This window comes from Falsiphaeobacter marinintestinus (genome assembly GCF_007923355.1).
GTDB classification, from domain to species: Bacteria; Pseudomonadota; Alphaproteobacteria; order Rhodobacterales; family Rhodobacteraceae; genus Phaeobacter_A; species Phaeobacter_A marinintestinus.
The window spans coordinates 1-94,549 of record NZ_VOGO01000013.1 but is presented as its reverse complement, the minus strand read 5'-3'; the positions used below and the strand labels follow the sequence as shown (position 1 = coordinate 94,549).

88 protein-coding genes and 1 pseudogene are annotated in these 94,549 nt (G+C 58.5%); 46 read left to right on the top strand and 43 right to left on the bottom strand.

Features of this window, described 5'->3' with window-relative positions; genetic code table 11:
- The coding region (locus tag FOY56_RS20640; protein ID WP_222435014.1) for a CLIPPER-2 domain-containing protein at positions 1-1,544 on the bottom strand (1,544 nt) is incomplete at its 3' end.
- Positions 1,545-2,389: 845 nt separating this feature from the next.
- On the opposite strand from FOY56_RS20640, the pseudogene FOY56_RS23980 reads away from it, so the two are divergent.
- Positions 2,390-2,578: pseudogene (locus FOY56_RS23980) on the top strand (IS5/IS1182 family transposase); the annotation flags it as partial.
- A 433-nt stretch (positions 2,579-3,011) separates the two neighbouring features.
- Here FOY56_RS23980 and FOY56_RS20635 read toward each other — a convergent pair.
- The 3 genes from FOY56_RS20635 to FOY56_RS20625 form a co-directional block, all read right to left on the bottom strand.
- Positions 3,012-3,917, bottom strand: a complete 906-nt coding sequence (locus tag FOY56_RS20635; protein ID WP_146348048.1) for an efflux RND transporter periplasmic adaptor subunit — start codon at positions 3,915-3,917, stop codon at positions 3,012-3,014.
- 402 nt (positions 3,918-4,319) lie between these two features.
- Positions 4,320-5,510, bottom strand: coding sequence for a carbohydrate porin (locus FOY56_RS20630; protein ID WP_146348047.1), 1,191 nt, complete (start codon positions 5,508-5,510; stop codon positions 4,320-4,322).
- A 61-nt stretch (positions 5,511-5,571) separates the two neighbouring features.
- A complete protein-coding gene (locus FOY56_RS20625; protein ID WP_246139551.1) occupies positions 5,572-6,963 on the bottom strand; it encodes a metal-dependent hydrolase family protein in 1,392 nt (463 codons plus the stop codon).
- A 189-nt stretch (positions 6,964-7,152) separates the two neighbouring features.
- On the opposite strand from FOY56_RS20625, the gene FOY56_RS20620 reads away from it, so the two are divergent.
- A complete protein-coding gene (locus tag FOY56_RS20620) occupies positions 7,153-8,166 on the top strand; it encodes a helix-turn-helix domain-containing protein (RefSeq protein WP_146348046.1) in 1,014 nt (337 codons plus the stop codon).
- 253 nt (positions 8,167-8,419) lie between these two features.
- The gene (locus FOY56_RS20615) at positions 8,420-10,060 is read left to right on the top strand and encodes a sulfatase-like hydrolase/transferase (RefSeq protein ID WP_146348045.1); all 1,641 of its coding nucleotides are present in this window, start codon (positions 8,420-8,422) and stop codon (positions 10,058-10,060) included.
- 136 nt (positions 10,061-10,196) lie between these two features.
- Here the strand turns inward: FOY56_RS20615 and FOY56_RS20610 are convergent, their stop codons facing one another.
- Positions 10,197-10,622: a hypothetical protein gene (locus FOY56_RS20610; RefSeq protein WP_146348044.1), complete on the bottom strand. Its 426-nt coding sequence runs from the start codon at positions 10,620-10,622 to the stop codon at positions 10,197-10,199.
- A gap of 299 nt (positions 10,623-10,921) precedes the next feature.
- Between FOY56_RS20610 and FOY56_RS20605 the strand changes: the two genes are divergently transcribed.
- Complete coding sequence (locus FOY56_RS20605) at positions 10,922-12,226, top strand: ferredoxin reductase family protein (protein ID WP_146348043.1); 1,305 nt, start codon at positions 10,922-10,924, stop codon at positions 12,224-12,226.
- A 120-nt stretch (positions 12,227-12,346) separates the two neighbouring features.
- Here the strand turns inward: FOY56_RS20605 and FOY56_RS20600 are convergent, their stop codons facing one another.
- The 4 genes from FOY56_RS20600 to ade all read right to left on the bottom strand — a co-directional run bounded on the left by FOY56_RS20600 (position 12,347) and on the right by ade (position 16,483).
- The gene (locus tag FOY56_RS20600; RefSeq protein WP_222435013.1) at positions 12,347-12,646 is read right to left on the bottom strand and encodes a hypothetical protein; all 300 of its coding nucleotides are present in this window, start codon (positions 12,644-12,646) and stop codon (positions 12,347-12,349) included.
- 157 nt (positions 12,647-12,803) lie between these two features.
- On the bottom strand, positions 12,804-13,091 hold the full coding sequence (locus FOY56_RS20595) for an HU family DNA-binding protein (protein ID WP_146348041.1): 288 nt from the start codon (positions 13,089-13,091) through the stop codon (positions 12,804-12,806).
- Positions 13,092-13,220: 129 nt separating this feature from the next.
- Positions 13,221-14,684 (bottom strand): AMP nucleosidase, encoded by a 1,464-nt coding sequence (locus tag FOY56_RS20590; protein WP_146348040.1) that lies wholly within the window; start codon positions 14,682-14,684, stop codon positions 13,221-13,223.
- Positions 14,681-16,483, bottom strand: coding sequence for an adenine deaminase (gene ade, locus FOY56_RS20585; RefSeq protein WP_146348039.1), 1,803 nt, complete (start codon positions 16,481-16,483; stop codon positions 14,681-14,683). The genes FOY56_RS20590 and ade overlap by 4 nt, the downstream gene beginning before the upstream one ends.
- A gap of 123 nt (positions 16,484-16,606) precedes the next feature.
- On the opposite strand from ade, the gene FOY56_RS20580 reads away from it, so the two are divergent.
- Both FOY56_RS20580 and FOY56_RS20575 read left to right on the top strand, forming a co-directional pair.
- Positions 16,607-17,029: a VOC family protein gene (locus tag FOY56_RS20580; protein ID WP_146348038.1), complete on the top strand. Its 423-nt coding sequence runs from the start codon at positions 16,607-16,609 to the stop codon at positions 17,027-17,029.
- 190 nt (positions 17,030-17,219) lie between these two features.
- Entirely contained in the window at positions 17,220-18,164 is a 945-nt protein-coding gene (locus FOY56_RS20575; protein ID WP_186766411.1) for an HNH endonuclease, read from the top strand.
- 109 nt (positions 18,165-18,273) lie between these two features.
- Here the strand turns inward: FOY56_RS20575 and FOY56_RS20570 are convergent, their stop codons facing one another.
- On the bottom strand, positions 18,274-19,185 hold the full coding sequence (locus tag FOY56_RS20570; RefSeq protein ID WP_146348036.1) for a LysR substrate-binding domain-containing protein: 912 nt from the start codon (positions 19,183-19,185) through the stop codon (positions 18,274-18,276).
- A 105-nt stretch (positions 19,186-19,290) separates the two neighbouring features.
- Between FOY56_RS20570 and FOY56_RS20565 the strand changes: the two genes are divergently transcribed.
- The 9 genes from FOY56_RS20565 to FOY56_RS20525 all read left to right on the top strand — a co-directional run bounded on the left by FOY56_RS20565 (position 19,291) and on the right by FOY56_RS20525 (position 29,018).
- The gene (locus tag FOY56_RS20565) at positions 19,291-20,046 is read left to right on the top strand and encodes a class II aldolase and adducin N-terminal domain-containing protein (RefSeq protein WP_146348035.1); all 756 of its coding nucleotides are present in this window, start codon (positions 19,291-19,293) and stop codon (positions 20,044-20,046) included.
- Between the two features lie 9 nt (positions 20,047-20,055).
- A complete protein-coding gene (locus tag FOY56_RS20560; RefSeq protein ID WP_246139550.1) occupies positions 20,056-21,057 on the top strand; it encodes a sterol desaturase family protein in 1,002 nt (333 codons plus the stop codon).
- Positions 21,054-22,019, top strand: a complete 966-nt coding sequence (locus FOY56_RS20555; RefSeq protein ID WP_146348034.1) for a sterol desaturase family protein — start codon at positions 21,054-21,056, stop codon at positions 22,017-22,019. The genes FOY56_RS20560 and FOY56_RS20555 overlap by 4 nt, the downstream gene beginning before the upstream one ends.
- Positions 22,020-22,135: 116 nt before the next feature.
- Positions 22,136-23,299 (top strand): acyl-CoA dehydrogenase family protein, encoded by a 1,164-nt coding sequence (locus FOY56_RS20550; protein ID WP_146348033.1) that lies wholly within the window; start codon positions 22,136-22,138, stop codon positions 23,297-23,299.
- Between the two features lie 318 nt (positions 23,300-23,617).
- A complete protein-coding gene (locus tag FOY56_RS20545; protein ID WP_146348032.1) occupies positions 23,618-25,633 on the top strand; it encodes an acetate--CoA ligase family protein in 2,016 nt (671 codons plus the stop codon).
- 4 nt (positions 25,634-25,637) lie between these two features.
- A complete protein-coding gene (locus FOY56_RS20540) occupies positions 25,638-26,240 on the top strand; it encodes a DJ-1/PfpI family protein (protein ID WP_146348031.1) in 603 nt (200 codons plus the stop codon).
- Positions 26,240-27,025: a carnitinyl-CoA dehydratase gene (locus FOY56_RS20535; RefSeq protein WP_146348030.1), complete on the top strand. Its 786-nt coding sequence runs from the start codon at positions 26,240-26,242 to the stop codon at positions 27,023-27,025. The genes FOY56_RS20540 and FOY56_RS20535 overlap by 1 nt, the downstream gene beginning before the upstream one ends.
- A 39-nt stretch (positions 27,026-27,064) precedes the next feature.
- On the top strand, positions 27,065-28,213 hold the full coding sequence (locus FOY56_RS20530) for an adenylate/guanylate cyclase domain-containing protein (RefSeq protein ID WP_146348029.1): 1,149 nt from the start codon (positions 27,065-27,067) through the stop codon (positions 28,211-28,213).
- A 64-nt stretch (positions 28,214-28,277) separates the two neighbouring features.
- A complete protein-coding gene (locus FOY56_RS20525) occupies positions 28,278-29,018 on the top strand; it encodes a phosphate/phosphite/phosphonate ABC transporter substrate-binding protein (protein WP_146348028.1) in 741 nt (246 codons plus the stop codon).
- Between the two features lie 73 nt (positions 29,019-29,091).
- Here the strand turns inward: FOY56_RS20525 and FOY56_RS20520 are convergent, their stop codons facing one another.
- Positions 29,092-30,465, bottom strand: a complete 1,374-nt coding sequence (locus tag FOY56_RS20520; RefSeq protein WP_146348027.1) for an adenylate/guanylate cyclase domain-containing protein — start codon at positions 30,463-30,465, stop codon at positions 29,092-29,094.
- 236 nt (positions 30,466-30,701) lie between these two features.
- Here FOY56_RS20520 and FOY56_RS20515 point away from each other — a divergent pair, with 236 nt between their 5' ends.
- Positions 30,702-31,676: a Hint domain-containing protein gene (locus FOY56_RS20515; RefSeq protein WP_146348026.1), complete on the top strand. Its 975-nt coding sequence runs from the start codon at positions 30,702-30,704 to the stop codon at positions 31,674-31,676.
- 157 nt (positions 31,677-31,833) lie between these two features.
- Entirely contained in the window at positions 31,834-32,766 is a 933-nt protein-coding gene (locus FOY56_RS20510; protein ID WP_146348025.1) for a Hint domain-containing protein, read from the top strand.
- Between the two features lie 113 nt (positions 32,767-32,879).
- On the opposite strand, the gene FOY56_RS20505 is transcribed toward FOY56_RS20510, so the two are convergent.
- The 4 genes from FOY56_RS20505 to FOY56_RS20490 form a co-directional block, all read right to left on the bottom strand.
- The gene (locus FOY56_RS20505) at positions 32,880-33,983 is read right to left on the bottom strand and encodes a site-specific DNA-methyltransferase (RefSeq protein ID WP_146348024.1); all 1,104 of its coding nucleotides are present in this window, start codon (positions 33,981-33,983) and stop codon (positions 32,880-32,882) included.
- A 102-nt stretch (positions 33,984-34,085) separates the two neighbouring features.
- A complete protein-coding gene (rnhB, locus tag FOY56_RS20500; protein ID WP_146348023.1) occupies positions 34,086-34,703 on the bottom strand; it encodes a ribonuclease HII in 618 nt (205 codons plus the stop codon).
- Between the two features lie 45 nt (positions 34,704-34,748).
- Complete coding sequence (locus FOY56_RS20495; protein WP_146348022.1) at positions 34,749-36,011, bottom strand: SulP family inorganic anion transporter; 1,263 nt, start codon at positions 36,009-36,011, stop codon at positions 34,749-34,751.
- A gap of 216 nt (positions 36,012-36,227) precedes the next feature.
- Positions 36,228-36,716 (bottom strand): hypothetical protein, encoded by a 489-nt coding sequence (locus FOY56_RS20490; RefSeq protein WP_146348021.1) that lies wholly within the window; start codon positions 36,714-36,716, stop codon positions 36,228-36,230.
- A 177-nt stretch (positions 36,717-36,893) separates the two neighbouring features.
- On the opposite strand from FOY56_RS20490, the gene FOY56_RS20485 reads away from it, so the two are divergent.
- Complete coding sequence (locus FOY56_RS20485) at positions 36,894-37,184, top strand: hypothetical protein (protein ID WP_146348020.1); 291 nt, start codon at positions 36,894-36,896, stop codon at positions 37,182-37,184.
- The gene (locus FOY56_RS20480) at positions 37,156-37,857 is read left to right on the top strand and encodes a winged helix-turn-helix domain-containing protein (RefSeq protein ID WP_146348019.1); all 702 of its coding nucleotides are present in this window, start codon (positions 37,156-37,158) and stop codon (positions 37,855-37,857) included. The genes FOY56_RS20485 and FOY56_RS20480 overlap by 29 nt, the downstream gene beginning before the upstream one ends.
- A gap of 34 nt (positions 37,858-37,891) precedes the next feature.
- Here FOY56_RS20480 and FOY56_RS20475 read toward each other — a convergent pair whose 3' ends face one another.
- From FOY56_RS20475 to FOY56_RS20445, 7 genes are all read right to left on the bottom strand, one after another.
- Positions 37,892-38,545, bottom strand: coding sequence for a DUF2848 domain-containing protein (locus tag FOY56_RS20475; RefSeq protein WP_146348018.1), 654 nt, complete (start codon positions 38,543-38,545; stop codon positions 37,892-37,894).
- A gap of 73 nt (positions 38,546-38,618) precedes the next feature.
- Entirely contained in the window at positions 38,619-39,902 is a 1,284-nt protein-coding gene (locus tag FOY56_RS20470; RefSeq protein ID WP_146348017.1) for a TRAP transporter large permease, read from the bottom strand.
- Complete coding sequence (locus FOY56_RS20465; protein WP_146348016.1) at positions 39,899-40,447, bottom strand: TRAP transporter small permease subunit; 549 nt, start codon at positions 40,445-40,447, stop codon at positions 39,899-39,901. The genes FOY56_RS20470 and FOY56_RS20465 overlap by 4 nt, the downstream gene beginning before the upstream one ends.
- Before the next feature lie 26 nt (positions 40,448-40,473).
- Positions 40,474-41,505, bottom strand: coding sequence for a TRAP transporter substrate-binding protein (locus tag FOY56_RS20460; RefSeq protein WP_146348015.1), 1,032 nt, complete (start codon positions 41,503-41,505; stop codon positions 40,474-40,476).
- A 26-nt stretch (positions 41,506-41,531) separates the two neighbouring features.
- Complete coding sequence (locus tag FOY56_RS20455) at positions 41,532-42,356, bottom strand: putative hydro-lyase (RefSeq protein WP_146348014.1); 825 nt, start codon at positions 42,354-42,356, stop codon at positions 41,532-41,534.
- A 94-nt stretch (positions 42,357-42,450) separates the two neighbouring features.
- On the bottom strand, positions 42,451-43,329 hold the full coding sequence (locus tag FOY56_RS20450; RefSeq protein WP_146348013.1) for a LysR family transcriptional regulator: 879 nt from the start codon (positions 43,327-43,329) through the stop codon (positions 42,451-42,453).
- A 214-nt stretch (positions 43,330-43,543) separates the two neighbouring features.
- Positions 43,544-43,861, bottom strand: coding sequence for a hypothetical protein (locus tag FOY56_RS20445; protein ID WP_146348012.1), 318 nt, complete (start codon positions 43,859-43,861; stop codon positions 43,544-43,546).
- A gap of 103 nt (positions 43,862-43,964) precedes the next feature.
- Here FOY56_RS20445 and FOY56_RS20440 point away from each other — a divergent pair, with 103 nt between their 5' ends.
- The 3 genes from FOY56_RS20440 (at position 43,965) to FOY56_RS20430 (ending at position 47,831) form a co-directional block, all read left to right on the top strand.
- Positions 43,965-45,509 carry a DUF427 domain-containing protein gene (locus FOY56_RS20440; protein ID WP_146348011.1) on the top strand — a complete coding sequence of 515 codons (1,545 nt, stop codon included), beginning with the start codon at positions 43,965-43,967 and terminating at the stop codon, positions 45,507-45,509.
- Between the two features lie 169 nt (positions 45,510-45,678).
- Complete coding sequence (locus FOY56_RS20435; RefSeq protein ID WP_146348010.1) at positions 45,679-46,488, top strand: IclR family transcriptional regulator; 810 nt, start codon at positions 45,679-45,681, stop codon at positions 46,486-46,488.
- A complete protein-coding gene (locus tag FOY56_RS20430; RefSeq protein ID WP_146348009.1) occupies positions 46,485-47,831 on the top strand; it encodes an aminotransferase class III-fold pyridoxal phosphate-dependent enzyme in 1,347 nt (448 codons plus the stop codon). Before FOY56_RS20435 ends, FOY56_RS20430 begins: the two co-directional genes overlap by 4 nt.
- Positions 47,832-47,922: 91 nt before the next feature.
- Here the strand turns inward: FOY56_RS20430 and FOY56_RS20425 are convergent, their stop codons facing one another.
- Positions 47,923-48,633 carry an aspartate/glutamate racemase family protein gene (locus tag FOY56_RS20425; RefSeq protein ID WP_146348008.1) on the bottom strand — a complete coding sequence of 237 codons (711 nt, stop codon included), beginning with the start codon at positions 48,631-48,633 and terminating at the stop codon, positions 47,923-47,925.
- Complete coding sequence (locus FOY56_RS20420; protein WP_146348007.1) at positions 48,630-49,334, bottom strand: GntR family transcriptional regulator; 705 nt, start codon at positions 49,332-49,334, stop codon at positions 48,630-48,632. Before FOY56_RS20420 ends, FOY56_RS20425 begins: the two co-directional genes overlap by 4 nt.
- A 101-nt stretch (positions 49,335-49,435) precedes the next feature.
- On the opposite strand from FOY56_RS20420, the gene FOY56_RS20415 reads away from it, so the two are divergent.
- A complete protein-coding gene (locus tag FOY56_RS20415; RefSeq protein ID WP_246139549.1) occupies positions 49,436-51,136 on the top strand; it encodes a thiamine pyrophosphate-binding protein in 1,701 nt (566 codons plus the stop codon).
- On the opposite strand, the gene FOY56_RS20410 is transcribed toward FOY56_RS20415, so the two are convergent.
- Positions 51,133-52,035: a LysR family transcriptional regulator gene (locus tag FOY56_RS20410; RefSeq protein WP_146348006.1), complete on the bottom strand. Its 903-nt coding sequence runs from the start codon at positions 52,033-52,035 to the stop codon at positions 51,133-51,135. The two genes, FOY56_RS20415 and FOY56_RS20410, sit on opposite strands and share 4 nt — an antisense overlap.
- A gap of 99 nt (positions 52,036-52,134) precedes the next feature.
- Here FOY56_RS20410 and FOY56_RS20405 point away from each other — a divergent pair, with 99 nt between their 5' ends.
- The 6 genes from FOY56_RS20405 (at position 52,135) to FOY56_RS20380 (ending at position 58,436) form a co-directional block, all read left to right on the top strand.
- Positions 52,135-53,268, top strand: a complete 1,134-nt coding sequence (locus FOY56_RS20405) for an enolase C-terminal domain-like protein (RefSeq protein WP_146348005.1) — start codon at positions 52,135-52,137, stop codon at positions 53,266-53,268.
- On the top strand, positions 53,265-54,524 hold the full coding sequence (locus tag FOY56_RS20400; RefSeq protein ID WP_146348004.1) for an NAD(P)/FAD-dependent oxidoreductase: 1,260 nt from the start codon (positions 53,265-53,267) through the stop codon (positions 54,522-54,524). The genes FOY56_RS20405 and FOY56_RS20400 overlap by 4 nt, the downstream gene beginning before the upstream one ends.
- 39 nt (positions 54,525-54,563) lie before the next feature.
- On the top strand, positions 54,564-55,541 hold the full coding sequence (locus FOY56_RS20395; protein WP_146348003.1) for a TRAP transporter substrate-binding protein: 978 nt from the start codon (positions 54,564-54,566) through the stop codon (positions 55,539-55,541).
- Positions 55,542-55,650: 109 nt separating this feature from the next.
- Positions 55,651-56,184: a TRAP transporter small permease gene (locus FOY56_RS20390; protein WP_146348002.1), complete on the top strand. Its 534-nt coding sequence runs from the start codon at positions 55,651-55,653 to the stop codon at positions 56,182-56,184.
- Positions 56,185-56,189: 5 nt separating this feature from the next.
- Positions 56,190-57,500, top strand: a complete 1,311-nt coding sequence (locus FOY56_RS20385; RefSeq protein WP_146348001.1) for a TRAP transporter large permease — start codon at positions 56,190-56,192, stop codon at positions 57,498-57,500.
- 3 nt (positions 57,501-57,503) lie between these two features.
- Positions 57,504-58,436 carry a hypothetical protein gene (locus tag FOY56_RS20380; protein WP_146348000.1) on the top strand — a complete coding sequence of 311 codons (933 nt, stop codon included), beginning with the start codon at positions 57,504-57,506 and terminating at the stop codon, positions 58,434-58,436.
- Positions 58,437-58,447: 11 nt separating this feature from the next.
- On the opposite strand, the gene FOY56_RS20375 is transcribed toward FOY56_RS20380, so the two are convergent.
- From FOY56_RS20375 to FOY56_RS20360, 4 genes are all read right to left on the bottom strand, one after another.
- The gene (locus FOY56_RS20375; RefSeq protein WP_146347999.1) at positions 58,448-58,834 is read right to left on the bottom strand and encodes a phage holin family protein; all 387 of its coding nucleotides are present in this window, start codon (positions 58,832-58,834) and stop codon (positions 58,448-58,450) included.
- 156 nt (positions 58,835-58,990) lie between these two features.
- On the bottom strand, positions 58,991-60,277 hold the full coding sequence (locus tag FOY56_RS23975) for a calcium-binding protein (RefSeq protein ID WP_246139548.1): 1,287 nt from the start codon (positions 60,275-60,277) through the stop codon (positions 58,991-58,993).
- Positions 60,278-60,407: 130 nt separating this feature from the next.
- Positions 60,408-61,595: a dual-specificity RNA methyltransferase RlmN gene (gene rlmN / locus FOY56_RS20365; RefSeq protein WP_146347998.1), complete on the bottom strand. Its 1,188-nt coding sequence runs from the start codon at positions 61,593-61,595 to the stop codon at positions 60,408-60,410.
- Positions 61,596-61,676: 81 nt separating this feature from the next.
- Positions 61,677-62,207 (bottom strand): invasion associated locus B family protein, encoded by a 531-nt coding sequence (locus tag FOY56_RS20360; RefSeq protein WP_146347997.1) that lies wholly within the window; start codon positions 62,205-62,207, stop codon positions 61,677-61,679.
- 171 nt (positions 62,208-62,378) lie between these two features.
- Between FOY56_RS20360 and FOY56_RS20355 the strand changes: the two genes are divergently transcribed.
- On the top strand, positions 62,379-63,374 hold the full coding sequence (locus FOY56_RS20355; protein WP_146347996.1) for an asparaginase: 996 nt from the start codon (positions 62,379-62,381) through the stop codon (positions 63,372-63,374).
- Between the two features lie 81 nt (positions 63,375-63,455).
- Here the strand turns inward: FOY56_RS20355 and FOY56_RS20350 are convergent, their stop codons facing one another.
- The 5 genes from FOY56_RS20350 to FOY56_RS20330 all read right to left on the bottom strand — a co-directional run bounded on the left by FOY56_RS20350 (position 63,456) and on the right by FOY56_RS20330 (position 66,392).
- Positions 63,456-63,770, bottom strand: a complete 315-nt coding sequence (locus FOY56_RS20350) for a YciI family protein (protein WP_146347995.1) — start codon at positions 63,768-63,770, stop codon at positions 63,456-63,458.
- A 33-nt stretch (positions 63,771-63,803) separates the two neighbouring features.
- Complete coding sequence (locus FOY56_RS20345) at positions 63,804-64,232, bottom strand: SRPBCC family protein (RefSeq protein ID WP_146347994.1); 429 nt, start codon at positions 64,230-64,232, stop codon at positions 63,804-63,806.
- Positions 64,229-64,558, bottom strand: coding sequence for an ArsR/SmtB family transcription factor (locus FOY56_RS20340; RefSeq protein ID WP_146347993.1), 330 nt, complete (start codon positions 64,556-64,558; stop codon positions 64,229-64,231). Before FOY56_RS20340 ends, FOY56_RS20345 begins: the two co-directional genes overlap by 4 nt.
- 59 nt (positions 64,559-64,617) lie before the next feature.
- The gene (gene serB, locus FOY56_RS20335; protein WP_146347992.1) at positions 64,618-65,493 is read right to left on the bottom strand and encodes a phosphoserine phosphatase SerB; all 876 of its coding nucleotides are present in this window, start codon (positions 65,491-65,493) and stop codon (positions 64,618-64,620) included.
- Between the two features lie 71 nt (positions 65,494-65,564).
- Positions 65,565-66,392 (bottom strand): c-type cytochrome, encoded by an 828-nt coding sequence (locus FOY56_RS20330; protein WP_146347991.1) that lies wholly within the window; start codon positions 66,390-66,392, stop codon positions 65,565-65,567.
- Positions 66,393-66,652: 260 nt separating this feature from the next.
- On the opposite strand from FOY56_RS20330, the gene FOY56_RS20325 reads away from it, so the two are divergent.
- The 3 genes from FOY56_RS20325 to FOY56_RS20315 all read left to right on the top strand — a co-directional run bounded on the left by FOY56_RS20325 (position 66,653) and on the right by FOY56_RS20315 (position 70,219).
- Positions 66,653-67,792: a phosphoserine transaminase gene (locus tag FOY56_RS20325; protein WP_146347990.1), complete on the top strand. Its 1,140-nt coding sequence runs from the start codon at positions 66,653-66,655 to the stop codon at positions 67,790-67,792.
- Positions 67,793-67,918: 126 nt separating this feature from the next.
- A complete protein-coding gene (gene serA / locus FOY56_RS20320) occupies positions 67,919-69,514 on the top strand; it encodes a phosphoglycerate dehydrogenase (RefSeq protein ID WP_146347989.1) in 1,596 nt (531 codons plus the stop codon).
- A gap of 105 nt (positions 69,515-69,619) precedes the next feature.
- Entirely contained in the window at positions 69,620-70,219 is a 600-nt protein-coding gene (locus FOY56_RS20315; RefSeq protein ID WP_186766410.1) for a dimethylsulfonioproprionate lyase family protein, read from the top strand.
- Here the strand turns inward: FOY56_RS20315 and FOY56_RS20310 are convergent.
- A complete protein-coding gene (locus FOY56_RS20310) occupies positions 70,198-70,596 on the bottom strand; it encodes a hypothetical protein (RefSeq protein WP_146347987.1) in 399 nt (132 codons plus the stop codon). The two genes, FOY56_RS20315 and FOY56_RS20310, sit on opposite strands and share 22 nt — an antisense overlap.
- A gap of 116 nt (positions 70,597-70,712) precedes the next feature.
- Here FOY56_RS20310 and FOY56_RS20305 point away from each other — a divergent pair, with 116 nt between their 5' ends.
- Positions 70,713-71,687, top strand: a complete 975-nt coding sequence (locus FOY56_RS20305; RefSeq protein ID WP_146347986.1) for a LysR family transcriptional regulator — start codon at positions 70,713-70,715, stop codon at positions 71,685-71,687.
- Positions 71,688-71,715: 28 nt separating this feature from the next.
- Positions 71,716-72,444, top strand: a complete 729-nt coding sequence (locus FOY56_RS20300; RefSeq protein ID WP_146347985.1) for a metallophosphoesterase family protein — start codon at positions 71,716-71,718, stop codon at positions 72,442-72,444.
- Here FOY56_RS20300 and FOY56_RS20295 read toward each other — a convergent pair.
- The 4 genes from FOY56_RS20295 to FOY56_RS20280 form a co-directional block, all read right to left on the bottom strand.
- A complete protein-coding gene (locus FOY56_RS20295; protein WP_222435012.1) occupies positions 72,441-73,403 on the bottom strand; it encodes a PLP-dependent cysteine synthase family protein in 963 nt (320 codons plus the stop codon). The two genes, FOY56_RS20300 and FOY56_RS20295, sit on opposite strands and share 4 nt — an antisense overlap.
- 69 nt (positions 73,404-73,472) lie before the next feature.
- The gene (gene tdh, locus FOY56_RS20290) at positions 73,473-74,501 is read right to left on the bottom strand and encodes an L-threonine 3-dehydrogenase (protein WP_186766412.1); all 1,029 of its coding nucleotides are present in this window, start codon (positions 74,499-74,501) and stop codon (positions 73,473-73,475) included.
- Positions 74,502-74,515: 14 nt separating this feature from the next.
- Entirely contained in the window at positions 74,516-75,703 is a 1,188-nt protein-coding gene (locus FOY56_RS20285; protein WP_146347982.1) for a glycine C-acetyltransferase, read from the bottom strand.
- A 105-nt stretch (positions 75,704-75,808) separates the two neighbouring features.
- The gene (locus tag FOY56_RS20280) at positions 75,809-76,375 is read right to left on the bottom strand and encodes a helix-turn-helix domain-containing protein (RefSeq protein ID WP_146347981.1); all 567 of its coding nucleotides are present in this window, start codon (positions 76,373-76,375) and stop codon (positions 75,809-75,811) included.
- A 145-nt stretch (positions 76,376-76,520) separates the two neighbouring features.
- Here FOY56_RS20280 and FOY56_RS20275 point away from each other — a divergent pair, with 145 nt between their 5' ends.
- The gene (locus tag FOY56_RS20275; RefSeq protein WP_146347980.1) at positions 76,521-77,696 is read left to right on the top strand and encodes an acetyl-CoA C-acyltransferase family protein; all 1,176 of its coding nucleotides are present in this window, start codon (positions 76,521-76,523) and stop codon (positions 77,694-77,696) included.
- Between the two features lie 78 nt (positions 77,697-77,774).
- On the opposite strand, the gene FOY56_RS20270 is transcribed toward FOY56_RS20275, so the two are convergent.
- The 3 genes from FOY56_RS20270 to ubiE are packed head-to-tail and all read right to left on the bottom strand — an operon-like array spanning position 77,775 to position 81,077.
- Positions 77,775-78,761 carry a 4Fe-4S dicluster domain-containing protein gene (locus FOY56_RS20270; protein WP_146347979.1) on the bottom strand — a complete coding sequence of 329 codons (987 nt, stop codon included), beginning with the start codon at positions 78,759-78,761 and terminating at the stop codon, positions 77,775-77,777.
- A 24-nt stretch (positions 78,762-78,785) separates the two neighbouring features.
- Complete coding sequence (gene ubiB, locus FOY56_RS20265) at positions 78,786-80,321, bottom strand: 2-polyprenylphenol 6-hydroxylase (RefSeq protein WP_146347978.1); 1,536 nt, start codon at positions 80,319-80,321, stop codon at positions 78,786-78,788.
- A gap of 3 nt (positions 80,322-80,324) precedes the next feature.
- Positions 80,325-81,077, bottom strand: coding sequence for a bifunctional demethylmenaquinone methyltransferase/2-methoxy-6-polyprenyl-1,4-benzoquinol methylase UbiE (ubiE, locus tag FOY56_RS20260; RefSeq protein WP_146347977.1), 753 nt, complete (start codon positions 81,075-81,077; stop codon positions 80,325-80,327).
- 86 nt (positions 81,078-81,163) lie between these two features.
- On the opposite strand from ubiE, the gene mutM reads away from it, so the two are divergent.
- The 3 genes from mutM (at position 81,164) to FOY56_RS20245 (ending at position 84,127) form a co-directional block, all read left to right on the top strand.
- Positions 81,164-82,015 carry a bifunctional DNA-formamidopyrimidine glycosylase/DNA-(apurinic or apyrimidinic site) lyase gene (gene mutM, locus FOY56_RS20255; RefSeq protein WP_146347976.1) on the top strand — a complete coding sequence of 284 codons (852 nt, stop codon included), beginning with the start codon at positions 81,164-81,166 and terminating at the stop codon, positions 82,013-82,015.
- A gap of 64 nt (positions 82,016-82,079) precedes the next feature.
- Positions 82,080-82,856 carry an acryloyl-CoA hydratase gene (gene acuK / locus FOY56_RS20250; protein WP_146347975.1) on the top strand — a complete coding sequence of 259 codons (777 nt, stop codon included), beginning with the start codon at positions 82,080-82,082 and terminating at the stop codon, positions 82,854-82,856.
- Between the two features lie 317 nt (positions 82,857-83,173).
- Complete coding sequence (locus tag FOY56_RS20245; protein ID WP_146347974.1) at positions 83,174-84,127, top strand: calcium-binding protein; 954 nt, start codon at positions 83,174-83,176, stop codon at positions 84,125-84,127.
- Positions 84,128-84,179: 52 nt separating this feature from the next.
- Here FOY56_RS20245 and FOY56_RS20240 read toward each other — a convergent pair whose 3' ends face one another.
- On the bottom strand, positions 84,180-85,718 hold the full coding sequence (locus FOY56_RS20240) for a winged helix-turn-helix domain-containing tetratricopeptide repeat protein (RefSeq protein ID WP_146347973.1): 1,539 nt from the start codon (positions 85,716-85,718) through the stop codon (positions 84,180-84,182).
- Positions 85,719-85,816: 98 nt separating this feature from the next.
- Here FOY56_RS20240 and FOY56_RS20235 point away from each other — a divergent pair, with 98 nt between their 5' ends.
- From FOY56_RS20235 to gyrB, 7 genes are all read left to right on the top strand, one after another.
- On the top strand, positions 85,817-86,269 hold the full coding sequence (locus FOY56_RS20235; RefSeq protein WP_146347972.1) for a DUF302 domain-containing protein: 453 nt from the start codon (positions 85,817-85,819) through the stop codon (positions 86,267-86,269).
- 196 nt (positions 86,270-86,465) lie between these two features.
- Positions 86,466-86,729, top strand: coding sequence for a 30S ribosomal protein S20 (gene rpsT / locus FOY56_RS20230; protein WP_146347971.1), 264 nt, complete (start codon positions 86,466-86,468; stop codon positions 86,727-86,729).
- Positions 86,730-87,270: 541 nt separating this feature from the next.
- Positions 87,271-88,662 carry a chromosomal replication initiator protein DnaA gene (gene dnaA / locus FOY56_RS20225; protein ID WP_146347970.1) on the top strand — a complete coding sequence of 464 codons (1,392 nt, stop codon included), beginning with the start codon at positions 87,271-87,273 and terminating at the stop codon, positions 88,660-88,662.
- Positions 88,663-89,059: 397 nt separating this feature from the next.
- Positions 89,060-90,178: a DNA polymerase III subunit beta gene (gene dnaN, locus FOY56_RS20220; RefSeq protein ID WP_146347969.1), complete on the top strand. Its 1,119-nt coding sequence runs from the start codon at positions 89,060-89,062 to the stop codon at positions 90,176-90,178.
- Positions 90,179-90,239: 61 nt separating this feature from the next.
- Positions 90,240-91,343, top strand: a complete 1,104-nt coding sequence (gene recF, locus FOY56_RS20215; protein WP_146347968.1) for a DNA replication/repair protein RecF — start codon at positions 90,240-90,242, stop codon at positions 91,341-91,343.
- Positions 91,340-91,960: a LysE family translocator gene (locus FOY56_RS20210; protein WP_146347967.1), complete on the top strand. Its 621-nt coding sequence runs from the start codon at positions 91,340-91,342 to the stop codon at positions 91,958-91,960. The genes recF and FOY56_RS20210 overlap by 4 nt, the downstream gene beginning before the upstream one ends.
- Positions 91,961-92,038: 78 nt before the next feature.
- The gene (gene gyrB / locus FOY56_RS20205; RefSeq protein ID WP_146347966.1) at positions 92,039-94,456 is read left to right on the top strand and encodes a DNA topoisomerase (ATP-hydrolyzing) subunit B; all 2,418 of its coding nucleotides are present in this window, start codon (positions 92,039-92,041) and stop codon (positions 94,454-94,456) included.
- The last annotated feature ends 93 nt before the right edge of the window (positions 94,457-94,549 follow it).

Below are 94,549 nucleotides of genomic sequence, written 5' to 3'. Positions count from 1 at the left end.
GCGCCATTCACCGCCGCCGGCGTGTCATCCACAGAGGCAATCGGCGCGGCGTCAACCACAACCGTCATCACCGCCTCAGAACAGTTCAGCGCGTTCAGCTGTTCGCAGATCTCATAGGCCACCTCATAGGTGCCCGCCGGCGTGCCGGCCGCAACCGTCACAACCCCATCCGCCGGGTTCAGGCTCAGACCTGTCACCGGATCGCCGCTCACCGCATCGGTATAATCGCCCGCAACCGGCGCCGTGATCGCCACGCTGGCCAGGGTCGCCGCCACGCCATTCAGCGTATCGCCCTGCAGCACCGTCACCGAGCTGTCGCCCCCAGAGGCGCCATTCACCGCCGCCGGCGTGTCATTCGCCGCTACGATCAACTTTGGCAAAGGCACCGATGTAGCCTGTTGACCAGAGACGCCAGCATTTCCATCCGAGAGTATTGAGAAGGTCGTACCGGTAAGGTCTTCAAAGTCGGCACGCGCCTGATTGTCGACCTTTTCAGCATAAAAGTCATCTTGCGTGATCGTGTAATCCGCTTGGAAAACAAGCGTTTGGCCTGGAGCGATGTCTGTGTTGGTACCGGCCCCACCATCCAAATCTGCACCACCGCTAACAACAAACGGTGCCGGCGCAGTGCCGGTACCGGTAAAGGTCGTCTCGGTTAGGCTGACATTGTAGGCTGTCGTTGTACTGTTATTCGTGATCGAAAACGTGTAGCGGATCGCATCACCAACATCAGTCTTATTTGCGTCGCCGACGATATTGTTGATCAAAACCGCGGATTTCGTGAAATCCAACGCTGGTGGCACACAAACCAATGGGAGCAATGCAATGTTGTCGACGCCCACGTCATTGCCATCGTCGCCTTCAGGTTGAGAGTTGTACAGAACAATGTTGGCGGACGTCACAGAACTTGAAACCGGAGCGACCGTCAGCGTGGCAGTCCGCCACAGGCCATCATTCACAACACCCACAGCGCTACTTGTAGCCCTATCCAACTCGGTGTTGGTTGAGCCGTCTTCAACAATCAGGGTGAAGTTCGGCACGTCTGGAGCCCCAACAGATGTTCCAGACAGCGCTGTTGAAAACCGGAACCCACCGACAGTTGCACCTGCCGGCAAGCCCGAGGGAACAATCGAGATCCCATTTTGACGGTAAAACTCACCTTCCCACGACCTAGTCGGCTCATTCTTGCCACGCATGTTGATCGCAAGGTAACGGCCAGTCGTCAGACCATCAGCATCAACATCCCCAGCGGTCCGCATCCAAGCGCCGGCTAGGTTCGATGAGCGACCAACAGCGTAGAAATCATCAAAAATAGAGCCGTTACTGCTAAATGAATGGTTCAGCACATTCGAGTCAGTGCTGCGGCCATCGATACTACCAAAATCTTCGTAGTATACTGATGAATAAGCCACCATTTCACTCGGCGAACAGGCCGCCTGCGCATGTGCCTGCGACGTTGCGATCAAAAGCATCGTGGCTGCAAATGCCGCCAGACGCGACCACCGCCCCCCAGAGAGGGAACGCTTCAACAATGCTTTCAACATGGGACTGCCCCTGCGTATTATCTTTTAAACGGCGGGCCTATGTGCGCCCAATGCCATTCATGTATTGTGATGTTTTTATGTGTCTCTATGCGCCGGTTGTCGCCAGTGTGAAGAAACTGTGACAAATTTGGACAAATTGTGCCGAAGGTGTCGCCGTAGGGTCACGCCGCTAAAACCCGCAGTTGCCCCGATCGTCAGCGATGTGCTTCGCGACGAACCAGCCAAAACACGTCGGGCAACTTTGACTCTGAGGCTGTCAAGAAGCCGATATGGGAACTTGTCAAAAAACACTACCGTTTACTCCGTTTCTTCACGGGGATAATTGCACATTTCCGCATATGAACCATGCGGAATAAAGGACACCAGATCGCTCAAAAGAAGTAATGACCTATCCTTTCGGATAGGATATTGGCCACGTTTTGTTTGGAGATCGCACTCAGGAAGATGAGTTGGGCCGTCAGTATGGCAACGACAGTAATGGCATGACTTAAGTGGAAACAGGTTACAGTACCGTTGAACGCTACTGAGAACTGACCCGGTATTTGCACCGATATTTGATCCACTTCCATTTATGTATCGAATATAACTCCCCTCAGAACACACTCGTCGTCAACGCTTGATTTGCCCCTCTCGGTGATTGAAACAACCATCTGCCGGGCAGTGTATAAGACTTAGGCTCAGGGATGGGACCGGTTATATCTCAGCACGGTCTATTAGCTGGCGGTGATTGACCTGCTGCCCAAAAACTTGGCTGGAATTTTACAATTATTGAACTGCAACGGCTTTGTTGCACCAATCGTTCCCCGAGATTTCACCAGATGAATCCATCGTGATAGCTGGCGTCCATGAGCAGCCGGACCCCTACGAATTACAAGGCCAAACACTGGTCACACTATAATCGAGCCCTGAAGCAGCGTGGTTCACTGTCGATCTGGTTTGACGCGGAGATGGCGTGGGAGGCGAAGCCGTCAGGCAGGCCATCGTGGACTTCAGCAAACCTAACCTATAGTGATGCACCGATCCCAGCCTGTCTGAAGTCTAATTGAAAACAGTCATGTATTTGACCATTCCATTGCGGCCGCAACAGGGATCATCGATAAAGAAAGAAAGTGTCGCCCGCAATGGCGGCTTCGTCCTGCACAGCAGGCATGTATGCCGAGTGCAACGAATTCGCACTTTCCGCCCAAAGTCCCAAATGTTGCGCGGCCCTGACGGTTGCTGCGGGCGCGGGGCAGTGATCTGACATTTTCGCTCTGCTTCATGGGTCGTTTGTTACAAACCGCTCCTACCAGCCTAGCTTGAGTGGTACGACAATGGCCGTTGCGAACTCAAAACAGCCGGTTGCCGTCGCGTACCCTGTGGCTACAAACGGCTCTTCCCAACCTGTTGCGCGGGCAGAATGCCGCAAAAGGGTCCCTGCGGCCTTCCACGGTTCGGCTCGCTTCAGAAATAGTGTTTCGGTTCCGTCTATTGGTCCAGATCGCCTAGTCTGAGATTGGAAAACACGGTGACGCGCAAACCGGGCCGCAGCAAATAACGCGGGTTTGGAACTTCGGCCCAGATTGTCATTTCACCGGTCTCGGGATCCACACCTGCAGATCCATGTTTCGGTCTGGCCTTGTGTTCATACGTCCATGTGTCGGAAACCTTTATGGTCAACTCGACCTGGGAAAGCATGTCGTCCAAATCAGTAAGCTGCTCAACTCCCAATTGGTTCAAACGCTCCAGATACGGGATTTTGTAAGCTACCAGGATTGGATCCATCTGAACGATATGCGCCAGTGGCGGAGAGAAGCCGGGTGAAACAAGCCCGCCCACGTCAAGTTTGGGGCGGCTAATAATTCCCGTGATTGGGGCCCGCAGCACAGTCCGGTTAAGATTCGTCTGCTCCGTTTCCAAGGTCGCCTGGGCCTGGTCCAGTACGGCTTCTGAGAGAACAACGGAAACTTTCGCTTTCAACATTTGAACACCGCTGACGGTGCCACGATCCTTCAGCTTTTGAGTACGTTCGAATTCACTCCTTGCCCCCTCCAGAACCTTTTCGGCGCGCCTGTAATTTGCCTCGGCATTCTTTACCGCCAGTTGATATTTCCGGTTGTCCAGAGTGACGACGATGTCGCCGGCCGCAATAGTTTGTCCTGCCTCGAAATGGATCTTTTCGATTGTGCTTTCGACAGCCGCGTTAACGTCGGCGCGGCGCAACGGTTCGATCTGAGCTGGAAATCCTGCGCTATCGGCAACCGCTTCCGATGATTGCGCCTGCGCCAAAGCGGGCACCGCTGAGCCCGCCAGAAAAAACACGACAACAATGGTGCCCAGCCAATCTGCGAGGCATTTCAGCGCCGGACAAGACTGCGTTTCACTGTTTGACATCGGAAACCTCCTTCTCTGCGACCCCGCCGCAAATGCTTAGCCTTTTACCTTAACTGCAACGAAACGTTGCGAGGCACGCTTCGCTCAAGTTTAAATTGCCGAGAACACATGGCTTTGAGGTGGATCAATATCACCCAAGCTGTCTAGGCAGGCCAGCAAAGCTGACCTAGTCTTGTTTTTTTGGGCCATGGGCGTCCACTGATAGCAGAGACCGCTTTGTCCGCAGTGCAGTTGTCGGTGCCGGGCGCAACGAAGGACCGCAACCCGCCGAATATGCAAAATGCGGCGCTTGACCTTGATGGTTGTTTCGGACGCGGAGCAGTGATCTAACCTGTTCGCTCAGTTTCAAAGGCGGTTTGGGCAGCTTTGTGAGCGGATTGCAGGGCGCGGTGCAGGTTGAGATCAGAAGACCGCGCGGGCCCGAAGGCCCAGAACTGTGATGCTGGATTGCGCCGGGTTCAGGAGCGGGTTTTTGATGTATTGAATGGATGGCGTGATCTGGAGCCCCGGCGAGATGGAAAAGCGATAGAAGGCTTCCAGCGTTGCCTGGTTTCCGGGCAGGCCATTTGCCTGTGCCCAATTCAGGCCAATCCCGGCCATATCCGTGTTGCGCATGTAAAACCCAACGCCGCCGGACACCGATTTTTCGTAAAGCGCGGCGGTGCCCTTGGACACACCGGCCCGCAGGAAGGGCATCCATTTGTTGTCAATGAACCACGCTGCGGAGAATGCGGCTCCATAATCTTCGGCGCGACTGCCATCATTGGCGGCATCGCTGTGCCATAAGGTCAGGTGAATATTGTCGAAATAGAGACGCCCGAAATCGCTGGTGTAGCCAATTTCCAGACTTTTGAAGAGGTTGCCATCGGAAAACACGTCCAGATCCGGGCTGGATGGGTCGGCATTGGCATCGGCAATGCTGCCCGTCATGTAGAAGTTGCCACCAAGCTTGACACCTCCGGCGATGCCAAGCCCTGGATTGGGGGCATTGATCGTTGGGTTGGTGTTGAATGCGAGGTTCTGAAAGCCGGTATAGGGGCTGACCAGACCGTAGATGTCGACAAAATCGGTGACGTCAATCTGCCCGACCTGCACCGACCACGCCCCGTCCGCCGCGCGCTGGGTCCAGAACAGGTTGGTCAACATCGTGCCATTGTCGTTGAAGGCGGTGCCGGTGATCGACACAGCGCCGCCGTCAAACCCAAGGAACTGGGGGGCCACGGCGCCATAGGCATGGCGGTTTTCAATTTTGAATGTCAACGATCCGGTCTCGGTCGCTTGCCAGCTTCCGTAGAACCGGGCGATCCCGCCACTGGCATTGCCTGCGCCAATATCAGCGTTCGAGGATTGCCCGAGTGCCAGGTAGTCAAAGTTGAACCTGAGACCGTGATCCTTGGCCAGTTTATCAGCCCAGGCGAAGTACCCCGGCGCGGTATTTCTGGGGAAATCCGAGCGAAACTGAGGGTCGGTCAGACCGTCCCCCGGTTCAAGTTCGGCCTGAACCGAGGACGGACCGCCAAGGCCCTGAGCGTAACTCGTCGTGCTCAGCGCAAACGTGGCCAGAAGGCACAAGGCCAGAGAACCGAGGCGCATGAAGACAACCTTTCAGAGCGTGGGCGTTGCGGGCAGCCCGAGGGAGGGCCGCCCGCCCATGTCAATTCAGCGTATTCTTGTAGAATACACCATCCTTCATGATCACCCGGATCGTCTCGGGGCTGTCTGGGCGTTCGGGGCCGTCAAACCATTTGTCCGAGGTTCCCAGCACCGAGAAATCTTCCAGCGGGTTGCCATCAACCAGAAGGATGTCGGCATAAGCGCCTGCTTCGATCACACCCAGCTTGCCGTCCGGGTAAGGGTTCATAAAGTCGCCAGACAGGGCGACAAGTTCGCCCCCGGTGGAGGTCATGACAACCAACGCCGTGTGCGGATCAAAGAAGTCAGCGTTCAGGTATTTCTCGTAGGCAATCTGTTTGCTGCACGATGGAACATCCCCCACGCAATCGGTCTGAAACGCGCGTTTGACAGGGCATTTTTTCATGTTGGGGATGTAGTTTACGAAGGCCGCTGACGCAGATGTTGCCTTGCGCAGGCTTGAAGCCACATTCTTGACGGCAGGAATCTCCAGCAAACCGGGATCGAAGGCCGTCAGGTTTGTCGTGATATAGGCGTCTTTTTCCTTCATGAGTTCGGCGATCTCGCAGTCAAACATGAACCCATGTTCGATTGACCTTACACCTGCATTCAGTGCGGTCATGATGGCCTCTTTCCGGTAAGAGTGGGCCATCACATAGCTACCATATTCGTTTGCAACCTGAACCACGGCTTCGATCTCGGCTTGGGAGCCGGCAAGGAGTTGCCAAGGATCAAATGCCGACACGGCACCGCCCGATTGCATGTATTTCAGCTGACTTGCACCCATTCGAAAGTTGTTGCGTCCGAACTTGTGAACATCTGCGACACTGTCGGCTTCCTGCGCCATGTTCAGGCGGCCCATATTGGTGGACTCGCCCACGGGTGACGTGAAGTTTGCAAAATCTGCGTGCCCCCCGCGGGTGCCAATAAAGGCGGCGGACGGATAGACGCGTGGCCCGATGATCGCCCCGGAATTGATGGCCCGTTGCAGTCCGGCATTTGCGCCACCCGCATCGCGAACCGTCGTGAAGCCTTGCATCAGGTACATCTCGGACATCCGGGTGCCATGGATGGCGAAGTCTTCCCAGGTTGAATTGGCTTCCATGGCCGGAAGAGACGGCCCCATCAGCATAAGGTGCGCATGGCCTTCGATCAGGCCCGGCATAAGCGTGCGCCCGTCGCAATCAACGGTCGTCGCGCCCTCGGCCGTCAAAGACGCGTCCCCGATGGCTTCGATCAGATTGCCCGTGACCAGAACGTTCTGGGCGTCGGTCAGTTCCGTTGCCTTGCCGTCGAATACGGCGCAATTTGTGAACAACACTTGCGCCGGATCATCCTGCGCCAAAGCTGCCACCGTACCAAACGCCAAAAACCCGATGGCCAGCGTTGTCGAATGTAGTTTCGCTAATCTCACTTCAGATCTCCTTTTAGAACCAAAGCCCCCCATTGGGGTCCCCGGTGTCAGCATCGCAAATCTGACCGCCAAGCGCGCATCATTTTTGGACAGTGCAGTACGGTTTTTGACGCTAAATGATAGATCGATTTGACCGATGAGCTGAGATCAGTCTAGATTTCCGATCTTTGTTGGTCTGCGAGGATCGCTATGTCAAGATCATTGCCATTGGTAAGGCTCCATCTTTTAGCCCCGCTTCTGACCGGGTTGAGGAACCGCGGCGTCGACCCTGAGCCGGTTCTGGAAAGTGTCGGACTGACAGTGGCCGCCGTCGATCAAGACGATATTTCGGTGCACGTCATGGTCATGCATCAATTCGTTGAAAGCTGCGCGACAGCCGTTGATGATCAAACCTTCTGCGCGGAAATCGGGTCGCATTTGGACCCTTCCGGATGGCCGATGGTTCGCCAGGCCTTTGAGGATGCGACGACGCTTGGCGATTTCCTGAACATCTATGTGGCAAACGCACACAAATACGCATCATCTGCGACCCCCTATCTTGAGGTGCGCGGAGAAACGGCAACCTTCGGTGAAGCCCGCACCTTCAAACCGTTGATCAAACCGGCGCAAAACGACGGTTTCATGATTGGCCTGAAAATGGCCATCCTGAAAAGAGCATTGGGTGATCTGGAGGACCTTGAGCGTGTTCTTTTGGTGCTGTGCGATCCTTCAGTGTTGCCCGCGTCTTTTGACCGGAACCAGACGCTGAAGGGCAACGACATGGGGCCCCGGATTCAATTTCCTTCAGAGTGGCTGTCACGTTCGATTACTGAAGGCGTTCCGGAAACAGGCACTATATCTGACCGCAGGGAAAAACAGCACAGCCACTTTCTGACGGGGTTTCGCAAGTTACTGCGTCAGAAAATCCTCGACAAGGATATGAATGCCAGCAAGGCCGCTGACCTTGTGCATATGGCGCCCCGGTCGCTGGCACGGCGGTTGGCAGTCTGGGACACGAACATTTCCAGAGAGCTCGCGCGGGCCAAGGTCGAATATGCCAAAGACGCCCTTGAGGGATCGGGCCTGAGCGTCGAAGAAATAGCGTCAAACCTTGGGTACACCAATCCGTCTAATTTCGCGCGGGCCTTTGCCCGGGAGGAAGGTATGAGCCCGACAAAATTCAGGGCCGAGCGCAAGGCCCGCCAAGACGGCTTGCATGTCTGAGCATGATCACAGGGTTGAGTGCTTCGCACCCTGTTTTGGCGATTTGACAGCGCGTTAGGCGGCTTTGCCGACTCTATTGGCCGCGAACGACACTAACCCGGCCTTGATATACATCGCGACCGAAGGCAGGTTTCAACCAGTGGCAGTTCTTGCGCCCAAGACGGCGCCTTTTGATCTGAAAAGGTAGATCTGGATGAGCTTGGGCCACGTAGACACATTGAAGCCTAATAACGACAAATAGAGGGGGACAAACATGAAACGAACACTAGCGATTGCCGTGTCGCTAATACTGGGCACGTCAGTTCATGCGCAGAGTGGTGACATCATTCGTGATGGGGAATACCTTTACCTAGAAGCTCAGCACCAAGAAAAATGGAGCGCTCAGGACAAGGCCATTGACGCCAAACTGGCAGAAATCCGGGACGCCAATGGCGGCAACCCCCCTAACTTCGTCTATGTCCTGATCGATGATGTCAGCTTTGGTATCCTTGGAAACCGGGCTATGAACTATGTGACCGGGATCGACACGCCGAACATCAATGACTTTGCCGATCAGGGCATGAGCCTGATGCGGATGTACACCGAGCCATCCTGCACTCCGACCCGTACCGCGATGTTGACAGGACGCCATCCCGTGCGTGCCGGGCAGGAAGAGGTCAAAGTGGCTCTTGTCGGCGAAGGTCTGGCCGCAGAAGAGGTCACAATCGCCGAAATCCTGAAGGAAGTGGGGTATAACACTGCGCACGTTGGCAAGTGGCACCAAGGAGACATCGAACAGTCTTTCCCACACAATCAGGGGTTTGACTGGGCGGCTTTTCCGGTTCACCAGCAGGTGCAACTGTCGCTGATGACCCGCGACGCGATGCAGGCAAACAACATGGTTGGGTTTGATCCTTCCGGGGAAACAAACCCCTATGCGATCGACCAGCGGTTCAGGCCATATGGTCTGGTCACCGGCCTTGAAGCCGAGGTCGGCAAGCTGGCACGCGAAGTGCATATGGAAGCCGGCGAAGTCTGGACGCAGGCGAAATACCACGACATGAACGTGCGGTATCAAGAGCAGGCCATTGAACAGCTCAACACCCTGGCTGCCAAAGACGAACCCTTTTTCATGCAGTACTGGCCGTTGTATCCGCTGAACTTTGTCTATGACCAAGACCAGCAAAAATCGCGCAACGGCGGCTATATGGCAGAAAAGATGGAACTGCTGGATGATTGGCTGGGCGATTTTTTTGCCGCCGTGGACAGCACTGGGAAAGCGGACAACACGATTGTCGTTCTTATGTCTGACAATGGGATCTTCAACTATTACTCGCCCAATTCGGGCATGATGGAACTGATTTATCGTGGGGGTAAGACCCAGCATCTGGAAGGCGGCGTACGCACAGACGCCTTTGTGCGCTGGCCCGGCGTCATCCCTGCGGGCAGTGCTGCAGGTGACATCATTCACGTGTCCGATCTGTTCACAACATTTGCCCGCATCGCTGGTGGCATGGATTACATTCCGCGTGACCGGGTGATTGATGGTGTGGATCAGACGGCGTTGTTCATCGAAGGTGAAGGCAATTCGCGACGTGACTATGTGTATGTCTATGAGGGCCCGCTGCTGCGGTCGATCGTGAAGCAGGACATCAAGATGCACATGCCTGCACCCGGGCTGCCGGGGGCCGCTGCTCCGGTCTTTAACTTGCTGCGTGATCCGCGCGAGATGAACCCGATCATCGGCATCGCGTTGTGGGCCGGCGCATCGTTTCAGGACATGACCAAGCGCCACCTGAACATGATCGCCAAGTATCCGCATCTGCCGATCGGGAAGGGAATACCCTATGGCGGGATTGAGAACCTGCGCCCCGAAAGTATCGAGACCCGTGAGGTGTTCGATAGCTGGCACTGATATCTGCCTGGTCCGTTCCGGTTTGGAACGGGCCAGGGTTTCCGGATCCCGGCGTGACGTATGGCGACAGGTATCCTTGCCGCCTGGGGTTTAAAGTGATGACCGAGATAGCGGTGTTCGCTGGGTCAAAACCCCGTCACTTTTTGTAATTTGGCAATTCAGGCAGTTCGAAGCCCTCATTTGGTGTGAACTCGAACATACAATTCAATTCCACAATCGTTTTGTCTTTGCTTTGATCAAAGCGGCAGATGTGCGTTGTCGTGACCTCTGGAAACAAGTCGCCGTCTTTGCAACTGTCCACCCCGGTGTCACAATCCCACTCACATGTTATAAGTCCACCGGGTTTCCCATCACGGCCAAACTGGTCGCTGCATGTTTGGGTGCAATCTTCTTCAACGGATTCACAACAAATCTCTCTTTTGGCTTTGTCCGCTTCCTTGGAGCAGCCATTGAAATCTTCCACCAACCCTTTTTGCAGTGCAAGAGCCGCAGGTGCCTCAACCGTGAGAGCGATAACGAGGACTGCCAAGACGAGGGCGGCTTTTAGAAAAATGTGTCTCATGACGTTCATTTCCTTTTGCTGAATATGTTGTGTGTCGGAGTCGTTTAAAATGTTCTTGAAAATTCTCAAAAATGGCCAAAGCCAAAGAATTATTATAGCACGATTTTGAGATCGAGAGTGCGACAATCGATAAACCAAGCCGCCAAGCCAAGGGATCACCTTGCCTGACGTTGAAAGCGCGGTGCTCCCCGGTTGCCGCTCTTGTCACTGAGGTTGGACGGGTGACATGAACAGCCCTAATCGGGCATTTGGATGGAATCGAAATTGTACCTTCCGTGGAAGGTGGTCAGAATGAGGCTATGAAACAGCTTTCTCTGATTGTCGTGTATCTTTTCGCCGTCCTTTTGCCGCTGGTCCTGTCCTGGCTGTTCGGGGGGCCGCCACGCCCGGTCCATCAGGAATTGGCATCCGGTCTTGGAATACTGGCGTTTGCGATGATCCTGATGGAGTTTGTCCTGTCGGGCCGGTTCAAGAGCGTTTCCAATGGCATCGGCATGGATCTGACGATGCGGTTTCATCAGGTGATGGCGCGCACGGCGCTGGTTTTCGCGATGGTGCACCCATTTCTGTACCAAGGGACGCCGGCGGGCGGTCATCGCCCATGGGACCTTACGCGGCAACTGACAATCACAACGGATCTGACTTATCTGTCGACGGGTATTGCCGCGTTTCTGCTGCTTCCAACCCTTGTTCTGCTGGCCATCGGGCGCACTCAGCTGGGGTACAGGTATGAAACGTGGCGCTTGATGCATGGGGTCGGTGCGCTGTTGATCGCGCTGCTTTTGTTGCATCACACCGTTTATGCCGGGCGCTATGGGTCGCAGCCTGTCATGACGTGGCTTTGGCTGGGCATGACGGGGATCGCGGTGGGGTCGCTGCTGTATGTGTTCCTGATTGTCCCGCTGCGGGACAAAGCGCGCCCCTGGCGCGTGGTGTCCGTCACCCGTGTGACGCCCAAGCAGTGGGAGTTGATTGTCACGCCCGAATGCCATGACGGTTTTGACTACAGGGCGGGTCAGTTTGCCTGGCTAAATGTCGGGCACAGTGCGTTCTCGCTGAAGGAAAACCCATTTTCGATTTCCTCGGCCCCGGCGGGCGGGCCGGAGGTATCGTTTCTGATCAAAGAGCTGGGCGATTTCACGCGGACCATTGGTCAGATCAAGCCGGGAACGGCCGCCTATCTTGACGGCCCATATGGCAGCCTGTCAGTCGATGGCCGCGATGAACCCGGTGTTGCCTTGATCGCAGGCGGTGTGGGGCTTGCACCGTTGCTGGGGATCATCCGGCAGATGCGCCTGACTGGGGATCGCCGGAAGGTGAAGGTTATCTATGGCAACCGGCGGATTGATCAGATCGCGTTTCGCGACGAACTGGACGCCGTAGACGTGACCTATGTGCTGTCGGAACCACCCACCGACTGGCGAGGAGAGACCGGGTTCATTGATGCGGCCCTGATGGACCGGGTGTTTTCGCCTGATGAGATGAGAGACTGGGTGTTTGTGATGTGCGGTCCTGCCATTATGATGGATATCGTTGAGGGCCACCTGTTACAGCGCGGCACGCCAAACAACCGCATTTTGTCGGAGCGTTTTGAATATGACTGACTCGTTCAAACACATGAGCTTGCGCCGACGTGTTGCTTTGGTGATCTGGGCGCTGAACATCATAGTGTGCCTTGTTCTTCTGGCGTTTGCGCTTCGCTGAAGGTCGCTGTGTCGGAAAGCTTATGAGCAGTTGGTCAAAAACCGGGCCAGACGTGTTTCTGTTGCGACTTCTTCGAAAACAACGGTGCAACCTGTATCTGTCGGGGCAAATGACTGATCCGTTTTCAGCACGAGGATCTGATCGGCAACCTTTACCCGGATCGAATACCCGTTCAGCTTGAGCACCTTGAAGGTAAACGCGCCGTTGAGAAGACTGGCAGTCGCACCTTCCCGGACCACAAGCGTCCGGGTTTCTGTGCCCGCGTGCGCGGCAGGCGACACTGCAAAAAGGCCCGCGACGACCGCACCAACAAGCGTCATAAGAAATCTGGAATTGCGCATGGGCTGAATATGATCGAGGCGCCGCGAGGGCGCAAGCCCGCCTGCTGAAACAGCGCCCAAGCGATTGGGTACAGCCCGCATACAAAAAGGGCCGCCACTGGGGCGACCCTTTTGATCCGTTCGCAGAGTGAAAGGATTATTCGTTGACGCTGTCTTTGAGCGCCTTGGCGATGGTCATCTTGACGACCTTGTCGGCCTCTTTCATGAATTTTTCGCCGGTGGCTGGGTTACGCACTTCGCGCTCGGGGCGTTCACGGCAATAGATTTTGCCGACGCCTGGGATGGTCACGGCACCGCCGCCGGACACTTCCTTGGTGATGATCGCTGCCACGGCGTCCAGAGCGGTGCCGGCGGCTTTTTTGTCCGTGCCCATTTCTTCAGCCAAAGCGGCCACAAGTTGGGTCTTTGTCATTGGTTTTGCCATTTCATGGTCTCCTTCGTGTGCCCGATCTTGGGCCTCATCGCGTAACTTTAACGGTATATTGTGAAGCAACACAACGGATTGTGTAACAAAACAAGGGTAAATCGCGCATTTTCCGGCAGTTTTATGCCTTCAGAGGAAGGCTGTTTCGTCAAAGCAACGCAATTTCCGGCTGTGAAGGCGTTCAAGCGGCATTGTGCGCAAGACTTCCATGGCGCGGATACCGATGGCCAGATGGCGCGCGACCTGCGTCGTATAGAAGTCTGAGGCCATGCCGGGAAGCTTCAATTCGCCATGCAACGGCTTGTCGCTGACACAAAGAAGCGTGCCATAGGGCACCCGGAAGCGATAGCCGTTGGCGGCGATTGTGGCGCTTTCCATGTCCAGCGCGATGGCGCGAGACTGGCTGAGCCGCTGCACCGGGCCGCTGTGTTCGCGCAGTTCCCAGTTGCGGTTGTCAATGGTTGCGACCGTGCCGGTGCGCATGATGCGTTTGAGGTCGAAACCTTCGAACTGGGTGATCTCGGCCACTGCCTGTTCCAGCGCGATCTGAACTTCGGCCAGCGCCGGAATCGGGATCCAGGTGGGCAGGTCATCGTCAAGCACGTGATCTTCGCGCAGGTACGCATGCGCCAGAACAAAGTCGCCCAGCGCCTGCGTGTTTCGGAGACCGGCGCAGTGGCCAACCATCAACCAGGCATGCGGGCGCAGGACGGCGATGTGGTCGGTGGCGGTTTTGGCGTTGGACGGGCCGACCCCGATATTGACAAGCGTGATCCCCGACCCGTCAGCGCGTTTCAGGTGATAGGTCGGCATCTGCGGCAGCTTCAGCGGCGCCTCGATCGGGGTTTCGGGGTCTGTGATCTCGGTATTTCCGGTGCTGACGAAGCTGGTATAGCCGCTGTCGGGATCGGCCAGCTGGATGCGCGCGAAGGCTTCGAATTCGGACACATAGAACTGGTAGTTGGTGAACAGGATGTGGTTCTGAAAATGTTCAGGGGCGGTCGCGGTGTAATGCGCAAGGCGGGCCAGCGAATAGTCGATGCGTTGCGCGGTGAACAGCGACAGTGGGCCGGTGCCGTCAGTTTGCACATAGGTGCCGTTGACGATGTCATCATTGGTGGTCGACAGGTCCGGCACATCGAACACATCGCGCAGGGTGAAGTCGGCGGCCCCTTCCTGCGGGACAGTGACGCCACCGCGCGCGGCAACGGCGAAATGCACCGGGATCGGCGTGTCTGACAGGCCGATCATAACCGGCTGGCCATGATTGCGGATCAACAGCCCGATTTGCTGTGTCAGGTAGTTGCGGAACAGATCGGGTCGGGTCACCGTGGTGGCATGGGTGCCGGGCTGGGCGACGTGGCCAAAACTGAGCCGGCTGTCGACCTGCGCAAAGCTGGTCGTTTTCAGGCGGATCTCGGGATAATAGGCGCGGTAGCGGCCTTCGGGCGCGCCCGAGGTCATCGCGGCCCCGAAATTGTCACAGAGAAAGTCTGTGGCCTGTTCATAAAGCTGTTCCAGACGGGCGACGGCCGCCCGGGCATCGGTGAACGCTTCGGGCAGTGGGGCCGTTGGGGTGTGCAGGCTGGTCATTCGGCCCCCTCGAACAATGGGATCATTTCGAAGGTGCGGACATCGACAAGTCCAAGGTCAGAGATGCGCAGTTCCGGGATCACCACCAGCGCCAGCAGCGAGTGCTGCATGTAAGCGTTGTTCAGGGTGCAGCCACAGGCCTCCATTGCCTCGACCATCTTCTGCGCCTTTGCCGCAACTGCGGTTGCCGGGTCATCGGACATCAGCCCGGCAATGGGCAGTTCGACAAGCGCCAGTTCCTGACCGTCGCGGAAGATGGTGATGCCGCCGCCAACCTCGGCCAGCCGGTTTGCGGCCAACGCCATCTGGGCGCGGTCGGTGCCGACAACGATCATGTGGTGGCTGTCGTGCGCCACGGTCGAGGCCATGGCCATCTTGCCGGTATAGTTAAAACCGCTGACAAAAGCGTTGGTCACGCCGCCGGTGGCCCGGTGGCGTTCGACCAGCGCGATCTGGCAGGTACCGCCCTGCCCTTCGACCAGACCGTCAACAACGGGAAGATCGGCCTTGAGCGCCTTGGTCGGAGCCTGATTTTCAACTACGCCGATCACGTTGGCTCGGACAGAGTTGGCCCCATCGGGAGCTTTGATCTCGAAATCCTGATCCGTCAGCGTATGGCCCATATGCACCGTGTTGCGGGCACTGTCCGGCCAGTCGAAATGCGGGCAATCGACCAGGCATTCGCCATTTTCAGCGATCAGCTGACCACGCGCCCAGACCTGTTCGATCGGCAGCGTGGTCAGGTCCGAGGTCAGGATCACATCGGCGCGCCGACCGGGGGTGAGCGATCCAAGCTCGCGCTCCAGCCCGAAATGGGTGGCTGTGTTGATCGTGGCCATTTGCAGCGCGATCAGCGGATCGCAACCGCAGGCAATCGCATGACGGACGACGCGGTTCATGTGGCCCTCGTTGACCAGCGTGCCGGAATGGCAGTCATCGGTGCACAGGATGAAGTTGCGCGGATCGAGCCCCTTTTCGGTCACGGCGGTGATCTGGCTTTCGACATCGTACCACGCACTGCCCAGCCGCATCATACTGCGCATGCCCTGACGGACGCGGGCGATGGCGTCCGCCTCGCAGGTGCCTTCGTGATCATCTGCCGGGCCGCCCGCGACATAGGCGGCAAAATCGGGGCCAAGGTCGGGCGAGGCATAGTGCCCGCCCACCGTCTTTCCGGCCCGCTGGGTCGCGGCAATCTCGGCCAGCATCTTGGGGTCGGCGTTGGCAACACCGGGGAAGTTCATCATCTCACCCAGACCAATGATACCGGGCCATGCCATCGCTTCGGCAACATCCTCGGCGCTGATTTCGTACCCGGTGGTTTCCAGACCCGGGGCGGACGGGGCGCAGGATGGCATTTGCGTGAAGATATTGATCGGCTGCAAAAGCGCCTCGTCATGCATCATGCGGACACCGGGCAGGCCCAGAACATTGGCGATTTCATGCGGGTCGGTGAAAATGCTGGTGGTGCCATGCGGGATGATGGCGCGGGCGAATTCAGCTGGGGTCAGCATGCCGGATTCGATATGCATATGCGCATCGCACAAGCCGGGGATCATATAGCGCCCGTTGGCGTCAACCACCTGCGTCTCGGGGCCGATGCAGTAAGACGCATCGGGGCCGACATAGGCGATGCGCCCCTCGGCAATGGCGATATCATGGCCGGGCAGCGTTTCGCGGGTGTGGACATTGACCCAGGTTCCGCCTCGGATCACCAGATCGGTAGGGTCTCGCCCTGCAGCAACGGCGATCAAACGAGGGGCAACATCGGGCCAGCTTGGGAAAGGTATATGTGTCATGCGCCAGAGTGTTGCATAAGGTGCGCCAAGCGCAAGGCCTAGCGTCGGGGCATCGTGAAACTGTCACGATATCTGCCGTCAGAAGGGCTTGCCCGGAAGACCCAGCGCGGTCAGGGTGGTTTCATGGAATACGAAACAGTTTCTGCCGGAGATTTCGGACGGTCGTTGCGAGGCATTGGACTGAACCTGCTGGTGCGGAACGTCCCCGCGACCTGCACGTTCTTGCGCGACGTGTTCGGGATGGCGACGCATCAGGCGACAGCAGATTTCGCCATTGTCACTTATGGCGATCAGGTGTTCCAGCTGCACAGCGACAGCACGTATCATTCCAACCCGCTGCTGGGTCTGGTGCCCGAACACCCGCCGCGTGGAAGTGGGATCGAGATCAGGCTGTATGACACCGACCCGGATGAGGCCGTTCTCCGGGCCGAAAGCTTTGGCGCGATGGTGTTGCAAGCGGCGAGCGAGAAACCCCACGGGCTGCGCGAGGCCTATATCCTCTGCGCAGACGGCTATGCCTGGGTGCCCAGCCGCCCATTGGGCTAGCCCCACGCCGATCATCTGTTCAGGTCCAGATTGCGAGTTCAGATCTTGTCTGTATTCCGTGAGTAAACCTCTACACGGCCCTCAGCAGTCGTCAGCTTTAAGCCCCTCATGGACTTTACGTTTCCTTCAAGAAGTATTGACATCGCCGCTCCAGGTGGCCGAGCTACAAGAAATAACCGGGACGCCTCGCATGACCAATTTTAGATACATTCGGATGGCTGGAAATGAACAAGGCTGGAACCGCCCTCATGGCGGCCGGAAAGGTGGTGATGACTATGTCGGGAAGCAAGGCCTTGGGCATGAGGACTGGAATTTCGCCAAGGACGTCTGGGAGGATGGTCGTTACCATCTCTACCTTAGGGCAACACCGGCAGGCTTTGATAAGAGGCAATTTAATTTTGTTCTTGGAGCGCATGCAAGTCCGGTTCCAATGATTGTCGGCTTTGTCGAGAATGCAACCTATGGCTTGTCAGAATTGCCAGAACCGGTGGTGCTCAGGCGCGCTCAAGAGGTTTTCGCGCTCAGCGAAGACAACAGCCTCGGATCGGCTTATGGGAGCCGGAGCGTTGAGCAAATTGCAAATCGTCTAAGACAGGAGGTGGGCGACTATCGAGTCTCGGTTTCGCCGCAGGATCTGCATATTTTGGCGCAGCCCGTTCCTATGCCGCCAACAATCTATAGGGTTTCCCATCCAGGTTACCGCGCGCTTCTTATGACGGCAGATCAGTATTACTCACTTAGGGAGCTGGTGCTCTCGAAAGATGCAACGGACTCCGTTGATCAGGAGGAAGAGGCGAGCTTTCCCGAAGGGCTATTGGTCGAAAGGCTGCACAGGTCGCGCGAACGGAGTCGGCGTGTTGTCGAAAGGGCAAAGAAGCTGTTCATTGAAAGGAACGGGCGGCTCTTTTGCGAAGCCTGCTCCCTGAACCCAGAGAAGCGCTTTGGTTCGACCAAAATGCGCAACCGGATCATCGAAGCCCATCACGACATACCACTTTCTGACAACAAGCACGACGGAGAGACCAAGGTTTCCGACCTGCGAATGGTCTGCCCAACGTGTCATCGAGCCATCCACAGTATAAGACCATGGCTCACGGTCGAAAAGCTCAAAAACCTCCTAAATTTGAACAACTGACTTGCAAGCGCCTGTTAGCTTAGGGAAGTGATCAGGTATGCAACCGAGGCGACGGTAGCTCCGTCCCGCATTGCGACGCGTACTTCAAGGCATTGTGTATGGTGTTCTTTCAGGGGCCAGCGGGGCTGGCCATGGCCGACATGGTCATCGTTTCGGACGCCGTTCGAATTTCCGCCCTGAGCCAGGTGGTAAAGGCCACGGCGTCGGGGTTTTGTTCGGCCTGGGGTGACAGGATCAGATAGTATGCCTCTTGCATCGCGGCGCGGTGGGCGAAGGGGGCGATCAGCTGGCCGGTTTCGATCATCCGCGCGGTGACAACATCATGGCCCAGCGCCATGCCGCCCCCTGCGGCAGCAACGGCGAGGGTGACGGTGAAGGTTGTGGCATAGGTCACGGGTGGATCTGGCCAGGGCAGGCCCTGATCTTCGGCCCAGCCAGCCCATGTGCACAACAGGTTGGTGCAATCATAGAGCGGCTGATCGGCGAGCGTTTCAAGCGTCACAGGATAGTCGGGCGCGCAGACCGGGTAATAATGATCACTATGCAAAAGCTCGGCCCGGACGGTATCGGCGGGGCGCAGGGCATAGCGGATTTCGATATCCGCGCCCTCGGCCACTTCGCGCGGCTCCCAAATCTCGGTCGAGAGGTTCAGCTGGATGTCGGGGCGGGCTTCGCGAAATCGGGCAAGGCGCGGGGCCAGCCAGTGGACCGCGAAGGACAGGTTGCACTGGACTTGTACGGCATGGGTCGTGTTGCCGGTGACGGCGCGGGTGCCGCGACTGAGCGTGCGGAAGGCATCGCACACCACGGGGAGATAGGTGATTCCGGTCTCGGTCAGTTCAAGCGCGCGGGGACGGCGGTGGAACAGCGGCTTGCCCAGGTGGTGTTCAAGCGATTTGATCTGTTGGCTGACGGCGCTTTGCGTCATGTGCAGATCCCGCGCGGCCCCGGTGAACGACAGGTGGCGGGCGGCGGCCTCGAACGTGCGGAGCCAGCCAAGCGGGGGAAGGTTGGGCTGCATGTGCATAAACTATGCATAAGCTGAGCTAATGGGAAGCCTGCGTTTTTTTTGTTGGTCAGACGCAAGCCGCGCAGGCAGGCTGTGGCGAAACAGGGGAGACCGACGATGACCGTCACGAATCTGCGTCCGAACATGGAACACTGGCAGGAACGGGTGGATCTGGCCGCCGCATTTCGGTGGACCGCGCGGCTCAACATGCATGAAGCCGTGGCCAATCATTTCAGCCTGTCGATCAACGACGACGGCACGCGGTTTCTGATGAATCCCAATCAGGTGCATTTCGCGCGGGTCAAGGCAAGCGATCTGATCGTGGTCGATGCCAATGATCCCAAAACTTTGGAAGGCCCGGATGCGCCGGATCCGACGGCTTGGGGGCTGCATGGCGGTATTCATCGCCATTGCGGCCATGCCCGCTGTGCGATGCATGTGCATTCGATCTTTGCCACGGTGCTGGCGTCTTTGGCAGATTCCAGGTTGCCGCCGATCGATCAGAATTGTGCTATTTTCTACAACCGCTATGTCATCGACGATGGCTATGGCGGGCTGGCGTTTGAGGATGAGGGCGAGCGCTGTGCGGCGCTGCTGACCGACCCAAAGCAGAAGGTCATGATCATGGGCAACCACGGGGTCATGATTATCGGCGATACGGTCGCCGAAACCTTCAACCGTCTTTATTATTTCGAACGCGCCGCCGAGACCTATATCCGGGCGTTGCAGACCGGCCAACCGCTGCGGGTGCTTCCGGATGATATCGCGGAAAAGACCGCGCAAGAGATTGAAGAGTACCCCGAGCAGGACATCCGTCACCTGACCGAGTTGAAGGCGATCCTCGACTCGGAAGGGTCGGATTACGCGTCTTAAGGACCGGTCGTGACACTGGCCCCTGATACCGCGCAAGACCCCGAGGCGGGGCGCTGGCATTATTGCCCGCCCAGCCCCCTGGGGTTGAACCCGTTGTTTTCATGGCCGCCGCGCCCGCGTGCGGTGCTGGATTGGTATAGCGGAGCGTGGTTGCAGGTTACCGCCCTGACGGTGTGTTTCGCGATTGCGGTGCTGGCCTATGTGGTGGCCCTGCCGCCGCTGGAGCAGATGGCGACGGTGCGGCCGGGGTGGATCATCCGGGTCTGGTTGATGAACCTTGTGCCGCAGATCATTGTGGCAGGCGGGCTGCACTGGTGGTTGTACCAGCGCAAGGGTCAGGGGATGCAGACCAAGTTCGATCCTCGTAATCTGGCGCGCGACAACGGGATATTCACCTTTCGCAATCAGGTTTGGGACAACATGTGGTGGACCCTTGGCAGCGCCATCACGGTGGCGACGGTGTATCAATCCGTAATCCTGTGGGTGATGGCGAACGGATGGGTGCCGGTGGTGAGCTTTGCAAAACACCCGGTGTGGTTTGTGGCGTGGATGGCGCTGATCCCGATGTGGTCAGGGCTGCATTTCTATTGGGTACACCGGCTGGAGCATCAGCCGTTTCTATATCCGCATGTGCACGCGGTGCATCATCGCAACGTGAATGTCGGGCCGTGGTCAGGGATCTCGAACCACTGGTTTGAGAACATGATGTATTTCACGACCTATTTCATTCACCTGATTATCCCGTCGCATCCGCTGCACTTGCTGTTTCATGCGTTCTTTCAGCAGGTCAGCCCGGTGCTGTCGCATTCGGGGTTCGAAAAGCTCATTGCCAACGACACACAAATCGCCAAGTCGGGGGATTTCTTTCACCAGCTGCATCACCGGTATTTCGAGTGCAACTATGGCACCTCGGAAATCCCGTTCGATACGTGGTTCGGCACTTTTCACGACGGCAGCGCCGAAGCGACCAAGCGCACGCGCGCGTTCAAAAAGCAGATGTACACACGATGAGCCGAACCGAATGGAACCATAAACCTGACCTTCCCATTCGGGTGATGCCCTTGTGGCAATGGCCGCCCAAACCACTGGCCGTCCTGCGCTGGTATTGGGACAGCTGGTTCCCGATCAGTATCCATCTGGTGATCGTGGGATTGGCCTTTGCCTCGTATGCCTGGGCATCGCCAACCTTAGAGCAGGCCGCCCGCCCGGGGTGGTGGATTGCCGAGATCTGGCTGCGCAACCTAGTGCTGATCACGCTGGTCGCGCATGGGCTGCATCTGGTGTTTCACGGTCACCAGATGCAGGGCACAGAGCACAAGTATGACCCGCGCCCCTTCCCGCGTGCGGGGCGGATGTTCACCTTTGGCCATCAGTTGCGCGACAACATGGTCTGGACGCTGGCGTCAGGCGTGACCATCTGGTCGGGATGGGAGGCGCTGATCTGGTGGGCAATGGCCAACGGATATGCGCCGACGATGGTCTGGGCCGACAGCCCGGTCTGGTTTATCGCGGTATTCCTCCTGATCCCGATCTGGGAAAGCTTTTACTTCTACTGGATTCACCGGGCTCTGCATTCGCGCGTTCTGTACCGGTTTCACGCCCTGCACCATCGTAACACCGATATCGGGCCTTGGTCGGGGCTCAGCATGCACCCGGTTGAACATGTCATGTATTTCGGCACCGTAATCATTCACTTCGTGGTCCCGACGCACCCGGTGCATCTGATCTTTCATCTGATGTTCTATGCGATCTACGCGGTAACCACGCATACCGGTTTCGAAGGGTTCTGGGCCAGTGGGCGCAAGCGGCTGCACCTGGGGAACTTTCACCACCAGCTGCATCACCGGTATTTCGAAGTGAACTATGGCACGCTTGATATGCCGTGGGACACGGCGTTTGGCACATTCCATGACGGAACCGACGAAGGTCAGGCGATGATGCGTCAAAGGCTGAAAGAGCGGCGGCGCCCATGACAGACGCTTTGCCAAGGGGCGCTGCCTTGCGCCAGTAAGGGCACGGCCGTCTGAGACACCCATTCACCCACAAAAAGACACCGGCCAATCATAGGTAATCACGGAGACCAGGTATAATGAATTTCGGGATGACCGAAGAACAGGTGATGATCGTCGAAACGACGCGTGCCTTTGTCGAGAACGAACTTTACCCTCACGAGGCCGAAATTGAACGCACCGGCGTGCTGGACATGGATGTGGTACGCGACATCCAGAAGAAGGCGATGGAAGCCGGTTTGTATGCCGCCAACATGCCCGAAGAGGTCGGTGGCGCGGGTCTCGATACGCTGACATGGCTGATGTACGAAAAAGAGCTGGGCCGCGCGAATTATGCGCTGCACTGGACAGCCGTGGCGCGCCCCTCGAACATCCTTTTGGCGGGCACGCAGGACCAGAAGGAACAGTACCTGTACCCCTGCATGAAGGGTGAAAAATGGGACTGCCTTGCGATGACCGAACCCGATGCCGGGTCAGACCTACGCGGGATGAAGGCAACTGCGCGCAAGGACGGCGATGACTGGATCCTGAACGGCACCAAGCATTTCATTTCGCACGCCGATATTGCCGATTTCGCAATCTGCTTCATGGCGACCGGAGTCGAAGACACCCCGCGCGGACCGAAGAAAAAGATCACCGCGTTCTTTGTCGACAAAGACACGCCCGGATTCGCGGTGCGGGACGGGTATGGCAATGTCAGCCATCGCGGATACACCAACGCGGTGCTGGAATTCGACGATTGCCGCCTGCCTGCCTCAGCCGTGTTGGGCGACGTCGACAAAGGGTTCGACGTTGCGAACACCTGGCTGGGGGCAACGCGCCTGCAAGTCGCCGCAACCTGTCTGGGTCGGGCTGAGCGCGCGTTGGATCACGCCGTGGCTTATGCCGCTGAACGAAAACAATTTGGCCAGCAGATCGGCAAATTCCAGGGCGTGTCGTTCAAGCTGGCCGACATGGCGCTTGAACTGAAGGCGGCGAACCTGCTGACCTGGGACGCCGGTTGGAAATTCGATCAGGGCACGGTGACTGAATCGGACATGTCCATGGCCAAGCTGAAAGCAACCGAAATGCTGGCCTTTGTTGCCGATGAAGCAATCCAGATCCATGGCGGCATGGGGCTGATGGACGAACTGCCTTTGGAGCGGATCTGGCGCGACGCGCGGGTTGAGCGGATCTGGGAAGGCACCTCGGAAATTCAGCGCCATATCATCAGCCGTGAAATGCTGAGGGCTTTGGGGGGATGAACCTGCGCATGCTTTCAACAGGCGGATTTCATCGAGGTGCCGAATGACTTTTGAACGACGGCGCGTAACGTCGACTTCAGAAGCGAGGGGCCAGCCCCTCGCGCTCCCCGGGATATTTGGAGCAAGAGGAAATGGGGAGGCTTACCCGGCCTCCCCGACGAAGAAGGCGATCCCTCTTCCCCTTGCACGGTCATCGGCGTCCCCGCCTGTACCGTGGCACAACATTGGCCGATCGAAGTTAATACTTTGTGTCTTCCTCTTGCTGAAAATATCCCCGCCGGAGGCTTCTGTCGTTGATATCCAAAAGGCGGCTTGCAGATGAAGCGCGATTTGGACCGTTTGTTTCGTCCACGCACCATCGCTGTGATCGGTGGTGGCGCGTGGTGTGCGGCCATCATCGGGGCGGCGCGGCGGATCGGGTATTCGGGCGAAATCTTTCCTGTGCATCCGTCGGGCAAGAATATTGCCGGGCTAAAGGCGTACAAGCGCCTGGAAGACTGGCCGGGCGCAATTGATGCAGCATTTATCGGGATCAACCGCCATGCCACGATTGAGGCGGTTGACGCGTTGCAAGCGCTGGGTGCGGGTGGCGCCGTCTGCTTTGCCTCGGGCTTTACCGAAGCACAGGCTGAGGATGACAACGGCGCAGATCTGCAGGCGCAGTTGGTGGCGGCGGCAGGTGACATGCCTGTGCTGGGGCCGAATTGCTATGGGTTCGTCAATGCGGTGGACGGAGCTGCGATATGGCCCGATCAGCACGGAATGGTGCCGGTGGAACGCGGCGTTGCGATCCTGACGCAATCTTCGAACATCGCGATCAACATGACCATGCAGACTCGGGGCCTGCCGATTGCCTATATGGTGACCTGCGGGAACATGGCGCAGACCAGCCAGGCCGAAATCGCCACATCTTTGCTGGGCGATGATCGGGTCACGGCCATCGGAGTGCATATCGAAGGGTTCGGGGACCTGCACCACTGGGAAGCTTTGGCGCAAGCTGCATGGAACAAGGGTGTGCCCATCGTCGCGCTGAAGGTCGGCAAATCCGCGCAGGCGCAACAAGCCACGGTGTCTCATACCGCGTCTTTGGCCGGCAGCGATGCCGGGGCACAGGCGTTCATGCGGCGCTTGGGAATTCCGGCGGTGCAAGATCTGGCCGAGTTTCTGGAGACGCTGAAGCTGTTGCATAGTGTTGGGCCATTGCAGTCAAACCGGATCGCGTCGATCAGTTGTTCGGGGGGTGAGGCCAGTCTGATTGCGGATCTGGCGGTGGCGCGTGATCTGGAGATGCCCACCTTGCCAGAGGCGCGAAAACAGGCCTTGCGCGTGGCGTTGGGGCCGATGGTCGCCTTGGCCAACCCATTGGATTATCACACCTATATCTGGCGTGACACGGACGCGATGGCAACCGCCTGGGGCGCGATGACGGGGGATGATATCGGGCTGACGCTGAGCATTGTCGATTATCCACATACCGATCCAACCGACTGGACCTGTGCGACGCAAGCGGCGCTGCGGGTGCGGGCAGAAACCGGGCGGAACTTTGCCATGGTCGCGTCTTTGCCGGAATTGATGCCGCTGGATGTGGCTGAGCAGTTGATGGCGGGCGGGGTTGTTCCGCTGCATGGGTTGGATACGGCTTTGGCGGCGGCAGAGGCGGCGGCGCGGGTTCAGGCGCCTGCGTTGGTGCCAGTCGCTGTTCCGGGAACGCGCGCGGCTGACAGAGTTTTGAGCGAAGCCGAAGCCAAGGCAGCATTGGCCGCCCATGGTGTGGCCGTGCCGAAAAGCGCGGTGGCGCGACGTGCTAGCGAAGCGGCTGCGATCACCGCGACTTTGCAGCCGCCCCTCGTGGTCAAGGGTCTTGGACATGCACATAAAACCGAAGCGGGGGCGGTTCGGCTGGGTCTGGCCGCAGATGAGGTTGCATCTGCCGTTGACGAGATCGGCGGCAATCATTTTCTGGTCGAAGAGATGGTGTCTGGTACCGTGGTCGAACTGCTGATCGGGGTCTTGCGTGATCCCGCACATGGGTTCGTGCTGACACTGGGGGCCGGTGGGGTGATGACCGAGCTTTTGCGCGATACGGTCAGCCTGTTGCTGCCGGTGTCCGGGGACGACATCGAAGCGGCTTTGGCGCATTTGCGTTGCGCCCCGGTGCTGGCGGGGTACCGTGGCAAGCCGGGTGTCGACATGCGTGGGGTTGTGGAGGCCGTGCTGGGTGTGCAGGACTATGTTCTGGAGCATAGCGACCGGGTGTCCGAGGTGGAAATCAATCCGCTCGTCTGTACGGCTGACCGGGCCGTTGCCGTCGATGCACTGATCAGGACGGGATAGAGATATGAAACGCATTGGCGCGGTATTGTTCGACGGGTTCGAAATGCTGGACTATTTCGGGCCACTGGAGATGTTCGCAGCCTACCCAGATACGTTTGAGATTGTTGCTGTGGCGGAAAACGCTGCTCCCGTACGACCCTCGGGCGGGCCGCAGGTGGTGCCGGACCGGGTGTTCGCCGATGGGGCCGATTATGACATCTTGCTGGTGCCCGGCGGCATGGGAACGCGGCGTGAGATCGAGAACACTGTGATGCTGGACTGGCTGCGGCAGGCCAGCGCGCAGGCAGACCTAGTGACAAGTGTGTGCACCGGATCGGTGTTGCTGGCAAAGGCCGGCATTCTGGACGGGCGGAAGGCCACCACCAACAAGCGCGCCTATGACTGGGTGTCGGGGCAGTCTGATCAGGTCGACTGGCAGCGCAGTGCACGTTGGGTGGAAGACGGCAAATTCTTTACCTCGTCGGGTCTGTCTGCGGGGATCGACATGGGGTTGGCCGTGGTTGCCCGGGTGCTGGGCGATGAGGCCGCCACAAACGCCGCATTCTGGACCGAATACATCGCGATACGCGACCCCGATAATGATCCTTTTGCAGCAGGAGATTCCTGATGACCGATACCCCAGTCAAGACACGGCGCGACGGGCCGATCCTTGAAGTGACATTGGACCGGCCCAAGGCCAATGCCATCGATCTCGCCACCAGCCGGATCATGGGCGATGTCTTTGCTGATTTCCGTGATGACCCCGAATTGCGGGTGGCGATCCTGACCGGTGGCGGCGACAAGTTCTTTTGCCCCGGCTGGGATCTGAAGGCGGCCAATGACGGCGACGCGGTTGACGGCGATTATGGCGTCGGAGGCTTTGGCGGGTTGCAAGAAATGCGCGACATGAACAAGCCGGTGATCGCCGCCGTGAACGGAATCGCCTGTGGCGGCGGGCTGGAGCTTGCCCTGTCCGCCGACATGATCCTGAGCGCCGATCACGCAACGTTCGCCCTGCCTGAAATACGGTCTGGCACCGTGGCGGATGCGGCCAGCGTCAAGCTGCCCAAGCGCATTCCGTACCATATCGCGATGGAATTGCTGCTGACCGGGCGCTGGTTTGATGCGGAAGAGGCGCATCGCTGGGGGTTGGTGAATGAGATCCTGCCCGCCGATCAGCTGATGGACCGCGCATGGGAGCTTGCCCGGGTTTTGGCGAGCGGGCCGCCGTTGGTTTATGCCGCGATCAAAGAGATTGTGCGAGACGCCGAGGATTCCAAGTTTCAGGACGCAATGAACCGGATCACGCAGCGCCAGTTGCGGTCGGTCGATGTGCTGTATGCCTCAGAAGATCAGAAAGAAGGGGCACGGGCCTTTGCCGAAAAGCGGGATCCGGTCTGGACCGGACGCTGAGGGCTGTGCTTGCTGGCCCGGTCGGCTAGGATTGGGATCATGTCAGGTTCGGAGCACATCAACTGGGACCATCATGCCGTGATCGGCTGGCTGATGCGCGACGGGCGGATGCTGGCGCATCAGGATGCGATGATCACGGCACTGGGTGAACAAATGGATGCAGCGGGCGCGCCAGTGCACCGGGTTCGTCTGTCTGTGCGCACGTTGCATCCGCTTTTGCGTGCGGTCACATCCACATGGCTGAAAGGGCAACACGCCACGCCCATTGTCAAATCTCCGCATGGGTTCGAGAACAAGTCTGCCGTTACCGGAAGTCCGATCCAGATTGTGATCGAGACGGGAAAGTCGGTCCGGAAACGGTTAGAAAGCCCTTTGACACCGGAAGATCACGTGTCTCTGCACGAATTGCAGGCTCAGGGCATGACCGATTATCTGGCTTTGCCGCTGGTGTTTTCTTCTGGTGGGCGGGCAAGTTTGATTTTCAGCACTGAATGTCAGGGGGGCTTTGATGACACCGACATCCAAAAGTTGGCGACCCTGGCAGACTCCTTCGCGCCAGTGGTCGAAGCGTTGAGTGCGCGCCAGACCGCTTTGGCCGTGGCCGAGGCGTATCTTGGGCCACGCACCGGACGGCGTGTGCTGGACGGGCAGATCACGCGTGGCGATATCGAAACCATCGAAGCGGCGATTTTGATCAGCGACATTCGCGGCTGGACCCAGCTGAATCGCGAACTGTCACCGCGTGACGCGATGGAGCGGGCCAACCAGTATTTCGAACTGCTGGCCGACGCCATCGAAGGCCATGGTGGCGAGATCCTGAAGTTTCTGGGCGACGGATTGCTGGCCATTTTCCCGACCGAAGCGGGGGCAGATGATGCTTGCGCGCGGGCCTTGTCGGCTGCGCGTCAGGCGCATAGGGCCGAAGGTGTTGCCGGCGTTGCGTTTGGGATCGGGCTGCATTTTGGCGAGGTTCTGTATGGCAATATCGGGTCCCGGACGCGGATCGATTTCACCGTGCTGGGGCCATCCGTGAACATGGTCGCACGGATCGAAAGCCTGTGCGTGGCCCTGGATCAGCCAGTGCTGTTTTCCCAAGCCTTTGCTGACCGCCTGAACGAACCAGTGATCAAGGTTGGGGATCATGCGCTCAAAGGGTTGCCGGGCGAAGTGCCGGTTTTCCGTGTTTAAGACCCGTGCCAAACCGTCACTGAAACTTCAATTTGCAGCGACCCGTGAAAGGAAATCCTGTTCGATGATTGCCAATCTGATGATGTATCGGCGCCCCGAACTAGCAGGCGCGCATGACCGCTATTGGCAGTTGATCCGTACCGCACTGCGGGATGCGGGTATCGACAGCCCCGAAACGCTGTCACAGGACAGCGAAGAGTTTTTTGTCTGGAACCATCCTGAACTGGTTCTAAGCCAAACCTGTGGGATGCCTTATCGAACGTGGTTGCATGACAAGGTTGAACTGGTGGGCACGCCGGATTTTGGCATAGCCGGTTGCCCGCCCGGGTATTACCGTAGCGCGCTGGTTGTCCGGGCAAACGCCCCTCAAACCGACATGGATGCGTTCATGGGTGCCCGGTTTGCGTATAATCAAACGTTCTCGCAATCGGGATATGCCGCGCCGTATTGGCATGTGACGCCGAGGGGCTTTTGGTTCGAAGATCGCCTGCAAACCGAAGCACATCTTGAATCCGCCAAGGCCGTGGCCGATGGACGGGCGGACATTGCATCACTGGATGCCGTGACCTGGCGCAATATCGAAAGGTATGAACCTTTTACGAAAGAGCTGCGTGTTCTGGAGTGGACAAAACCCACGCCCGGCTTGCCGCTGATCACGGCACCGGGCAACGATGCCGACGCCATTTTCGAGGCGGTCACAAAGGCGATCGCGGATCTGCAAGATGACGACAGGCTGCTGCTTGGGATCAGGGGGATCGTGAAGATACCAAAGGAAGACTATCTGAAGGTTCCAAACCCAGATTAAGGGTTTTGCGCACAGACGTCCTGACCCGGCATGTGCTGCCCCCGGATCAGGTGCATCGCCGGTGGAGTATGCCTTAGCCAAGGGTCCAGATCGTGCGGCGACCTTCGATGCCGCGGATTTCCTGATAGGGCATTTGCTTGAAACCCTCCAGCAATTCGGGTGCGGCTTCACCTTCTTCCTGAACCCGGGAGCGGAGTTCATCGCTCATGACAAGGCGGCACTGGTGGGTGCGCGTCAGAGCCTCAAGCCGGCTTGAGACATTGACCGCCGTGCCGATGACCGCGAATTCCAGCTGGTTCGCACCGATATCGCCCAATACGGCTGAGCCATAGTGGATGCCGATCCCGGCACAAATCTCGGGCTCGCCAGCCCGGCGACGATCGGTGTTCCAGCGGTCGATCACTTCGATCATAGACCGCGCGCATTCCAAGGCGTTGGTGGCGTCGCGATCCCCTGCCAATGGGGTTCCGAAGGTCGCCATAAGGCCGTCGCCAAGATATTTGTCGAGCGTGCCGTTATGGCGAAACACCTCGGCCTCCATCCGGGCATGGAACCCGCGCAATACTTCGATCACCTCGTAAGGATCGCGACCGGCAGCAAAGCTCGTAAAGCCGACGATGTCGATGAACAGCACACCGATGTTCTGCTGGCGCACTTGTTTCAGCGGTTCGTCATTGTTTGACAGTTCTTCGACCACGTTGGGCGAGAAATAGCGCGACAGGTTGGCCCGTTCACGTTCAAGCCCCGCGTTGCTGAGCAGCAATTGGTCAAAGCGGCGCGCCGAAAAGCCCAAGGTTAGCGCGACAAGAAGGAAGACGACGATTTCCTGAAAGCGCAGATCCAGCTGGAAGCTGTTCGGGTCCATGATCTCGGCCAGGCGAGGATAGTCGCCAAAAGCCTGTTCGGCAGCTTCGGTAAGACCGGGAACCGGGGTCGCGAACCACCAGGCCAGCCCGATGCCAATGGCCCACATGCCCGCCGTCCAGGTGCCGATGGCCATCACGGTGCGCCAGGAATAGGCCATCGTGCCTGCGGCAAGGATAATAAAGAAATACAGGAAGTTTTCGAACCGCATCTGCATGGCCAGCGGCAGGCTGTCGCTGCTGAGCGGGTTTGGCGCGATCATGCCCACGGTCATGATCAGAAGGTCGACGAACAGCAAAGCCAGTTCGACACGCGACTGGCCGACCCGGCCCGCGCGACGCTGGAACCAGCCGTTCAGAGCGATCAGGGCCAGGATCCCTTCGTAATACAGCACGTCCCAGTCCTGCCGCAGAAACGCGATAAGCACGCCAACCACCGCCATGGTGATCCAGCGCGCCTTGATCGCAAGATCCAGACCTTCGCGTTTGTGCCGTTCCAGCGTGGCGCGGGTGTATTTGTTCAGCTCTTCCACCTCGGGGGTGGTCTGATCCGCCTGCGCCAGCGGAATTGCGGCATCTGCCATGGTACTGTCCTTATCGTTTCAGGTCGGTACATAAGCCCTGTGGGCGCCAATCGCAAAACCAGTGCGTTATGGACTTATCCAAAGCAAATTGTGTGTGCATCATTTTTGGGCAGGCCAGTACCGTGACTCTGGCTTGGTTGCCTGAACGTCGCGCGGATGTACTGTTTCTAAGGTTTTTCTGGCCGAATCGCTTCAGCCTCCTAAATCGATTTTCGAAACGCCTTCAGGAGTAGATCATGGCATCATTCGATTTTTTATCGGTTATTCAGTACGACCGCACCGGAAACAGCATCAATTTCAAGAACACCGGCGACTTCTCAACGCAAAGCGGCACACTGGATGACGGGGAGACTTTTGCTGACGACGGAGCGGTTGGCGATACCTTTGAGTCCGGGGATTCCTTCACGTTCAACGTTACCCCAGCTATTGCTGACGACTTTCCGGATTATAATTCCGGGGACATCGTCACGTTGGACTATGTGGGCACCTACACGATCAATGGCGTCACCGGCATCGTTCTTGAAGATCAAAGCGATCCAAATATTGGCTTCGTGTTCAGCCCTGCAGACGCGGCTTCGACCAATGCAGCCCTTCCAAACGTCATCAACACAGGAGACCCCGAGTTTGACGCTGGCGCATACACGCCCTGTTTTCTGATTGGCAGTCTGATCGCAACTCCAGATGGCGAGAAACCCGTGGAATCGCTGGATGCCGGAGACCTGGTTCTGAATAGCGAAGGCCAGCCGGTGCCAGTGAAATGGTTGGGACGGCGGACCATCGCAGCTATCTTCCGTCCGGCAGAAGAACTGAGCCCCGTGCGCTTTGCTGCCGGGTCGCTTGGCAAGGGTCTTCCGCATTCGGATCTGACGGTGACAGCCAATCACGCGATGCTTCTGGATGGCGTCCTGTGCCATGCCAGCGCTTTGGTCAATGGGTCGACCATAGTCCGGGTTCCGTTGGAAGAAATGGGGCAGACCTTTACGACCTATCATGTCGAAACCGAGAACCATGAGATCATCCTGGCAAACGGGGCGCCCACTGAAACCTTCATCGACAATGTTTCGCGCCGAATTTTCCACAACTTTTCCGAGTTCGAGAAAATGTACGGCGAGGTCCGCGACATGGCAGAACTGCCCTATCCTCGCGCGATGAGTGCCCGGCAGTTGCCAGCATCAGTTCGCCAGTTGATCTCAAGGGAAGACGCGGCTTAAGCTCAACAACAACGAATATGAATACAGACCCCACCAAAAAATGGTGGGGTCGCATTTTCGAAGGCCGCCAATTTTTTTTGCGGTTTGTATTTTTATATAGCCCTCGCGTTGGTCGTTGTTTCGACTATCGGGGTCAAACTGGTCCAGGGAGGGATACATGGCAGATTGGTCTTACAGTTCCGTTTTAGAATATGAACGAAATGGGAACAGTCACAACTACAAGGATTCAGGCAACCATACCGACGTCGATGGAGTTGTATCCGACAACGATGCCGGGAGTAGTGAATTCACAGTCGGTGAAACTCTGACGATTAACGTTGGCGGCACCGACTATTTTGGAGAGTTCGCAGGAACCTACACGTCTTCGTCAGGTGAACTTTACCTCGTAATCTATCAGGAAGATTCTGACGGTGACCCAGACACAGACCAAGCATATATTTTTAGTACATTGGACGAAGCAGCCGCTACGGCCGATCTACCCAATGTTATTGACAGCGGTGACTTCGATACGAACCCCTACCCTGTTTGTTTTGCGGCCGGTACGCTGATCGCAACGCCAAACGGAGAGCGCGCCGTCGAGACTTTGAAAGCGGGCGACTTGGTGTTGACCGCAGACGGAAAAGAAGTGGCTGTCAGATGGTTGGGTGCCAAAACGATGGCGAAAATCTTTCATCCAGCGGAACATCTGCGCCCAATTCGGATGACTGCCGGATCGCTTGGCGACGGCCTGCCACATTCGGATCTGACTGTGACCAACAATCACGCGATGCTGCTGGACAGTGTTCTGTGCCATGCTGGCGCTATGGTGAATGGCACCACGATCATCCGTGTTCCACTTGCGGAACTTGGCGACACTTTCACGGTCTATCACATCGAAACCGAGAACCATGAGATCATCCTGGCAAATGGCTCGCCCTCAGAGACCTTCATCGACAACGTCTCGCGTCGGACTTTCCAGAATCATGGCGAGTACGAAGCCTTCTACGACAAAGCTGGCGACATCAAGGAACTGCCCTATCCGCGCGCGATGAGTGCACGGCAGTTGCCAGCATCAGTTCGACAGTTGATCTCAGAACAAGACGCGGCTTAGACGCGGTCTTTGCAAACATGAAAAAGACCCCGCCATAGAATGGCGGGGTCAAGTTGAGTGCCTTGTGTCAGGCCACAGGCACCGGCGGTAACTTTGATAAGTCGAGGTGTGGGTTAGTTCTGCATTTCCGAACGGATCTGCTGGCGCAGCACGTCAATCGGCACGGTTTTGCCGTCGCGCTTGAAGCACCAATAGGTCCATCCATTACAGCTGGGCGCGCCTTCCAGCGCGGCACCGACCTGATGGATCGAGCCTTTGATGTCGTCGCCGATCAGCGTGCCATCGGCCCGGATCTTGGCCTTGTGACGGCCATTCATCGACAACAGCTGTTCGCCCGGGCGCAACATGCCGCGTTCGACCAATTGGCCGAAGGGCACGCGCGGTTCGGCGCGTTTCGATGCGCTGACCTGCAGCGTCTCGCGATCAAACTTGCGGACCTTGGCGATGCGTTTCTCGGCAACCTTGCGATAGGCTTCTTCGCGCTCGATCCCGATGAACTCACGGCCCAGCATCTTGGCAACGGCGCCGGTCGTGCCGGTGCCAAAGAATGGGTCAAGGACCACATCGCCCGGATTGGTCGACCCGACCATGATCCGGTGCAGCAACGCTTCGGGTTTTTGCGTCGGATGGGCCTTGTCGCCGTTATCGTCTTTCAGGCGTTCGTGGCCGGTGCAGATCGGGATCACCCAGTCTGACCGCATCTGGATGCCTTCGTTCAGCGCCTTCAGCGCTTCGTAGTTGAAGGTATATTTGCCGCCTTCGGCCTTGGACGCCCAGATCATGGTTTCATGAGCGTTGGTGAACCGTTTGCCACGGAAGTTCGGCATCGGGTTCGACTTGCGCCAGACCACATCGTTCAGGATCCAGTATCCCTGGTTCTGCAGCTCGGCTCCCAGACGGAAGATGTTGTGGTAAGATCCGATCACCCAGATCGCGCCGTTGGGCTTGAGCAGGCGTTTTGCGGCCTTCAACCATGCCCGCGTGAAGCGGTCATAGACGGCGAAGGACGAAAACTGGTCCCATTCGTCGTCAACCGCGTCGACTTTGGAATTGTCGGGGCGATGCAGATCGCCCTTCAGCTGCAGGTTATAGGGTGGATCCGCAAAAATAAGGTCCACGGACTCTTCTGGAAGACTGTTCATCAGCTCGATGCAGTCGCCAGACAAAATCGTATTGAGCGGGAGCGCCGCAGCGCCCTTGGTTTTAGTCTTGGTCATTCTCTGCCTCTGTCCCGGCGCATTTTCACGCTCGTTGGTTGCTCATAGGATGAGTCAAAGGCGATTCGCGGTCAAATTCTTTTTGAATCAGTAGGTTACAAATTATTCTTGATACAAGATATTGTGGACCGGTTTGAACGAACGTCTATGGTGTGGGGTTACACCGAATTTGACCAGCGCCGCTTTGTGGCTTTTTGACGGATACCCGGCGTTGGTTTCCCAGCCATAACCGGGATGCTGTTGCGCCAAATCCACCATGAGCCGATCGCGACACATTTTGGCCATAATTGAGGCCGCTGCAATCGACACGGAACGGGTGTCACCTTTGACCACCGCCTGCGCCGGGATCATCAATTCGCGCGGGATGCGATTGCCATCAATCAGGGCGAAATCAGGCGGCGGATCCAGCGCGGCGATTGCGCGCTCCATGGCAAGGTGGCTGGCGCGCAGGATATTGATCTGGTCGATCTCGGCGACGCTGGCGTGGGCGATTGAGACCTGGGCCTTTTCCGCGATCAAAGGCTCAAGCAGAGTGCGGCGTTTGAGGCTGAGCTGCTTGGAGTCGTTCAGGCCCTCGGGCACCTGTTCAAGATCCAAAACCACGGCGGCGGCGGTCACCGGCCCGGCCAGCGGGCCGCGGCCGACTTCGTCTACTCCTGCGATCCGCAGGAATCCCCGCGCTTGGGCGGCGCATTCAAGGCTGTCATCGGGCGTTGTCATCCTCCTGTGCTGCCTGCGCGCGCGATAGGATGCAAGGGGCTTTGATCAGTGTTGAGGCGGCGTCCAGTCTTCTGGTGGAACGTCACGCCGTATCAGGCGCAGGGCCAGTCCGACGGCAACGCCGACCCCGATTGCAACGGTCAGGTCGGCCAGAACCGTCAGGACCAGCGTCAGCAGCATCAAAATGGCATCAGACCGCCGACCCGAGACATAGGTTTTCCAGTTTTGCGGTTCGCTCATGTTCCAGGCGGTCAGGATCAGCAGGCCCGCAAGCGCTGGCATGGCCAGGTATCCGGCCAGCGGCGCCGCCAGCATCATCACCAACAAGACAGTCAGCGCATGAACGATGCCCGCCACGGGTGTGCGCCCGCCCGCCCGCACGTTGGTCGCGGTGCGGGCAATGGCCCCGGTTGCAGGCAGGCCGCCGAACAGGGCCGAGCCCAGATTGGCGGCCCCTTGGGCCAGCAGTTCGGCGTTTGAGCGATGGTGGCCACCGATCATGCGGTCGGCAACGATGGCGGACAGCAGCGATTCAATGCCCGCAAGGAACGCAATGACGATGGCCGAGGGCAGCAATTCGGTCACAGTGGCCATCGACATCTGTGGGAAGGCAGGCGTCGGCAAGTGAGATGGCAGCGCACCGAAGCGAGAGAAGATGGTATCGGCAGGCAGGTGCAGCCAAGCCGCAAGGGCGGAAGTGCCCGCGACCGCAAAGATCAGGCCCGGAAACTTGGGGAACAGTCGGCGCAGCGCAACGATGGCCACAATGGTGATCAGCCCGAGGATTACGCTGCTGGTATCAAAGGTCGCCCGGGCCGCCCATAACGCCGGAACCTTTTCGATGAAATCCGCAGGCACCTGCGCCATGTCGAGGCCCAGAATGTCCTTGAGCTGGCTGGTGGCGATGATCACGGCGATGCCAATGGTGAACCCGTTGATCACCGGTTCGGGGACGTACCGGATCAGTTTACCCAAGCGCAGAAACCCGGCGACCAGCAGGATCAGCCCGGCCATGAACGTCGCCAGAACCAATCCTTGATACCCGTGATCCTGAACCACGCCATAAACCACGACGATGAAGGCTCCGGTCGGGCCGCCGATCTGCACACGGCTGCCGCCGAACAAAGAAATCAGCAGGCCCGCGATGATCGCCGTGACCAGCCCGGTTTCTGGGGGAGCGCCAGAGGCAATTGCGATGGCAAGGCTGAGCGGCAGTGCAACCATACCAACAGTGATGCCCGCAAGGACATCGGCGCGCAGCGCCTCGGACGAATAATCGCCCATAGAGGTCAGAATCTTCGGCTTCATGGTTGGGTCCGTAAGCCAGATGACAGGATCGATGCGTGGCACATGGGGGCCCGAAATTGACCGGTGCGGCGCATTCACTGGCAAGCTGCGCCTCTGATTGGGTGGTTGCAAGTGGAAAGTCCGGTTGCGGACAAAAAATCGCGCCGCCCGGTTTCCCGAACGGCGCGACCTTGGTCAGTGGGGGCTTGGCTGCCCCTCTTCTGCTCGATTGTCGGGTTACTTGCGGCTGAGGTTATAGCCGCGTTCCCGCAGGCAATGGGGCTTGTACCCGGCGCGAGTGCCCTTGTTGCCCTGCACCTGAACCTTGCAGGCCTTCGGCAGCGAGTCGGTCAGGCGATAGTTGTTCTGCAGGCAATTGCCGCCCAAAATCTTGAACTCGTCCCGGCCACGGCGCACGGTCTTGAGACAGCTTCTCGGCAGGTCATACCGGGTGATCTGACGCGGCAGCGGCTTGGGCTGGACCACCTGCGGCGGACGGACCGAATAAGAATGCCCGGGGTTCTGCGGCGGGTAATATGGCTGGGCGCGGCGCTGGACGACCACGGTGTCGTTGTCATTGTGATCGTTGATTGCCGCACCGATGATGGCGAGAACGGCAAGGCCCGCGATCATCTTGGCGACATCATCGTCGGCGCGGGCGGGAGCGGTAAAGGCCGTAACGGCAAGGGCGGAGGCACAGATCATGGCGATGAATTTGCGGTGCATGTCGAGGGTCCTTTCGGGGTCGGTGTGATGGGGTGTCCGATTGTGTGGACGGTTGATGACCCAACACTGGCCCCGACCCCGAAAGACAGGCAATATCACCCCCCTGTTATTGGATAACGCACCGTTCAGGCCCCTGTTGTCATTGAATAACCAAGCGTTTCACAGCAGGGTGGGGGCATGAGACTCAGAACCCATATCCTTGCCCTGATCGCGGGCCTGATGTTGGCGGCACCGGCGTTTTCTGCCGAGTGTTATGCCGATTACAAAGCCAAGCGCGACAACCCGCTGCGCCTGCATTATGGCGTGATCCAGTTAGCCCAATCCTGTGACAAGGCTGCCGCCCGCAGCGAAGCGGCGCAGCGGTTGCAGCAGAACGGGTGGACGTTGCTGAACGTCCTCTCGGTGTTTGGTCCCGAAGGTTTGCAGCAAAGGAAGGCTGATGCCGGACAATATTATCTCCGCTTCTGACGCCCGCCGGTCGGGCACCCGGATGGTCGGCCTCGGGATCGGCGCGATTGTCGCTATTCTGGTTGTGGCCGGAACCGTGCTGTTGCTGACCCTGCCAGACGCCAACGCGTTCAACGCGCGAGTCGAACAGGTGTTTGTCGAGAACGATCTAACCACCCAGGCCGAGATCAAGCTGCTTGAGATTCTGGCGCAATCGGGCACTGCATTTTCCGATACCCTGGCCAGTTACCGGATGGTGATTTTTGTGCTGTTGGTCTTTGCCACCGCGATGATGGTCGCGGCGCTGGTGTTTCTGGTGCTTCTGGTGGCGTTCAACCGCCGCATGGCCCAGATCGAACGCGCCGGGATTCAGGTGAATTCGCTGTTGATCAGCCGCGAGGAAAACACGGTTTACCTGAACAACATGGATTTCAAGCTGACCGCCGCAGCGATGGAGACTCTGTCGGTTCTGGCCGAGGCGCGGATGGATGACGACGTGCTGTCGGGGATCGAGATTGAGGCGATGGTCTCGGGCAAGAACTCGGCCGATTGCGAAGAAGCGGCCGGGGCCACACGCATCAAACGGCTGCGCGATACCTTGGGCAACCAGATGGTGAGTGAGTTGCTGGTCAAGAACATCGCCCGGCGTGGGTACATGCTGGCGGTGGAAAAAGACGTGATCCAGATGGTGTGAATGCCGCACCTGCCTTGGGTACGGTCGGCGGGGCTTAGGCGACGATCTGCAAGGGATTGGTCTGATACTGCAGTGTCAGTGTTCTTTCCAGAACGGGGTCGCTGAGTTCGGCCCGGAAATCGTTCGCTGCGCGGACACCACCGATGGCGGGAAGTGTGCCGCACAACATCGCCGCGACTCCCATCCCATCAAGATGTCTGGACAGCGCTTCGAGGGGCATGATCTGATCAAGACTGCCGTTCTGATACAGCGTCCAGTCGCCGCCTTCCTGGATCCAGGACCGCAGTTTCAACTGGTCGATGTGGTCCAGAACCGAATCAAAATCCCACAGCGTGGATGCGCAGGCTTTGGAGCAGGCTTGCTTTGACGCCGCGACCGAGGTCGCTTCAAGATCGCGGTCCGTGTGATCAGACGCCAACCCAAGCCAGAGTTTGCCGTCCTGAGCAATCAACAGCGGCTCGGCCTCGCCCGATGTGGCGCTGCCAAGCACCTGAATCGCCGCGTCTTGCGTCAGCAGGGTATTGGAAACCTGATAGAACAGGGGCGTGGTCGACGGGGGCGCAACGCCAAGGGCGGCCAGTTCATCAATGTGATGCTGCACGGCTTTTGCGTTGCGGCCTGTCCAGCCAGCGACGACAAGCCGGTCGATTGCGAAATCGATGTGTTCTGATCCAACCAAAAACTGCATGAGTTATTCCTGTGTGTCTAAGTTTACGCAGTCGGCCTTTGGCCTGCGATGATGTGGCGGCGACAGCGATCTATCACTGCAAGGCGTTTGGCAGGAACAAAGCGATGCCCGGAAACGCGATCAGCAGGAAGGCCATTGCCAGCATCGTCAGGCAGTAAGGCAAAGCCCCCAGCATCACCTCGTTTAAGCTGCCGGATTTTCGCGCGCCCTGGACTACATAAAGGTTCAAGCCGACCGGTGGGGTAATCAGGGCCATTTCGATCAACACGATCATCAGAATGCCGAACCAGATCACGTCGTACCCCTGCGCGATGACCAGCGGCACGATGATCGGAATGGTGACAACCATCAGCGACAGCGTTTCGATGAAAAACCCAAGCACAATGTAAAGGACCACAACCACCATAATTGTTTTGAGCGGGGTCAGGCCAAGCCCGGTCATGAATGCAGTCAGTTCGCGCCCAAGCCCGGCCGAGGCAAGTGTGAAGTTCAGGAACGAGGCCCCGATGACGATCAGCATGATCATCGAGGTGATTTTGACGGTGCCAGTCAGGCTTTGGCTGAGCATCGACCACGAGACACCGCCAAAGGCCAATGCGATAACAAATGCGCCTGCGACGCCAACAGCCGCCGCTTCGGTCGGTGTGGCCCAGCCGCGATAGATCGACCCGACGATCAGGCCGAACAGGATCAGAATGGGGATCAGATCGATCAAAGCCCGCAGCATCTGTGGCAACGGGAATGTACGTCGCACGCCACCCAGATCGGGGCGGATGATGCAGATGATGGCCGTGACGGCCATAAAGGCAATGGCGAGTGCCAGGCCCGGTATCAGACCAGCAAGGAACAATTGCGGGATCGAAGATTGCGTGAGAAAGCCATAAACGATCAGGTTGATCGACGGCGGGATCATGATGCCCAGCGTGCCCCCGGCGGCTATGGCACCTGAAAACAGTTTCGGATCATAGCCCAGTTTTTCGGCCTGTGGCATGGCAACGGTTGCAACCGTGGCAGCCGTGGCTACCGAAGATCCGGAGGTCGCCGAAAACATCGTGGCCGTGGCGACATTGGCGTGGACCAAACCGCCGGGCAACCACGACACCCAACGATCCAACGCCGCATAGGTGCGTGTCGCGACACCGCTGCGCACAAGGATTTCACCCAGCAAGACAAAGAACGGGATGGCGATCAAAGTGGCCGAATTGGACGACGACCAGACCATGTTGCCCAACCCGCGTGTCAGCGGGAAGCTGGAAAAGAAGATATCAACGCCAAATCCCAACAGAAACAGCACGATGCCAACGGGAATGGACAGGGCCAACAGGGCCAGCAATCCGATCGAGACATAGCCGATCATTGCAGCGTCTCCTGTTCGGCAAACGCACCGACAAAGCTTTCGGTTTCGGCGTGCCGGCGTTTCAGGAGCAAACTGAGCGCGGCGAGTGTCGTCAATGACGACATCAGGGCAAACCAGACCCACCCAGCAAACCATGGCAACTGGACCCAGGCCAGCGGGGTTTCCAGCGGCGTATTGGCCCGCGAGCCATTGACGAGGGATCGTTCAAGAACCGGCCATGCCTTGATGGCGATTGTGACTACCACGCCTGACATCACGATCATCGAAAAGACGTCGAACAAGGCCCGGACAAAGCTGCCCCCACGGCTGCGCAAAAGGTCGATCCGGACGTGCCCCAGTTCAATCAGCGTGTATGACATGCCCCACGACGTCGCCAGCGCCATGGCATAGCCGGCTATTTCTTCTGTGCCACCAAGGGACGTGCCGAACCGGCGCATGATGATATCTGTCAGCACAAACGCTGCGCACACCAACAAGCCAAAGCCAACCACAAGGGCGACCCCTTTGTTGATCACCCGCAGGTTATGTATCATCCTGAGTTCCATGCCCGGCACGTCCCCTGATTTTTGCTTTAGTTGATCGTCACGCCGACAACCTGGCCAACGCTGTCATTCCAGCGTGTCGCCCAATCTCCTCCAGCGCGTTCGGCCCAATCGGGAAGAACTTTGCTTGTGAGAATGTCCCGCGCATGACTGAAATCTTCCGGGCTGACTTCGACCAGTGTCATCGAACGGGACTCACCCGATGGGCAATCGCCATTGCCGGTCAGACACGAGATGTCATTGGCTAAAGCGTCCTGCGCGCTGGCCCAGGCGGGCTCTTCAAAGCCACTCGAAATTTCGCTGGTGATCAGGGCCTGCGTGTCGGCATCCAGGCTGTTCCACTTGTCCATGTTCATCGCGGTGACGACAGAATCCCAGCCGCCCAGCGGGATCGGCAGCAGATGGGTCGAAACTTCCCACCAGCCCGCGCTGTAACCCGAACCAGCACCGGTGACGGCACAATCGACCACGCCGTTCTGCAACGCGCCCGGCACCTCTGAGAATGACACGTTCACACCTTCGGCGCCCAACGCCTCGAGCAGTTTGGCGGTCATGCGACCCGAGGCGCGTACTTTCAGGCCTTCCAGATCGCCAAGGCCCGCGATCTCATGATTACAGAAAACGACCTGCGGTGGGTAAGGCGCAATGGCCAAGACATGCGCGTTGAAACGGTCACGGTAAATGTCGGACACCATGGGCCGCGCGGCATCGACCATTGCGCGAGCTTCGTCGGCGGTCAGGGCCAGAAGCGGAACATCAAGGCCTTCCAACTCGGGCGCATCGGCAACGGCGTAATCCGCAACGGTCATGGCGACGTCATAGACGCCCTGACCCAGCAGAGGGTAAATATCGCCCAGCCCAAGGCTCATCTGGTTGTGTGTTGTCAGCTCGACCGTGATGTTGCCGCCGGAGGCATCGGGCAATGTCGTGCTCCAGAACGGTGTTTCATACTGTTTGTGCAAGGGCAGGCTGGACCAGCTGCCGACGACAGACAGGTTTTCAGCAAGGACAGGTGTGGCAAGCGCGGTGCTTGCGGCGAGAATGGACAGGATTTTTTTCATTGTTCAGGTCTCCTAGTTGGACAGGGTCAGCTTGTTATCAGGATTGGTGTTTCAGCGTCTTCTGCGACGTCGGCGATCAGCATGTGACCGGGGGAATGGGTGATGCAGATGGGCAGGGCGGCATCCAGAAGCACGTTTTGCGGAGTCACACCGCAAGCCCAATAGACAGGCACTTCGCCGGGTTTGATATCGACTGCATCGCCCCAATCAGGCCGGGACAGGTCGGCAATGCCGATCTGCGTAGGGTCGCCGACCGCGATCGGTGCGCCGTGTGCCTGCGGGAAACGACTGCTGATGTCTTTGGCCTGCGCGACCTGATGTTCGGGGATCGGGCGCATGGTCACGACCATCTGCCCGCCAAACTTGCCCGCTGGAACAAGGTCGATGTTGGATCGGAACATCGGGACATTCCTACCGGTTTCGATATGCCGGACCGGTATGCCGTTGCGCAGAAGGGCGTTTTCGAAGGTGAACGAACATCCAAGGGCGATGGTGACCAGATCATCAGACCAGACGCCACGGATGTCGGTGACTTCCTCGCTGAACGTTCCGTTCCGAAACACGCGGTATTTCGAGACGTCGGTACGGATATCAATGTCGCGCCCCAAGGTTGGTAGGCTGGGGTCACCGGTATCACTGACACCGACGATTGGGCATGGTTTTGGGTTGCGTTGGCAAAAGCGCAGGAAATCCAGCGCAAACCGCTCGGGCAGGATGGCGAGGTTGCATTGCAGCTTTCCGGCGGCCAGCCCAGCTGTATGGCCATCATACGACCCGGTCCGGATCGCCGCCCGCACTTCCGCCGCCGAAGCGGATACCAAGTCAGCGTGAGAAACCCGTGCAGATGTCATGATGGCAGCCCTTGTGACGTGCCGAAATCATCACACGAGCACGGACTTTCATGCCAATTATCATTTTATTTCATTACTGATAGATTTTTTGAATTCAGGTAAGGAGTTGCTGATCCCAGAACAAGGCCACGTCACGGGCAATTTCGGCACTGTTTTCAACAAGAAAGCTGCGAGGTTCAGACAGGTAGGACGCTGTAAACGCCAGTGGTTGCGGTCTAAACCCCGGATCGAATTCGACGATTTTCCCGGCTTCCAGAAACTCGGTGGCCAAAGCGCGCGGGTACGGCCCGACAGCGATTCCCGCTGCAATCATCTTGAGGCTGGCTGACAGCGAAGCGGATGCGTAGACGCGCAGCTTGGGACCAACCCGGCGTGACAGTTCGGACATCAGTTCGCGGTAAGGGCGGGTCTTGCTGGAATATGAGATGATCGGAATTTCGCTTAAATCGGTTTGCGGATTCGCGGTCGAGCGATACCAATGCAGGTCGAACGGCGGCAAGGCGACGTTTTCGACGGAATACTCGGACACCGGACCCATCAAAAAGGCGAGGTCCAGCTTACGCTCAAGAACGGCCGCGCGCAGGTTCAGGGAAATATCGACCGTAAGATCGACATTCACCCGCGGATATTGTTGGCTAAACGCCTTCAGAAACTCTGGCAACCACGCCTGCGCGATGGTTTCCGCTGCGCCGACACGAAACAGACCTTCGGCCTCGGACGGGTTGGCGACACGCTGTTTGATTTCTTCTTCGACAAACAACATTTGCTCGGCATAGGACAGCAACAGGGTGCCATGCTTGGTCAGAACAAGTTCACCGGGGCCGCGTTCGAACAGCGGAACACGCAGTTCCTGTTCCAGATTTGAGATCCGCGTCGACACTGCCGGTTGCGAAAGATGCAACCGCTCTGCCGCCTTGCGAAAGCCGCCCAACCGGGCCACCCACAAAAACGTTCGGATCTGATCAAAGGTCATGGGTTATCAATAATGGTTATAGAGACAGCCAGCAATTGATAACGGTGACACGGCAATCGGCAGGCCACATGCAAGGAACGGTCAGATATTTCCCGCTGTCGCGTCAGCTTGCAGGATCAAGGGTCAACCCCTGTCGCACAGGGTCGCGATTTATCGTGATACGGTTATGCTTGCAGTAGAAAAGGACGGTGTCCAGGTGGTCGGACAGTTTCTATCAGGGCCCCGGATATTGCGGCGTCTGTGATCCGGGTGACTGGGCGAACGCAGAACAATCGCAGGTTCCAAAAGACTGATAAATCAATTCGTCATGAACAGGTGGACAAGAGCGCACCATCTGCCGCAAGCGCCGCACATCATCGCGGGTCATACCGTTCTCTTTTGTCAGAGAGCAAACTTGTCCGCAAAGACACCACGGCCCCGGCAAAACCTGCGAATCTGAACGGCGATAATCAAATTCGCCTTCAGCATGTCCGGTTTGCACGCACAGAATAATCATCACTGGCATCAGCATAAAGCGAAACACGCGCAGCATTTGTCCCACCATCCAGCTTCACCCCTTCGTGGTTGGCTTTGAAAACCCAACCATCGTTCCCATATTATAATAAGCTTGATGATAGGCAAAGGACGCAATCGGCATGAACGTACAAAGCTCGCCTCCGGTCGCTGCCTATGATATCGAAATCCGACCGCTTCAGGGCCGCGTCACCATCTCTCGCGGGGATGTCATACTGGCCAGTTCCAGTCGCGCCAAGGTGATGTATGAAACCCGGCTGAACCCGGCGATCTATGTCCCGGTCGAAGACATTTTGGTTGATATGAGCGCACCCTCCGCATTGCAGACCTTTTGCCCTTTCAAGGGCACGGCGAGCTATCGCGATCTGCACATCGGCGATCAGGCGATCAAGAATGCCGTCTGGAGCTATGAGGTCGCCCTGCCCGAAAGCCGCGATGTCCAGGGCTTTGCCGCGTTCATGCCCGATACCTATACGCATATCGATCTGGGCGACAACGAACTGCAGGCCGCCAAGCCATCAAGCATTAGCGGCCCGCTGATCGACTGGCTGATGCGCGAGGCGTCAACGCTGCCATCGTCCGAAGATCTCACCCGGGCGCTGGGCGAGAAACTGGTCGAACACGGTATTCCGATTTCGCGGATGAGCGTGCTGATCTGGTCTTTGCACCCGTTGATTGTGGCCCGCAACATCATCTGGAAACGCGGCGAAGATGAACTGACCACCTATGCGCCGACCTATGAACTGCATGACCACGAATCCTATATCAACAGCCCTCTCAGGCATGTGTCGAACGGGTTGGGCGGAGTGCGTCAGCGGCTGGACGCGGCGCATTTCGAAGCCAGTTTCCCGATCATGGAAGATCTGAAACAGCAGGGCGCGACAGACTATGTGGCGATGCCTTTGCCATTTTCGGACGGGCGGACCAACGTGCTGACCCTGACCAGCGATCACCCGGACGGGTTTTCGACCGGGGATCTGGGAACGGTGTTTGAGTGCGTTTTCGTGATCAGCCGGTTTTACGAGGTGTTTGCCCAACGATCGAACGCACAGACCCTGCTTGAGACCTATGTCGGCAAGCGCACAGGCGCGCGGGTACTGGGCGGTGAGATCCGTCGCGGTGACGGGGATGAGATCGACGCCGCAATCATGTTCTGCGATCTGCGCAATTCGACGGTTTTGGAAGAACAGCTCAGCCGGCGGGACTATATAGCGTTGCTGAACCAGTTCTTTGATACCGTGTCGGACGTGGTTCACGCGAATGGCGGTGAAGTGCTGAAGTTCATTGGCGACGCTGTTCTGGCGGTCTTTCCGGAAGGTGAAGACGCACAGAAGGCCAGCAGCCATGCGCTGGACACGGCCAAGGAAATCCTTGCGCAGCTGGATGCGATCAATGCGAAGGACCCCGTGCACAAATGTGATACCGCCATCGGGTTGGATTACGGGCGCGTCACCTATGGCAATGTCGGATCGCGCGAACGCCTGGATTTCACTGTGATCGGTCAGGCCGCCAATATCGCCGCGCGGTTGTCGGACTACGGGAAGGTTGCGGGCCAGCGGATCGTGATGTCGGATGCTATTGCAAGCTGTTGTTCCGGCCTGCGCCCGCTGGGCGAGGTTGAATTGTACAATGTATCCCGGCCAGTGACCTGTTTCGGCGCCGGTTGACGGGGTTGCCATCAAAATCAAACGTGCGGAAACCGGGGGCCTGAGCGGAACACACCGTATCATCTTAGTTGCTCTGCGCCGGTTCGCATATCAAACCATCATTTGCAAAAATCGATTGCCTTGTTAAACAAGCTGTGCCACCCTTTGGCCGAACTCAGATGGTGGACCTATGTCTTCGGCGGCCAAAACTCTTGCGCTTTTATCGCTGTTCTCAACCAAGCGCCCTGAAATCGGCTTGTCAGAGCTGTGTCGGCTCGCGGGTCGGGACAAGGCGACAACCTATCGGCATTTACAAGTGCTTGAAGAGGCCGGGTTTGTTGAGCAGACGCCGGAAACCAAACGCTATCGTCTTGGTCCGGCCGTTCTGCAACTGGCCCAGACCCGCGAGTTGACAGTTCCGCGCAAGGAAAGCGCGATGCCGGCGCTGTCACGTCTTGCCATCGAAACAGGTGAAACGGCGCATGTGTCGGAATTGTCGGGCACAACTTTGTACGCGCTCGCCTCGTGCGAATCGTCGATGCACAGCACCCGGGTCATCATCGACATTCAGACGTTTCCGCTTCACGCGACGGCCTCGGGCCTTTGTGCGCTGGCCTTTGGCCCGCCAGACCTGATCGACGTTGCAGCAAGCAGACTGCAGGTGTTTACGTCGACCACCGTGAAAACGGTCGACGAACTGGCCCGTACCGTCGAAAGCGTGGGCGACACGGGCTTTGGACATACCAACAGCAGTTTTGAGCAAGATGTTCACAGCCTTGCCGCGCCTGTTTTCGACCAGACGGGCCGCCTGGCCGGATGCGTGTCCGTGGCAAGCGTGGCAAGTCGCTGCACTTCTTATCTGGTGCGTCGCATCCAGGAAAACCTGATGCAGGCCAGTCGCGACATCACCCGGAACTGGGGTGGCACAATCCCAGACAGCATCGAGGCCAGTTGGGCCAGATCCTTAAACCTACACCCCACATTGGAACCTGCATCATGAAAGATTCGAATTTCCTGAAAGAAAACAACGCCCGCCAAATGTGGCATCCGATGACGTCACCTCAGGACAGTATCGAAAATCCGCCAAAGATCATCACCGACTCGAGCGGTGTCAGCATTACCGATATTGACGGGCATAAGGTTGTTGATGCGGTCGGCGGTCTTTGGAACGTCAACCTTGGTTATTCCTGCCAACCCGTCAAAGACGCAATTGCAGATCAGCTGAACAAGCTGCCCTATTATTCGACCTTTCGCGGCACGACAAATGATGCCGTGATCGAATTGTCTTATGAATTGCAGGACTTCTTTGCCCCCGATGGAATGCAACGGTCGTTCTTTACCTCGGGCGGCTCGGATTCGGTTGAAACCGCACTGCGGTTGGCGCGGCAATATCACAAACTGCGCGGCGAGACCGGGCGCACCAAGTTTCTGAGCCTCAAGAAAGGGTATCACGGCACCCACTTCGGGGGGGCAAGCGTCAACGGCAATGCCAATTTCCGCACCGCCTATGAGCCGCTTCTGGCCGGGTGTTTTCACATCCCCGCCCCTTATACCTATCGCAATCCCTTCAATGAAACTGACCCCGAAAAACTGGCGCACCTGTGTGTGGCGGCACTTGAGGATGAGATTGCGTTTCAGGGTGCGAATACCATTGCGGCGATGATCATGGAGCCGATCCTGGGCGCAGGTGGTGTCATCCCTCCACACAAATCCTTTGCACCGATGGTTCAGGAGATCTGTAACCGGAACGGCATTTTGCTGATCACGGATGAGGTTATCACGGGATACGGGCGCACTGGAGCATGGTCAGGCGCGCGGCTTTGGGGCATCCAGCCTGACATGATTGCGACGGCCAAGGCGATCACCAACGGCTATTTCCCGTTTGGCGCCCTGATGATTGGCGAAAGAATGGTCGAAGCATTCGAAGATAATCCTGCCGCCAAGATCGGCCATGGCTATACCTATTCCGGGCATCCGGTAGGTGCGGCGGCCGCGCTTGCCTGTTTGGCAGAAACGAAACGGTTGAATGTTGTGGACAATGCGGCCGCCCGCGGCGATCAGCTTTTCCAGGGCTGCAAGGACCTGATGGCAAAATACGACATCATCGGCGACGTTCGGGGCGGGCATGGTCTCATGACCGCGATTGAGGTGGTCAGTGACCGCGCCACGAAAAAGCCCATCGACGGCGAAACAGCCGCTGTCATTCAGGAAACCGCCTATCAATCCGGGGCCATGGTCCGGGTTTCGGGGCCGAACATCATCCTGTCGCCTCCCCTTGTGTTGGGTGAGCAGGACGCGGCCACGATCCTGTCTGCCCTGGACGCCGGTTTTGCCGCTGTCTGATCGTTCAAGACGGGCCTGAGAAACCCTGCGCAGGTTTCACGACCCAACGGTTCAGCGTGGCGCGGGTAAGTCCGACACCGCGCTGAGCCGATTACCACCTTGGGGGCTGCAACCCGGACTGGAACCATGTCACAAGGCTGAGGATGGAATACACCGGCAAGCCTGTCGCTTCCGAGATATCCGCAGCGTAAGGGCACATGTTGGTGCATTCCAGCACGATGGCGCCCAAATCTGAGTTGGATTTCTGCAAGGCTAACGCTGCCGCGACATTGTCCTGCCGGGCCATTTCGACGTTCAGCTGAAGCTCGTTCTTCAGGATCGCGCGAGTGAATTCCTGCCCGCCTTCCGTCGTTCCAATTGGCGTGCCCTCCGGGACGCGCGCCTTGACAAGATGGGCCTCTGTCAGCGTCGAGGCCGAGATTGTCAGCACGCCAGCCCGCTTGCCCGCGGGCAAGACACGGTTGACCATTTCGACCTGCATCAGTGACGATGTCACCACTGGGACAGGCACCGCTTCTGCCAGTTCATTCTGAAACAGCGACAGGAACCCGCAATTGGTGGTGATCCCGTCGACGCCATCTGCCACCAAGTCGCGAGCGGCATCAATGAAGTGGCCCAGTAACCCGTCACCCCCCTGCCGCACCACCCGGTCGGGCGTCGCATCGTGCACGATTTTGTAGTGCACTGGGAACGGCCAGCTTTGCGCATTGCCCATGTCGCCGGGAATCCGCGGGAAGCGGGCGTCCAGCATCAGGATACCGACCGAAGCGCCGTATATCGACTTGCCACCTGTTGCGATCATGCGTTTTCCTCTAGCAGAACCATTTCGGACAGATCATCAATCGTGTTCATGTAGATGGTCGAAATACCTTGCCGGACCACATCGATGACTTCGTCCATACGTTTCGAAATATGGTCGCCTAAAACTGCCACAGCCGTATCGGCATCGCGTGCGATCAAAGCCTCGATCACTCGGATATGCTCGTCCTTGGACTTTCGGATCTGGCCCATCGACAGGCTGACCCACCGGACATAACGGATGCGTTCGTTGATCCGCTCAAGCTGAGCTACCAACACCGCGTTGCCCGACAAGCGCGCGATTCCGATGTGGAAAGCCTCGTCCCGGGCGCAAGCCTCGGCGACGGTCAGCCCGTCAACTGTGATCCCCGTGGCGTATAACTCGTCCTTCAACGCAGCCAGCTGAGCATCCGTCGCGCGGGCGCAGGCCAACCGGGCGGCGGCGATTTCAGTGATGTCGCGCAATTCGTACAGATCGAACACGGTTTGAGCGTCCAACTGTCGGCAGAAGAACCCCGTGCCGGGCTGAAAGTCGAACATCTTTTCGGCCACCAGACGGTTCAACGCTTCGCGCAACGGAGTCCGGCTGACGCCCAGTTCGCGCGACAATGCGACCTCGTTCAGGCGATCACCGGGACGCAACCGATAGGTGACCGCCATCTGTTTGACCCGATCATAAATGTCCTCGACACGCCCTTCGGCCATGGTCGTCTCCTTTTGTCGAACAAGGATGTGACACATCGATACTTTCAAATCAATATGCAGATCTGTATACAGCAGTGAGTGCAGAGTCGAAGGAACACGTGATGGCCCAGGATATCCCCAATCAACTGAACGGTGCCGAGGCGATGGTGCGCATGCTGGAATCACACGGCGTGACGCATATTTTCGGCCTGTGCGGTGACACCACCCTGCCCTTTTATGACGCGATGCTGCGACTGGACCACAATATCACACACATTCTGACCCGCGATGAACGCTGCGCCGCCTACATGGCCGATGGCTATTCCCGCGTGACCGGCCGGGTCGGCGTGTGCGAAGGGCCGTCGGGTGGTGGTGCGACTTATATCCTGCCGGGGTTGATCGAGGCCAACGAAAGCTCGTACGCCGTGCTGGCGATCACCACCGATATCTCGGTTGCATCATACGGGAAATACCCGTTGACCGAAGTCGATCAGGACGCGCTGATGCGCCCGCTGACCAAGTTCAACACGGTGATCAAGAAATCCGATCACATCCCCCGCATGGTACGCGCCGCGTTCCGGGCGATGACCACCGGGCGGTCAGGTGCCGCGCATCTGGGGCTGCCCTATGACATTCAGTACGAACCGGTCGACACCGCCGACATCTGGTCTGACCCCAACCACGCAAGCTATCCCGCCTATCGCACAGGCCCCGAGGAAGCTTCGGTTGAGGCTGCGGTTGACGCGATTCTGTCGGCCAATAATCCGCTGATCGTGTGCGGGGGCGGCATTGTCATATCGGGCGCGATGCAAGAACTTGACCAGTTGGCAAGCCGGTTGGACATTGCCGTGGCCACATCGATCTCGGGCAAAGGGTCGCTGGCCGATGACCATCCGCAATCGCTGGGCGTGGTCGGGTCGAACGGCGGCACGGATGAGACTTGGGAGATGATGCAGGCCGCCGATTTGGTGGTGTTCATGGGTTGCCGTGCCGGGTCCACCACCACTTCGCGGTGGGAGGCCCCAAAGCCCGGCGCACGGATCGTGCATTTCGACAGCGACCCGATGACCATCGGCGCGAATTATCCCACCGAAGTCGGCGTGGTCGGCGATCTGCGGCTTTCCCTTGAACAGGCGAACCGCATTCTGGACCAGAAGGACACGCGCAAAACCTTTGATGGTGCCGCCAGTGTGGCCGATATCAAGACGCGCAAATTCGCCCGGTTCAACACGCTTTCCGCCAGCACCGAAACCCCGATCCGCCCAGAGCGGGTCATCGACACGGTAAACCGTCATCTGCCAGATGACGCCATCGTGGTCAGCGACCCCGGCACCAGCTGCCCCTATTACAACGCGTATTCTCAGCAGAAGAACCCGGGCCGGTACTATATCACCAACCGGGCGCATGGCGCGTTGGGGTATTCGATGGGGGCCGCTTTGGGGGCCTGGTATGGACGCCCTGACAGCAAGGTTGTTGCCATGATGGGCGACGGGTCGTTCGCCTTCAGTTGTGGTGAGCTTGAAACCGTTGTTCGGTGTAATGCGCCGATCACCTATATCGTGTTTTCGAACGCCAGCTTCGGCTGGATCAAGGCGAGCCAATACGCCGACAAGGACGCACGATATTACAACGTCGATTTCAACCGCACCAATCAGGCGAAAGTGGCCGAAGGGTTCGGGGTAAAGGCATGGCGGGTTGAAGACCCGGCTGAGCTTGACGATGTCATGGCACAGGCGATGGCCCATGACGGACCGACCCTGATCGATATCGTGACCCAACCGTTGGAAGAGGCGGCGGCCCCTGTGATGCGCTGGATGGGCTAAACTTGCTCGGAGGAAAAGGGTTTGAGCTCTTTTAGCAGGATCTCAAGAAACTCTTGCCCCAATGTCGACAAGGGCCGGGTGCGCGATGTGATCACGGCCATATCCATCATGATGGCAGGGCGGAACTTACGTGTGCAGAACCCGCCCTCAAAGTCATATTCCAGTGCAAATGGGTCAAGGATGGCCACCCCCATCCCCTCTTTCACAAAACTGAGCAGGTTCTTGAACAAATGCGCATGCACCCTCGTTTTCCACGGCACCCTGGCGTTGTGAAACGCCTCGCGCGTGCGCCGGTGCGTCATGTGATCCGGCCCCATGACGATGAACGGTTCATTCTCTAGCAACTCGGGCGTCAGGATTTCGTGCTTGGCCAGCGGATGGCCTTCGGGCAAGGCAATGAAGGTTTCGACATGCAGCGGATGCAGATCAAAGGCGTCGTGCAGGATAGGGTATTCGCAGATGCCGATCTCGAACAGGCCCGCCATGACCCATTCCTGAATCTTGGACGAATACTGCGACTGAAAGCTGATCGACATGTCCGGGCGGTCCTTGGCAAACCGTGCGATCAGCCGGGGCATGAACCCGAATGACATCGAATGTTGCGATGCGACCTGCAGCTGCCCGACCTGCTTGTTCTGAAGATCGCTGACCGCCTGCGCGACGTGATCAAGGCCGCGTACCACGGTGTCGACTTCCTGATAAAGAACGCCCGCTTCGGGTGTGGGAATCAGCCGCCCCTTGGAGCGTTCGAACAGCTTGAACCGTGTTTCCCGCTCAAGCTGCGCCAGCAAATTCGATATTCCGGGCTGCGAAATGCCCAATTGTTCAGCGGCGCGGGTCACAGTGCCGGTTTCGACAATCGCGTGAAAGGCCTGAAGTTGCCGAAAACGCAGGGACATTTGGGGCCTCCATCACTTTTTGTGATCGTATGGCAAATTATTCGTATTTGAAATGATGAAATATGAGGGGCAGGGTCTCGGGGCTAGCAAGGAAACTGCATGTCTGACCTGAACCAAAGAATTATCGGGATGGATCTTTGGCATCTGGAACTGCCTGTGGTGTCGCGCCGCGATCATGGAATCGGGTCGGTCGAAGGCAGTTGCGAGGTCGTGATCGTTCGCCTGACTGCCGAAGGCGGTGCCAATGGTTTTGGCGAGGCATCGCCGTGGTCGGTGTTCACCGGCACGCCCGAAGCCACCTATGCCGCGCTCGACAGATACCTGCGTCCACTGGTCATCGGTGCCCGCGTCGCCGACCGCGCCCTGATCATGTCAAAAGCCGAACGCGCCGTTGCGCATTGTACCGAGGCCAAGGCCGCGCTGGAAACAGCCTTGCTGGATCTGACTGGTCAGATCAGCAGCCTGCCCGTCTGGGCACTGCTGGGCGGGAAATGCCGCGATACAATCCCGCTAAGTTGCTCCATCGCCAATCCGGACTTTAGTCAAGATATCGCGCTGCTGCAGCGATTGCGCGACGACGGCGTGCGGCTGATCAAGCTGAAGACCGGGTTCAAGGATCACGCATTCGACATCATGCGGCTTGAGCGCATCGCCAGTGACTTTCCCGAATTCGGTGTGCGCGTCGACTATAATCAGGGACTGTCGATTGACGATGCTCCGGCTTGCGTGCGCGACGTGGCCAGCTTCAAACCCGATTTCATCGAACAACCGGTCCGTGCCCATCACTTCGGTATGATGGCCCAGCTTCGGGCGATGATCGACGTACTGCTTCTGGCCGACGAAAGCGTGTTTGGCCCCGAGGACATGACCCGCGCCGCGCGTGAAGGCATCTGCGACGGCGTGTCGATCAAGATCATGAAATCCGGCGGCGCTGTGCGTGGCCAGTCTGTCGCCCGCATCGCCGCCGCGAATGGGCTGACAGCCTATGGCGGTGACATGTTTGAAGCCGGGCTGGCCCATCTTGCGGGCACTCATATGATCGCGGCTACCCCCGAAATCACGCTGGGCTGCGAGTTTTATCAGGCCTCATATTTCCTGAAGGAAGATATTCTGGAAACACCCTTCGACGTGAAAGATGGGCAGGTCGTCGTGCCCGATGGACCGGGGTTGGGCATCCGTCCCGACGTGACCAAACTCGACCGGTTTTCGGTGACAAAGGCGGTGGCAGCATGACCGGCCAGAAAAAGACAATCGCAATCGTCGGCGCAGGCATCGTCGGCGTTTCAACAGCCGTCTGGCTGCAACGCGATGGGCATGACGTGATCCTGATTGACAAGGCGGGCCCCGCAGAAGGTGCCAGCCATGGCAATGGCGGCGTGCTGGCATCCTGTGCGGTGGTTCCGGTGACAACGCCGGGTTTGCTGGGCAAAGCCCCGAAAATGCTGATGGACCCGGATCAACCGCTGTTTCTGAAATGGTCCTACCTGCCCAAGCTTGCGCCCTGGTTGATAAAATACCTGAAAAACGCCAATGCCGACGACACCCGCCGCATTGCTTCGGCCCTGACGCCGATTATCGGCGACAGCGTGGCCGATCACCTTGCGCTGAGCGAAGGCACCGGGGCCGAGAAATGGGTGCATCCCGGTGATTACCTGTACGTCTATAACGACCGTGCGCATTTTCAGAGCGATGCTTTTGGCTGGGAAGTACGCCGTCAGAACGGGTTTGAATGGGAGGAGCTTGAAGGTGCCGCTTTCAAAGCCTTTGACCCGATCTTTTCCGATGCGCTCGGCTTTGCCGTTAAGATGGGCAATCACGGGCGCATCACCGATCCCGGCCGCTATGTGAAGGATCTGGCGCGGCACGTGGAATCCCGTGGCGGCAGATTCATCAAGGCCGAAGTCGAAGATGTCGTGCGTGACAACGGACAGGTTACCGGCGTGCGCGCCGGGGGGGATACCATCCCTTGCGACGCGGTCGTCATTGCAACCGGTGTCTGGTCAAAACCGCTAGCCCAAAAGTTGGGCATCAATGTCCCGCTTGAGGCCGAGCGCGGCTATCACCTTGAACTGTGGGAGCCATCGATGATGCCGAAAACCCCCGTCATGATTGCGTCGGGCAAGTTCGTGGCCACACCGATGGATGGCCGTTTGCGCCTTGCTGGAATTGTTGAATTTGGCGGCATCGACGCGCCGCCATCACGTGCACCTTATGCGTTGCTAAAAAAGAATGTGCTGGCAGCCCTTCCGGGGATAAGCTGGCGCAAAGAGGTCGAATGGATGGGCCATCGCCCTGCGCCTGCCGACTCGATCCCGGTGATCGGAGAGGTTCCGGGGATAACCGGTGCCTATCTTGGGTTCGGTCATCATCACGTGGGCCTGACAGGCGGACCCAAAACAGGACGCCTTCTGGCGCAAATGATTTCGGGCAGAACACCGAATACCGATATGAGCGTCTATGCTCCGTCGCGTTACCAAGACCACTTATAGAGCCCGAAAACGGGTCAAATCATAATCAGGGAGACTGACATGAAAAAACTGACAACCCTTCTGGCCGCTACGGCCCTCACTACGGCAGCCGCCGCCCCGGCCATGGCCGAGAAATGGGACATGCCGATGGCCTATTCGGCCAGCAACTATCATTCGGCCACCGGTGCCGAGTTCGCCAATTGCGTGACAACAGGCACCGGCGGCGACATTGAAATCGTCACCCACCCATCGGGGTCGCTGTTCCCGGGTGCGCAGATCAAGCGTGCGATCCAGACCGGACAGGTTCCAATCGGCGAACGCCTGCTGTCGGGCCACCAGAACGAAAACGCGATCTTTGCCATCGACTCGATCCCGTTCCTGGCGACGAACTTCGACGATTCGAACAAGCTTTGGAAAGCGGCTGAGCCGACAATCGCCAAAATTCTGGACGAACAGAACCTGCACCTGCTGTATGCCGTGCCGTGGCCACCACAGGGGCTTTACTTCAAGAAAGAAGTAAATTCGGTCGAGGATATGAAGGGCGTCAAGTTCCGCAGCTATAACAACGCGACATCACGTCTGGCCGAACTGACCGGCATGCTTCCGGTGACCATTGAAGCGGCTGAAATCAGCCAGGCTTTTGCCACCGGTGTCGCGGAATCGATGATCTCGTCGGGCGCAACGGGCTATGACCGCAAGGTCTGGGAAAGCCTGACGCATTTCTACGAAGTTGACGCCTGGATGCCGCGCAACTCGATCATGGTGAACAAAGACACCTGGAACGCGACATCGGACGCTAACAAGGCTGTTGTTCAGGCCTGCGCCGACATCGCAGAATACGCCGGTTTCTGGCGTGCGGTTCAGTACACCGACTTTACGCTGAACGGTCTGCGTGCCGGTGGTATGACGGTCGAACCCGCTGGCGAAACGCTGGTGAACGAGCTGAACGAAGTCGGGGCCACCATGGTGGAAGAATGGCTTGAAGCGGCTGGTCCCGAAGGCGCGGCGATCATCGAGTCTTACAAAGCGATGGAATGACGCGACCCGTTGGAATGTCGGTTTCACAGCTGACCTCTGACGGATCATGACGCCGCCCCGGGGCACCCCGGGGCGGTGCGCCATAACGAACAATAATCCGGGGAACAGTATGCGCGTGCTCAAGGCCATTCGCTCAGGACTCGACTTTCTTTACTTTGCCTCTGGCGTGCTTGCCGCGCTCTGCCTGATCATGATCCTTGTTCTGATCGTGTTGCAGATGCTGGCCCGCTGGACCGGTGAAGTCGCGCCGGGAATCCCGGAATATGCCGGGTACTTCATGGCCGCCGCATCCTTTCTGGCCTTTGCCAACGCGCTGAACCATGGCAGCCACATCCGGGTGTCGATCCTGATCAATGCGGTCGGACCTGTCACGCGACGCGTATTGGAAACATGGTGCTTTGCGGTCGGCACCGCCATCGCGTGGTATTTTGTCTACTACGGGCAGAAATTCGTCTACTGGTCGTGGAAATTCAACGACATCAGCCAGGGTCAGGACCGTACCGCACTGTGGATCCCGCAAAGTTTTGTCCTGCTGGGCGCCACCATCCTGGCCATCGCGCTGACCGATCACCTGATCCACGTTCTGTTTTCCGGTGACCACCGGATCAAGCGCGATCTGGTCGATCAGAGCTTTGGGGAGTAGACACGATGGAAGACCTTTCAATCATCATTCTGTTCCTCTTTGTCCTTTTCCTGCTGTTGGGCACCGGGGTCTGGATCGGACTTGCCCTGATGGGTGTCGCCTGGGTCGGGATGGAGCTGTTCACCTCGCGCCCCGTCGGCGACGTGATGCTGACCACGATCTGGTCGTCCTCGTCCTCGTGGACGCTGACCGCCTTGCCGCTGTTCATCTGGATGGGCGAAATCCTGTACCGAACCCGATTATCCGAAGACATGTTCAAGGGTCTGTCGCCGTGGATGGCGGGGCTGCCCGGCGGGTTGGTCCACACAAATATCGTCGGCTGCACTGTGTTCGCTGCTGTCTCGGGCTCATCTGCCGCCACGCTGACGACCGTGGGCAAAATGTCGATCCCGGAACTGCGCAAGCGCAACTATCCCGAACCGATGATCATCGGAACGCTGGCCGGTGCGGCCACGCTGGGCCTGATGATCCCGCCCTCGCTGACTCTGATCGTCTATGGTGTGACGATCAACGAAAGTATCTCGAAGCTATTCTTTGCGGGCATCATGCCCGGCTTGGTGCTCGCCGCGATGTTCATGGCCTTTGTGGCGATCAGCAGCCGGGTGTCCAAATCCTGGAACCCTGACCCCGAACCTCCGATGAGCTTTGGGGAGAAGGTAGCGAACTCCCGCTTCCTGATCCCGGTGTTCTGCCTGATCCTTGTGGTCATCGGGTCAATGTACCTGGGCTATGCCACCGCAACCGAAGCCGCCGCCTTTGGTGTGATCGGCGGGCTGGTTCTGGCGGCCACCCAAGGGTCGCTGTCCTGGAAGACCTTCACAGAAAGCCTGATGGGCGCGACCCGGACCAGCGCGATGATCGCGCTGATCCTGGCGGGCGCGGCGTTCCTGTCTCTATCGATGGGCTTTACCGGGCTGCCGCGTGGTCTGGCCGATCTGATAGCAGGGATGGAGCTGACCCGGTTCGAACTGTTGATGGTGCTTTTGGTGTTCTACATCATTCTGGGCATGTTCCTTGACGGGATTTCATCCGTGGTGCTGACCATGGCAGTCGTCGAACCGATGGTGCGCGAGGCCGGGATTGATCTGATCTGGTTCGGCATCTTCATCGTCGTGGTCGTCGAGATGGCCCAAATCACGCCGCCGATCGGCTTTAACCTGTTTGTTCTGCAAGGCATGACCCAGCATGAGATGGGTTTTATCGCGCGCGCCGGGTTTCCGATGTTCCTGATCATGGTGCTGATGGTGTTCGTGCTGATCACCTTTCCGGAACTGGCCACATGGCTGCCCAACAACATACGGCAAGGGCCCGGCTGACCTATGAACCCCCTCGCGCTGGCGGCCCGCCATGGACCGATGGTTCTGGTGGGCGGTCTTCTGCTGGGCTTGTTCGCGCCGCCACTGGCCGATGCCATGCGCCCGTTCACGCGGGAAATGGTCGTCCTGCTGCTGTTCGTCTCGGTCCTCAGGATGGAGCCGTCTTCGGTTCTGGGATCCCTTGGCAAGCTGCCCACCGTCGCCCTGACCGTCGCAGTTCTGCAATTCGGTCTGCCAATGCTGATCCTGTGCACCGCGTTTATCGCCGGCTGGCAACATTCGCCCATCGTGTTGGCGCTGGTCCTGATGACAGCCGCCCCATCCATCGTCGGCAGCCCGAACATTTCCATGATGATGGGCGTTCAACCCGGCGTCGCGATGCGGCTGATGGTGACCGGAACCTTGCTGTTGCCGCTGACTGTCACGCCGATCCTGTGGCTGTTACCAACCATAGAAGACAGCCGGACGGTGATTTTTGCCGCGCTTCGTCTGTTGGCGACGGTTGTCGTCGTCTCGCTTGCCGCCATAGCAACGCGCCGCATGTTGTTTCCCAAGCCCTCGGCCGAAACCTTACGCAGCATGGAGGGCGCGTCGGCGCTTGCCCTGTCCGCCTTCGTTATCGGATTGATGCCTGCCGTCAGGGAGGTCGCGCTGACATCGCCCACAACCCTGATCTTTTGGCTGGCAATCGCCTGCGCGGCTAATCTTGGCCTGCAGACGCTAACCTATCGCGCCACGCGCGACCGACTGCCCCGGGACGAGGCTGTGTCGGTGTCGATCATCTCGGGGAACCGCAACATTGCCCTGTTCCTGATCTCGCTGCCGCTTGCGGTGACTGAACCGATCATGGTGTTCATCGGCTGTTACCAGATCCCGATGTACCTGACGCCCATGCTGATGCGACGCCTGTATCGCCCGTCAAACCTCAGCGCCTAACGGCACAGCTGTTACTTCGTCGCGGACGCCTTGAGGCTGGGAAAGACGTAATGCGTCAACAAAACCCCGGCGATCAACGCCCCGAGCCAGACCAGCAGGGTCGAGGCCAGCAAGTTCGATATGCCCCCGATGGTAAACCGTGGCACCAGCAAATTGGTCACCATCAACCCGACAAACGTGGTGGCGAGAGAAATGCCGCCCATAAGTTGGGGAATGTTCTTTTCCGACAGCTTGCGCAGCAGTGGCAAGGCGGCCACCTCAACCACAGTGAACAACAGCACAACGATGATGAAAGCCCCGAAATCAATCGAAAAGCCGGGCAGAAGAAGAACCGCCAGAAGCAGACCAACCGAATTGCCGATAAGATGCACAAGTGCGGACAGAGCGTGTTTTTTCAATGTGGTCCCCTTTTCAGTCAGAACCGGGTTGCGGGTTGCTGTAACGATAGACTGATTTGTTAAGCAGATCACCTCAAGACTTGGGTCGCGGTATCAGAGCTCAAGCATTCTTGCCCCGTGCAGCACGAACTGCACATGGCATGCCCATAGTTTCGATCAGAAAATGAAATCCGCTGCGGTGATGTCAGCCAAGGCTACGCCTTCGATCACCACGCTGCCGGTGCCGCCTAATGCCGACAGGTCCAAAAGGGTCGATCCCCCAGGGATCCCTGACAGGCCCGGTGCCACTTCGGTGGCAAAGTCGCCAATCAGGATCCCGAAGGCCGAAATATCGATCCGATCCGCGCCATCGGCAAAATCAGTAATCGTGTCGTTCCCCGAATGGCGGGTCATGACAAAGGTGTCATTTCCAGCGCCCCCGGTCAGATCGTCATCGCCCAGACCTCCGGTCAGGCGGTCGTTGCCACCGCCACCATTCATCGAGTCGCGACCGGCACCGCCAAGCATCGTGTCATTGCCAAACCCGCCGTCCATCGTGTCATCGCCCGCGTCGCCGAACAAATTGTCCTGCCCGCCGCCGCCAATGATGTTGTCATCACCAGCGTTTCCATGGATCACGTCGTTCTGAGATCCACCATCAATGACGTCGTCTCCTCCGCGCCCGTTCAGCCGGTCAATACCAAAGCCGCCCAGAATCTCATCGCCACCAGCACCGCCCAGAATTGTGTCATTGCCGTTATCACCGTTGATCGTGCCTGTGACCTCTCCGCTGCCGCGATAGACGTCATTACCGTCCCCCATGGACACATCGCCCAGAATCGAGCCGTAATTCTCGATGCGGTCATCGGTCGACGTGTTCACGTCGACATCTCCATCAATAATGCCGTAGTTTTCGATAAACGTGTCGCCATCATCACTGGCCGTGTCATAGGTGTGAATCGCCAGATCTGTGCCGCCAATGAACCCGAAATTGGTAATCACTGTGTGCAAGGCGGCAGAGTCAATCAGGCCTTTGCCGGGATACTCTCCGTTCGCGACGCCATACATGTTCCCAGTGTTATAGATGGTCAACGTATTGCTCAGCGCCGGGTCCGTGAACTTTTGAATCAGGGAATTGCTGGTCGCCTGCATTGTGCCGTGGTTGGTCAGCGACAACTGACCAAGAGCCATATACAAATCTTCCGTATGATAACCGGTTTCGCCGATGATGATGCTAAGGTTGTCAGCGTATGCAGACAAACTTCCAAAAGTCTCGCCATTCAGAAGGTATGTCAGATCATCATGGAACATATTGAACATCGAGAACGGCACAGGCGAAGCCGTCTGTGCCACCAGTGTCGAGCCGGCCGAAACAAAGATCGTATCGCCCGCCTGAGTGCTTGGATCGAATAACACGGTTGGAGGCAGAGTCAGCTGAACGTCGATAAATGAAATAAGGGCCATGAAAAACCTCGTTGCAAATGTCCAAAATAGTCAATGCAACAAGCCTAATCTTCAGCGCGTCACTCTATCAAGAAAATTTCATCAATAGGTTGCCCTTCGGCCGCAGCCGATCTGCGTTAGATCCGGGTGGTTAGTTACGCACCCCTGCCTCTGCCTCAATCTGACGGCGCGACTTGCGGGCGCGTTCGGTGGCCGATTTCAACTGACCGCAGGCAGCCATGATGTCTTCGCCGCGTGGTTTGCGGACAGGCGAGGCATATCCGGCCTCATAGACGATATCTGCAAAGGCACGGATGCGGTTGTTCGAGCTGCGTTTGTACGGCGCGCCGGGCCATTCGTTGAACGGGATCAGGTTGATTTTGGCCGGGATGTTATAGTCGCGGATCAGCTTGATCAGACGGTGCGCATCGGCATCGCTGTCATTGACCCCGGCCAGCATCACGTATTCAAACGTTATCCGCTCGGAATTGGAGACTTTGGGATAATTGGCCAGCGCGTTCAGCAGTGCTTCGATGTTCCATTTCTTGTTGATCGGCACCAGCTTGTCGCGGATGTCATCAGTTGTGGCATGGAAAGAAATCGCCAGTTGGCAGCCGATCTCGTCGGCGGTGCGGGCAATTTCAGGCACCACGCCGCTGGTCGACAGGGTGATGCGGCGGCGCGACAGCTGGATGCCTTCGGGGTCCATCGCGATCTTCATCGCGTCGCGCACATTGTCGAAGTTATACAGCGGTTCGCCCATGCCCATCAGAACGATGTTGGACAACAACCGTGTTTCAACATTCTTCTCACCCGGCACCGGCCATTCGCCCAGATCGTCCCGCGCCATCATCACCTGACCGATGATCTCTGCCGCTGTCAGGTTGCGCACCAGTTTCTGTGTACCTGTATGGCAGAACGAACAGGTCAGTGTGCAGCCGACCTGAGATGACACGCACAACGTGCCACGACCGTCCTCGGGGATGTACACCACCTCGACCTCGTGACCGCCGGCGATGCGCACCAGATATTTGCGGGTGCCATCCTCGGACACCTGACGGGTGACCAGTTCAGGGATTTCGAGAACGAAATTCTCGGCCAGATCGGCGCGATACGCCTTGGCCAGATTGGTCATGTCAGCGAAGTCGCGTTTGCCCCACTGATAGATCCACTGCCAGATCTGGTTGACCCGCATCCTGGCCTGTTTTTCGGGTGTACCATGCGCGATCAACGCATCACGCATCTGATCACGGGTCAGCCCGATAAGGTTGACCGGCCCCTCGGGCAATTTCCGGGGAAAGGTCATAACATCTTGAGTGATCGGCGCGGTGGCAGTCATAGCAGGGTCATCCGGCAAGTCAGGGATGTGCCTCTATATAGGATGCCGGGCCGAAATCAAAAGAATTCGGCCCTGTTTATGTTACTTGGTGCAGCGTTTGGCGGCATCTTCGATTGCAGCCGTCACACCCAACAGCGAAAACGTGTCCTTGGTCTGCGTGCCCCGCGCCGAGCGCGCGGTCAGAATCGCAGAAGTCCCTTTTTTCATCGCCGCGATGATCTTGCCATCGACCTCAGCCGATTCGGGCCAGGCCCATTCGCCATCGGTGAACAAATCAAATTCGGTGCCACCGATATTCAGTCCGACGGTCGATCCCGGTGCGAAAGGATAACCACCGGTAAAGGTGACCTGCCCCTGAACACCGGCCCCGGGCCGATAGAACACGAACAGCAAAATATCACTGCGTTTCACCGCCACGACGCGACCGTCACGGGTGTTCACCGTCTCTTTTGGCGTCGAGACACTCCAGCATTCGGTCGGATCGTCTTCGACGAAGACGCTCCAATCGGTCTTTGCAGCGACGCGATTGGTACTTTGTTCCTGAGCAAATGCAGTGGTGGCCAAAGCCGCCATGCACAGGCCCGCGCAGATACGGGCAAGTTGCGTTCCCATTTGAGCAGCCTCCTAGACTGATCTAAACCTCAATTTCAAAAGCGCGCGGCGCGACTTTCCCAGCCGTCTGCTGTGCACATCCTTTGGTTGCCGACATACACACATTAACGTAACTTCCGCCTCTGATTAAAGAGCGATTGGCAGGAATTCGCCAAGTTGTGAGGGAACGACATGACATCACCCATTCCAATGGCGGAAATTTGGCGCGGAAATTTACTGGAAAGCGTCCATCTTGGGCATGGTGTTGTCTGCGATGACACCGGCCAGATCGTACAGGCATGGGGCGATTCCGACGCGCTGATTTACCCGCGCAGCTCGTGCAAGATGGTTCAGGCGCTGCCGCTGATCACATCCGGCGCAGCAGCCCGGCAGGGGCTGACCAAGGAACAACTGGCGTTGTCCTGTGCGTCCCACAACGGCGCGGCGATCCATACCGACCGGGTCAACAGGTGGCTGGCCGATCTGGGGTTGGGCGATGACGATTTCCGCTGCGGCCCGCAGGAACCCGACGACCGCGATGCGCGGGATGCATTGATCCGGGGGTATGAAGCCCCCTGTCAGGTCCACAACAACTGTTCAGGCAAGCATGCAGGGTTCCTGACCCTGTCGCAGTATATGGGCGCGGGGTCTGAATACATCGACATTGACCACCCGGTGCAGCAATCGGTGCGCGCCGCGTTCGAAGACGTCACCGGCATGGACAGCCCGGGCTATGCACCTGACGGATGTTCGGCGCCAAACTTTCAAACTTCGCTGCATGGGCTGGCCCGCGCGATGGCATGGTTTGCCAGTGCGGGCGACCGGTCTGACCGGCAAAGCCAGGCGGCCGTGCAACTGGTCGATGCGATGACGGCCCACCCTGATCTGGTCGCCGGTGAAGGCCGCGCCTGTACCGAGCTGATGCGGGCGATGGGGGGTAAGGTGGCGATCAAGACCGGGGCCGAGGCGGTGTTCGTGGCGATTCTGCCCGAGCAGAAGCTGGGTGTGGCACTGAAGATCACGGATGGAGCGACGCGGGCCAGCGAATGCGCCATTGCGGCAATCCTGTGTAGCCTTGGTGTGCTGGACCCCGATCATCCGGCGACACGCACGCGAATGAACACATCCATCCGCAACAGACGTGATGTCGAAACCGGGTCGGTGCGTCCGGCTGCGGGATTTGTCTGACCTGACCCGGCGGGCCGCGTTCTGCGCGGCCAACGCCGGAACTTGGGTATTTGAAACAAGAAAGAAGCAGCAGGTCTGCGCTTACATTTCCATGACTTCGGCGACTTCGACCGAGCCAGAACCATCAACGACCATCGGGCAGCCTTTGGCCATGTCGCAGGCGGCCTCCATCGAGGCGGCGGTGATCACAGAATACCCGGACACCGGGTTGGCACCGCCATCATCCGTGATGCCGCTGGCGCTGATGGTTTTGGACATGCCCACAGGCGCGCCCGGGATGGTCAGGGCATCGCCCATACCGCCCATCCAGGCCTGCCAGGCGGCCATGACTTTTGCGCCTTCTTCTTCCGATTCGGGGGTTTTTCCGCCGTGATAGGCAAACATATACTGGGGCATTCAGGTTTCCTCCTTTAGGGGCAAAGGTGATGGTCAGGTCATTGTTGCAGCAAGGCTGTTGAGGCTGGACACCCAGCCGCGTTCGTGGCTGGCGGCCATTTCCGCATCGACCAGATCGCGGTGATCCACGACCAGTTTGGCGCCACCGCTGTCGGGCAGAATTGTAAAGGTCACATGGCTGTCCGGCCCACGCTTGTCGTTTTCGTCATGCCAGCCCCAGGTGAAACCAATCGTATTTGGCGGATCAACGCGGGTGACCTGTCCGGATACTTTGTATCGCCCGCCTTCATCGCTGACGATCACGGCGAACCACGGACCGGTTCGGGTGAAATCCAGTTGGCTGTTGGTCACATGCATGCCTTCGGGCCCCCACCATGCGGTCAGGTTTTCCGGCTTTGTCATCCAGTCGAACAGGTGTTCGGGTGTCACTGGAAATGTACGTTCAAGGCGCAGGTCAGTCATTGTGGGCGGCGCTCCTCGGTCAGAATGGCGGTTTCGAGCCTGTCGAGACTTTGTTCCCAGAAGGCACGACGCGATATCGCCCAGTCAGAGATCAGCCGGAGCCCGTCGGGGTTGGCAGAATAAAGGCGGCGCGTTCCGTCGATACGTTGACGCACCAAGCCAGCCTCGCGCAGCACCTTGAGGTGGCGTGATACGGCTGGTGCGGTCATGCCCGCATCCTTGACCAGATCACCGGCAGGAAGTTCACCCGATTGCATCAACTGTTCGATGATATTCAGGCGGGTCGGGTCGGCGAGGGCCGCGAAGGATCGAATCAATGGGGTCATACCCAATAATTAACATAAATGTTAATTAACTGAAACGCTAAATTATGTCAGACGGTAAATCAGACGGTAAAATCGCTCCGTGCATAGCCCTGAAGATACAGTAGGGCCGTCAGGTCGCCGTGGTTCACCCGCACGTCGCATTGTGCCGCGACGGATGGCTTGGCGTGCAGGGCCACACCGGTTCCGGCCCGCTCCAACATGCCCAGATCGTTGGCACCGTCGCCCACGGCAATCACGTCCTGTTCAGAGATACCCAGCCGGGCCGTGATTTGTTCCAACGCCTCGATTTTGGCCTGACGTCCAAGAATGGGGCGCTGTACGTCGCCGGTCAGCACGCCGTTTTCGGCCAGCAGCGTATTGGCGCGGTTTTCGTCAAAGCCGATCAGGGCGGCCACCGCCTGGGTAAAGGCCGTGAACCCACCCGAAACCAGCCCTGCGTAACACCCGTTGGCCTTCATCGTTGCGACCAGCGCCGTACCGCCCGGCATCAGGGTGATCCGTTCGGCTAGAACCTGGTCGATCACACTGACCGGGAGACCCTTGAGAAGGCCGACGCGTTCGGTCAGCGCCCCTTCAAAGTCCAGCTCACCATTCATGGTCCGCGCCGTGATTTCTTTCACCCGGTCGCCGACCCCGGCCAAATCAGCCAGTTCGTCGATGCATTCCTGCTGGATCATGGTGCTGTCCATATCGGCCAGCAGCATGGTCTTGCGTCGCCCTTCAGCCGGTTGAACGATCAGATCGACACCCAGTTTCTGGAGGTCGTCCCAGACCACCCACTGATTGTCTGGTACCGCATCGATCGCGAATTCGGCGGCTTCGTTCATCGCCAGCCAGCGCAGATCACCTCCGCCCCAGGCGTTGGTCAAAGACATCGCCATCGACGGTTCAAGCGCCTTGGTTTCGGGATTGGTCAGCAGAGTAACGATAAACATGGGCCCTCGCGCGGTTGATCGCGGTTGTTTGGCGCGCATAAACCACGCTCACACACAAAGGGCCAGCCTGATCAGTTGCCCGGCAACGGGGGTATGGTGCGCAGATACATCACGATGGCGCTCATGTCTTTCTGTGTCATTCGTTCATAGTGGCGATAGGGCATTGGCGGCTTCATTTGCGAGCCACCCGGGCGGACTCCGTAGGCGATCATGGTTTTGATCTCGTTGTCGGTATAGTTGGCCAGACCGTCATTATGGCTGGTGATATTATCCGCGATCGATTTGCCCCATGGGCCAAGCCATTCATAGCCTCCGCCGCCGAAATTCGTTTCATAATCGGGGCCTTTGGGCGTCAGTGAATGGCATTCGGTGCAATGGGCCACAGGACCAGCCAGATAGGCGCCGTATTCAACCGTTGCGCCACGCGGAATATCGGCAACGCTTTCGATGGGCGGCCCATACGCGGGCGGCAGATCAAACGGGTATTCTGACAGCTTGAACTCCGTTTCCACCGCAGGCAGCGTGCGGATATAGGCCACGATCGCATCCAGGTCGGAATCCGACAGACCACGATACAGCCCCATCGGCATTGGCGGGCCGATCACCGAGCCGTCGGGGCGGATGCCTTCACGAATGGCCCGGGCCAGCTCGGCATCGCTCCAATCCGCGATCCGTCCGCCCGGAGTGATGTTTGGCGCATGCGCAACAAAGCCGGGTTCAACGATATCCCATCCGCCGTACGCAAGCGATCCCGGCGCTGGCGACGTGTGGCAATTGCCACAGGCTGCCGGACCTTCGACCAGATAGGCGCCGCGCTCCTCAAGAAGGCTTTGGGCCTGCCCCGGTGCGCCAAGGCCAGCTCCGAGGATCAGGGCCATCCAGAATGCAGTTTTGATCATGTGTTCGTCCTCCCTTTTCCAATGAACCTAACACATTAACCTTATCCCAAACTGTGTAAGAATTCACACTTTCTCTTGTGCGGTCAGGCCTGGGGGATGTTGAGCCCAAGTTTCCGATAGGCGACAAGGATGTCGCAATTGTCGCTTAGGGCGGCGGTTCTTTGACATTTTCGGTCTTGCGGTTCGCAGGTGCGCCCTTTAGGTCCGGCGGTGGGACACCCTTCCCCAACGAAGGGCATATATCTGTAAGGATAACACCGATGGCAAACCAAGCTCCGGCCACGCGGCCGGCAAACCCGCGTTTTTCCTCTGGCCCCTGTGCCAAACCCCCCACATTCACCCTGGACAAGCTGGCTGATGCCGCTTTGGGCCGTTCGCACCGTGCCGCTGTTGGCAAGGACAAGCTGAAGGCCGCCATTGAAGGTACCCGCGAAATCCTGGGCATCCCCGCTGATTACAAGATCGGAATCGTCCCGGCCTCTGATACCGGCGCTGTGGAAATGGCGCTGTGGTCCATGCTGGGCGCACGCAAGGCCGAGCTTCTGGCTTGGGAAAGCTTTGGCGCGGGCTGGGTCACTGACGTGGTCAAACAGCTAAAAATCGACGCCGACGTGAAAACCGCAGATTATGGCGATCTTGTTGATCTGGCCTCAGTCGATTTCAACAATGATGTCGTGTTCACATGGAACGGCACCACCTCGGGCGTCCGCGTGCCGAACGGCGACTGGATTGCCGATGACCGCGCGGGCCTGACCATCTGCGACGCCACATCGGCTGCTTTTGCCATGGATCTGCCATGGGACAAGCTGGATGTGACGACTTTCAGCTGGCAAAAGGTTCTGGGCGGCGAAGCGGCCCACGGTGTGATCGTGCTCAGCCCACGCGCCGTTGAACGCCTGGAAAGCTATACCCCAGCGTGGCCCCTGCCCAAGATCTTTCGCCTGACCAAAGGCGGTAAGCTGATCGACGGTATCTTTACCGGCGCAACCATCAACACGCCCTCGATGCTGGCAGTCGAGGATTACTTGTTCGCGCTAGACTGGGCGCGTTCGGTCGGTGGGTTGCAAGGCCTGATGGCTCGCGCGGACGCCAATGCACAGGCGATTTTTGACTTCTGCGACACCCATGACTGGATCGCGAACCTTGCCGAGGACGACGCCACTCGGTCAAATACCAGCGTCTGCCTGAAATTCACCGATGACCGCATCACCGATGGCGCCGCCTTTGCCAAGGCCATCGCCAAACGCCTGGAAACCGAAGGCGTCGCATACGACATCGGAGCCTATCGTGACGCCCCTGCTGGCTTGCGGATCTGGTGCGGCGGGACTGTTGAAACCTCGGATATCGAAGCCCTGCTGCCCTGGTTGGCGCACGCCTTCGAGGCCGAGATCGCAGCCTGATCACCACCCACAAGCTCAAAACGGGGCGGACACAGAATTTTCGTCGAAAATTCTCCCCCAAAAAATCTTCGGCGAAGATTTTTGCGTTCCGCCCCTATCCTGCACTTTCGAACAAGGACCAAACCCATGGCCCCCAAAGTACTCATCTCTGACAAACTCTCCGAAGCCGCCGTTCAGATATTCCGTGATCGCGGAATCGACGTCGATTTCCAGCCCGATCTGGGCAAGGACAAAGACAAGCTGGCCGAAATCATTGGCCAGTATGACGGTCTGGCCATCCGCTCGGCCACCAAGGTGACCGAAAAGATCCTCGAAAACGCAACCAACCTGAAGGTCATTGGCCGCGCCGGGATCGGAACCGACAATATCGACAAGCCCGCCGCGTCGAAAAAAGGCGTGATCGTGATGAACACGCCTTTCGGTAACACCATCACCACGGCAGAACATGCCGTTGCGATGATGTTCGCCGTTGCCCGCCAGATCCCCGAGGCGAGTGCCTCGACCCACGCCGGCAAATGGGAAAAGTCCAAGTTCATGGGGGTTGAACTGACCGCCAAAACCCTTGGTGTCATCGGTGCCGGCAACATCGGATCGATTGTCTGCGACCGGGCCCGCGGCCTGCGCATGAAAGTCATCGCTTATGACCCCTTCCTGAGCGAAGAGAAGGCCAACAAGATGGGCGTTGAAAAAGTTGAACTCGACGACCTGCTGAAACGCGCCGATTTCATAACCCTGCACGTTCCGTTTACCGAGCAGACAGCAAATATCCTGAGCCGTGAAAATCTGGCCAAGACCAAGAAAGGCGTGCGCATTATCAACTGTGCCCGCGGCGGTCTGGTTGACGAAGAGGCGCTGGCAGACATGCTGAAATCCGGCCACGTTGCGGGCGCCGCCTTTGACGTGTTCAGTGTTGAACCGGCCAAGGAAAACGTTCTGTTCGGCCTGCCCAACGTGGTGTGTACCCCGCATTTGGGCGCGGCAACTTCGGAAGCCCAGGAAAACGTCGCCCTTCAGGTCGCCGAACAGATGTCGAACTATCTGCTGACCGGTGCCGTTGAGAACGCCCTGAATATGCCATCGGTGACTGCCGAAGAAGCCAAAGTCATGGGCCCCTGGGTTCAACTGGCCGGCCATCTCGGCAGCTTCATCGGCCAGATGACGGATGAGCCGATCAAGGCGATCAACATCCTCTATGATGGTTCGGTGTCCGAAATGAACCTAGACGCGCTGAACTGTTCGGTCGTGGCAGGGATCATGAAAGCCGTGAACCCGGACGTAAACATGGTCTCGGCGCCGGTAATCGCCAAAGAACGCGGCATCAAGATCTCGACCACAAATCAGGACAAGTCGGGCGCCTTTGACGGCTATATCAAGCTGACCGTTGTCACCGAATCGCGCGAACGTTCGATTGCGGGTACTGTGTTCAGCGATGGCAAACCGCGCTTCATCCAGATCAAGGGCATCAATATCGATGCCGAGATCGGCTCGCATATGCTGTACACCACCAACGAAGATGTCCCCGGCATCATCGGTATGCTGGGCCAGACGATGGGTGAGAACGGCGTCAACATCGCGAACTTCACGCTGGGCCGGAACGCCCAAGGCGGTGACGCCATCGCGCTGCTGTATGTCGATGCCGTGGTGCCTGCGCCGATTATCGAAAAGCTGTGCAAGACCGGCATGTTCCAGCAAGTGCGCCCGCTCCAGTTCGACGTGGCCTGATCGCACCTCTGAAAAACGACATCTGAAAGGTCGCCGCGCAGCTAGCTGCGGCGGCCTTTTGCTTCTTAGATCATGCGGAATCGGGTTTCAGCAGGGAGAAACCGTATGTCCGACGTGATTCGATCATTTCTGAACGAAATGGCTGATGCCTTTCGCACTGAAGACCGCACTGAAGCGCAAGAAACCGCCCAAACTCTGGCCAGCGCGGCATTTGCCGGCACCGCCCCCGCTGACTTTTCTGATTCCGAAGCGATCCGAACGCTTCTTTTCGCCTCGCCTCACCCCTGCGCCGCATCCATGTTGGCGGCGCATGACAAGCTCCCTTGGGGCGTCAACCCCGTGGCCCGAAAAGCGCGCACCAAGGACTTGGAAATCTATGCCGTGTGCGACCTGATGGGGCCGGACTCTCCTGTCTATTCAGGGCATTTGCGGGCGGGAATTTATTACCAGCGCCCCAATCTGCGCTATGCCCTGCATTCTCACGCCGCCGCTGAAACCTATGTCATCGTTGCCGGCAGCGCGCTGTGGACAGCAGGCGACACGCGCAAATTGCTGGGCCCGGGCGACGCAGTACATCATTCAACCTATCTGCCCCACGCCTGCCAGACCGGCCCCGAAGGCGTCATCGCCCTATGGCGCTGGAGCGGGGATATCGGCACCGACTCCTATCGTATCCACGACGGTCAGGACGCCTTTGCCGCCTGACTACTGACCCGCGATGGTGCCCCTTTCAGAACAACAAAGCTAAAGATCACCATCGATAGCAAACACAACACCGACCCAAGCTTGGCCAGTGTTTCGCCCTGCCCGGTCAATGCCATGACAATCCCAGGCACAATCAGGATCAGCCCGGATACTGTCACTGCCAAATGCACAACCGGCACGGGGCCGTCGGACGCCGTCGGCACCACATGATAATAGACCGCATAAATGGCACAGGTGACCCAGCCCAACAGGTTCAGGTGCGCATGCGCAGGTGACAGACCGTGATCTCCGCTGGCCGACATCTGGATCCCCCAGATCATGCCTGCCAGAACCGACAAAACGCCTGTAATCATGAAATAACGTGCAACTCCGGTCATGATGTTCCCTTTCTTCTGAAACACCCGCCCAGCCGGCGAGCGATATATTTCTTGAAAAACTGGCATGAGATTACTCATACTGAAAATAGATTGTTGATATCTCTGGAATTTGTCCTGTGAATTTATCAAGCTTCGACCTCAACTTGCTTCAGGTCTTGGATGCCCTGCTTGAAACCCGGTCGACCACGCGTGCCGGTCAGCGTGTCGGCCTGTCTCAACCGGCGGTATCCGCTGCACTCGCCCGCCTCAGGGATGCGCTGGGTGACCCGATCCTGATCCGTCAGGGCCGCAAGATGGTTGCCACAGATTATGCCGGAGCGTTGCGCGACCCTTTGCGTGCCGTATTGGAGCAGACCGAACAACTGCTATCGGGCAACGCAACGTTTGATCCGCAGAAAGCATCCATGACCATCCGGATCTCGGGGAGCGATTTCTACAGCGTTTTGCTTATGCCGCATCTGGCGGACAGGGTGTCCCGGAGTGCACCCGGCATCCGGCTTCAGCAGGTAGACCTTGTTCCGGACAGCCACATCCGGTCTATCGATCAGCACAACGTCGATATGGCGATCCTTCCCGAAGGTGATTTTCCGGACTGGATCGACCACCAAACCGCGCACAGATCAACCTTTGTCGCCATTGCCCGCCCTGACCATCCTGACCTGACCCATATACACACTGGCAAGGGCGATCAGATCCCGCTCGATCTGTTCTGCGGTCTGCCCCATGTCGCTCATTCGCCCGAGGGTCAGCTTCACATGATGGGCGATGCCGCACTCGCCCGCATCGGACGTCGCAGAAACGTCGCCATGACCTTGCCCACGTTCGCCGGTGTCTGTCTCTGTGTTGCGTCCAGCAACATGATCGCTCTGGTACCTGCGCAGATCGCCGCCTTCATGGCGCCTCGTATCGGCCTCAGCATCTATGATCCACCTGTCCTGGTGCCTGCCGTCAATCTGGTCCTCGTCTGGCACAAACGCAGCAGTCAAAACCCGGTTCATTGCTGGTTGCGGCAGCAGATCGTCGATGCCCTCGAAAAAATCGATGACCCATCCGGCATAGCCCCTTTTCCTGATCCCGCGTCTCAGGCATGACAGGGGCGACTCAACAGGCGATTTCATCATGACCGATCCAATTTACGCCGTGGGCGATATCCACGGACAAACCCAAATGCTTGACCGCGCGCTGGAGCTGATCGCTGCCGATGGCGGCCCCGACGCACACATCGTGTTCATGGGCGATTACACAGATCGCGGACCAGACAGCAAAGGGGTGATAGACCGCCTGATTGCCGGGCAATCTGCCGGTAAGCCGTGGACCTTCCTGAAAGGCAACCATGACCGAATGTTTGAATGGTTCATGCAGGACACGCCGCGCCACGACCCTCACATGCTGGTTGGCTATCACTGGCTTCACGACCGGATCGGCGGCATCGAAACTCTGGCCTCATACGGTGTCACCTTCCCCGAGCGAACCCGGTTGGAAGACGTGCACCAGATCGCGAAACAGGCCGTCCCGCAAACGCATGTCGATTTTCTGCGCGGTCTGTCCCTCAGTCACGAGGCCGGCGATTTGCTGTTCGTTCACGCTGGCATCCGCCCCGGTATCCCGCTGGACGAGCAATCCGAAAACGACCTCGTCTGGATCCGCGAGCCTTTCCTTGACGACACCACCCAACACCCAAGGCTTATCATCCACGGCCACACTGCGCTGGACCACCCGCAACATTTCGGCAACCGGATCGATCTGGATGGCGGCGCAGGCTATGGTCGCCCACTACACCCGGCTGTATTCGAAGGCACAGATTGCTGGTTGCTGAAAGACGACGGTCGGTCGCCGCTGACGCCCTAAGCCCAAAGATCGGTCGACAGGTATTTCAGCCCGCTATCGCAAATAATCACGCCAATGCAGCCCCCCCTTTCGGGCCCGGTCAGCAACTCCAGTGCCGCTGCCACATTGGCCCCGGCAGAAAACCCGGCAAAGATCCCCTCTTCGCGCGCCAACGCCCGCGCAGTATCCCGCGCCACGTCCCCGCCGATCTGCAGATACCCATCGACCGGAACATCCGCCATCAAATCCAACTCCGGCATCGCATAACCGCCCCCCTGAATCGGATGCGCCATGTCTGATGCAACCTGCCCCGACAGCACCGCTGCCCCCGCAGGCTCCAGAACATAACCGCGCAAGCCCGGGTTCACCCTTTTCAACGCCCGTATTGTCCCGGCATAGGTCCCGCCCGACCCGGCGAAGTCGACAAATGCCGTCAGCTTGCCGCCAGACTCCGCCCACAATTCCGGCCCTGTGGTTTGCGCGTGCGCCGCCGGATTGCCCGGATGGCGAAACTGGTCTGCCCTGAACGCGCCCCGCTCTGCGGTGATTTGTCGGGCTTCAATCTCCACCAGCGCCAAATCCGCGCCCGACACTTCACCGGGAACACTCCCCGGCGCCTGCTCCACCAGAACCACTTCGGCGCCCAGCGCCGCCATCATCCGCGCGCGCTCTACTGAATTCCCGCGGCTCATGACGGCAACAAACGGATACCCCTTGACCCCGCAAACAATCGCCAGCCCGGTGCCCATGTTTCCGCTGGTCAACTCGACAACCGTCTGGCCCGGCGCCAACGACCCGTCCGACTCGGCCGCTTCGATAATCCCCAGCGCGGCCCGGTCCTTTTTGGAAAACCCGGGGTTCAGATAATCCAGCTTGGCCAGAATCCGCCCCTCCAGGCCGCGCCGCGCCACCATCCGATCCAGCCAGACGGACGGTGTCCCGCCAATCACCTCAAGAACAGATCCCGCCGCTGACGCCATACCCATTTCCTCTTGCTCAAAATATCCCGGGGGTGAATTGGCCACCGGCCAAGAGGGGGCAGCGCCCCCTCACCCGCCCCAATCCAAAACAACCTTGCCGCTTTTTCCCGACATCATCGCCGCAAACCCATCGGCAAAATCCACTGCCGGAAATTCATGCGTAATCACCGCCGACACGTCCAGCCCGTTCTGCAACATCGCGATCATCTTGTACCAGGTCTCAAAAATCTCACGCCCATAGACACCCTTGATCGTCAGCGCCTTGAACACGATCCGGGTCCAGTCGACCGGGGTCTTTCCCGGCGGAATGCCCAGCATCGCGATCCGCCCGCCCATCACCAACGCCTCGACCATCTGATCGAACGCGCGGGCATTGCCTGACATCTCCAGCCCGACGTCAAACCCCTGTTTCATACCCAGTTCAGCGATCACATCACGCAGATCTTCGCGCCCGACATCCACAGTCCGCACATCCGCGACCCGAGCGGCCAACGCCAGCCGGTCCGGGTTCACATCCGTGATCGCCACGTTTCGCGCGCCAACATGGCGCGCCACCGCCGCCGCCATGATCCCGATCGGCCCGGCCCCGGTGATCAGCCCATCCTCGCCGATCAGATCGAAACTCAGCGCCGTGTGCACCGCGTTCCCCAGCGGATCCAGAATCGCGCCGATCTTATCCGGGATTTCATCCGGCAGCGGCACCACGTTGAACGCAGGCAGTCGCAGGTATTCGGCAAACGCGCCCCGCACGTTCACGCCGATTCCCTTGGTTTCGGGATCCAGATGAAACTTGCCCGCCCGGACCTGACGCGAGTGATGCCCGATCAGATGCCCTTCGCCGCTGCACCGCTGACCGATCTGCAAATCGTCCACATCACGACCAAGTTCGACAATCTCACCGGCAAATTCATGCCCCGTGATCATCGGCACCGGCACCGTCTTTTGCGCCCAGTCATCCCACTGCCAGATATGCACATCCGTGCCGCAGATCCCGGTCTTTTTCACCCGGATCAGCACATCATCCGGCCCGATCTCGGGCACCGGTGCCTGCACCATCCACAGCCCTTCCTCGGCCCTCGATTTCTCAAGCGCCATCATCGTGTTGGGCCGTGTCATGAGATCACCCCAATGTCCCGCCCGACTTTGCCAAACGCCGCCAAAGCGCGATCCAACTCATCCCGCGTCAACGCCGCGTTCATCTGCGTGCGAATCCGCGCCTGCCCGCGTGGCACCACCGGAAAGAAAAAGCCTGACACATAGACGCCTTCGTCAAACAAGCGCGATGCCATGTCCTGCGCCACCTGCGCCTTGCCCAGCATCACCGGAATGATTGGATGTTCGCCCGGCAGCAGATCAAATCCCAATGCCTCCAACCCCGCGCGCCAGTACCGCGCGTTTTCAAACAGTTGCGCGCGCATATCCGCGCCCTCTTCAACCAGGCGGATCGCCTCGATCCCGGCAGCGACAATGGCAGGCGGCAGCGAATTCGAGAACAGATAGGGCCGCGCCCGCTGCCGCAGCAGGTCGATCACTGGCTGCGGCCCGGCGATGTAACCGCCGATCGCCCCCCCAAGTGCCTTGCCCAATGTCCCGGTCAGAATGTCGACATCCACCCCGAAATGGTCCGGAGTGCCGGCCCCGCGCGGCCCCATGAACCCGGTGGCGTGGCAATCATCCACCATGACAATTCCATCGTATTCTTTGGCCAGCCGGGTGATCTCGGGCAGATTGGCAAGGTATCCATCCATCGAAAACACGCCATCGGTGGCAATCATGATGTGCCGCGCGCCATCGGCGCGGGCCTGTTTCAACCACGCCTCAAGGTCATTCATGTCGTTGTTCAGATACCGGTACCGCTTGGCCTTGCACAACCGCACCCCGTCGATGATCGACGCATGGTTCAGACTGTCCGAAATCACCGCGTCCTCGGGGCCCAGCAAGGGTTCGAACAACCCGCCATTGGCATCGAAACAGGCGGCAAACAGGATCGAGTCATCCTTGCCAAGGAAGTCGGCCAACCGTTGTTCCAGCTCTCGGTGAATGTCTTGCGTCCCGCAAATGAACCGCACGCTGGCCATCCCGAACCCCTTGGGGCCCATCGCCCCAGTGGCCGCATCGATCAACGCCGGATGATCGGCAAGCCCCAGATAGTTGTTGGCGCACAGGTTGATGACCTCACGGCCCGCAACCGTGATCTCCCCCCCTTGGGGCGAGGTGATCATGCGTTCGCGTTTATACAGGCCTTCGGCTTCGATGCTGCGCAAGGTTTCCGAGATATGGGACAAAAACTGAGTCGACATGATTTCCTCCATGTTGGAAACACGTCTACCATAAAGGACACGTTTCCAAAATAGGGGAAATTCGATATAGCGGATTTTTTCCGTTAATCAGGAATTTCAGCGTCCTCAGGCCGCTTTCACGATCAGAAACACCCGCGCGCCGTCGACACCCGCAACAATCGCGTGTGTTACATCGGCGGCATAGCGCGCTGTGTCCCCGGTCTCGAATGTCTCGGACCGCGTGCCCGAGGTCACCTCGACGCGCCCCTCAACAACAGTCAGCTGTTCACGCGCACCACGGGTGTGCGGGTCGCTGCGCAAAGCCCCGTTGGCGGCAAACCGGATGTCATAAACCTCATGCCCACCTGCATCTTCGGGCGGCGACAGGATACGAATTCGGCAGCCTTCGCCACGTACATCAATCACCGGAGTTTCGACGTCGCGCAGAACCTCGATCCGGTCCGCGCCGGTCGGGGCGTCCAAAAGCCCCGCGAAATCGACCTGCAAAGCACGGGTCAGGTTCCACAAGGTCGCAATCGTCGGGCTGCTTTCGCCGCGTTCGATCTGGCTGACCATCGACCGGGACACGCCCGACAGGTTGGCCACAGCCTCAAGCGACAGCCCCTGCGCCCGGCGCGCCTCTTTCAGGCGGGCAGGCAAGCGGGACAGGATATCGTCAGAAGTTTCCGTCATGACGGAAGTGATGGGCAAGCGCACCGCAGTTGTCAATCCCGCCGCAGGGACCATTTGCCACCGGTACTTACGGAACGTTTCCAGCGACAGAATCATGCTGCACCCGCATAATACCGTCCAAACATGACCACGGAGGAACACATACATGACCGATATCGTAATTCTGGACGGCGCACGGACAGCCATCGGAACCTTTGGCGGAGCGCTGGCCAGCACCGCGCCCATCGACCTTGCAACCGTTGTGACCGAAGCCGCGTTGGAACGGTCGGGCGTCGAAGGCGGGCAGATCGAAAACGTGGTCTTTGGTCATGTGATCAACACCGAACCCCGCGATATGTACCTGTCGCGCGCCGCCGCGATTCAGGCAGGCATTCCCGATACCGCCCCTGCGATGAACGTGAACCGCCTGTGCGGATCCGGCGCACAAGCCATCGTGTCGGCGGTTCAGTCGCTGATGCTGGGTGACGCGCAGTTTGCCGTGGCCGGTGGTGCTGAAAGCATGTCGCGCTCGCCGTTCATCATGCAGCAAGCCCGGTTTGGCGCCAAGATGGGCGATATCAAATCGCTCGACATGATGTTGGGCGCGCTGAACTGCCCCTTTGGCACAGGTCACATGGGCGTGACGGCAGAAAACGTCGCGACCGAGCATCAGGTGACCCGCGAACAGATGGACGACTTCGCCCTGACCAGCCAGACCCGCGCCGCCGCTGCCATCGACGCCGGCCTGTTCGACGACCAGATCACGCCGGTGCAGGTCAAAGTGCGCCGCGACATGGTTGACTTCAAGGTCGATGAGCACCCCAAGGCGACTTCGGCCGAAGCACTGGCGGGTCTGCGCCCGGCTTTCAAGAAAGACGGCAGCGTCACGGCAGGCAATGCGTCGGGCATCAATGACGGCGCGGCCGCCATTGTTCTGGCAACCGCGGAGGCGGCTGAAAAGGCCGGGCTGAAGCCTAAAGCCCGCGTGCTGGGCTATGCCCATGCCGGTGTGCGCCCTGAAGTAATGGGTATTGGCCCGATCCCTGCTGTGCAGAACCTGCTGAAGAAAACCGGCCTGTCGGTCAGCGATTTCGACGTGATCGAATCCAACGAAGCCTTTGCCGCACAGGCGCTGGCGGTGAACAAGGAACTGGGCCTGGATCCGGCCAAGGTGAACCCAAATGGCGGCGCAATCGCCCTGGGCCACCCGGTTGGTGCCACAGGTGCGATCATCACCGTCAAAACGATTTATGAACTGGAGCGCATTGGCGGCAAGAAGGGCCTGATCACCATGTGCATCGGCGGCGGTCAGGGTATCGCACTGGCCATCGAACTGATCTGAGTGGCAAGGCTGGGGGGCTGTCTGCCCCCCAGACCCCCCGAGGATATTTCTCGCAAGAGGAAGACGAGAGGCGCCTTTTTAGCCGATGGCGTCTCTTTCACGTTTACGGGCCAGTTTCGCGGCAAGGTTCGGACCAATGCCCGGACGGGACCATGGGCAAACAGCGATACAGATCGCGCAGCCCTGGGTTTCGTTGAAGAAGGGCAGGCATTTGTCAAAATCGACATACCATTTGGTGTCGCCCCGCACGGTCTGTTTTACCTGAAACAACGCCTCGGGCGGACAGGCGTCTTCGCAGATGCGGCAATTCTGGCAGAACCCATCGATGCCGTGATCCTGTGACGGGGTGGGCGCAAAAGGCGCATCGGTCAGCACGGCGGACAATCGGAAAGACGCACCCAGTTCCGGGTTGATGATCGATCCATGTTTACCGAGTTCGCCAAAGCCGCAGGCCAGCGCGGGCGGGATCATCGCCAATGCGCCGGTCATCGGGCCAGTCACGGCCTCGGCCTGCCATCCCTGTTCATGCAACCAGCCTGCGATTTTTTTCGAGGCCGCTGCGGCGCGGGTGTATTGGCTGATGACCTCAAGGCCCGCCCTGCTCTCGGGCGCGGCTTTGATCGCGTCGTACTCGTGCTGAACGCCGATCACAATGACCTTGGATTGCTCGATCTCATGGTCCTGAAACACCCAGTCGGGTCGCATGTCTGCAACACCGAGCTTTTCGCAATCACCACGGGTCACGAACCCGTCCAGTGCAGCCGTCCAATCGTCTGGTGATCGTTGCACCGGGGCATCTGCAACAGGTGGCAAGGGCGCGTCGTTTATCTTTTGACGGATGGCCCGCTTTTCAAGGAAAGCAGGGTTCTGTGACGCGCGGCCACCGAAATAGCGTTGCAGGTCCCCATGCGGGATGCTGCTGGGATCAGGTGCCCAGTAAACCATGGTGGGTCGGCGTTTTTCGGTTTCCCCCAACCCGTTGACATCATTGCCACTGACCGGGGGCACCAATGCCAGCTGTTCAGGATCAGGTGTAAACGGGCGGTATGGATTCGTACGGGCCATACCAGACCATACCACGAATGAGAGTCAGAACAGCCATTCCAGCACGGCAATCAATCCGCCGCCAATCAACGCGCCGACCATCACGGTCAAAAGGGTGCGCATATTGAACCACGAGGCTTTTGGCGGGTCTTCCCGGTGGGCCTGCGCGATCAGCGCGGATTCGACCAAAGCGGGCAGACGCGGGCCGAACCGAGCCAGAACGCGGGCTGTTTTCATCAGATCCGACGCGACGGCACGCGGGCCAATCGAACCTTTGATGTAATCTTCGACCACGGGTCGGGCGACTTCCCAGATGTTAACATGCGGGCTGAGCGACCGCGCGACGCCTTCGACCACAACCATGGTGCGCTGCAGCAGGATCAGTTCGGTCCGGGTTTCCATGCCAAAACGCTCGGTCACTTCGAACAGATACGCCAGCAAACGCCCCATCGAGATATGCGACGCGTCCATGCCAAAGATCGGTTCCCCCACGGCGCGCAGGGCACGGGCGAATTCGTCGACATCCTGATCAGCAGGCACATAGCCAGCTTCGAAATGCACCTCGGCCACGCGCTTGTAGTCGCGTTTGATAAAACCGAACAGGATCTCGGCATAGACCCGGCGGGTGTATTCGTCGATATGGCCCATGATCCCGAAGTCATAGGCAATGATATCGCCATTCGCCGCGACCTTCAGGTTGCCCTGATGCATGTCAGCATGAAAGAATCCGTCGCGCAGCGCGTGGTTCAGGAACAGTGACAGCACCCGTTCGCCCAGCGCCCGCCGGTCATGGCCTGCCGCGTCCAGTGCTGCATTGTCGCCCAGTGTAACCCCATCTGCCCAGCCCAGCGTCATCACGCGCCGCGCCGACAGGTGCCATTTGATCGCGGGCAGCGTGAACCCTGCATCGTCGGCTGTGTTATCGGCGAACTCGGACGCAGCCGAACTTTCCAGCCGCAAATCCAGTTCACCGCGCACCACCCCGTCGAAATGCTCGATCACCTCCATCGGGCGCAGGCGTCGCGCGCCGGGGGCGAAAAAATCGACGATGCTGGCAGCGAAATAGAACGCATCAACGTCCTTGCGAAAGGCGCGCTCGATCCCCGGGCGCAACACTTTCACGGCGACGTATTCACCGGTGTCAGCAATCCGCGCCCGATGCACCTGCGCGATCGAGGCGGCGGCGATGGGTTCGCTGAACTCGGCAAACACGCCATCGACCTGCACACCCAGTTCGCTTTCGACCTCGGCTTTGGCGACGCTGCGGGGAAACGGTGGCAGCTTGTCCTGCAACACGCGCAGCTGTTCGGCCAGTTCATCGCCCACCACATCCGGTCGTGTCGACAGAACCTGTCCGAATTTGATGTATGCCGGGCCAAGCGCGGTCAGCGCACGGGTCGCGGGCGGCATGGCGGGATCACCCTTGTACCCCAGCCACTGGAACGGTTTGCCCAGCGCGTGGGCGACAAAGCGCAGCGCAGGTGGGGCTTCGAAGGCATCCAGCACGACGTTCATCGCGCCGGTGCGTTCCAACGTGGCGCCTGTTCGGATCAGGCGCCAGATATTATGAGGGCCGCGCATCTGTCAGATCTTCCAGCCAGAATGCAGGGCGGCGATGCCTAGGCTCAGATTGCGGTATTTGGCGTTTTCGAACCCCGCCTTGCGCACCATGCTCAGGAACGTGTCCTGATCCGGAAACTTGCGAATCGATTCGACCAGATACTGATAACTGTCGCGGTCATTGGCGATCAGTTTGCCCATACGCGGGATCACGTTGAAACTGTACAGATCGTACAGTTTCTGCATCCCTTCGTTCGGTAACTGGCTGAATTCCAGCACCATCAGGCGGCCCCCGGGTTTCAGCACGCGGAACGCTTCGTTCAATGCCTCTTGCGGGCGCGTCACGTTCCGGATGCCAAACGAGATCGTGTAGACATCGAAGGTGTTGTCCTTGAATGGCAGCGCCATGGCATCGCCCGTCACCCAATCCAGACTGTCGGCCATCTGTGCCGCTTCGGCCCGCTGACGGCCTTCGACCAGCATCGGTTCGGTCAGGTCCAGCACCGTGGCGTGGCCAGATCCGGCACGCTTGAGAAACTTGAACGAGATATCGCCGGTCCCGCCCGCCACATCCAACAGCTTTTGCCCCGGGCGCGGCGCCAGCCAATCCATCATCGCGTCTTTCCAGACCCGGTGAATTCCCATCGACATGACGTCGTTCATGATGTCGTATTTCGACGCAACCGAATTGAACACGCCCTGCACGCGCCCGGCCTTTTCGCCTTCGGGCACGGTTTCAAAGCCGAAATGGGTGGTGGAGTCAGTGTTGTCAGCCATGACCGGTTGCCCTACTTGCGTTTCGTCCCTGTTATAGGGTGATCCCGGGCGGGTACAATGCGGCCCGTTGCATGAAGGAGCACCATATGCCCGAACTTCCCGAGGTCGAGACGGTACGTCGCGGGTTGGCGCCGTCGATGGAGGGCACGGTGATTGCGCAGGCGCATGTGAACCGCCCCGATCTGCGCTGGCCGTTTCCCGACCGGATGGCTGAACGTCTGAGCGGGCAAACCGTTCTGCAACTCAGACGGCGGTCAAAATACATCCTTGCCGATCTCAGCTCGGGCGAGACGTTGCTGATTCACCTTGGCATGTCAGGGCGAATGACGGTTTCGGGCGATCCGCTGGGCCGTTTCGTGCACGATCACCCTAGCCCCGAAAAACACGACCATGTGGTGTTCGATATGGCCAACGGCGCGCGTGTCACCTTTAACGACCCCCGCCGGTTCGGCGCGATGGATCTGCTGCCCACCGATGGCTGGGAAACCCACAAGCTGCTGGCCGACATCGGGCCCGAACCGCTGGGCAACACATTCACCTCGGACCACCTGATTGACGCGTTCAAAGGTCGAAACACGCCGGTCAAATCTGCGTTGCTTGATCAGAGAATCGTCGCGGGATTGGGCAATATCTATGTCTGCGAGGCCCTGTTCCGTGGCGGAATCTCACCGACACGCAAAGCTGGACGCATCGCCAGTGACCGGGTTGCATCACTGGTGCCGATTATCCGCCAAGTTCTGCAGGACGCGATCGAAGCGGGCGGGTCATCGCTCAAGGATTTCCGCCAAGCCGATGGAGAGCTTGGATATTTTCAACACAGCTTTGACGTCTACGGGCGCGAAGGCGACCCCTGCCGCACGGCAGCCTGCGCGACCCCGATCCGGCGCATCGTGCAATCCGGGCGATCCAGCTTCTATTGCCCCTCGTGTCAAAGATAACTTGAACCGCTGTGTGCGCGTGGTAAGGAATCGTTCTTGAACGGAACAAACGAAAGCTCAAAACATGGCCTTTGAGACGATCAACGTCGTAGTGGAAGACCACGTTGCCCTAATCAAGCTGAACCGCCCCGATGCCCTGAACGCGCTGAACACCCAACTTCTGGGTGAACTGTGTCAGGCGCTGGAAGAGGCCGACGCCAATGACAAGGCGCGCTGCATCGTCATCACCGGCTCGGAAAAGGCGTTTGCCGCCGGGGCCGACATCAAGGAAATGTCCTCAAAAAGCTTCGTCGAAGTCTTTGCTGAGAACATGTTCGCTGATGCCAACGACCGGATCACAGCGATTCGCAAACCGATCATCGCCGCCGTATCCGGTTACGCGCTGGGTGGCGGCTGTGAACTGGCGATGATGTGCGATTTCATTATCGCCGCCGACACCGCCAAATTCGGCCAGCCCGAAATCAACCTTGGCGTCATCGCCGGTATGGGCGGCAGCCAGCGCCTGACGCGCTTTGTCGGCAAGTCCAAGGCGATGGACATGAACCTGACAGGTCGTTTCATGGACGCCGAAGAGGCCGAGCGCAGCGGGCTTGTCAGCCGCGTTGTCCCGGCCAAAAAGCTGATGGATGAGGCGATGGGCGCGGCGCAGAAGATCGCCGAGAAATCGGCCCCCAGCACGATGGCCGCGAAAGAGGCCGTGAACCGCAGCTATGAGGTCACGCTGGCCGAAGGCATGTTGTTCGAACGCCGCGTGTTCCATTCGCTGTTTGCGACCGAGGACCAGAAAGAAGGCATGGGCGCCTTCCTTGAAAAGCGCCAGCCCCAGTTCCGCGACAAGTAAACAGAACCAATTTATCAAAGTCACAAAGGCAGGCCTCGCGGTCTGCCTTTTTTGCGTCTTGCGCCCCTCACGCGATCCGTCGACCGCACGTATGCGGCACGCCAAATCCTATTCTTGACTATTTTACTCAAAATTTATAACCAGACCCGGCTAGGCAACCGCTGTTCACACCGCAGCCTGTCGGATGAGCGGATATCGAACGCCGCCCCCCGTGACCCAGCCTCCTTCAAACTGATTGCGCCGCTCGCAAGAAACCACCCGGTCATCGCGCCCGCGTGCCCCACAGGGGTCCGGATCATGACCGCACAGGAGACGACATGACCATCACCATCCAAACCGGCAGCAGCGCTGCCACCAACTTTTTCGCCTACATCAACGCGTTTGATGCAAGCTTCGCATCTTCTGGCCGCGGCGTGTTTTCTGCCGGGATCGAAGGCGACTATGCCTCGGCCGAAACCGATATCGGGGAAACCGCGAACCTGGACTCGCTGGCCTATGTTCTGCGTGACAACATTCAGTACAGCCTCACAACCCACACACTGTCCGGAACCGTCACCTCGGTCGATCTGGGCGCAGGTGCCACGGCCATCCTGAACTCTGACGGGTTGTACGACATCGATCTGGCCCAGCTTGACTATACGATCTCATTCGACCCAATCGTCGCCGACGATGCCGCCGTCGAGCTGATCTATAGCATGCTGGGATCCATTGATCCCAACGACAGAACCGGCGTCATCGAACAGATGATCAAGGAAGATGACGTGGTGTTTTTCGGCAATGACGGCAACGACGTGTTCCGCAGCTTTCAGGGCAGTGACGTTCTGGACGGCAAGGCCGGCAATGACGATCTGAACGGCGGCCGAGGCGCCGATACGCTGCTTGGCGATGCAGGGGCGGATACACTTCGCGGCAGCCGGGGCGAGGATGACCTGAACGGTGGCAGCGGCGTCGACAGGCTGAACGGTGGCGCGCATAACGACACGCTGAATGGCGGCGCGGACAACGACAGGCTGACAGGTGGCGACGGATTCGACGACTTTGTCTTCACTGATAATTTCGGACGGGACGTGATTGTCGACTTCACCTCTCGCCAGGATGACATCGACTTTTCCAACCTCACAGACGAGGCAACAACCTATGCCGAGTTCATGGCAGCTTCGACTCAGCGCGGCGACAATGTCGTCTACGATCTGGGTCGGGATGGCGAAAACGTGATCATCCTGCAAGACACCGCTCTGGAGGATCTCGCAGTGTCAGACTTCATCTTCTGACATCAATAAATCAAACCAGCCCGACGGCCCAAGCGGTGTCGGGCTGACGATATCACGGGTCATGCCGGACCATCGGCATGCCCGCCCCGGACAGCGCCTCTAGCAGACGGTTGCGTTCATGCGCGACCGGGTAAGGAAACATCCGCTCGGCATGGGCCAGACTATACTTGGGGGCCCTCAATCTGATCTCTTCGACCATTTTGATGGCGTCGTCTTGTTGTCCGGCCTCCCAATAGGCGCGGGCAAGTTGCACACGGGCCGGGATAAACCGGTCCACCCGGTCCAGCACGGACAGGAAATGCGCAATTGCGCTGTCAAAATCTTCCAGCAAAACCTTTGTGTGGCCTTTCGGGAACTCCCAACTCGGCGGATGGTAACTGTCCTTGGCAAACGCCGCCTGCAACAAGGGTTCGGCGCGGCGCGGACGGGCCAGACGATTCATCGTTTCCCCATAAGCCAGCAAGACTTCGGGATCATGGGGATCACAGGCAATGGCCGTGTCAAACGCTGCTGTGACCGCCTCGGGTTGCCCCAGGTACCCCAGCACCCACCCCAGTCGCGCGTGACCCAATGCGGAACGTTCATCCAGATCAATCGCCTTGCGCGCCAAAGCCTCGGCACGGTCCAGAGTTTTATCCGCCCCCGGCAAGCCAAAGACAAACAAGGTGGTCCGGCAATATGCTTGCTGCGCATAGGCATCCGCAAACCCCGGATCCAGGTCTGCGGCCTGGGTGAAATGGGTCAGCGCTTCGGCAAATGCAGCAGGCTCGTATCGAAAATAGGCATAGCGCCCTTTCAGATAGGCGTCATACGCCGCACTGTTTCTTGTCCCGCGCGGCTCCAATCTGCGGGACTCATGCCCCGGCAACAACACATCGACCAATCGATCTCCGATGCGGTCATGTCCGGCAAGCAGGCTGGCCCGGGTCAGATCGAACCGTTCGGCCCAGATCTGCTGCGTCCCCGTAGGTTCAAGAATCGCGACGTTGATGCGGATCGTTTCGTCCAGTTGCCGCACGCTGCCATCAACGATGTGATCAACTGCCACGTTCGCAGGCGGCCCACCCGCCGCCATCGCGCGCGAGGCGTTGTACGACAACACCCTTAACCCGGTCTGACGTGAGAGGCTGGTAATCAGATCGTCGGTCAGACCGTCAGCCAGATACCCGGTATCCGTCGTGCCCGACGGCGCACGAAACAGGCGCACCAGAACGATGGGCGGGTCTTTCTCGTCAGCCACCGGGGGGCGCGCGCCTTCGATTCTGACGTCAGCCACAAACCGATATCCACGGGAGTGAACGGTCCGGACATATTGCCTGTCCTTCTGCTGATCGCTCAAGGACACACGCAGCGCCTTGATCGCGGCCGAGATTGCCCAGTCGCTGATCGCGCGTCCCTGCCAGATCGCATCAACCAGATCCTCACGGCTGACAACGCGGTCACGATGCCGGATCAGATAGTCCAGAAGGCGCAGACTCTGAGGTTCGATGCTCACGCTCTCATCGTTCCGGGTCAGCTCGAAAGCTGCCGGGTTGAACAAGAACGGACCAAACCGCCAGATATCGCCGCGTCCAGTGGCCAAATCGGCCATCCTCCCAGAATCCTCCCAAAAACGCCCAAGGCCCCTCAAGCACTATGCCCCTGACCGATGCATTTATCGAGCCATGAAACCCGACACAGGAGGTCATCATGGGAAACTTCAAGACACTGGTATCTGCATGTCTCATCACATTTGCCGCGAACACCGCCATGGCTGAACGCATCAATGTCGCCAGCAACGCAGACGTTGGCCAATCCGTCGACCGGTTGACGCAGGCTGTTGAAGCCGCCGGGGCGCAGGTCTTCACGACCGTCGATTTCGCCAAAGGCGCCGCATCCGTGGGTGAAACCCTGCGGCCGACAACCGTGGTGATCTTCGGCAGCCCGAAAATCGGCAGCACGGCGCTGCAACAAGGTCAGACCATGGCGCTTGAGCTGCCGTTGAGGATTCTCTTTCACGAAGATGCAAACGGACAGACCTGGGCAACTTATACCGACCCCACGACTGTCGCGCCGTCGTATGGTCTGGCAGCTGATAATCCGGCTGTTGCGAAAATGCGCGGCGCTCTGGAACGGTTCACATCCATCGCAACAGGCAACTAAGCGGTCACCTCCCGTTTGGCAGCAGCACCTGTCAGTGGAACTTTCTGTTTGCCAAATGGGGCGGGTTTGTCTAATCAGCGCCGTCATACATGCGCGTGCGGCCCGCTCTGGCTAGAATCACTTTGGTGAACGGACAGGATCCGGGTTTGAAGCACGTGTACAAAACGAACGAAACCCGAACCGAGGTCAGTACAAAATGGCAAATTCGCCGCAGTCCAAGAAGCGCGCCCGTCAGAACGAAGCCCGCTACGCCGTAAACAAAGCCCGCCGTTCGCGCATCCGCACCCAACTCCGTAAAGTTGAAGAAGCCATTGCTTCAGGTGACAAAGACGTCGCAACAGCCGCGCTGCGCGAAGCTCAGCCCGAGCTGATGCGTGGCGTGACCAAAGGCGTGTTTCACAAGAACACAGCCGCCCGGAAAATGTCCCGCCTGTCGTCGCGCGTCAAAGCGATGGCGTGATCTGATTTCTCAGATCGTAAAAGTCGAATGTTATGAAGGCGTTGCACTGTGCAGCGCCTTTTTTCATGTGTCACATACCCGTCACCTTTTTGCAGGTGCGAGAGATTCTTTGTCATCAAAGTCCGAGTCAACAGCATAGTTTCGTTGCCGGTTCGCGAGCGAAGTTGCTATCCCTTTCCATGCGATTCACTCGCTGGGGGGACAGGCGCACCGAGTCGGACTGACGGGCATCAGGACGAATTTGGGGCTAAGTTGAGAAAACCGGTATCATTCGGCAGACTCAACACGTTGTAGAACGAATGCAGTTCCGCAACCCTGTCAAAATATGAGTGTGTAGTGTTCGATCAGGACGGGCTGTGCAACCTTTGCACGGGTCAGTGGGATTTCGTTCGGGTACTACCATCATATCAGGTCTGCTTGCTGTCCGGCACATGGTGTCGGCGCACAGTATCCCTTTGCCGTGAATCCCACCGGGTCGACCCGGTCAACGACAGAAACAGGCCAGAAAATGGCCTTCTAAATGGGATGCGTGAGGCGCTGCATGACACAAGAGAAATGGGGAATTCTCAAAGAGAAACTGCTCAATACGGTCGGGCAGAACAACTATAAGACCTGGATAGAACCGCTTGAGTTTGCGGCGTTGGAAGATGGTGTTGCCAAATTCACCGTGCCGACGATTTTCATGGGCAACTATGTCAGCCAGAACTATGCCGATTTGATTCTGCACGAACTGAGCACAGCCGGCGAGAAAGTGCAGAGCCTGTCCTTTGGCGTTGCCGCGAATTCGACAACGCGCCCGGTGTCGAAATCGTCAAAACCCGCGCAAACCGCCGAAGCCAAACCTGCACCAGCTCGGGCCGAAACCGCGACCGCGCGGAACACCGCTGATCAGTTGCAGACCGCCCCGCTGGATTCCCGTTTCACATTTGACTCCTTTGTCGTGGGCAAGCCGAACGAACTGGCCCATGCCGCCGCGCGCCGTGTCAGCGAAGGTGGTCCGGTGACGTTCAATCCGCTGGTCCTGTATGGCGGTGTTGGTCTTGGTAAGACCCACCTGATGCACGCCATCGCCTGGGAGTTAGGGGCGCGAAAGCCGGAACTGAACGTGCTGTATCTGTCTGCCGAACAGTTCATGTACCGCTTCGTTCAAGCCCTGCGCGAACGACGTACGATGGATTTCAAACACCTGTTCCGATCAGTCGATGTTTTGATGGTCGATGACGTTCAGTTCATTGCGGGCAAGGACGGTACACAGGAAGAATTCTTTCATACGTTCAACGCACTGGTAGACCAAAACAAACAGATTATCATCTCGGCCGATCGCGCCCCGGGCGAGATCAAGGATCTGGAAGACCGGGTAAAATCGCGTCTGCAATGCGGTTTGGTCGTCGATCTGCATCCCACCGATTACGAACTTCGTCTGGGCATCCTTCAAAGCAAGATTCAGCAATACCGCAGCACCTATCCCGGTCTGGAAATTTGCGATGGCGTTCTGGAATTCCTTGCGCAGCGCATTTCGACCAATGTGCGGGTTCTTGAAGGTGCGTTGACCCGGCTGTTTGCCTTTGCGTCGCTTGTTGGTCGCCCGATCGACATGGATCTGACACAGGATTGTCTGGCCGACGTCTTGCGCGCGTCCGAGCGCAAGATCACCGTCGAAGAGATTCAGCGGAAAGTGTCCGACTATTACAATATCCGCCTCAGCGACATCATCGGGCCCAAGCGACTGCGGTCTTACGCGCGCCCGCGCCAGGTGGCGATGTATCTCTGCAAGCAGCTGACATCGCGGTCTCTGCCCGAGATTGGTCGCCGTTTTGGGGGCCGCGACCATACCACGGTCATGCATGGGGTGCGCCGGATCGAAGAGCTTAAGACCACCGACGGGCAAATCGCGGAAGACGTCGAAATCCTGCGCCGGGCGTTGGAGGCCTAAGGCTGGACCCGGATAAGACTGGAAGAAAAGACGAAAGGGCGGTTTTGGACCGCCCTTTGGTGTTTTGAAAGTCCGGCGATTGCGGCTGGGCGGGTGCACGTCAGTATCGGAGAGGCCCCTGATTTGACGGGAGCGGCTGGTGTGACGTCACGCTTTCGATGGGCGACATACATGTTCTGCCTGATTTGCCGTCTCCGAACCCCGCAACAGGACCAAATCAGCATTTCGGGCCGACCAAGACGTCAGCGCAGCGGGCAATTGTGTCAATTAGGCCACCGTGAACACGGTCGTTCTCTTGACGACTTTCTCTTTAACAACCAGAAATCCATAAAAGCCTTGTGCCGCAGGGGGAAACCGGTAGTTTTCCCTTCCCGGGCCATTCGGAGGATGTAGGGATATGAAGATCAGCATCGAACGCGGCACATTGCTGAAAGCCGTGGCCCAAGCGCAGTCCGTCGTTGAGCGGCGCAACACCATACCGATCCTGGCCAATGTGCTGATCGAAGCCGAGGGTGAGACCGTTCAGTTCCGCGCCACGGACCTTGATATCGAAGTGGTCGACAAGGCCCTCGCTCAGGTCGAGCGTGCCGGGGCGACCACGGTATCAGCGACAACGCTGCACGAAATCGTACGTAAACTGCCCGATGGGGCTTTGGTGACCCTGATTGCGGATAGCGCGGCGGGCCGATTGACGGTTGAAGCGGGCCGATCGAATTTTTCTCTGGCGACCCTGCCCAAGGAAGACTTTCCTGTCATGGCATCGTCGGAATACCAGTCGAACTTCTCAGCCCCCGCCGGAATGCTGCGGCGGTTGTTTGACAAGTCGAAATTCGCGATCTCGACCGAAGAGACACGATATTACCTGAATGGCGTCTACATGCACGTCTCGGAATCGGATGGCGGCAAGGTGCTGCGCTGTGTGGCCACCGATGGTCACCGTCTGGCCCGGATCGACGCCGACCTGCCTGAAGGTGCAGCCGACATGCCGGGCGTGATCGTTCCGCGCAAGACCGTGGGCGAACTGCGCAAGCTTTTGGATGATGACGATATGGCAATTGCCGTGTCTGTCAGTGAAACCAAAGTGCGCTTTGCAACACCTGACATCACACTAACCTCAAAAGTCATCGACGGGACCTTCCCCGACTACACGCGGGTGATCCCGCAGGGCAACACGCGGCGTCTGGAAGTGGACGCGGCTGAATTCGCCCAAGCGGTGGACAGGGTCGCCACCGTGTCGTCCGAGCGGTCGCGTGCGGTGAAATTGCAGCTGGACGAAGACCGGTTGGTCCTGTCGGTTAATGCACCCGACAGTGGTGCCGCCGAAGAGGAACTGGCTGTGGCCTATGCCGACGAGCATCTGGAAATCGGGTTCAACGCGAAATACCTGCTGGAGATTGCCAGCCAGGTCGACCGTGAGAACGCCGTTTTCATGTTCAACTCGTCCGGAGATCCGACGCTGATGCGCGAAGGCAATGACCAAAGCGCCGTCTATGTGGTTATGCCGATGCGCGTCTGAGATCGCGCTGACGCGCGATGCCTCCGGCAGGAGTATTTGACAAGAGAAGAAGGGATTGGGGATGAGCCTGGCACTGACCGCGCTCACTCTGTCGCATTTCCGGTCGCACAAGCGGGCCGCGCTTGAGTTAGACGGACGCCCCGTTGCGATCTATGGGCCGAACGGGGCCGGCAAGACCAATATCCTGGAAGCGGTATCATTGTTTTCCCCCGGGCGTGGATTGCGCGGGGCCAGTGCAGCCGACATGGCGCGCCGGCCGGAAGCTTTGGGCTGGAAGCTGACCGGAGTGATTGCATCGCTGGGACGGGTGCACGAGGTGGCGATCACCTCGGACAGCGGCGCAGCACGGCAAGTTCAGATCGACGACAAGGCGGCGAGCCAGATCGCTTTGGGCCGGATCGCGCGAGTTGTCTGGTTGATCCCCGCGATGGACCGTCTGTGGATCGAAGGGGCCGAGGGGCGGCGGCGATTTTTGGACCGGATGGCGCTGAGCTTTGATCCTTCTCATGCCGAAGCGGCGCTGGCCTATGAAAAGGCGATGCGTGAGCGCAACCGGTTGCTGAAGGATCAGGTGCGGGATGCGGGCTGGTATGGCGCACTGGAAGCGCAGATGGCGCAGTCGGGGTATAAACTGCATCAGGGACGGGTCATGGCGCTGGAGTACTTGTCGGATGCGCAGATGCGCGCCGAAACCGCCTTTCCCGTCGCCCAGCTGGATCTGGTGCAAAGCGAAGGTGAAATGCCCGGATCTGAGGCCGATTTGCGCGACGCACTGGCCGAAAGCCGATTTCGGGACCTGGCGGCGGGGCGGGCGTTGGTCGGACCGCATCGCTCGGATTTGTATGGCGTTTATGCGGCCAAGGGTGTCCCGGCCAAGGATTGCTCGACAGGTGAGCAAAAGGCGTTGCTGATTTCCTTGATCCTGGCCAACGCCCGCGCGTTGTCTGAGCAGATCGGAATGCCACCGATTGTTCTTTTGGACGAGGTGGCGGCGCATCTGGATGCGGGGCGGCGTGCTGCGTTGTATGATGAAATCAGCGCGCTTGGTGCTCATGCCTGGATGACCGGCACAGGTCCGGAATTGTTTGCCGAGCTGAATGATCGCGCAATGCGGGTTCTGGTCACTGAACAGGATGGCATTTCGCAGGTCGAGGTCGTGGCGTGACACTGTCACCTTGGGATCTCGCGCTGTATGCCGGTGCGGTGTTCATCCTGTTTCTGACACCGGGTCCGGTCTGGATGGCACTGGCGGCCCGGTCGCTGTCAGGCGGGTTCCGCGCCGCATGGCCTTTGGCGCTGGGGGTCGTGGTTGGCGACATGATCTGGCCCTTGCTGGCGATCCTTGGGGTAAGCTGGGCGGTCGGAGCGTTCGATCAACTGGCGATAGTGCTGAAAGGCGTTGCCGTGGTCATGTTCGTCGCTTTGGGCGTACAGACCCTTCGAAATGCAGGGCGCAAGATCTCAGCAGACTCTCGCCTGACACGCCCAGGCATGTGGGCCGGGTTTGTCGCAGGCGTTGTGGTGATTCTGAGTAACCCCAAAGCGATCCTGTTTTATATGGGGCTGTTGCCGGGGTTCTTTGACCTGACCCGGCTGACCCGCTGGGACATTGCTGCCATCGTTTCCGTGTCGCTGATCGTGCCGCTTATTGGCAACCTTGCGCTGGCCGGGATGATTGCCCAGTTGCGGACGATCCTGAGCTCTCCCGCGGCGCTGAAACGGACCAATCAGGTGGCTGGCGCGCTGCTGATCCTCGTGGGGCTTGTCATCCCATTTACGTAACACAAAATCTGGGGGATCGGCGTGACATCCCCCCCAAGAAAACGTATAAAATGACAAAGAGATGAAGGATTATATCGGATGTCCGAAGACAAAAAGACTACCGAAGAATACGGTGCCGATTCAATTAAAGTTCTCAAAGGCTTAGAAGCCGTTCGCAAACGTCCCGGCATGTATATCGGGGACACGGACGACGGGTCGGGTCTGCACCATATGGTGTACGAGGTTGTTGATAATGGTATCGACGAAGCACTGGCCGGTCATGCCGATCATGTGACCGTCAAGATCCACGCAGATTCCAGCGTTTCCGTGCATGACAACGGGCGCGGAATTCCGGTTGATATCCACCCCGAAGAAGGCGTGTCTGCGGCCGAGGTTATCATGACCCAACTGCACGCAGGCGGGAAGTTTGACAGCAATTCGTACAAAGTGTCCGGCGGATTGCACGGAGTGGGCGTGTCGGTTGTGAACGCGCTGTCCGACTGGCTTGAATTGCGGGTCTGGCGGAACGGCAAGGAACATGTTGCCCGGTTCGAAGGTGGCGAGACAGTTGAACACCTAAAGGTGGTCGGTGAGTGCGGTGATCAGACTGGGACCGAAGTGCGGTTTATGGCGTCGACCGATACGTTTTCGAACTTGGAATACTCCTTTGAAACCCTGGAAAAACGCCTCCGCGAACTGGCCTTTCTAAACTCGGGCGTGCGGATCATCCTGATCGATGAACGCCCCGCCGAACGGCTTGAAACCGAGCTGTTTTACGAAGGTGGCGTGAAAGAGTTTGTGAAATACCTCGACCGGTCGAAATCTCCCGCCATGCCTGAACCGATCTATATCATCGGCGAAAAGGACGACATCACCGTCGAAGTCGCGATGTGGTGGAATGACAGCTATCACGAGACGGTTTTGCCGTTCACCAACAACATCCCGCAGCGCGATGGCGGCACCCATATCGCGGGCTTTCGTGGCGCGCTGACGCGGACCATCAATAACTATGCCCAGTCCAGCGGGATCGCCAAGCGTGAGAAAATCAGCTTTACCGGCGATGACGCCCGCGAGGGCCTGACCTGCGTTCTGTCGGTCAAGGTGCCGGATCCCAAGTTCTCGTCCCAGACCAAGGACAAACTGGTGTCATCCGAGGTGCGGCCTGTGGTCGAAAGCCTTGTGAACGAAAAGCTGGCCGAATGGTTCGAAGAAAACCCGAACGCCGCCAAGATCGTCGTCGGCAAGATCATCGAAGCCGCCATGGCTCGCGAAGCCGCGCGCAAGGCCCGTGAACTGACGCGGCGCAAGAACCCTATGGACATGAACTTTCTAAGCAGCAAGCTGAAGGATTGTTCGGACAAAGACCCGGCCAACACCGAAATTTTTCTGGTCGAGGGCGATAGCGCCGGTGGGTCGGCGCAAACCGGGCGTGACCGGAAAACCCAGGCAATTCTGCCGCTTAAGGGTAAAATCCTGAACGTGGAACGGGCCCGCTTTGACCGGATGCTTGGCTCTCAGGAAATCGGCAACATGGTGATGGCGCTAGGCACCGGCATCGGGCGCGATGAATTCGACATCACCAAGCTTCGGTACCACAAGATCGTCATCATGACTGATGCCGATGTGGACGGTGCGCATATCCGTACCCTGCTGCTGACATTCTTCTATCGCCAGATGCCCGAGCTGATCGAAGGCGGGTATCTCTATATCGCGCAGCCGCCGCTTTACAAAGTCAGCCGGGGCAAGTCCGAGGTCTATCTGAAAGATCAGGCCGAGATGGATGATTATCTGGTCAACCAGGGCATCGACGGCGCCGCGCTTAGGATGAACTCGGGCGAAGAAATCGTCGGACAGGACCTGAAGCGTGTTGTCGATGAAGCCCGGCAGCTAAAGCGCGTTCTGGACGCCTTTCCGACGCATTACCCGCGCCACATTCTGGAGCAAGCCGCCATTGCCGGAGCGTTTGTTCCCGGCGCGGTGGATGCCGACCTGCAAGGCGTCGCTGACAAAGTTGCTGCTCGTCTTGACCTGATCGCACAGGAATACGAGCGGGGCTGGCAGGGTCGCATCACCCAGGACAAAGGCATCCGCCTGACCCGTATCCTGCGCGGCGTGGAAGAGGTGCGGACCTTGGATGGTCCGATGCTGCGTTCGGGCGAAGCCCGCAAAACCGGCAGCTTCACCCAGAACCTGCAAGAGATCTATTCCAACGCCTGCTCACTGGTCCGCCGCGACCGCAGCCAGATCATCTATGGCCCGGTCGGATTGCTTGAGGCGATCCTGGAGGAAGGGGCCAAGGGCCTGTCTCTGCAACGCTACAAGGGTCTTGGTGAAATGAACCCTGGCCAGCTTTGGGAAACGACGCTGGATCCGGACGCACGAACCCTGTTGCAGGTGCGCGTCGATGACATGGTCGAGGCAGATGATCTGTTCACCAAGTTGATGGGCGACATCGTCGAACCCCGCCGGGAGTTCATCCAGAAAAACGCCCTGAGCGTCGAAAATCTGGACTTCTGACGAATTTGTAGGGACGTGTTGAATGTCACTGAGAACTGACCCGGTATCGCCCTGAATTGTCACTGAGAATTGACCCATGTGAACACACTTCCC

Coding starts and splice junctions, on each gene's coding strand:
- FOY56_RS20635 (WP_146348048.1), bottom strand. CDS start 3,917: ATGTCAAACAGTGAAACGCAGTCTTGTCCGGCGCTGAAATGCCTCGCA.
- FOY56_RS20630 (WP_146348047.1), bottom strand. CDS start 5,510: ATGCGCCTCGGTTCTCTGGCCTTGTGCCTTCTGGCCACGTTTGCGCTG.
- FOY56_RS20620 (WP_146348046.1), top strand. CDS start 7,153: ATGTCAAGATCATTGCCATTGGTAAGGCTCCATCTTTTAGCCCCGCTT.
- FOY56_RS20615 (WP_146348045.1), top strand. CDS start 8,420: ATGAAACGAACACTAGCGATTGCCGTGTCGCTAATACTGGGCACGTCA.
- FOY56_RS20610 (WP_146348044.1), bottom strand. CDS start 10,622: ATGAGACACATTTTTCTAAAAGCCGCCCTCGTCTTGGCAGTCCTCGTT.
- FOY56_RS20605 (WP_146348043.1), top strand. CDS start 10,922: ATGAAACAGCTTTCTCTGATTGTCGTGTATCTTTTCGCCGTCCTTTTG.
- FOY56_RS20600 (WP_222435013.1), bottom strand. CDS start 12,646: ATGACGCTTGTTGGTGCGGTCGTCGCGGGCCTTTTTGCAGTGTCGCCT.
- FOY56_RS20595 (WP_146348041.1), bottom strand. CDS start 13,091: ATGGCAAAACCAATGACAAAGACCCAACTTGTGGCCGCTTTGGCTGAA.
- FOY56_RS20590 (WP_146348040.1), bottom strand. CDS start 14,684: ATGACCAGCCTGCACACCCCAACGGCCCCACTGCCCGAAGCGTTCACC.
- ade (WP_146348039.1), bottom strand. CDS start 16,483: ATGACACATATACCTTTCCCAAGCTGGCCCGATGTTGCCCCTCGTTTG.
- FOY56_RS20580 (WP_146348038.1), top strand. CDS start 16,607: ATGGAATACGAAACAGTTTCTGCCGGAGATTTCGGACGGTCGTTGCGA.
- FOY56_RS20575 (WP_186766411.1), top strand. CDS start 17,220: ATGACCAATTTTAGATACATTCGGATGGCTGGAAATGAACAAGGCTGG.
- FOY56_RS20570 (WP_146348036.1), bottom strand. CDS start 19,185: ATGCAGCCCAACCTTCCCCCGCTTGGCTGGCTCCGCACGTTCGAGGCC.
- FOY56_RS20565 (WP_146348035.1), top strand. CDS start 19,291: ATGACCGTCACGAATCTGCGTCCGAACATGGAACACTGGCAGGAACGG.
- FOY56_RS20555 (WP_146348034.1), top strand. CDS start 21,054: ATGAGCCGAACCGAATGGAACCATAAACCTGACCTTCCCATTCGGGTG.
- FOY56_RS20550 (WP_146348033.1), top strand. CDS start 22,136: ATGAATTTCGGGATGACCGAAGAACAGGTGATGATCGTCGAAACGACG.
- FOY56_RS20545 (WP_146348032.1), top strand. CDS start 23,618: ATGAAGCGCGATTTGGACCGTTTGTTTCGTCCACGCACCATCGCTGTG.
- FOY56_RS20540 (WP_146348031.1), top strand. CDS start 25,638: ATGAAACGCATTGGCGCGGTATTGTTCGACGGGTTCGAAATGCTGGAC.
- FOY56_RS20535 (WP_146348030.1), top strand. CDS start 26,240: ATGACCGATACCCCAGTCAAGACACGGCGCGACGGGCCGATCCTTGAA.
- FOY56_RS20530 (WP_146348029.1), top strand. CDS start 27,065: ATGTCAGGTTCGGAGCACATCAACTGGGACCATCATGCCGTGATCGGC.
- FOY56_RS20525 (WP_146348028.1), top strand. CDS start 28,278: ATGATTGCCAATCTGATGATGTATCGGCGCCCCGAACTAGCAGGCGCG.
- FOY56_RS20520 (WP_146348027.1), bottom strand. CDS start 30,465: ATGGCAGATGCCGCAATTCCGCTGGCGCAGGCGGATCAGACCACCCCC.
- FOY56_RS20515 (WP_146348026.1), top strand. CDS start 30,702: ATGGCATCATTCGATTTTTTATCGGTTATTCAGTACGACCGCACCGGA.
- FOY56_RS20510 (WP_146348025.1), top strand. CDS start 31,834: ATGGCAGATTGGTCTTACAGTTCCGTTTTAGAATATGAACGAAATGGG.
- FOY56_RS20505 (WP_146348024.1), bottom strand. CDS start 33,983: ATGACCAAGACTAAAACCAAGGGCGCTGCGGCGCTCCCGCTCAATACG.
- rnhB (WP_146348023.1), bottom strand. CDS start 34,703: ATGACAACGCCCGATGACAGCCTTGAATGCGCCGCCCAAGCGCGGGGA.
- FOY56_RS20495 (WP_146348022.1), bottom strand. CDS start 36,011: ATGAAGCCGAAGATTCTGACCTCTATGGGCGATTATTCGTCCGAGGCG.
- FOY56_RS20490 (WP_146348021.1), bottom strand. CDS start 36,716: ATGCACCGCAAATTCATCGCCATGATCTGTGCCTCCGCCCTTGCCGTT.
- FOY56_RS20485 (WP_146348020.1), top strand. CDS start 36,894: ATGAGACTCAGAACCCATATCCTTGCCCTGATCGCGGGCCTGATGTTG.
- FOY56_RS20480 (WP_146348019.1), top strand. CDS start 37,156: ATGCCGGACAATATTATCTCCGCTTCTGACGCCCGCCGGTCGGGCACC.
- FOY56_RS20475 (WP_146348018.1), bottom strand. CDS start 38,545: ATGCAGTTTTTGGTTGGATCAGAACACATCGATTTCGCAATCGACCGG.
- FOY56_RS20470 (WP_146348017.1), bottom strand. CDS start 39,902: ATGATCGGCTATGTCTCGATCGGATTGCTGGCCCTGTTGGCCCTGTCC.
- FOY56_RS20465 (WP_146348016.1), bottom strand. CDS start 40,447: ATGGAACTCAGGATGATACATAACCTGCGGGTGATCAACAAAGGGGTC.
- FOY56_RS20460 (WP_146348015.1), bottom strand. CDS start 41,505: ATGAAAAAAATCCTGTCCATTCTCGCCGCAAGCACCGCGCTTGCCACA.
- FOY56_RS20455 (WP_146348014.1), bottom strand. CDS start 42,356: ATGACATCTGCACGGGTTTCTCACGCTGACTTGGTATCCGCTTCGGCG.
- FOY56_RS20450 (WP_146348013.1), bottom strand. CDS start 43,329: ATGACCTTTGATCAGATCCGAACGTTTTTGTGGGTGGCCCGGTTGGGC.
- FOY56_RS20445 (WP_146348012.1), bottom strand. CDS start 43,861: ATGCTGCGCGTGTTTCGCTTTATGCTGATGCCAGTGATGATTATTCTG.
- FOY56_RS20440 (WP_146348011.1), top strand. CDS start 43,965: ATGAACGTACAAAGCTCGCCTCCGGTCGCTGCCTATGATATCGAAATC.
- FOY56_RS20435 (WP_146348010.1), top strand. CDS start 45,679: ATGTCTTCGGCGGCCAAAACTCTTGCGCTTTTATCGCTGTTCTCAACC.
- FOY56_RS20430 (WP_146348009.1), top strand. CDS start 46,485: ATGAAAGATTCGAATTTCCTGAAAGAAAACAACGCCCGCCAAATGTGG.
- FOY56_RS20425 (WP_146348008.1), bottom strand. CDS start 48,633: ATGATCGCAACAGGTGGCAAGTCGATATACGGCGCTTCGGTCGGTATC.
- FOY56_RS20420 (WP_146348007.1), bottom strand. CDS start 49,334: ATGGCCGAAGGGCGTGTCGAGGACATTTATGATCGGGTCAAACAGATG.
- FOY56_RS20415 (WP_246139549.1), top strand. CDS start 49,436: ATGGCCCAGGATATCCCCAATCAACTGAACGGTGCCGAGGCGATGGTG.
- FOY56_RS20410 (WP_146348006.1), bottom strand. CDS start 52,035: ATGTCCCTGCGTTTTCGGCAACTTCAGGCCTTTCACGCGATTGTCGAA.
- FOY56_RS20405 (WP_146348005.1), top strand. CDS start 52,135: ATGTCTGACCTGAACCAAAGAATTATCGGGATGGATCTTTGGCATCTG.
- FOY56_RS20400 (WP_146348004.1), top strand. CDS start 53,265: ATGACCGGCCAGAAAAAGACAATCGCAATCGTCGGCGCAGGCATCGTC.
- FOY56_RS20395 (WP_146348003.1), top strand. CDS start 54,564: ATGAAAAAACTGACAACCCTTCTGGCCGCTACGGCCCTCACTACGGCA.
- FOY56_RS20390 (WP_146348002.1), top strand. CDS start 55,651: ATGCGCGTGCTCAAGGCCATTCGCTCAGGACTCGACTTTCTTTACTTT.
- FOY56_RS20385 (WP_146348001.1), top strand. CDS start 56,190: ATGGAAGACCTTTCAATCATCATTCTGTTCCTCTTTGTCCTTTTCCTG.
- FOY56_RS20380 (WP_146348000.1), top strand. CDS start 57,504: ATGAACCCCCTCGCGCTGGCGGCCCGCCATGGACCGATGGTTCTGGTG.
- FOY56_RS23975 (WP_246139548.1), bottom strand. CDS start 60,277: ATGGCCCTTATTTCATTTATCGACGTTCAGCTGACTCTGCCTCCAACC.
- rlmN (WP_146347998.1), bottom strand. CDS start 61,595: ATGACTGCCACCGCGCCGATCACTCAAGATGTTATGACCTTTCCCCGG.
- FOY56_RS20360 (WP_146347997.1), bottom strand. CDS start 62,207: ATGGGAACGCAACTTGCCCGTATCTGCGCGGGCCTGTGCATGGCGGCT.
- FOY56_RS20355 (WP_146347996.1), top strand. CDS start 62,379: ATGACATCACCCATTCCAATGGCGGAAATTTGGCGCGGAAATTTACTG.
- FOY56_RS20350 (WP_146347995.1), bottom strand. CDS start 63,770: ATGCCCCAGTATATGTTTGCCTATCACGGCGGAAAAACCCCCGAATCG.
- FOY56_RS20345 (WP_146347994.1), bottom strand. CDS start 64,232: ATGACTGACCTGCGCCTTGAACGTACATTTCCAGTGACACCCGAACAC.
- FOY56_RS20340 (WP_146347993.1), bottom strand. CDS start 64,558: ATGACCCCATTGATTCGATCCTTCGCGGCCCTCGCCGACCCGACCCGC.
- serB (WP_146347992.1), bottom strand. CDS start 65,493: ATGTTTATCGTTACTCTGCTGACCAATCCCGAAACCAAGGCGCTTGAA.
- FOY56_RS20330 (WP_146347991.1), bottom strand. CDS start 66,392: ATGATCAAAACTGCATTCTGGATGGCCCTGATCCTCGGAGCTGGCCTT.
- FOY56_RS20325 (WP_146347990.1), top strand. CDS start 66,653: ATGGCAAACCAAGCTCCGGCCACGCGGCCGGCAAACCCGCGTTTTTCC.
- serA (WP_146347989.1), top strand. CDS start 67,919: ATGGCCCCCAAAGTACTCATCTCTGACAAACTCTCCGAAGCCGCCGTT.
- FOY56_RS20315 (WP_186766410.1), top strand. CDS start 69,620: ATGTCCGACGTGATTCGATCATTTCTGAACGAAATGGCTGATGCCTTT.
- FOY56_RS20310 (WP_146347987.1), bottom strand. CDS start 70,596: ATGACCGGAGTTGCACGTTATTTCATGATTACAGGCGTTTTGTCGGTT.
- FOY56_RS20300 (WP_146347985.1), top strand. CDS start 71,716: ATGACCGATCCAATTTACGCCGTGGGCGATATCCACGGACAAACCCAA.
- FOY56_RS20295 (WP_222435012.1), bottom strand. CDS start 73,403: ATGGCGTCAGCGGCGGGATCTGTTCTTGAGGTGATTGGCGGGACACCG.
- tdh (WP_186766412.1), bottom strand. CDS start 74,501: ATGATGGCGCTTGAGAAATCGAGGGCCGAGGAAGGGCTGTGGATGGTG.
- FOY56_RS20285 (WP_146347982.1), bottom strand. CDS start 75,703: ATGTCGACTCAGTTTTTGTCCCATATCTCGGAAACCTTGCGCAGCATC.
- FOY56_RS20280 (WP_146347981.1), bottom strand. CDS start 76,375: ATGACGGAAACTTCTGACGATATCCTGTCCCGCTTGCCTGCCCGCCTG.
- FOY56_RS20275 (WP_146347980.1), top strand. CDS start 76,521: ATGACCGATATCGTAATTCTGGACGGCGCACGGACAGCCATCGGAACC.
- FOY56_RS20270 (WP_146347979.1), bottom strand. CDS start 78,761: ATGGCCCGTACGAATCCATACCGCCCGTTTACACCTGATCCTGAACAG.
- ubiB (WP_146347978.1), bottom strand. CDS start 80,321: ATGCGCGGCCCTCATAATATCTGGCGCCTGATCCGAACAGGCGCCACG.
- ubiE (WP_146347977.1), bottom strand. CDS start 81,077: ATGGCTGACAACACTGACTCCACCACCCATTTCGGCTTTGAAACCGTG.
- mutM (WP_146347976.1), top strand. CDS start 81,164: ATGCCCGAACTTCCCGAGGTCGAGACGGTACGTCGCGGGTTGGCGCCG.
- acuK (WP_146347975.1), top strand. CDS start 82,080: ATGGCCTTTGAGACGATCAACGTCGTAGTGGAAGACCACGTTGCCCTA.
- FOY56_RS20245 (WP_146347974.1), top strand. CDS start 83,174: ATGACCATCACCATCCAAACCGGCAGCAGCGCTGCCACCAACTTTTTC.
- FOY56_RS20240 (WP_146347973.1), bottom strand. CDS start 85,718: ATGGCCGATTTGGCCACTGGACGCGGCGATATCTGGCGGTTTGGTCCG.
- FOY56_RS20235 (WP_146347972.1), top strand. CDS start 85,817: ATGGGAAACTTCAAGACACTGGTATCTGCATGTCTCATCACATTTGCC.
- rpsT (WP_146347971.1), top strand. CDS start 86,466: ATGGCAAATTCGCCGCAGTCCAAGAAGCGCGCCCGTCAGAACGAAGCC.
- dnaA (WP_146347970.1), top strand. CDS start 87,271: ATGACACAAGAGAAATGGGGAATTCTCAAAGAGAAACTGCTCAATACG.
- dnaN (WP_146347969.1), top strand. CDS start 89,060: ATGAAGATCAGCATCGAACGCGGCACATTGCTGAAAGCCGTGGCCCAA.
- recF (WP_146347968.1), top strand. CDS start 90,240: ATGAGCCTGGCACTGACCGCGCTCACTCTGTCGCATTTCCGGTCGCAC.
- gyrB (WP_146347966.1), top strand. CDS start 92,039: ATGTCCGAAGACAAAAAGACTACCGAAGAATACGGTGCCGATTCAATT.